Annotated in this window: 104 protein-coding genes and 2 riboswitches (2 of these 106 running past the window's edge); of the genes, 46 read left to right on the forward strand and 58 right to left on the reverse strand. The window is 73.4% G+C overall.

The genetic code is table 11. The features are described from left to right. The 3 genes in view from ACZ6S5_RS04295 to ACZ6S5_RS04305 are tightly spaced (at most 5 nt apart) and all read right to left on the reverse strand, a layout consistent with a single transcriptional unit that may run on beyond the window. Positions 1-978, reverse strand: the 5' portion of a protein-coding gene (locus tag ACZ6S5_RS04295) for a tripartite tricarboxylate transporter permease (RefSeq protein WP_465997593.1). Its footprint begins 525 nt before the window's first position; the window shows 978 of its 1,503 coding nt (coding positions 1-978); its start codon is at positions 976-978; the stop codon falls past the left edge of the window. Further along, on the reverse strand, positions 979-1,671 hold the full coding sequence (locus ACZ6S5_RS04300; protein ID WP_465997595.1) for a tripartite tricarboxylate transporter TctB family protein: 693 nt from the start codon (positions 1,669-1,671) through the stop codon (positions 979-981). A 5-nt stretch (positions 1,672-1,676) separates the two neighbouring features. Continuing rightward, on the reverse strand, positions 1,677-2,684 hold the full coding sequence (locus tag ACZ6S5_RS04305; RefSeq protein WP_465997597.1) for a Bug family tripartite tricarboxylate transporter substrate binding protein: 1,008 nt from the start codon (positions 2,682-2,684) through the stop codon (positions 1,677-1,679). Between the two features lie 99 nt (positions 2,685-2,783). On the opposite strand from ACZ6S5_RS04305, the gene ACZ6S5_RS04310 reads away from it, so the two are divergent. Further along, the gene (locus ACZ6S5_RS04310; RefSeq protein ID WP_465997599.1) at positions 2,784-4,421 is read left to right on the forward strand and encodes a sensor histidine kinase; all 1,638 of its coding nucleotides are present in this window, start codon (positions 2,784-2,786) and stop codon (positions 4,419-4,421) included. Beyond that, complete coding sequence (locus ACZ6S5_RS04315) at positions 4,418-5,092, forward strand: response regulator (protein ID WP_465997601.1); 675 nt, start codon at positions 4,418-4,420, stop codon at positions 5,090-5,092. Before ACZ6S5_RS04310 ends, ACZ6S5_RS04315 begins: the two co-directional genes overlap by 4 nt. 85 nt (positions 5,093-5,177) lie before the next feature. On the opposite strand, the gene ACZ6S5_RS04320 is transcribed toward ACZ6S5_RS04315, so the two are convergent. From ACZ6S5_RS04320 to ACZ6S5_RS04330, 3 genes are all read right to left on the reverse strand, one after another. Next, the gene (locus ACZ6S5_RS04320; protein WP_465997603.1) at positions 5,178-5,765 is read right to left on the reverse strand and encodes a hypothetical protein; all 588 of its coding nucleotides are present in this window, start codon (positions 5,763-5,765) and stop codon (positions 5,178-5,180) included. 543 nt (positions 5,766-6,308) lie between these two features. Then, on the reverse strand, positions 6,309-6,992 hold the full coding sequence (locus ACZ6S5_RS04325; RefSeq protein ID WP_465997605.1) for a response regulator: 684 nt from the start codon (positions 6,990-6,992) through the stop codon (positions 6,309-6,311). A 23-nt stretch (positions 6,993-7,015) separates the two neighbouring features. Further along, positions 7,016-8,290: a sensor histidine kinase gene (locus ACZ6S5_RS04330; protein ID WP_465997844.1), complete on the reverse strand. Its 1,275-nt coding sequence runs from the start codon at positions 8,288-8,290 to the stop codon at positions 7,016-7,018. Positions 8,291-8,513: 223 nt separating this feature from the next. Here ACZ6S5_RS04330 and phoU point away from each other — a divergent pair, with 223 nt between their 5' ends. Continuing rightward, positions 8,514-9,167, forward strand: a complete 654-nt coding sequence (gene phoU, locus ACZ6S5_RS04335; RefSeq protein ID WP_465997606.1) for a phosphate signaling complex protein PhoU — start codon at positions 8,514-8,516, stop codon at positions 9,165-9,167. 51 nt (positions 9,168-9,218) lie between these two features. Here the strand turns inward: phoU and ACZ6S5_RS04340 are convergent, their stop codons facing one another. Further along, complete coding sequence (locus ACZ6S5_RS04340) at positions 9,219-9,986, reverse strand: phosphoglyceromutase (RefSeq protein ID WP_465997607.1); 768 nt, start codon at positions 9,984-9,986, stop codon at positions 9,219-9,221. Between the two features lie 151 nt (positions 9,987-10,137). Here ACZ6S5_RS04340 and ACZ6S5_RS04345 point away from each other — a divergent pair, with 151 nt between their 5' ends. Together ACZ6S5_RS04345 and ACZ6S5_RS04350 are read left to right on the forward strand one after the other, a co-directional pair. Then, the gene (locus ACZ6S5_RS04345) at positions 10,138-11,460 is read left to right on the forward strand and encodes an MDR family MFS transporter (RefSeq protein ID WP_465997608.1); all 1,323 of its coding nucleotides are present in this window, start codon (positions 10,138-10,140) and stop codon (positions 11,458-11,460) included. Between the two features lie 316 nt (positions 11,461-11,776). Continuing rightward, positions 11,777-13,030, forward strand: coding sequence for an MFS transporter (locus tag ACZ6S5_RS04350; protein WP_465997609.1), 1,254 nt, complete (start codon positions 11,777-11,779; stop codon positions 13,028-13,030). Between the two features lie 384 nt (positions 13,031-13,414). Here the strand turns inward: ACZ6S5_RS04350 and ACZ6S5_RS04355 are convergent, their stop codons facing one another. From ACZ6S5_RS04355 to mshA, 3 genes are all read right to left on the reverse strand, one after another. After that, positions 13,415-14,296, reverse strand: coding sequence for a hypothetical protein (locus ACZ6S5_RS04355; protein ID WP_465997610.1), 882 nt, complete (start codon positions 14,294-14,296; stop codon positions 13,415-13,417). A gap of 76 nt (positions 14,297-14,372) precedes the next feature. After that, entirely contained in the window at positions 14,373-14,906 is a 534-nt protein-coding gene (locus tag ACZ6S5_RS04360) for a type III secretion system chaperone family protein (RefSeq protein WP_465997612.1), read from the reverse strand. 54 nt (positions 14,907-14,960) lie between these two features. Next, entirely contained in the window at positions 14,961-16,325 is a 1,365-nt protein-coding gene (gene mshA, locus ACZ6S5_RS04365; protein ID WP_465997614.1) for a D-inositol-3-phosphate glycosyltransferase, read from the reverse strand. A gap of 171 nt (positions 16,326-16,496) precedes the next feature. Between mshA and ACZ6S5_RS04370 the strand changes: the two genes are divergently transcribed. Together ACZ6S5_RS04370 and ACZ6S5_RS04375 are read left to right on the forward strand one after the other, a co-directional pair. Next, entirely contained in the window at positions 16,497-17,261 is a 765-nt protein-coding gene (locus ACZ6S5_RS04370) for an SDR family NAD(P)-dependent oxidoreductase (protein WP_465997615.1), read from the forward strand. After that, positions 17,261-18,049, forward strand: coding sequence for a class I SAM-dependent methyltransferase (locus ACZ6S5_RS04375; protein WP_465997617.1), 789 nt, complete (start codon positions 17,261-17,263; stop codon positions 18,047-18,049). The genes ACZ6S5_RS04370 and ACZ6S5_RS04375 overlap by 1 nt, the downstream gene beginning before the upstream one ends. A 23-nt stretch (positions 18,050-18,072) precedes the next feature. Here ACZ6S5_RS04375 and ACZ6S5_RS04380 read toward each other — a convergent pair whose 3' ends face one another. Next, positions 18,073-19,164, reverse strand: a complete 1,092-nt coding sequence (locus tag ACZ6S5_RS04380) for a UDP-N-acetylmuramate dehydrogenase (RefSeq protein ID WP_465997619.1) — start codon at positions 19,162-19,164, stop codon at positions 18,073-18,075. Positions 19,165-19,234: 70 nt separating this feature from the next. Between ACZ6S5_RS04380 and ACZ6S5_RS04385 the strand changes: the two genes are divergently transcribed. The 6 genes from ACZ6S5_RS04385 (at position 19,235) to ACZ6S5_RS04410 (ending at position 25,797) form a co-directional block, all read left to right on the forward strand. Continuing rightward, the gene (locus ACZ6S5_RS04385) at positions 19,235-19,990 is read left to right on the forward strand and encodes a maleylpyruvate isomerase family mycothiol-dependent enzyme (RefSeq protein ID WP_465997621.1); all 756 of its coding nucleotides are present in this window, start codon (positions 19,235-19,237) and stop codon (positions 19,988-19,990) included. Positions 19,991-20,200: 210 nt separating this feature from the next. Beyond that, entirely contained in the window at positions 20,201-21,511 is a 1,311-nt protein-coding gene (locus tag ACZ6S5_RS04390) for an ABC transporter substrate-binding protein (RefSeq protein ID WP_465997623.1), read from the forward strand. Between the two features lie 72 nt (positions 21,512-21,583). After that, entirely contained in the window at positions 21,584-22,573 is a 990-nt protein-coding gene (locus tag ACZ6S5_RS04395) for a carbohydrate ABC transporter permease (protein ID WP_465997625.1), read from the forward strand. After that, on the forward strand, positions 22,570-23,403 hold the full coding sequence (locus ACZ6S5_RS04400; RefSeq protein WP_465997627.1) for a carbohydrate ABC transporter permease: 834 nt from the start codon (positions 22,570-22,572) through the stop codon (positions 23,401-23,403). The genes ACZ6S5_RS04395 and ACZ6S5_RS04400 overlap by 4 nt, the downstream gene beginning before the upstream one ends. Continuing rightward, entirely contained in the window at positions 23,400-24,770 is a 1,371-nt protein-coding gene (locus ACZ6S5_RS04405; protein ID WP_465997629.1) for a GH1 family beta-glucosidase, read from the forward strand. Before ACZ6S5_RS04400 ends, ACZ6S5_RS04405 begins: the two co-directional genes overlap by 4 nt. Positions 24,771-24,789: 19 nt before the next feature. Then, positions 24,790-25,797 carry a LacI family DNA-binding transcriptional regulator gene (locus tag ACZ6S5_RS04410; protein WP_465997631.1) on the forward strand — a complete coding sequence of 336 codons (1,008 nt, stop codon included), beginning with the start codon at positions 24,790-24,792 and terminating at the stop codon, positions 25,795-25,797. Between the two features lie 62 nt (positions 25,798-25,859). Here ACZ6S5_RS04410 and ACZ6S5_RS04415 read toward each other — a convergent pair whose 3' ends face one another. Then, complete coding sequence (locus ACZ6S5_RS04415) at positions 25,860-31,514, reverse strand: ThuA domain-containing protein (RefSeq protein ID WP_465997633.1); 5,655 nt, start codon at positions 31,512-31,514, stop codon at positions 25,860-25,862. Positions 31,515-31,689: 175 nt separating this feature from the next. On the opposite strand from ACZ6S5_RS04415, the gene ACZ6S5_RS04420 reads away from it, so the two are divergent. Further along, positions 31,690-31,848 carry a hypothetical protein gene (locus tag ACZ6S5_RS04420; RefSeq protein ID WP_465997635.1) on the forward strand — a complete coding sequence of 53 codons (159 nt, stop codon included), beginning with the start codon at positions 31,690-31,692 and terminating at the stop codon, positions 31,846-31,848. Between the two features lie 60 nt (positions 31,849-31,908). Further along, positions 31,909-32,814: a GNAT family N-acetyltransferase gene (locus ACZ6S5_RS04425; RefSeq protein ID WP_465997637.1), complete on the forward strand. Its 906-nt coding sequence runs from the start codon at positions 31,909-31,911 to the stop codon at positions 32,812-32,814. On the opposite strand, the gene ACZ6S5_RS04430 is transcribed toward ACZ6S5_RS04425, so the two are convergent. The 6 genes from ACZ6S5_RS04430 to ACZ6S5_RS04455 form a co-directional block, all read right to left on the reverse strand. Then, the gene (locus ACZ6S5_RS04430; protein WP_465997639.1) at positions 32,807-33,325 is read right to left on the reverse strand and encodes an O-acetyl-ADP-ribose deacetylase; all 519 of its coding nucleotides are present in this window, start codon (positions 33,323-33,325) and stop codon (positions 32,807-32,809) included. The genes ACZ6S5_RS04425 and ACZ6S5_RS04430 overlap by 8 nt on opposite strands. Position 33,326: 1 nt before the next feature. After that, a complete protein-coding gene (locus ACZ6S5_RS04435; protein WP_465997641.1) occupies positions 33,327-34,118 on the reverse strand; it encodes an EI24 domain-containing protein in 792 nt (263 codons plus the stop codon). A gap of 24 nt (positions 34,119-34,142) precedes the next feature. Beyond that, positions 34,143-34,787, reverse strand: a complete 645-nt coding sequence (locus tag ACZ6S5_RS04440) for a response regulator transcription factor (protein WP_465997643.1) — start codon at positions 34,785-34,787, stop codon at positions 34,143-34,145. Then, positions 34,775-36,001 (reverse strand): sensor histidine kinase, encoded by a 1,227-nt coding sequence (locus tag ACZ6S5_RS04445; RefSeq protein ID WP_465997645.1) that lies wholly within the window; start codon positions 35,999-36,001, stop codon positions 34,775-34,777. The genes ACZ6S5_RS04440 and ACZ6S5_RS04445 overlap by 13 nt, the downstream gene beginning before the upstream one ends. Positions 36,002-36,063: 62 nt before the next feature. After that, positions 36,064-38,601 carry an ABC transporter permease gene (locus ACZ6S5_RS04450; protein ID WP_465997647.1) on the reverse strand — a complete coding sequence of 846 codons (2,538 nt, stop codon included), beginning with the start codon at positions 38,599-38,601 and terminating at the stop codon, positions 36,064-36,066. Continuing rightward, on the reverse strand, positions 38,598-39,341 hold the full coding sequence (locus tag ACZ6S5_RS04455; protein WP_465997649.1) for an ABC transporter ATP-binding protein: 744 nt from the start codon (positions 39,339-39,341) through the stop codon (positions 38,598-38,600). Before ACZ6S5_RS04455 ends, ACZ6S5_RS04450 begins: the two co-directional genes overlap by 4 nt. A gap of 102 nt (positions 39,342-39,443) precedes the next feature. Here ACZ6S5_RS04455 and ACZ6S5_RS04460 point away from each other — a divergent pair, with 102 nt between their 5' ends. After that, a complete protein-coding gene (locus ACZ6S5_RS04460) occupies positions 39,444-40,433 on the forward strand; it encodes a helix-turn-helix transcriptional regulator (protein ID WP_465997651.1) in 990 nt (329 codons plus the stop codon). Here the strand turns inward: ACZ6S5_RS04460 and ACZ6S5_RS04465 are convergent. Beyond that, positions 40,424-41,338 (reverse strand): SDR family oxidoreductase, encoded by a 915-nt coding sequence (locus ACZ6S5_RS04465; protein ID WP_465997653.1) that lies wholly within the window; start codon positions 41,336-41,338, stop codon positions 40,424-40,426. The genes ACZ6S5_RS04460 and ACZ6S5_RS04465 overlap by 10 nt on opposite strands. A gap of 77 nt (positions 41,339-41,415) precedes the next feature. Here ACZ6S5_RS04465 and ACZ6S5_RS04470 point away from each other — a divergent pair, with 77 nt between their 5' ends. Further along, the gene (locus ACZ6S5_RS04470; RefSeq protein ID WP_465997846.1) at positions 41,416-42,081 is read left to right on the forward strand and encodes a nucleotidyltransferase domain-containing protein; all 666 of its coding nucleotides are present in this window, start codon (positions 41,416-41,418) and stop codon (positions 42,079-42,081) included. A gap of 57 nt (positions 42,082-42,138) precedes the next feature. Here ACZ6S5_RS04470 and ACZ6S5_RS04475 read toward each other — a convergent pair whose 3' ends face one another. The 6 genes from ACZ6S5_RS04475 to ACZ6S5_RS04500 all read right to left on the reverse strand — a co-directional run bounded on the left by ACZ6S5_RS04475 (position 42,139) and on the right by ACZ6S5_RS04500 (position 46,551). After that, on the reverse strand, positions 42,139-43,026 hold the full coding sequence (locus ACZ6S5_RS04475) for an acetyltransferase (protein ID WP_465997655.1): 888 nt from the start codon (positions 43,024-43,026) through the stop codon (positions 42,139-42,141). Between the two features lie 186 nt (positions 43,027-43,212). Next, the gene (locus ACZ6S5_RS04480; protein WP_465997657.1) at positions 43,213-43,950 is read right to left on the reverse strand and encodes an alanyl-tRNA editing protein; all 738 of its coding nucleotides are present in this window, start codon (positions 43,948-43,950) and stop codon (positions 43,213-43,215) included. Positions 43,951-43,961: 11 nt separating this feature from the next. After that, positions 43,962-44,849, reverse strand: coding sequence for an alpha/beta fold hydrolase (locus tag ACZ6S5_RS04485; protein WP_465997659.1), 888 nt, complete (start codon positions 44,847-44,849; stop codon positions 43,962-43,964). Continuing rightward, positions 44,846-45,169 carry a DUF2516 family protein gene (locus tag ACZ6S5_RS04490; RefSeq protein WP_465997661.1) on the reverse strand — a complete coding sequence of 108 codons (324 nt, stop codon included), beginning with the start codon at positions 45,167-45,169 and terminating at the stop codon, positions 44,846-44,848. Before ACZ6S5_RS04490 ends, ACZ6S5_RS04485 begins: the two co-directional genes overlap by 4 nt. Before the next feature lie 72 nt (positions 45,170-45,241). Continuing rightward, the gene (locus ACZ6S5_RS04495) at positions 45,242-45,937 is read right to left on the reverse strand and encodes a hypothetical protein (protein WP_465997662.1); all 696 of its coding nucleotides are present in this window, start codon (positions 45,935-45,937) and stop codon (positions 45,242-45,244) included. Between the two features lie 2 nt (positions 45,938-45,939). Then, positions 45,940-46,551 carry a helix-turn-helix domain-containing protein gene (locus ACZ6S5_RS04500; RefSeq protein WP_465997664.1) on the reverse strand — a complete coding sequence of 204 codons (612 nt, stop codon included), beginning with the start codon at positions 46,549-46,551 and terminating at the stop codon, positions 45,940-45,942. A gap of 112 nt (positions 46,552-46,663) precedes the next feature. Between ACZ6S5_RS04500 and ACZ6S5_RS04505 the strand changes: the two genes are divergently transcribed. Then, positions 46,664-47,461 (forward strand): alpha/beta fold hydrolase, encoded by a 798-nt coding sequence (locus ACZ6S5_RS04505; RefSeq protein WP_465997666.1) that lies wholly within the window; start codon positions 46,664-46,666, stop codon positions 47,459-47,461. A 125-nt stretch (positions 47,462-47,586) separates the two neighbouring features. On the opposite strand, the gene ACZ6S5_RS04510 is transcribed toward ACZ6S5_RS04505, so the two are convergent. From ACZ6S5_RS04510 to ACZ6S5_RS04525, 4 genes are all read right to left on the reverse strand, one after another. After that, a complete protein-coding gene (locus tag ACZ6S5_RS04510) occupies positions 47,587-48,546 on the reverse strand; it encodes an asparaginase (protein WP_465997668.1) in 960 nt (319 codons plus the stop codon). A gap of 94 nt (positions 48,547-48,640) precedes the next feature. Then, positions 48,641-49,468 (reverse strand): beta-keto acid cleavage family enzyme, encoded by an 828-nt coding sequence (locus tag ACZ6S5_RS04515; protein ID WP_465997670.1) that lies wholly within the window; start codon positions 49,466-49,468, stop codon positions 48,641-48,643. An 86-nt stretch (positions 49,469-49,554) separates the two neighbouring features. Next, positions 49,555-50,667, reverse strand: coding sequence for a CAF17-like 4Fe-4S cluster assembly/insertion protein YgfZ (ygfZ, locus tag ACZ6S5_RS04520; RefSeq protein ID WP_465997672.1), 1,113 nt, complete (start codon positions 50,665-50,667; stop codon positions 49,555-49,557). Beyond that, positions 50,664-51,092: a Fur family transcriptional regulator gene (locus ACZ6S5_RS04525; protein ID WP_393178726.1), complete on the reverse strand. Its 429-nt coding sequence runs from the start codon at positions 51,090-51,092 to the stop codon at positions 50,664-50,666. The genes ygfZ and ACZ6S5_RS04525 overlap by 4 nt, the downstream gene beginning before the upstream one ends. A gap of 68 nt (positions 51,093-51,160) precedes the next feature. Here ACZ6S5_RS04525 and ACZ6S5_RS04530 point away from each other — a divergent pair, with 68 nt between their 5' ends. Further along, a complete protein-coding gene (locus ACZ6S5_RS04530; protein WP_465997675.1) occupies positions 51,161-52,009 on the forward strand; it encodes an aminotransferase class IV in 849 nt (282 codons plus the stop codon). Positions 52,010-52,100: 91 nt separating this feature from the next. On the opposite strand, the gene ACZ6S5_RS04535 is transcribed toward ACZ6S5_RS04530, so the two are convergent. Continuing rightward, positions 52,101-52,691: a heme-binding beta-barrel domain-containing protein gene (locus tag ACZ6S5_RS04535; protein ID WP_465997677.1), complete on the reverse strand. Its 591-nt coding sequence runs from the start codon at positions 52,689-52,691 to the stop codon at positions 52,101-52,103. Continuing rightward, positions 52,685-52,789 carry a small membrane protein MtfM gene (gene mtfM / locus ACZ6S5_RS04540; RefSeq protein WP_046570768.1) on the reverse strand — a complete coding sequence of 35 codons (105 nt, stop codon included), beginning with the start codon at positions 52,787-52,789 and terminating at the stop codon, positions 52,685-52,687. The genes ACZ6S5_RS04535 and mtfM overlap by 7 nt, the downstream gene beginning before the upstream one ends. 12 nt (positions 52,790-52,801) lie before the next feature. On the opposite strand from mtfM, the gene ACZ6S5_RS04545 reads away from it, so the two are divergent. The 3 genes from ACZ6S5_RS04545 (at position 52,802) to ACZ6S5_RS04555 (ending at position 55,698) form a co-directional block, all read left to right on the forward strand. Then, positions 52,802-53,176, forward strand: coding sequence for a DsrE family protein (locus ACZ6S5_RS04545; RefSeq protein ID WP_465997679.1), 375 nt, complete (start codon positions 52,802-52,804; stop codon positions 53,174-53,176). Positions 53,177-53,263: 87 nt separating this feature from the next. Beyond that, positions 53,264-53,647 carry an SCP2 sterol-binding domain-containing protein gene (locus ACZ6S5_RS04550; RefSeq protein WP_465997681.1) on the forward strand — a complete coding sequence of 128 codons (384 nt, stop codon included), beginning with the start codon at positions 53,264-53,266 and terminating at the stop codon, positions 53,645-53,647. Further along, positions 53,644-55,698: an amylo-alpha-1,6-glucosidase gene (locus tag ACZ6S5_RS04555; protein WP_465997683.1), complete on the forward strand. Its 2,055-nt coding sequence runs from the start codon at positions 53,644-53,646 to the stop codon at positions 55,696-55,698. Before ACZ6S5_RS04550 ends, ACZ6S5_RS04555 begins: the two co-directional genes overlap by 4 nt. Positions 55,699-55,733: 35 nt before the next feature. Here ACZ6S5_RS04555 and ACZ6S5_RS04560 read toward each other — a convergent pair whose 3' ends face one another. The 6 genes from ACZ6S5_RS04560 to ACZ6S5_RS04585 all read right to left on the reverse strand — a co-directional run bounded on the left by ACZ6S5_RS04560 (position 55,734) and on the right by ACZ6S5_RS04585 (position 60,276). After that, positions 55,734-56,507, reverse strand: coding sequence for a hypothetical protein (locus tag ACZ6S5_RS04560; protein WP_465997847.1), 774 nt, complete (start codon positions 56,505-56,507; stop codon positions 55,734-55,736). A 196-nt stretch (positions 56,508-56,703) separates the two neighbouring features. After that, complete coding sequence (locus ACZ6S5_RS04565; RefSeq protein WP_465997685.1) at positions 56,704-57,027, reverse strand: DUF1416 domain-containing protein; 324 nt, start codon at positions 57,025-57,027, stop codon at positions 56,704-56,706. Positions 57,028-57,032: 5 nt separating this feature from the next. Continuing rightward, positions 57,033-57,881: a sulfurtransferase gene (locus tag ACZ6S5_RS04570; RefSeq protein ID WP_465997687.1), complete on the reverse strand. Its 849-nt coding sequence runs from the start codon at positions 57,879-57,881 to the stop codon at positions 57,033-57,035. A gap of 204 nt (positions 57,882-58,085) precedes the next feature. Next, complete coding sequence (locus ACZ6S5_RS04575) at positions 58,086-58,163, reverse strand: Ms5788A family Cys-rich leader peptide (RefSeq protein ID WP_311202345.1); 78 nt, start codon at positions 58,161-58,163, stop codon at positions 58,086-58,088. 122 nt (positions 58,164-58,285) lie between these two features. Further along, on the reverse strand, positions 58,286-59,068 hold the full coding sequence (locus ACZ6S5_RS04580; protein WP_465997689.1) for an LmeA family phospholipid-binding protein: 783 nt from the start codon (positions 59,066-59,068) through the stop codon (positions 58,286-58,288). A gap of 158 nt (positions 59,069-59,226) precedes the next feature. Continuing rightward, a complete protein-coding gene (locus ACZ6S5_RS04585; RefSeq protein WP_465997691.1) occupies positions 59,227-60,276 on the reverse strand; it encodes a hypothetical protein in 1,050 nt (349 codons plus the stop codon). Between the two features lie 244 nt (positions 60,277-60,520). Between ACZ6S5_RS04585 and ACZ6S5_RS04590 the strand changes: the two genes are divergently transcribed. The 7 genes from ACZ6S5_RS04590 (at position 60,521) to pstB (ending at position 67,709) form a co-directional block, all read left to right on the forward strand. Continuing rightward, entirely contained in the window at positions 60,521-61,240 is a 720-nt protein-coding gene (locus ACZ6S5_RS04590; RefSeq protein ID WP_465997849.1) for a winged helix-turn-helix transcriptional regulator, read from the forward strand. Positions 61,241-61,419: 179 nt separating this feature from the next. Next, complete coding sequence (locus tag ACZ6S5_RS04595) at positions 61,420-62,271, forward strand: polysaccharide deacetylase family protein (RefSeq protein WP_465997693.1); 852 nt, start codon at positions 61,420-61,422, stop codon at positions 62,269-62,271. A gap of 66 nt (positions 62,272-62,337) precedes the next feature. Then, on the forward strand, positions 62,338-63,276 hold the full coding sequence (gene mshD, locus ACZ6S5_RS04600; protein WP_465997695.1) for a mycothiol synthase: 939 nt from the start codon (positions 62,338-62,340) through the stop codon (positions 63,274-63,276). 326 nt (positions 63,277-63,602) lie between these two features. Continuing rightward, entirely contained in the window at positions 63,603-64,703 is a 1,101-nt protein-coding gene (pstS, locus tag ACZ6S5_RS04605) for a phosphate ABC transporter substrate-binding protein PstS (RefSeq protein ID WP_465997697.1), read from the forward strand. 44 nt (positions 64,704-64,747) lie between these two features. Continuing rightward, on the forward strand, positions 64,748-65,827 hold the full coding sequence (gene pstC, locus ACZ6S5_RS04610) for a phosphate ABC transporter permease subunit PstC (protein WP_465997699.1): 1,080 nt from the start codon (positions 64,748-64,750) through the stop codon (positions 65,825-65,827). After that, complete coding sequence (gene pstA, locus ACZ6S5_RS04615) at positions 65,824-66,912, forward strand: phosphate ABC transporter permease PstA (protein WP_465997701.1); 1,089 nt, start codon at positions 65,824-65,826, stop codon at positions 66,910-66,912. Before pstC ends, pstA begins: the two co-directional genes overlap by 4 nt. Before the next feature lie 20 nt (positions 66,913-66,932). After that, the gene (pstB, locus tag ACZ6S5_RS04620; RefSeq protein ID WP_465997703.1) at positions 66,933-67,709 is read left to right on the forward strand and encodes a phosphate ABC transporter ATP-binding protein PstB; all 777 of its coding nucleotides are present in this window, start codon (positions 66,933-66,935) and stop codon (positions 67,707-67,709) included. A gap of 78 nt (positions 67,710-67,787) precedes the next feature. On the opposite strand, the gene ACZ6S5_RS04625 is transcribed toward pstB, so the two are convergent. Further along, positions 67,788-68,975 carry an epoxide hydrolase family protein gene (locus ACZ6S5_RS04625; RefSeq protein WP_465997705.1) on the reverse strand — a complete coding sequence of 396 codons (1,188 nt, stop codon included), beginning with the start codon at positions 68,973-68,975 and terminating at the stop codon, positions 67,788-67,790. Positions 68,976-69,038: 63 nt separating this feature from the next. Here ACZ6S5_RS04625 and ACZ6S5_RS04630 point away from each other — a divergent pair, with 63 nt between their 5' ends. Then, a complete protein-coding gene (locus ACZ6S5_RS04630) occupies positions 69,039-69,995 on the forward strand; it encodes a helix-turn-helix transcriptional regulator (protein ID WP_465997707.1) in 957 nt (318 codons plus the stop codon). A gap of 118 nt (positions 69,996-70,113) precedes the next feature. Here ACZ6S5_RS04630 and ACZ6S5_RS04635 read toward each other — a convergent pair whose 3' ends face one another. After that, complete coding sequence (locus ACZ6S5_RS04635; protein WP_465997709.1) at positions 70,114-70,941, reverse strand: NUDIX hydrolase; 828 nt, start codon at positions 70,939-70,941, stop codon at positions 70,114-70,116. Between the two features lie 137 nt (positions 70,942-71,078). Between ACZ6S5_RS04635 and ACZ6S5_RS04640 the strand changes: the two genes are divergently transcribed. Continuing rightward, positions 71,079-72,047, forward strand: coding sequence for a Gfo/Idh/MocA family protein (locus ACZ6S5_RS04640; RefSeq protein WP_465997711.1), 969 nt, complete (start codon positions 71,079-71,081; stop codon positions 72,045-72,047). A gap of 40 nt (positions 72,048-72,087) precedes the next feature. Here the strand turns inward: ACZ6S5_RS04640 and ACZ6S5_RS04645 are convergent, their stop codons facing one another. From ACZ6S5_RS04645 to ACZ6S5_RS04655, 3 genes are all read right to left on the reverse strand, one after another. Then, complete coding sequence (locus tag ACZ6S5_RS04645) at positions 72,088-73,092, reverse strand: inorganic phosphate transporter (RefSeq protein ID WP_465997713.1); 1,005 nt, start codon at positions 73,090-73,092, stop codon at positions 72,088-72,090. Between the two features lie 4 nt (positions 73,093-73,096). After that, positions 73,097-73,723, reverse strand: coding sequence for a DUF47 domain-containing protein (locus tag ACZ6S5_RS04650; protein ID WP_465997715.1), 627 nt, complete (start codon positions 73,721-73,723; stop codon positions 73,097-73,099). 131 nt (positions 73,724-73,854) lie between these two features. Then, positions 73,855-74,832 carry a PPK2 family polyphosphate kinase gene (locus tag ACZ6S5_RS04655; protein ID WP_465997717.1) on the reverse strand — a complete coding sequence of 326 codons (978 nt, stop codon included), beginning with the start codon at positions 74,830-74,832 and terminating at the stop codon, positions 73,855-73,857. 349 nt (positions 74,833-75,181) lie between these two features. Here ACZ6S5_RS04655 and sigJ point away from each other — a divergent pair, with 349 nt between their 5' ends. After that, positions 75,182-76,138, forward strand: a complete 957-nt coding sequence (gene sigJ, locus ACZ6S5_RS04660; protein WP_465997851.1) for an RNA polymerase sigma factor SigJ — start codon at positions 75,182-75,184, stop codon at positions 76,136-76,138. A 7-nt stretch (positions 76,139-76,145) separates the two neighbouring features. Here the strand turns inward: sigJ and ACZ6S5_RS04665 are convergent, their stop codons facing one another. Continuing rightward, on the reverse strand, positions 76,146-76,652 hold the full coding sequence (locus ACZ6S5_RS04665; RefSeq protein ID WP_465997719.1) for a DUF402 domain-containing protein: 507 nt from the start codon (positions 76,650-76,652) through the stop codon (positions 76,146-76,148). A 124-nt stretch (positions 76,653-76,776) separates the two neighbouring features. On the opposite strand from ACZ6S5_RS04665, the gene ACZ6S5_RS04670 reads away from it, so the two are divergent. Beyond that, on the forward strand, positions 76,777-78,918 hold the full coding sequence (locus tag ACZ6S5_RS04670; RefSeq protein ID WP_465997721.1) for an ATP-dependent DNA helicase: 2,142 nt from the start codon (positions 76,777-76,779) through the stop codon (positions 78,916-78,918). A 99-nt stretch (positions 78,919-79,017) separates the two neighbouring features. Here ACZ6S5_RS04670 and ACZ6S5_RS04675 read toward each other — a convergent pair whose 3' ends face one another. Continuing rightward, entirely contained in the window at positions 79,018-80,382 is a 1,365-nt protein-coding gene (locus ACZ6S5_RS04675) for an AI-2E family transporter (RefSeq protein ID WP_465997723.1), read from the reverse strand. 88 nt (positions 80,383-80,470) lie between these two features. On the opposite strand from ACZ6S5_RS04675, the gene ACZ6S5_RS04680 reads away from it, so the two are divergent. Together ACZ6S5_RS04680 and ACZ6S5_RS04685 are read left to right on the forward strand one after the other, a co-directional pair. Further along, on the forward strand, positions 80,471-80,818 hold the full coding sequence (locus ACZ6S5_RS04680) for a GroES family chaperonin (protein WP_465997725.1): 348 nt from the start codon (positions 80,471-80,473) through the stop codon (positions 80,816-80,818). 81 nt (positions 80,819-80,899) lie between these two features. Beyond that, the gene (locus ACZ6S5_RS04685) at positions 80,900-81,067 is read left to right on the forward strand and encodes a hypothetical protein (protein WP_465997727.1); all 168 of its coding nucleotides are present in this window, start codon (positions 80,900-80,902) and stop codon (positions 81,065-81,067) included. A 15-nt stretch (positions 81,068-81,082) separates the two neighbouring features. On the opposite strand, the gene ACZ6S5_RS04690 is transcribed toward ACZ6S5_RS04685, so the two are convergent. Then, positions 81,083-82,570 carry a PrsW family intramembrane metalloprotease gene (locus ACZ6S5_RS04690; protein WP_465997729.1) on the reverse strand — a complete coding sequence of 496 codons (1,488 nt, stop codon included), beginning with the start codon at positions 82,568-82,570 and terminating at the stop codon, positions 81,083-81,085. 23 nt (positions 82,571-82,593) lie between these two features. After that, positions 82,594-82,714: riboswitch (SAM riboswitch) on the forward strand. Positions 82,715-82,764: 50 nt separating this feature from the next. On the opposite strand from ACZ6S5_RS04690, the gene ACZ6S5_RS04695 reads away from it, so the two are divergent. Continuing rightward, positions 82,765-84,036, forward strand: coding sequence for an aminotransferase class V-fold PLP-dependent enzyme (locus ACZ6S5_RS04695; protein ID WP_465997731.1), 1,272 nt, complete (start codon positions 82,765-82,767; stop codon positions 84,034-84,036). Positions 84,037-84,151: 115 nt separating this feature from the next. Here the strand turns inward: ACZ6S5_RS04695 and ACZ6S5_RS04700 are convergent, their stop codons facing one another. Then, complete coding sequence (locus tag ACZ6S5_RS04700; protein WP_465997733.1) at positions 84,152-85,420, reverse strand: FUSC family protein; 1,269 nt, start codon at positions 85,418-85,420, stop codon at positions 84,152-84,154. Positions 85,421-85,488: 68 nt separating this feature from the next. Between ACZ6S5_RS04700 and ACZ6S5_RS04705 the strand changes: the two genes are divergently transcribed. Continuing rightward, entirely contained in the window at positions 85,489-86,127 is a 639-nt protein-coding gene (locus tag ACZ6S5_RS04705) for an HD domain-containing protein (protein WP_465997735.1), read from the forward strand. Between the two features lie 27 nt (positions 86,128-86,154). Here ACZ6S5_RS04705 and ACZ6S5_RS04710 read toward each other — a convergent pair whose 3' ends face one another. Further along, positions 86,155-86,457: a DUF4031 domain-containing protein gene (locus tag ACZ6S5_RS04710; RefSeq protein WP_465997737.1), complete on the reverse strand. Its 303-nt coding sequence runs from the start codon at positions 86,455-86,457 to the stop codon at positions 86,155-86,157. 57 nt (positions 86,458-86,514) lie between these two features. Here ACZ6S5_RS04710 and ACZ6S5_RS04715 point away from each other — a divergent pair, with 57 nt between their 5' ends. Continuing rightward, positions 86,515-87,915, forward strand: a complete 1,401-nt coding sequence (locus ACZ6S5_RS04715) for an FAD-binding oxidoreductase (protein ID WP_465997739.1) — start codon at positions 86,515-86,517, stop codon at positions 87,913-87,915. 3 nt (positions 87,916-87,918) lie between these two features. Here ACZ6S5_RS04715 and ACZ6S5_RS04720 read toward each other — a convergent pair whose 3' ends face one another. Together ACZ6S5_RS04720 and ACZ6S5_RS04725 are read right to left on the reverse strand one after the other, a co-directional pair. Continuing rightward, positions 87,919-88,428: a hypothetical protein gene (locus tag ACZ6S5_RS04720; RefSeq protein WP_465997740.1), complete on the reverse strand. Its 510-nt coding sequence runs from the start codon at positions 88,426-88,428 to the stop codon at positions 87,919-87,921. A gap of 63 nt (positions 88,429-88,491) precedes the next feature. Continuing rightward, positions 88,492-90,306 carry a glycerol-3-phosphate dehydrogenase/oxidase gene (locus tag ACZ6S5_RS04725; protein ID WP_465997853.1) on the reverse strand — a complete coding sequence of 605 codons (1,815 nt, stop codon included), beginning with the start codon at positions 90,304-90,306 and terminating at the stop codon, positions 88,492-88,494. 79 nt (positions 90,307-90,385) lie between these two features. On the opposite strand from ACZ6S5_RS04725, the gene ACZ6S5_RS04730 reads away from it, so the two are divergent. The 3 genes from ACZ6S5_RS04730 (at position 90,386) to ACZ6S5_RS04740 (ending at position 94,081) form a co-directional block, all read left to right on the forward strand. Continuing rightward, entirely contained in the window at positions 90,386-92,800 is a 2,415-nt protein-coding gene (locus tag ACZ6S5_RS04730; protein WP_465997742.1) for a S8 family serine peptidase, read from the forward strand. Positions 92,801-92,846: 46 nt separating this feature from the next. Beyond that, entirely contained in the window at positions 92,847-93,776 is a 930-nt protein-coding gene (locus ACZ6S5_RS04735) for a GNAT family N-acetyltransferase (RefSeq protein ID WP_465997744.1), read from the forward strand. 65 nt (positions 93,777-93,841) lie between these two features. After that, entirely contained in the window at positions 93,842-94,081 is a 240-nt protein-coding gene (locus ACZ6S5_RS04740; RefSeq protein ID WP_465997746.1) for a hypothetical protein, read from the forward strand. A gap of 65 nt (positions 94,082-94,146) precedes the next feature. On the opposite strand, the gene groL is transcribed toward ACZ6S5_RS04740, so the two are convergent. The 3 genes from groL to ACZ6S5_RS04755 all read right to left on the reverse strand — a co-directional run bounded on the left by groL (position 94,147) and on the right by ACZ6S5_RS04755 (position 97,491). Beyond that, positions 94,147-95,769 (reverse strand): chaperonin GroEL, encoded by a 1,623-nt coding sequence (gene groL / locus ACZ6S5_RS04745; RefSeq protein WP_465997748.1) that lies wholly within the window; start codon positions 95,767-95,769, stop codon positions 94,147-94,149. 274 nt (positions 95,770-96,043) lie between these two features. Then, positions 96,044-97,180 carry a hypothetical protein gene (locus ACZ6S5_RS04750; protein WP_465997750.1) on the reverse strand — a complete coding sequence of 379 codons (1,137 nt, stop codon included), beginning with the start codon at positions 97,178-97,180 and terminating at the stop codon, positions 96,044-96,046. Positions 97,181-97,287: 107 nt separating this feature from the next. After that, positions 97,288-97,491 (reverse strand): cold-shock protein, encoded by a 204-nt coding sequence (locus ACZ6S5_RS04755; RefSeq protein WP_067305333.1) that lies wholly within the window; start codon positions 97,489-97,491, stop codon positions 97,288-97,290. A gap of 222 nt (positions 97,492-97,713) precedes the next feature. Here ACZ6S5_RS04755 and ACZ6S5_RS04760 point away from each other — a divergent pair, with 222 nt between their 5' ends. Beyond that, complete coding sequence (locus ACZ6S5_RS04760) at positions 97,714-98,244, forward strand: GNAT family N-acetyltransferase (protein WP_465997752.1); 531 nt, start codon at positions 97,714-97,716, stop codon at positions 98,242-98,244. A gap of 160 nt (positions 98,245-98,404) precedes the next feature. Here ACZ6S5_RS04760 and paaN read toward each other — a convergent pair whose 3' ends face one another. After that, a complete protein-coding gene (gene paaN, locus ACZ6S5_RS04765; protein WP_465997754.1) occupies positions 98,405-100,078 on the reverse strand; it encodes a phenylacetic acid degradation protein PaaN in 1,674 nt (557 codons plus the stop codon). Between the two features lie 157 nt (positions 100,079-100,235). Here paaN and ACZ6S5_RS04770 point away from each other — a divergent pair, with 157 nt between their 5' ends. Continuing rightward, positions 100,236-102,443: a hypothetical protein gene (locus tag ACZ6S5_RS04770; RefSeq protein ID WP_465997756.1), complete on the forward strand. Its 2,208-nt coding sequence runs from the start codon at positions 100,236-100,238 to the stop codon at positions 102,441-102,443. Here the strand turns inward: ACZ6S5_RS04770 and ACZ6S5_RS04775 are convergent. From ACZ6S5_RS04775 to ACZ6S5_RS04785, 3 genes are all read right to left on the reverse strand, one after another. After that, positions 102,433-103,452 (reverse strand): GNAT family N-acetyltransferase, encoded by a 1,020-nt coding sequence (locus ACZ6S5_RS04775; RefSeq protein ID WP_465997758.1) that lies wholly within the window; start codon positions 103,450-103,452, stop codon positions 102,433-102,435. The genes ACZ6S5_RS04770 and ACZ6S5_RS04775 overlap by 11 nt on opposite strands. A 373-nt stretch (positions 103,453-103,825) precedes the next feature. Then, positions 103,826-105,115: a threonine synthase gene (thrC, locus tag ACZ6S5_RS04780; RefSeq protein WP_465997760.1), complete on the reverse strand. Its 1,290-nt coding sequence runs from the start codon at positions 105,113-105,115 to the stop codon at positions 103,826-103,828. Between the two features lie 12 nt (positions 105,116-105,127). Then, a riboswitch (SAM riboswitch) is annotated at positions 105,128-105,260 on the reverse strand. Positions 105,261-105,430: 170 nt separating this feature from the next. Further along, complete coding sequence (locus ACZ6S5_RS04785) at positions 105,431-106,399, reverse strand: DMT family transporter (RefSeq protein ID WP_465997762.1); 969 nt, start codon at positions 106,397-106,399, stop codon at positions 105,431-105,433. Positions 106,400-106,489: 90 nt separating this feature from the next. Between ACZ6S5_RS04785 and ACZ6S5_RS04790 the strand changes: the two genes are divergently transcribed. Both ACZ6S5_RS04790 and ACZ6S5_RS04795 read left to right on the forward strand, forming a co-directional pair. Continuing rightward, positions 106,490-106,795, forward strand: coding sequence for an ArsR/SmtB family transcription factor (locus ACZ6S5_RS04790; protein WP_465997763.1), 306 nt, complete (start codon positions 106,490-106,492; stop codon positions 106,793-106,795). Between the two features lie 106 nt (positions 106,796-106,901). Beyond that, positions 106,902-107,600, forward strand: coding sequence for a hypothetical protein (locus ACZ6S5_RS04795; protein WP_465997764.1), 699 nt, complete (start codon positions 106,902-106,904; stop codon positions 107,598-107,600). Between the two features lie 78 nt (positions 107,601-107,678). Here ACZ6S5_RS04795 and ACZ6S5_RS04800 read toward each other — a convergent pair whose 3' ends face one another. Further along, positions 107,679-108,566 carry an ABC transporter permease gene (locus ACZ6S5_RS04800; protein ID WP_465997766.1) on the reverse strand — a complete coding sequence of 296 codons (888 nt, stop codon included), beginning with the start codon at positions 108,564-108,566 and terminating at the stop codon, positions 107,679-107,681. Further along, positions 108,566-111,436, reverse strand: coding sequence for an alpha/beta fold hydrolase (locus ACZ6S5_RS04805; RefSeq protein ID WP_465997768.1), 2,871 nt, complete (start codon positions 111,434-111,436; stop codon positions 108,566-108,568). The genes ACZ6S5_RS04800 and ACZ6S5_RS04805 overlap by 1 nt, the downstream gene beginning before the upstream one ends. Before the next feature lie 376 nt (positions 111,437-111,812). Here ACZ6S5_RS04805 and ACZ6S5_RS04810 point away from each other — a divergent pair, with 376 nt between their 5' ends. Continuing rightward, on the forward strand, positions 111,813-112,448 hold the 5' portion of the coding sequence (locus ACZ6S5_RS04810) for a hypothetical protein (protein ID WP_465997770.1). It continues 543 nt past the right edge of the window; the window shows 636 of its 1,179 coding nt (coding positions 1-636); its start codon is at positions 111,813-111,815; its stop codon lies beyond the right edge, outside the window.

Below are 112,448 nucleotides of genomic sequence, written 5' to 3' on the forward strand. Positions count from 1 at the left end.
GGCGTTGGTCGGCAGGCCGATCGCCAGCATCGGCACCAGGGTGCCGGCGGCGGAGGCGTTGTTCGCGGCCTCCGGCCCGGCGACGCCCTCGATCGCCCCCCGGCCGAACTCCTCCGGGTGCTTCGACAGCTTCTTCTCGGTGACGTACGACAGGAAGGTGGGGATCTCCGCCCCGCCCGCCGGCACCGCACCGAACGGGAAACCGAACGCCGTGCCGCGCAGCCAGGGCTTCCAGGACCGCTTCCAGTCCTGCTTCCCCATCCACGGCTGGCCCACCGGGATCACCTCGCCGGCCTTACGGCGCAGGTGCGCGGCGATCCAGAGCGCCTCGCCCACGGCGAAGATGCCGACCGCCACCACGACCACGTCGATGCCGTCGGCGAGCTGCGGCAGCCCGAAGGTGAGCCGCTGCTGGCCGGACTGGTCGATGCCGATCACACCGATCACCAGGCCGAGCAGCAGCGAGGCGAAGCCGCGTACCCGGGACGCGCCGAGCACCGCGGTGACGGAGACGAACGCCAGCAGCATCAGCGCGAAGTAGTCCGGTGCGCCGAGGCTGATCGCGAACTGCACCACCGGCGGGGTGACCACCACCAGCAGCACGGTGGCGATGGTGCCGGCGACGAACGAGCCGATCGCGGCCGTGGCCAGCGCCTGGGCGGCCCGGCCCGCCTTCGCCATCTTGTTGCCCTCGATCGCGGTCACCACCGACGAGGACTCGCCGGGGGTGTTCAGCAGGATCGAGGTGGTCGAACCGCCGTACATGCCGCCGTAGAAGATGCCGGCGAACATGATGAAGGCCTGGGCTGGCTCCATTCCGTAGGTGACCGGCAGCAGCAGCGCCACGGTCATCGCCGGACCGATGCCGGGCAGCACCCCGACGGCGGTGCCGATGGTCACGCCGAGCAGCGCGAACAGCAGGTTCATCGGGGTCAGCACGTGGGCGAACCCGTCGAGCAGGTTGGCGAGGTTGTCCATCTACAGGATCCCTTGCAGCACGCCGGCGGGCAGGTCGACGCCGAGCCCGATGGCGAACGTGTAGAACGTGATCAACGACAGGGCGACGGCGATCAGCAGGTTGCGTACGTAGTGCCGGTTGCCCAGCGCGTACGCCGAGCCCCAGAAGAGGATCGTCCCGCTGATCACCCAGCCGAGCCGCTCGATGAGCACGGCGTTGACCAGGAACGCGCCGATCAGCAGCAGGACCGTGCGCCAGTCGATGGGCATGGTCAGGTCGACGTCCTCGCCGGCCTCCGGCTCACCGGCGCCGCCGCGGGCCACGTCCACCGCGTAGATCGCCGCGATGACCAGCAGCAGCACGCCGAGCAGGATCGGCACCGGCTTGGGGCCGATCGGGTCGGCGGTGTTGATCGCTTTCCCGATCCGGGTCGTCGCGTCGAAGATGACCAGCCCGCCGACCAGGGCGAGGAACGCACAGACGCCGTACTGCGCCCGGTCCGGCCTCGGAGCGGCGTCCGCCTCCGGGGCCGCCGCCGGGTCGGTTCCGGCCGTCGCCGCCGGCTCCTCGGGCGTACGCTCCGCGCCCGTCCCCGGCGCGTCGGCCGCGCCCGGCGGCGTCGGCGCGGCCTCCGGGCCCGGCTGCGCCGGGATGTCCGGTACGGCCGGAGGCCGGGACGGCAGGTCGCCGCCCCGGTCCGGTCGCGTCGTCATGCCGCTCATGCCAACCCGAGCTGCTTGAGCACGTCGGCCACGGCCTTGTCCTGCTCGGTCAGGAAGGTGCCGAACTCGTCGCCGGTGACGAACGCGTCGGTCCAGCCACGCTTCTTCAGCTCGGCCTTCCACTCCTCCGACTCGTGCATCTTGGTCAGCACGTCGATCCAGACCTTCTTGTCGGCGTCGCTGATGCCGGGCGGCGCGACGATGCCCCGCCAGTTGGTGAAGACCAGGTCGATGCCGGCGGACTTCAGGGTCGGCACGTCCTTGAGCGCCTCGATCGGCGCCTCGCTGGTCACCGCGAGGACCCGGATCTGGCCCGCCTCGACCTGGTCAAGGAACTCGCCGAACCCGCTGGCGCCGAAGGCGACCTTGCCGCCGAGCACGGCGGGCAGCAGCTCGCCGCCGCCGTCGTATGAGACGAAGTTGACCTGGCGGGGGTCGATGCCGACGGTCTTGGCGAGCTGCATGGGCAGCAGGTGGTCCGGGCCGCCGGGCGAGGAGCCGCCGCCGACCGCGATGCCCTTCGGGTTGGCCTTCCACGCCGCGACCAGGTCGTTGATGGTCTTGTACGGGGAGTCCTTCGGCACCACGATGGCGCCGGCCTCCTCGATCAGCTTGGCCAGCGGGGTGGTCTGGGTCAGCGTCGCCGACGACTTGGAGGTGTACGAGGCACCGACCACCCCCAGGCCCATCTGCATGGCGAGCTTGCCGTTGCCCTTCTCGTTCACGGTCCGCTGGAGGCCGACCGTGCCGCCCGCGCCGGGCAGGTTGAACACCTGCACGCCGGTGGCGATCTTGGCGTCCTCCATCACCTTCGCGGCGGTCCGGGCGGTGGTGTCGTATCCGCCGCCGGGGGTGTTCGGCACCATGATCCGCAGTCCGCTGACCGGCTTGCCGTCGTTGCTGGAGCCGCCCTCGTTCTTGTCGGCGGTGGCGCCGCAGGCAGCCAGGGCCAGCGCCGTGGCGGCGGCGACCCCCATGACCAGCACGTTTCTCCTAGTTGCCATCTTGTTTCTCTTCCGTTTCGAATGAGTCCAGCGGCAAGATGGTGACCTCCACGTGGGCAGCTTGTCTGCGTTGTGTCACCAGCGGAAGTTGAGGTCTTTGTGGTCGCGGTCACGTCCCGGCGCCGTACGCTCGCCGGGCAGCTGCTGATCCTCCAGCTCGCGATCATCGTCGTGGTGCTGGTGGCGGTGGCCGCCGTCTCGTTGGCGCAGTCGGCGGCGACCTTCAACCGGGTCGAGGGCCGCCGGGTCGCCACGCTGGGCGAACGGCTCGGCGGCAGCCCCCTGCTCCGCGACCAGCTCGACCAGCCCGCGCCCGGCGAGGCGATCGCCCCGCTGTTGCAGAACATCCTCACCTACGGCGTCACCTCGGTGACCGTCGCGAACGCCCGGGGGCGGGTGGTCGCCTCGACCAATCCGACGCTGGTGGGCAGCCAGGTGAGGCTCGGCGACCCCCAGGTGGCGGAGGGCCGGAGCTGGTTCGGCGAGCTGGAGGTCGACGGGTCGCGGGAGCTGGTGGCCCAGGTGCCGGTGCTCGGCGACGACCCGGACCGGAACCTCGGCCGGTACCTGGGCGTGGTGGTGGTCGGCGAGGAGTCGCCGACCTGGTCGCGGCGGCTGGTCGGGGCGTCCTCGTACCTGCTCACCTACCTGGGCATCGCCTGCGGGCTCGGGGTGATCGGGTCGTGGCTGCTGGCCCGCCGGATCAAGCGGCAGACGCTCGGCCTGGAGCCCCGGGAGATCGCCGGGCTGGCCGAGCACCGGGAGGCGCTGCTGCACGGCATCGCCGAGGGAGTGATCGCGCTGGACCCGCAGCACCGGGTCACCCTGGTCAACGCGGTCGGCCGGCGGCTGCTCGGCCTGCCCGAACACTGCCTCGGCCGCAGCCTCGCCGAGCTGCGCATCAGCGGCCGGCTGCGGGACGTGCTGGCCGGCGCGGACAGCGGCCCGGAGGCACGGGACCAGGTGGTGGTGCGGGGCGGCCGGGTACTGGTGATGAACCGGATGACGGTCCGCAAGGACGGTCGCCGGCTCGGCTCCGTCACCACCCTGCGGGACCGGACCGAGCTGGCCCGGCTGGAGCAGGAGATCGGCGGGTTCCGCAGCACCACGGAGCTGCTCCGGGCGCAGACGCACGAGTTCGCCAACCAGTTGCACACCATCTCCGGGCTGATCCAGATCGGCGAGCACGACGAGGTGGTCCGGTACGTCGACGCGCTCAGCCGGCACCGCGCCTCGCTGGACCTCACGGTCACCAGCCGGATCCACGACACGGCGGTGGCGGCCCTGGTGATGGCGAAGTCGGCGGTCGCCGCCGAGCGCCGGGTGGAGCTGCGCCTCTCCGAGCGGACCGGGCTGGACCGGCTGCCGGCGGAGCTGGCGGCCGACGTGGCCACCGTGCTCGGCAACCTGGTGGACAACGCGGTCGAGGCGGCGGCCGCTGACTCGTCCGACCGTCCCGCCTGGGTCGAGGTCGAGCTGCGCCAGGACGCCGCCTCGGTGGAGATCATCGTCCGCGACTCCGGCCCCGGGGTGGCGCCGGAGCTGGCCCAGGAGGTGTTCACCCACGGCTTCACCACCAAGGCGGCCCAGGGCGGCGAGCGGGGCATCGGACTGGCGCTCACCCGGCTGGTCTGCCACCGTCGCGGCGGCGAGGTCGCGGTGACGAACACCGACGAGGGCGCGATGTTCACCGCCCGGATGTCGGTGCCGTCGAGCGTGTGGCAGGAGGCGAGATGATCGACGTACTGGTCGTCGACGACGACTTCATGGTGGCCCGGATCCACCGGGGCTTCGTCGAGCGGATCGACGGCTTCCGGGTGGTCGGGACCGCCAGCACCGGCGAGCAGGCGGTGGCCGCGGTGGACCAGCTTCGCCCCGACCTGGTCCTGCTCGACCTCTACCTGCCCGACATGTTCGGCCTGGACGTGGTGACCCGGATCCGGGCCGCCCGGCACGACTGCGACGTGCTGGTGATCAGCGCCGCCCGGGAGGCCGAGGCGGTCCGCCGGGCGGTGCGCTACGGCGCGGTCAACTACCTGCTCAAGCCGTTCGGCTTCGACGAGCTGCGCACCCGGCTGGAGCAGTACGCCGCCCGCCGGGCCGCGCTGCGCGCCGCGGTCGTCGCCGACCAGGCGGACGTGGACCGGGTGCTCTCCCGCGGCGGCTCGGTGACCACCGCCACGGCCCTGCCCCGGGGGCTCAGCCCGGAAACCGCCGAGCTGGTCGAACGCGCCCTGCGCGAGCACGACGGCACGCTGTCGGCCAGCGAGTGCGCGGACCGGGTCGGCATCTCCCGGGTCAGCGCCCGCCGCTACCTGGAGCACTACGCCGGCACCGGCCGGGCCGAGGTGACCCTCAAGTACGGCGCCGCCGGCCGCCCCGAGCGCCGCTACGCCTGGGTGGCCTGACGCTGTCCCGGTCCGGGACGGCGTCAGATGCCGCTGGCCGGCACCCCGTGTCGGGGTGCCGGCCAGCGTGTTGTTCGGCTGTGGGTCAGCTGTTCCAGTGCTGGGCGACCAGGTCGGCGGCCTGCTGCTCCCACTGGGCGTAGGCGTCCGGGTAGGCCGACACCTGCACGGTCTGCGCGGCCTGGGTCAGCGGCATGTCCTGCCAGCCGTCGACCTGCTTGAGACCCTTCTCGAACGCGAGGGTGGCGTACTCGGGGTCGGTGATCTGCTCCGGCGTACCCCAACCACTGGAGGGGCGCTGCTGGAACAGGCCCAGCGAGTCGTGGTCGTTGGCGTCGCCGAGGTGACCCAGGTTCTCCAGCTTCGACTCCTGCAGGCTGGTGGCGATCGAGATGACCGCGGCCCGCTCCGGCAGACCCGCCTTCTTCGTCGCGGCGATGATCGCCTTGGCGTTACCGACCTGCTCGCCGTTCAGGGTGATCTTCGACTGGGCGCCCTGCACACCATGCGGAATCAGCTTGCCGGTGTCCGGCTTGTCCGCCTGCACGGCGGCGACGGGCTTGGTGTGGGTCACGGGAGCCTCGGCGTGGGCGGCGATCGGACCGGCGAACACACCACCGGTGAAGGCCAGACCAGCAACACCAAGAACGCTCTTACGAATGATCGTGTTCATGGGAAAGCTCCATTCGGGGGTTTGGCACACCACACGCCGATAGGGGGGTCGGCGGGTGCGCAAGCACCGTCAGGCGCTCAAACAAGGGGGAAAGTCTTCGAGGAGTTCATCCAGCGCGCGGGGCTTGGCCTCTTCGCGGCGCCGGGACCATGTGTAACGACCGGCGGCCCACCACCATTCCCGGGGGCCCGTCACCCCGTCGGGCGGGGCGGTCTTCCTCGGCCGTGCACCCGTGTTCAACGACCCCGGCCCGGCCACCATTCCGACCTGAGGATGCCGCCGGTCACACCCGAAACCGGACATCACGCCCACCCGAGGTGAGGCCGCGCAGGCGCCGACGCGGTCAGTGGAACCAGACATCGGGCCACATAACCCCTCGCCGCCCTGGGCCAGAACGGCTTGATTCACTCGGCCGGCGGCACAGAGCGGTGACCGGCAACCCGGACACCGCGACCTGCCGCAGCCCGAGTGGATCACCACCGGTCGGTCAGACCGCCCCGACGATCAGGCTGCCGTGAGGGGCGGGAGGAGGAGGAGAAGCCGTCACGGCTCGAACTTGTAGCCCAGGCCGCGGACGGTGACGATGTAGCGCGGCGCGGACGGCTCCGGCTCGACCTTCGAGCGCAGCCGCTTGACGTGGACGTCCAGTGTCTTGGTGTCGCCCACGTAGTCGGCGCCCCAGACCCGGTCGATGAGCTGCCCCCGGGTGAGCACCCGGCCGGCGTTGCGCAGCAACAGCTCCAGCAGCTCGAACTCCTTCAGCGGCAGCTGCACGGGCGCCCCGTCGACGGTCACCACGTGCCGCTCGATGTCCATCCGGACCGGGCCGGCGGCCAGCGTCGGCGCACCCGACTCGGCGGCCTCCGTGCTCTGCCGGCGCAGCACCGCCCGGATCCGGGCGACCAGCTCACGCGGCGAGTACGGCTTGGTCACGTAGTCGTCGGCCCCGATCTCCAGGCCGACCACCTTGTCGATCTCGCTGTCCCGCGCGGTGACCATGATGATCGGGACGTGCGACCGCTGCCGGAGCTGGCGGCAGACCTCGGTGCCCGACATCTCCGGCAACATCAGGTCGAGCAGCACGATGTCGGCACCGGTCCGGTCGAACTCGGTGAGGGCGGAGGGACCCGTCGCGGCGACGGAGACCTCGAAACCCTCCTTGCGGAGCATGTAGGACAGGGCGTCGGAGAACGATTCCTCGTCCTCGACCACCAGTACGCGGCTCAACGGGGTGTTTCCTTTCCTGTGGGTCAGACCTGCCGGAGCTCGGCCGGGCCGGCCTCGATCTCAGCGGAGTTGAGTGTCGCCTCCAGGTCGTCCGGGGGGCGGGCGGGCAGCCGGAGAGTGAACGTCGACCCCCCACCAAGAGTGCTCGACACATCCACCCGACCGCCATGGTTGCTGGCGATGTGCTTGACGATGGCCAGGCCCAGGCCGGTGCCGCCGGTGGCGCGGGAGCGGGCCCGGTCGGCCCGGTAGAACCGCTCGAAGATCCGCTCGACCTCGTTCGGGGCGATGCCGATGCCCTGGTCGGCCACGGCGATCTCGACGTGCTCGTCGGTCGCCCGGGCGGTCACCCGGACCGTGGTGTCCTCGCCCGAGTAGTTGATCGCGTTCTCCACCAGGTTGGCCAGCGCGGTGGCGATCTGGCTGTCGCTGCCGTACACGGTGAGGCCGCGCTGGCCGTCGACGGCGATCTCCACCCGGCGGGCGGCGGCCCCGGTCCGGGTCCGGTCCAGCACCTCGGCGATCACCCAGTCCACGGCGACCGGCTCGGGCGCGGGCTGCGGCTCGGCACCCTGGAGCCGGGTGAGTTCGAGCAACTCCTGGACCAGCCGGCCGAGCCGGGTCGACTCGTGCTGGATCCGTTCGGCGAACCGCCGGGCGGCAACCATGTCCTCGGAGAGTTCGGCCGCGCCGTCGCCGGGCTCGGTCGCGTCCACCAGCGCCTCGGCGAGGAGCTGGAGGGCCCCGATCGGGGTCTTCAGCTCGTGGCTGACGTTGGCCACGAAGTCCCGCCGGACCCGGGCCAGCCGGTGCGACTCGGTGACGTCGGCCGCCTCGATCGAGACGTAACCGGCGCCGAGCCCCATGGCGCGCAGGTGCACGCCGAGCGGATTGTCCCCCGCGCTGTCGCGGCCGCGCGGCAGGTCCAGCTCGATCTCGCGCCGCACGCCCGTGCGCCGGACCTGCCCGGCGAGGGTACGGATCAGCGGGTGCGCGGCGATCGAACCCGGCGTGGTTCCGGTGCGGAGCAGACCCATCGCCCGCGCGGCCGGGTTCACCAGCACCGGCACGTCGTCCGGGTCGAGCACCACCACGCCGGCGCGGAGCGAGTCGATCGTCTTCCGGCCGAGCGCGGAGAGCCCGCCCTGCTCGTCGTCGGGAATCGCGGGCCTCCCTGCACTCCGACGGAAGCTCTCGCTCCCCGACACCGGCCGGCGCCGCCAGGCCCGGACGGGTTCGGACAGCAGCAACCCGGCGACCAGCCCGGTCACCAGAGCCACGGCCACCACGGCCGCCACCGCCCATTCCACCTGGCGATCGTAGGGTCACTGTTCACCTGGCGATCGGGCAGAAGGGGACGAATCACTCTCACTTCCGGGAAAGTTCACTCCCGGGTCCCGCGTCGTTCACCGGCGTTCACCTTCGCGCCGGTTCCCCCGGCCTACGGTTGGTCGCGCACCTGCTCACGCCGTACGCGGCCCTCCCCGGCCGGGCGGCGACCACCGACCCCAGGAAGTGACGATGCGCGACGAGTTCCGGGCCGACCTGCAGATTGTCAGCCAGCTGCTGGTGGACATGGCGGAGGGGGTCCGCGCCGCCATGCGGCAGGCCACCAAGGGCCTGCTCACCGCCGACCGCGCGGCGTCGGAGACCGTGATCGCGCGGGACGCCGAAATCGACGACCTCTACCGGCACGTGGAGGAGCGGGTCTGCGACCTGCTGGCCCGACAGGCGCCGGTCGCCTCCGACCTGCGTGCCATGATCACTGCCCTGCACGTGGCGGCCGACCTGGAGCGGATGGGCGACCTGGCCGACCACGTGGCGAAGACCGCGCTGCGCCGGCACCCCTCGCCCGCGGTGCCGGCCGAGCTGCGGCCGGTATTCACCGACATGGCCGGGATCGCCGACCGGATGGCCGAGAAGATCGCCGGGGTGCTGGCCAAGCCCGACGCCGACCTCGCGGCCGAGCTCGACCGCGACGACGACGCCATGGACGACCTGCACAAGAGCCTCTTCGGCGTGCTGCTCGGCGACGACTGGCCGTACGGGGTGGAGACCGCGATCGACGCCACCCTGCTCGGCCGCTACTACGAGCGGTTCGCCGACCACGCGGTGAACGCCGGCGAGCACGTGGTCTACCTGATCACCGGCGAGGCCACGCCCTCGCCGAACTGACCCGGACAGCACGAAGGCCCCCGGTCACCCCGGGGGCCTTCGTCGTGCCGGTCAGCGGCCCTGGTTGGCGACCGCGGCGGCGGCCTCCTTGGCGGCCTCCGGGTCCAGGTACGTCCCGCCGAGGACCTGCGGGCGCAGGTCCGGGTCGAGGTCGTACCGCAGCGGGATGCCGGTGGGGATGTTCAGCTTGGCGATCGCCTCGTCGGAGATCTGGTCGAGGTGCTTGACCAGGGCGCGCAGCGAGTTGCCGTGCGCGGCCACCAGCACCGTCCGGCCGGCCAGGATGTCCGGCACGATCGAGTCGTACCAGTACGGCAGCATCCGGTCGACGACGTCCTTCAGGCACTCCGTACGCGGCATGAGCTCGGTCGGGAGCAGCGCGTACCGGGGGTCGCCGACCTGCGACCACTCGTCGTTGTCGTCGATCGGCGGCGGCGGCGTGTCGTAGGACCGGCGCCAGAGCATGAACTGCTCCTCGCCGTACTCGTCCAGGGTCTGCTTCTTGTTCTTGCCCTGGAGGGCGCCGTAGTGCCGCTCGTTGAGCCGCCACGACCGGCGCACCGCGATCCAGTGCCGGTCGGCGGCGTTCAGCGCCAGCTCGGCGGTGCGGATCGCGCGGCGCAGTACGCTGGTGTGCACCACGTCCGGCAGCAGGTTGTGCTCGCGGAGCAGCTCACCGCCGCGCCGCGCCTCGCTCTCGCCCTTGGCGGTCAGGTCGACGTCGACCCAGCCGGTGAAGAGGTTCTTGGCGTTCCAGTCGCTCTCGCCGTGCCGCAGCAGGACCAGCGTCCCGACGGTGGGCCCCTCGCTCGCAGTCATGCGGATCATCCTGCCGTACCGCGCGAACGGACACGCGGGGACCGGTCGTGACGACCACCACGTGGAAAAGCTGATGACCGGCGCTCGGAGCCGGCACTAGGTTGTAAGGCGCTGAAGAAACATCGGTCATTACCGAAACGGGGGCGTCGGGATGCGGACGGTACGGAGCTGGTTCCGGGACACGACGGGCGGCCTGCCGCGGGCGTTCTGGTACCTCTGGACCGGCACCCTGATCAACCGGCTCGGCTCGTTCGTGCTGGTCTTCCTCGCCATCTACCTGACCCGGGAGCGCGGCTTCTCGGCCTCGCAGGCCGGCCTGGTGATCGGGCTCTGGGGCGTCGGCGGCGCGGTCGGCACCACGGTCGGCGGCACCCTGACCGACCGGTGGGGACGCCGGCCCACCCTGCTCACCGCGCACCTCGGCGCGGCGACCATGATGCTCGGGCTCGGCCTCGCCCGGCCGCTCTGGGCGGTGGCCCTCGGCGCGCTGCTGCTGGGCACCTTCGCCGAGGCGGCCCGCCCGGCGTTCGGCGCCATGATGATCGACGTGGTGCCGGAGAAGGACCGGCTGCGCGCCTTCTCGCTGAACTACTGGGCGATCAACCTCGGCTTCGCCTGCGCCGCGGTCCTCGCCGGACTCGCCGCCCAGTCCGGCTACCTGCTGCTCTTCGTCGTCGACGCGGCCACCACGGTGGTCACCGCGCTGATCATCTTCAGCCGGGTGAAGGAGACCCGGTCGGCCGTCGCCGGCCCGACCGTCAAGCACGCCGCCCCCGCCGGCGCGCTGCGGACCATCCTCACCGACCGGGTCTTCCTGGGCTTCGTGACGCTCAACCTGTTCGCCGCGCTGGTCTTCCTCCAGCACATCTCGATGCTGCCGATCGCCATGGGCGACTCCGGCCTGAGCCCCGCCACGTACGGCTCGGTGATCGCGCTCAACGGGGTGCTGATCGTGGTCGGTCAGCTCTTCGTACCCCGGCTGATCAAAGGCCGGAGCCGGTCGCACGTCCTGGCCCTCGCGGCGGTGGTGACGGGCGTCGGCTTCGGGCTCACCGCGTTCGCCGGGACGGCCTGGTTCTACGGCCTCACCGTGCTCGTCTGGACGGTCGGCGAGATGCTCAACTCGCCCTCCAACTCCACCCTCATCGCCGAGCTCTCCCCCGCCGCACTGCGCGGTCGCTACCAGGGCGTCTTCTCGCTCTCCTGGCAGCTCGCCGGGGCGACCGCACCGATCATCGGCGGCCTGGTCCGGGAGCACGCCGGCAACACCACGCTCTGGTTCGGCTGCGCCCTGGTCGGCGGCGTGGTCGCGGTGGCCCACCTGGTCTCCGGCCCGGCCCGGGAGCGCCGGGCGGCGCAGCTGCGGACGCCGGCCACGCCCGTCCGGCCGGTCACGATGGTCCGCACCCCGGCCCCCGAGGTGGCCGAGGCCGCGGCGACGGCACCCGCCGAGCCGGTCCGCGTCACCTCCTGAGGTACGCCCCGGCCGTCGCCTCCGACCTCGGCCACGCCGTCGCACCCCGCCCACCAACGGCGCCCGCGCGTCGGTCGACCGGCCGGGCCCGCACCACCCGCGGGTGGTTGTTCTGCTCGCTACAAACCTGATGACGCAGACGGATCAGGCCGCGGCCGCACGATCCGTTCACGTCATCAAGTTTGTAGGAGCTCAGACAGGTCACCTTCGGCAGCGAGGACGGCGCGGAGGTGGGTGACCAGCGCCACGCTGGCGCGGGTCGGTCCGGCTGCCTACGGTCGACGGCGAAGCAGTTAACAAACCTTCTGGAGGACGGGTGCGCGGCCTGCGGCGCTGGTGGGACGACTCGGCCGGCGGACTACCCGCCACCTTCTGGTACCTCTGGTCCGGCCTGCTGGTCAACCGGGCCGGCGCCTTCGCGATGCTGTTCCTCTCGCTCTACCTGACCGCCGCGCGCGGGGCGTCGCCGGCCCTCGCCGGCGTGGTGGTCGGGGCGTACGGGGCGGGCGGGGCGGTGGGCACGCTGCTCGGCGGGGTGCTCGCGGACCGGTGGGGCCGACGGGCCACCCTGCTCGCCGCGCACCTCGGCGCGGCCGGGCTGATGGCGGCGCTGGCGTTCAGCCGGCAGCTGCTGGTGATCGCCGCGCTCGCCGCGCTGGTCGGGGTGGTGCACTCGATGCCCAGCCCCGCCTTCGTCGCGGCCATCGTGGACGTGGTGCCGGAGGACCGCCGCGCCCGCGCGTTCAACCTCCAGTTCTGGGCGTTCAACCTGGGCATGGCGGTGGCGTCGCTGCTGGCGGGCGTGCTCGCCGAGGCGAGCTTCCTCGCGCTCTTCCTGGTGGACGCCGGCACGACCCTGGCGGCGGCGATGGTGATCGCGCTGAAGGTCCCCGAGACGCTCGACCGGCGCATCCGGGTCCCCGTCACGGCGGATCGCCGGCCGGGGCTGCACACCGCGCTCACCGACCGCGTCTTCCTCGTCTTCGTGGGGCTGACCTTCCTGCTGGCCGTGCTCACCATGCAGACCTCGACGATCATGCCGCTGGCGATGCGCGACGACGGCCTGCGCCCCTCCGCGTACGGCGTGGTGGTGGCGCTGGGCGGCGCGCTGATCGTGGTCGGGCAGCTCTTCGTGCCCCGGCTGATCGCGCCGTACCGGAAGGCGACCGTGCTGTCGGTCTCGACCGGGCTGATGGCGCTCGGCTTCGGCGCCCTGGCCGTCGCCGACGGGCTGCCGCTCTACCTGGGCGCGGCGGTGGTGTGGACGGTCGGGCAGATGCTCGCCGCGCCGCCGAACGCGCAGATCAACGCGGACCTCGCCCCGCCGGAGCTGCGGGCCCGCTACCAGTCGGTCTTCTATCTGACCTTCCCGGCGGCGTCCTTCGTCGCGCCGGCGCTCGGCGGCCTCAGCCTGGAGCACCTGGGCGAGCGGCACTGGCTGGTGGTGGGCGGGCTGGGCCTGGTCGCGGCGGCGGGACACCTGCTGGCCGGGCCGTCCCGGGAACGTCGGGTCGCCGCACTCCGGTCCGCGCTGGCGGGCCGCGAGAAGGCGCTGGCCGGGGAGCGCTGAACGACGGAGCGCTGAACGGCGTCGAGCGCCCACCCTGACCCCCGTCAGGATGGGCGCTCGCACCGTACACCCGGCGGCGGCGGGCGACACTCACCCCCGTAAGCGTCGCCCGCACGCGCCGCCGGTTCCACGGGTGGCACCGTCCCCCAACGGTGTGCTCCACCCGATCCCTCGCGCCTCGCCTGCGCGGATCTGTTCGATCCGCCGCTCCCCCGAACGATTACAAGCGCGGCGCGGTGCAATAAAGTTAGTTCGCCCGGATCTCTGGATTCAACTCAGATCGCTGTCTCGCCCGTCACAGCACCCGTGTCGGAAATCCGGCTCTTCCTGCTCCGGGCTCTGGGATGGCCAACAGCGGATCCCCGTCAGCCATTCCCGTAAACCTCACGCGTCCTCTCGATTCGGGTTCTCGGTACGGAAGAAGTTGCTCTGCCGACCGTCCCGCATCTGCTCCTGGTAGATCAGGTTCAGCCCGCGCTGGTCGAAGGTCCGGAACCAGTCGTCCCAGCTGACCTCGCGGATCCGGCTGCTCTCCCGGTACCCGGGGATGTTGAACGTGAGCACCCCGGGGCGGCCTTCCCGCTCGGTGCCGGCGATGGTGGCCGGCTTCGCGTTGCGGGCCCGCGCCCACCGCTGGATCACCTCGTGATTCGCCGTCACCAGGCTCCGACCCGGACGCTCCGGACGGTCGCTCAGGGAGGTGATCTGCTGGGACGAACTCACCGAACGGGACGCCGACCGGCCGCTGCGGACCCCGATCGCCTTCGCCGCCGTACCCCGGGATGGGGCGGCCCGGGCGGGCGCGGCCTTGCGGGCGGGCGCGGCCTTGCGGGCGGGCGCGGCCTTGCGGGCCCCCGTCGCCTTGGCCCGGGCGCCGGTGGCCTTCGCGGCCGGCGCCGCCTTGGCCCGCGACGCCGGCGCCTTCTTCGCGGCGGCCGTCTTCCGCGCGGCGGTGGTCTTCTTGGCGGCGGTGGTCTTCTTCGTCGCCGCCGCCCGGCCGGCGGGGCCGGTGCTCTTCCGCGCCGCGCCGCCCCCGGCCCGGCCCTCCGACCGCAGGGTCCGGGCGAGCGTCTTCACCAACTCCGGCTTGCGAAGCGCGGAGATCCCGGAGACGCCACGCCGGCGCAACTGGCCCCGGATGTCGTCGACCTTCATCCGCGAGATCGCGGACTCGGAGATTCCCGGCGTGTTCGGAGTCTGGTTGCCGGCTTGCCGCTTGGTCCTGGTCGCAGTCGTGCCGCGACCTGAGCTGATGCGCTGAGCCATGGGACACGCTCCTCGACAGTCCGTCCTCGGCCCGCGGTGGGTCCCAAGTGCCGCACCGCGCGGTGCGGCATACCCGTCAGGACGGCTCCGAACCTCCGACCCCGGAGGTCGCGCCCGCCGAGGGCTCGAAGAGGTGCGCGAAGGCGGCCAGGTTGGCGGTCGACTCGCCCCGCTTGACCCGCCACTCCCACTCCCGCCGGATGGCGGTGCCGAAACCGATCTCCAGCATGCTGTCGAAGGACTCGTCGGCGTAGGTGAGCACGGCGCCGAACAACCGGTCCAGCTCGTCCTCGTCCAGGCCGGCCAGGTTGACCCGGCCGGTCAGGTAGACGTCGCCGACCGCGTCGATGGAGAAGGACACCCCGTACATGCGGGCGTTGCGCTGGAGCAGCCAGGCCCACAGCTCCTCGCGGCGCTCGTCGGGCTGGCGCATCACGAACGCCTCGATCCGCAGCGCGTGCTCGCCGACGATCAGGTTGCAGATCGTCTTGAGCTTGTGGGTGCCCGGCAGGGTGACCACGTACGACGCCTCGCCGGTGGACTCCCACTCCAGCTCGCGCTCGGCGCAGACGGACTCGATCAGCGCGGCGACCTCACTCCTGCGGCTCATCGGACCCACTCTACGGTCGGTTCCCGACCGACGCCGCGCGGCGAGCAGCCCCGGTCACCAGGAGCAGGACAGGGCCGGATCACCGGCGAGCCGGCCGGCCAGCCGGGCCCGCTGCTCGGCGATCGCCTCGCCGTAGACGGTGAGCAGGCCGGAGACCGTGCGCTGCCAGGAGAAGTCGCGGGCGTGCCGCTCCGCGCCCCGGCCCAGCGCCGTCCGGCGCAGCCGGTCCGGCAGCAGGCGGGCCAGCGTACGGGCCCAGTCGACCGGATCGTGGCCGTCGATGAGCACCCCGCTGACCCCGTCCCGGACGGCGGTCACCAGCCCACCCACGGCCGCCGCCAGCACCGGCGTGCCGCAGGCCTGGGCCTCCAGCGCGACCAGCCCGAACGACTCGTTGTACGAGGGCACCGCGACCAGGTCGGCGGCGCGGTAGAGGGCGGGCAGGTCGTCGCCGGTCTGCGGCGGCAGGAAGCGCACCCGGTCGGCGACGCCGAGGGAGTTGGCCAGCTCGATCAGGGCGGTCGGCCGGTCCAGGCCGCTGCCGCTGGGGCCGCCGCAGATCACCACGGTCAGCTCGGCGGCGAGCGCGGGATCCCGCTCGCGCAGCGCGGCGGCCGCCCGGATCAGCACGTCGGGGGCCTTGAGCGGCTGGATCCGACCGACGAAGGCCACCACGTACCCGGTGCTCGGCAGCCCGAGGCGGCGGCGGGCGGCGAGCGTGGCGGCGTCCCGGTCGCCCATGGCCGGGCGGAACCGGTCCAGGTCCACGCCGGGCTCCACCACGGCCACCCGGGCCGGGTCGGCGTCGTACCGGTCGATCAGGTCGCGGGCCTCGACCTGCGTGTTCGCGACCAGCCTGTCGGCCTCGGCGACCACCTGCTCCTCGCCGATGACGCGGGCCTTCGGCTCGGGCCGGTCGCCGGTCGCGAGCTGGGCGTTCTTGACCTTCGCCAGGGTGTGCGCGGTGTGCACCAGCGGCACCCCCCAGCGCTCCTTGGCCAGCCAGCCGACCTGGCCGGAGAGCCAGTAGTGCGAGTGGATCAGGTCGTAGTGGCCCGGCGGGCGGGCCGCCTCGGCGCGCAGCACGCCGGCGGTGAAGGCGCAGAGCTGCCCGGGCAGTTCTTCCTTGGTCAGCCCTTCGAGCGGGCCGGAGGTGATGTGCCGGACGTGCACGCCCGGGGCCATCTCGACCACCGGCGGCAGGTCGCCGGAGGTGGCGCGGGTGAAGATCTCCACCTCGACGTCGGCCCCGGCGAGCCGGCGGGCGACCTCCAGGATGTAGACGTTCATGCCACCGGCGTCGCCCGTGCCGGGCTGGTGCAGCGGCGAGGTGTGGACGGAGAGGGTCGCGATCCGCCGGGGCCGCGGCCACGGCAGGGCACCTCGCTGACGACCGACACCGGTGTGCAACTCCGCCACGTCCGCTCCCTCTGTCACGGTTGATGCCGTCCCGCACGACCGGCGCTTCTCGGTCAACCTCCGCGCCGGATGTCATCTTCCCCATCGGGCTTCGGAAATTCGTCGCGGCCGGTCCCCGGCGTGACGGACCTCATCAACGCACTCGTGCGAGGTCCGGGAGAGAATGACCGGATGACCTCTGTCGCGATCGTCACCGGGGCGTCCAGCGGGATCGGCGCGGCCACCGCCCGCCGGCTGGCCGCCGAGGGTTTCCACGTGCTCGCCGCCGCGCGGCGTAGCGACCGGCTGACCGACCTGGTCGCCGGGATCGAGGCGGCCGGCGGCGCGGCCACCGCGGTGGAGTGCGACGTCACCTCCGACGAGTCGGTCGCCGGCCTGGCCGCCGCGGCCGCCGCCGCGCCCGGCCCGGTCACGCTGCTGGTCAACAACGCCGGCGGGGCCCGCGGCCTGGAGCCGGTGGAGTCCGGCTCGGTGGGCGACTGGCAGTGGATGTACGAGGTGAACGTGCTCGGCACGGTCCGGGTCACCCAGGCGCTGCTGCCCGCGCTGGAGGCGTCCGGCGCCGGCACCATCGTGATCATCAGTTCCACCGCCGGCCACGTCGTCTACGAGGGCGGCGGGGGCTACAGCGCGGCCAAGCACGCGCAGACCGCGGTCGCCGGCACGCTCCGCCTGGAGCTGTGCGGCCGTCCGGTCCGGGTGATCGAGATCGACCCCGGCATGGTCAAGACCGAGGAGTTCGGCCTGGTCCGGTTCGGTGGCGATGCCGACAAGGCCGCCGCCGTCTACGCCGGGGTGGCCGAGCCACTGGTCGCCGAGGACATCGCCGACTGCGTCGCCTGGTGCGCCACCCGGCCGCAGCACGTGAACATCGACCAGCTGGTGGTCCGCCCGCTGGCCCAGGCCGCCCAGCACAAGGTGCACCGGGTGAGCTGATGAAACCGCTGGGCGTCGTCACCCGGGGGACGACGAATCCCAACCGGCTCCGGCGGGTGGACAACTGGATCGTCGAGGCCTGCGGCGACGCGCTGCGCGCCGCCGCCGACCCGCTGGTGGTCGACCTGGGCTACGGCGCCACCCCGATCACCGCCGTCGAGCTGCGGGCGCGGCTCGCGGCCGGGGTCCGCGCCGACGTCCGGGTGGTCGGGCTGGAGATCGATCCGGTACGCGTGGCCGCCGCCCAGCCCGCCGCGGACCCGCCCGGGCTGGCCTTCGCCCGCGGCGGCTTCGAGCTGGCCGGCCTCCGGCCCGCGCTGGTCCGGGCGTTCAACGTGCTGCGCCAGTACGACGAGAGCGAGGTGGCCGACGCCTGGCGTGCGGTCACCGGGCGGCTGGCCCCGGGCGGGCTGCTGGTCGAGGGGACCTGCGACGAGCTGGGCCGGCTCGGCAGCTGGGTGCTGCTGGACGCCACCGGCCCGCGCACGCTGACCCTGGCGGCAAAGGTGACCACCCTGGAGAGCCCGGCACAGCTCGCCGAGCGGCTGCCCAAGGCGCTGATCCACCGCAACGTTCCCGGCGAGCCGATCCATGACCTGATCAGCGCCTTGGAGGACGCGTGGCAGGCCGCCGCCGGCTACGCCCCCTTCGGCCCCCGCGACCGCTGGATCCGCATGGTGGCCGCGGTCAAGCAGGGCGGCTGGCCCGTCCTGGACCGCCCCCGCCGCTGGCGCCACGGCGAACTGACCCTCCCCTGGCCCACCATCGCCCCCACCCCGACAAGTTGATCAACTTGGCTGACTCGCGGGGGTCAGATGGTGCAGTTGATGAGGACGGGTTCGGGGTGGAGGGTGACGCCGAAGCGGTCGTGGACGCCGTCGCGGATCTCCCGCGCCAGGGCGACCAGGGCGGCCGTGGGCGCGGTGCCGCTGCGGTTGGTGAGGGCGAGGGTGTGCTTGCTGGAGATGGCCACCCCGTCCGGGCCCGCGTACCCCTTGCCGAAGCCGGCCTTGTCGATCAGCCAGGCGGCGCTCACCTTGACCACGTCGCCGGCACCCGGCCAGGACGGCGGCTCGCCGAGGTCGGCGGCGCGCTCCCGGAGCAGCTCGTACGCCTCCAGCTCCAGCACCGGGTTGGTGAAGAACGAGCCCACGGACCAGGTGTCCGGGTCGTCCGCGTCGAGCACCATGCCCTTGCCGGCGCGCAGCCGCAGCACGGTGGCCCGGGCGTCGGCCAGCGGCACCCGGTCGCCCACCTCGGCGCCGAGCGCGCGGGCCAGCTCGGCGTAACGGACCGGGCCGGAGACCGGGGAGCGGATGAGCCGGAAGTCGACCGTGAGCACCACCCAGCGGTCGCTGTACTTGAAGATGCTGCCCCGGTACGCGAACCCGCAGTCCACCGCGTCGATCCGCAGCACCTTGCCGTGGGTGCGGTCGTACGCCTCGACGCCGATGATCGTCTCCGCGACCTCCTGGCCGTACGCGCCGACGTTCTGGATCGGGGTGGCGCCGGCCGAGCCGGGGATGCCGGAGAGGCACTCCAGCCCGGACCAGCCGCGCTCCACGGTGGCGGCGACCAGGTCGTCCCAGGGCTCGCCGGCCTCGACCCGGACGGTGACCGTGTCGGCGTCCTCGGCGACCACCCGGAACCCCCGGGACCGGATCAGCACGACCGTGCCCGGAAACCCCTGGTCGCCGATCACCACGTTGCTGCCGCCGGCGAGGACGAGGACCGGCTCGTCCCGCGACTCCGCCTCTTGCACCTTTTGTACGATTTCGTCGGCGCTGGTGGCGGTCTCCAGCCGGCCGGCGGCACCGCCGAGCCGGAGCGTGGTGTAACGCGCCAGGGTGGCCGGGTCGGTCGGGTCGGCTCCGGTCGCCGGTTCGGCGTAGACGTCTGACACGCCTTTCACCCTAGGCTGAGGGGTAGCCGCGGCACCCACTGGTGGCCCGGTCACCCCCGGGAGGATTGCGATGAGCAGACTGCACGGCACGAAGGACTTCTGGATCGGCGCGCTGCGTACGGAGGGCCCCGCCTTCGCCGCCGCGGTCGCGGAGGCGCCCCCGGAGACACCGGTGCTCTCCTGCCCCGGCTGGACGGTCATCGACCTCGCTCACCACCTCACCCGGGTCTACGTCTGGGCCCGTACGGTCGTGACCGCCGGGACGGCCACCCGGCCGGAGCGGCACGATCCGGAGCCGCCGGCCGGGTTGACCCCCGCCCAGTGGTACCGGCAGGAGTACGACCAGCTCATGGCGCTCTTCGAGGGGCTCGACGTGGAGGCCCCGGCGTGGAACTTCGCGCCGCAGCCGAAGAAGGCCGGGTTCTGGCCGCGCCGGATGGCGCACGAGACGGCGGTCCACCGCTGGGACGCCCAGCTCGCCATCGGCGCCGGGGAACCGATCGAGGCGAAGCTCGCGGCCGACGGGGTGAGCGAGGTGCTGGACACCTGGCTGCCGGCCGGCCGGCGGATCGGGTCCGGCCAGTGGCACGGGGTGGTGCAGTTGACCGCGACCGACGCGGCCCAGGACTGGTACCTGCGGCTGCGCGGCGAGGGGGTGGCCCTGCTGGACACCGCGACGATCCTGGACCACGACGAGCACCACGCCCGGGCCCAGGTCACCGGCACCGCCAGCGACCTGCTGCTGGCCCTGATGGGCCGGATCAGCTTCGACGCCCTCGGGGTGGCCGGCGACCGCCGGCTGCTGACCGGGCTGCGGGTGGGCTGACCCCGCCCGGGCCGCACCGGGGCCCTGCCACGTGACGCGGAGAGCGACCTTCCCCCGCGACGGAAGGTCGCTCTCCGCGTTTTGGTAACGGTCTGAGAGCGCTCTCTTGACAGGAGCACGAGCCAGCCACCACCCTTTCGTGAGAGCGCTCTCTGAGTACCGGAACCACCCTCCACCACCCGTACACGACCTAGAGGGGTCAGATAAGAGATGGGTACCTTCACGCGCCGCCGCCTGGCGGCGGTGGCCCTGGTCGCCACCACCGCGCTGCTCGGCGCCACCGCCTGCGGTGGCGCGGACGACAAGGCCGCCGCCGACGGGCCGGTCACGCTCACCGTCGACGTCTTCGGCCAGTTCGGCTACGAGGACCTGTACAAGGAGTACATGGCCAGCCACCCCAACGTGCGGATCGTCGAGCGGGGCACCGGCAGCAACCTGGACGAGTACTCGCCGAAGCTCACCCAGTGGCTGGCCGCCGGCAAGGGCGCGGGCGACGTCGTAGCCATCGAGGAGGGCCTGCTCGTCGAGTACAAGGCCAACCCGCAGAACTTCGTCAACCTGCTCGACCACGGCGCTGGCGACCTCAAGGGCAACTTCCTCGACTGGAAGTGGAACCAGGGCCTCACCGCCGACGGCAAGCAGCTGATCGGACTCGGCACCGACGTCGGCGGCATGGCCATGTGCTACCGCAAGGACCTGTTCGCCAAGGCCGGCCTGCCCACCGACCGCGAGGCGGTGTCCAAGCTCTGGCCGACCTGGCAGGACTACATCAAGGTCGGCGAGCAGTTCAAGGCGAAGAACACCGGTGCCGCCTTCCTCGACGCCGCCACCAACACCTTCAACACCATCCTGCTCCAGACCGCCGGCAACACCACCGGCTACAGCTACTACGACACCAGCAACAACCTGGTCGTCGACAGCAACCCGGCGGTGAAGCAGGCGTACGACACCACCATGGACATCATCGACTCCGGCCTCTCCGGCAAGTACGGCTCCTGGTCGGAGGAGTGGGTCTCCGCGTTCAAGCAGTCGAAGTTCGCCACCATCGCCTGCCCGGCCTGGATGACCGGCGTCATCGAGGGCAACGCCGGCCCGGGCGCCAAGGGCAAGTGGGACATCGCCCAGGTCCCCGGCAACGGCGGCAACTGGGGCGGCTCCTTCCTTGCCGTGCCGAAGCAGAGCAAGCACCAGGCCGAGGCGATCGAGCTGGCGAAGTTTCTGACCAGCGCCAAGGGCCAGATCGGCGCCTTCAAGGCCAAGGGCCCGCTGCCCTCGTCGCCGCAGGCCCTCGACGACCCGGCGATCGTCGACTCGAAGAACGCCTACTTCTCGGACGCCCCGGTCGGCAAGATCTTCGCCACCGGCGCCAAGAGCCTGAAGCCGGTCTACATGGGCCCGAAGAACCAGGCCGTCCGCACCGAGGTGGAGAACGCGGTCCGCACCGTGGAGCTGGGCAAGCGCAGCCCGGAGCAGGGCTGGACCGACGCGGTCGAGAACGCCAAGAAGGCCGCTGCCAAGTAACCCGAGCCAGTGCGTGCGGGCGGGACCCCGGCAACGGGGTACCGCCCGCACGGCGGAAAGGAGTCACGGGCCATGGCAGTCCAGCTCGACGCCCGCCCGCCGGTCAGGCCGGCGCACCGCATCGTCCGTCCCGGCCGGGGCGCCCGGCTCAGCCGGTTCGACACGAAGTACTCGCCCTACCTGTACATCGCCCCGTTCTTCCTGCTCTTCGGGGTGTTTGGGATCTACCCGCTGGCGTACACGTTCTGGGTCTCGCTGCACGACTGGGACCTGCTCGGCGCCGAGCACCCGTACGTCGGGTTCGACAACTACAGCCAGCTCCTGGCCGACCCGGACTTCTGGCACTCGGTGGTGAACACCCTCGGCATCTTCGTCATCTCCACGGGCCCGCAGCTGCTGCTCGCCCTCTGGCTGGCCAACCTGCTCAACCGCCAGCTCCGGGCCCGGACCACCTGGCGGATGGCGGTGCTCATCCCGAACGTGACCTCCACCGCCGCGGTGGCGATCGTCTTCGCCGTCCTCTTCGGCCGCGAGTTCGGCATGATCAACTGGCTGCTCGACCACGTCGGCATCGACGCGATCGACTGGAAGGCCAACCGGATCGCCTCCTGGGTGGCCATCTCGACCATGGTCGACTGGCGGTGGACCGGCTACAACACGCTGATCTTCCTGGCCGCCATGCAGGCCATCCCGCGCGACCTCTACGAGTCCGCCTCGATCGACGGTGCGAGCCGATCGAGACAGTTCTGGTCGATCACGGTGCCGCTGCTGAAGCCGACGATCATCTTCGCGGTCATCATCTCCACCATCGGCGGCCTCCAGCTCTTCACCGAGCCCCGGCTCTTCAACTCCGGCACCAACGCGATCCGCGGCGGTCCGCTGCGCGAGTCGCAGACGGTGACCATGTACATGTTCGAGAACGCGTTCGCGCCGCACTACAACTTCGGCTACGGCTCGGCGATCGCCTGGCTGCTGTTCGCGCTGATCGCGGTGGTCGCGGCCATCAACGTCCTGCTCCTCCGCCGGCTCGGCGGCGGCGCCCGCAAGGAGGACTCCCGATGACCCGCCTCTGGTCGGCCGGCCGGCTCACCTACGTGGCGCTGACCATCACGGCCTTCCTGTCGATCTTCCCGATCTACTGGATGTTCGTGGTGGCCAGCCGGACCAGCGACGCCATGGGCCAGGTCCCGCCCCCGGTCACGCCGGGCGGCAACCTCGGCGCCAACATCGCCCGGCTCTTCGAGAACACCGACGCGTACTTCCTCACCGGCCTGATCAACTCGGCGATCGTGGCCGGCACGGTCACCGTCTCCGTGGTCTTCTTCTCCACGCTGGCCGGGTTCGCCTTCGCCAAGCTGCGCTTCCGCGGACGCAACGCGCTGCTGCTGGTCATCGTCGCCACCATGATGGTGCCCACCCAGCTCGGCGTCATCCCGCTGTACATGCTGATGACCAGGCTGAACTGGAACGACCGGCTGCCCGCGGTGATCGTGCCGGCGCTGGTCACCGGCTTCGGCGTGTTCATGATGCGCCAGTACGCCGGCCAGGCGGTCAGCACCGAGCTGATCGAGGCCGCCCGGATGGACGGCTGCAACACCACGCGGATCTACTGGAACGTGGTGCTGCCGGCGCTGCGCCCGGCCGCCGCGGTGCTCGGCCTGCTCACCTTCATGACCACCTGGAACGACTTCCTCTGGCCGTACGCGGTGCTGAACGATCCGGAGAACCCGACCGTGCAGCTGTCGCTGCGGGCCCTGTCCGACGGCTACTACCAGGACATGTCGCAGGTGTTCACCGGCACGGCCATCGCCACCCTTCCCCTGCTGCTGGTGTTCATCGTGTTCGGCCGCCAGATCATCGGCGGCATCATGGAAGGTGCGGTCAAGGCGTGAACGAACTGCGATTCCCCGAGGGCTTCGTCTGGGGCGCGGCCACCGCCGCGTACCAGATCGAGGGCGCGGTCCACGAGGACGGTCGCGGTCCGTCCATCTGGGACACCTTCAGCCGTACGCCCGGAAAGGTGTTCCAGGGACACACCGGTGACGTCGCCTGCGACCACTACCACCGGTACGTCGACGACGTGGCGATGATGGCGGACCTGGGCCTGGCGGCGTACCGCTTCTCGGTGGCCTGGCCACGGATCCGGCCCGACGGCACCGGTCCGGTCAACCCGCGCGGACTGGACTTCTACGACCGCCTGGTCGACACCCTGCTGGGCCGGGGTATCGACCCGATCGTCACGCTCTACCACTGGGACCTGCCGCAGGCACTGGAGGACCGGGGCGGCTGGACCGTCCGGGAGACCGCCGAGCACTTCGCCGACTACGCGGTCGCCGTCCACCGGCGGCTCGGGGACCGGGTGCGCACCTGGACCACGCTCAACGAGCCGTGGTGCTCGGCGTACCTCGGCTACGGCAACGGGGTACACGCCCCGGGCGGGCAGGACGCGGGGGCCGCGTTCCGGGCCGTACACCATCTGCTGCTCGGCCACGGCCTGGCCACCCGGGCGCTGCGCGCGGCCGGCGCGGAGGTTCTGGGGATCACCCTCAACCTGGCCGACGTGCAGCCGGCGGACGCGGACAGCGCGGCGGACGCCGCCGCGGTGCGGCTGGTCGACGGGCTGCACAACCGGATCTTCCTCGACCCACTGACCGGGGCCGGCTACCCGGACGACGTGCTGGCGCATGTGAGCCGGCTGGTCGATCCGGACTTCGTCCGGGACGGCGACGAGAAGGTGATCGCCGCGCCGATCGACCTGCTCGGGATCAACTACTACTCGCCCACCTACGTGGCCGGGCGGGCGGGCGGCGCGGGCGGCAGCGCGTACCCGGGCAGCGCGGGCAGCGTCGAGTTCCTGCCACCGGTCGGGCCGCTGACCGACATGGGCTGGATGATCGAGCCGGCCGGCCTCACCCGGCTGCTGGAGCGGATGGCCGCCGACTACCCGGGGCTGCCGATGATCATCACGGAGAACGGCGCGGCGTTCCCGGACCGGGACGGGTCCGCGGGGACCGGTTGGGTGGCCGACACCGAGCGGGTCGCCTACCTCGACGGGCACCTGCGCGCGGTGCACGAGGCCATCTCCCGTGGGGTCGACCTGCGGGGCTATCTCGTATGGTCATTGCTGGACAACTTCGAATGGGCCGAGGGCTACCGGAAGCGGTTCGGGATCGTCCACGTCGACTACCTGACCCAGCGGCGCACACCGAAGGAAAGTGCCCGCTGGTACCAGGAGGTGATCTCCCGGAACGGGCTGTGACGAGGTGGTGGTAACGGGGATGACGACGGCACAACGGCCGACCCTGGAGGCGGTGGCCAAGCGGGCAGGCGTGTCCCGGGCCACGGTCTCCCGGGTGGTCAACGGTTCCACCACCGTCGCGGAGTCGATCCAGCAGGCGGTCCGCCGGGCGGTCGAGGAGCTCGGGTACGTCCCGAACCTCGCCGCCCGCAGTCTGGTCACCCAGCGCACCGACTCGGTCGCGCTGGTCATGCCCGAGGCGGCCACCCGGGTCTTCTCCGACGACCAGGTCTTCCCGGGAATCATCCGCGGGGCGGCCCAGGAGTTGGAGGCGGCGGACAAGCAGCTCGTGCTGATGCTGGCCGGCTCGCCGGCCGGGCACGAACGGGTCGAGCGGTACACCACCGGCCGGCACGTGGACGGGGTGCTCTTCGCCTCGCTGCACGGCGAGGACCCGCTCCCCGGCAGGCTGGCCCGGATGGGCATCCCGGTGGTGTGCAGCGGTCGCCCGCTGGACGGCGCCGAGGTGCCGTACGTCGACGTCGACCACGTCGGCGGGGTCACCCGGGCGGTCCGGTACCTCATCGAGAGCGGTCGGCGGCGGATCGCCACCATCGCCGGCCCGCAGGACATGGTGGCCGGCATCGAGCGGCTGGAGGGCTACCGGGACACGGTCACCGAAGCGGGCCTGCCGGTGCTGGTCGCGTACGGCGACTTCACCCGGGAGTCCGGCACCGCGGCGATGCGGCAACTGCTGGCCGACCACCCGGACCTGGACGCGGTCTTCGCCGCCTCCGACCTGATGGCGCACGCCGCACTGCGCACCCTGCGGGAGGCGCGCCGGCGGGTGCCGCAGGACGTCGCGGTGATCGGCTTCGACGACATCGAGACGGCGGCCTACACCGAGCCGCCGCTGACCACCATCCGGCAACCGATAGTGGAGCTGGGCCGGGCGATGACCCGCCAACTGCTCCGGATCGCCGCAGGCGAGCAGGTCGAGCAGGCGCTCATGCTGCCGACCGAGCTGGTCGTCCGCGAATCGGCGTAGGCACCCGAGAGCCGGGGCCGGGAGTGTGACACCCCCGGCCCCGGCCGTTCCGGGCGGTCGTCCTACGAGCCGGACAACCGCCCGATCAGCGCGTCCGCGTCGCGGACCAGCACGGTCCGCAGCTCGGCGTCCGGTACCACCTTCGGGTCACCGGCCAGGTCCCGGAACGCCCGGAGCTCCCGTACCGCCTGCGCGTCGAGCCCGCGGGCCGCGAACCGGGCGGCCCGATCCAGCGGCTTGTGCAGCTCGGTCGCGCTCTCGGCGGAGAGCCGGCCGGTGGCCCGGAACCGGTCCACCAGGTTGCCCATGTCCTCGATCGAGGTGGTCACCGTGAACGTCACCGACCGGGTCGACCGGTTGCCGGCCTCGTCGGTCGCCACCACCGTCAACGTGTGCCCGCCGAGCGACAGCTCGTAGAGCGGCAGCAGGGTGTTGTCGAGGATCGGCCGCCCGTCCAGGGTGCCGACCAGCGACGTGACCCCCGACGTGCCGTCGGTCGCCGAGTAGGTGATCCGCACGTCCTGGCTGTCGCCGTAGGTGACGCCGGCCGCCACCCCGGACAGGAGGACCGCCGGGGCGGTTCCGTCGATCTTCAGTACGGCCGACTTCACGTCCTCGACGTTGCCCGCCCGGTCGGTGGCCCGGTAACGGAGGGTGTGGTTGCCGTCGCCGCGCACCTCCACCGAGTCGGTGTACGCCGTCCAGGCTCCGCCGTCGAGCGAGTACTCGATCCTCGCCACCCCGGACGTCTGGTCGGCGGCCGTGATGGTGACCGGCACCGCACCGGTGTGCCACCCCGAGTCGCCCGCCGGGGCGAACGTCGCGGCGGAGACCGGGGCGGTCCCGTCGAGCTTGAGCACCAGTTTCCGCGGCTCCTCGACGTTGCCCGCCAGGTCCACCGACCGGTACTCGACGGTGTGCTCACCGTCGCCGGCCACCGGGACCGGCCGGGTGTACGGGGTCCACCCGCCGCCGTCGGTCCGGTACTCGGTCCGCAGCACGCCGCTGTCGGTGTCGGTGGCCTGCAGGGTGACCGTGACGTCGGAGCGGAACCAGCCGGCGTCGCCGTCCGGCTGGGCCGGCGAGGTCGTCGCCCGGGTGGTGGGGGCGGCGGTGTCCGCCGGCAGCTCCTTCAGCCGGATGTTGCGGAACGAGACGTCGTCACCGTCGCCGTGGTTCTGGATGCCGACGTAGCTGGGCTGCCGCATCCGCTCCGGGTCGGGGTTGACGTACTGGTTGATCTTCGTGCCGTTCAGGTAGACCACGATGCTCTGGCCCCGGACCACGATCTCGTACGAGTTCCACTGCCCCGGCGGCTTCAGCGCGGCGTCCCGGGCGGCCAGGTCGGCCGACTGGAAGCTGTAGATCGCCCCCGTCGTCCGCTCCGGCGCGTCCGTGGCGTCGATCTGGATCTCGTAGCCCTTGTTGACGGCCACCCACGGGTCGTCGCCCGGGTCCGGGAACCCGACGAACACCCCGGAGTTGTCGTCCCCGGCCATCTTCCAGTCCAGCTTCAGGCTGTAGTCGGTGAAGCCCTGCTCGTACCAGTGCAGGCCCAGCCCGCCGTACGACAGCAGGGTGCAGTCGGCGGCGTGCAGGAACCCGCCCGGTCCGGCCTGCCGCCACGTGGCCAGGCTCGCCGGGGTGCCGTCGAAGAGGCTGGTGTAGCCGGCCTCCGGGGCCGTCGGCGTACAGGCGTTCTGCGGCGCGTCGTCGAGCCGGAAGAAGTCGAACGACGCCGGGTTACCGGTGCCGTTGAACGCGGCCAGCCCCACCTTCGGGTTCGGTACGGCGGCGAGATCCCGGGGCCGCCCCACGGTCGTCCACTGCTCGCCGTCCGTCGAGTACGCCGCGGTCAGGGTCCGCCCGTCGCTGGTCACCTTCATCCAGACCGTGTGCGGGAAGTCCACGGCCAGGTTGGGCGAGCGGTCGACGGCGCCGCCGTCGATCGGCGAGCCGCCCTGCTGCTGGATGAACTCGAAGTTGCGCACCCCGCTGCCGTTGACGATGAACGAGAACTTGACGAAGTTCGCGTCGTCGCCGTGCACGATGAGGCCCGCCTGCTCGTACTCGTCGCTGTGGTCGACGGTCACCTTCGTGACGGCCTGCCACGCCCCGTCGGGCGCGTCCTGGAGCAGGATGTTCTTCGCGTCCGTGGCGCCGCCGTACATGTCACCCGGCAGGGCGTCGATCTGCAGCGACCCGTTGGCGAGCCGGTAGTGCGCGGGGTCCTCGCGCAGCACCGCCCAGCGGCACCGGTCGATGACCTCGCCGGTGAACTCGTCGTCCGGGTTCACCTCTGCGGACGGGTCGGCGCAGGGCGGGGCCACCCGGTAAGTGTTCACCGTGACGGTGGCCGAGGCGGCCAGTCCGGACGGATCCTTCGCGGTGACCTTCGCCGTGTGGATACCGGCCTCGGTGTAGGTGTGCGTGGGGTTCCGCTCGGTCGACGTGGCGCCGTCACCGAACTCCCAGGCGTAGCTGAGCTGGTCCCCGTCCCGGTCCGTGCCGGTGGCGGTGAAGTGCACGGTCGCCGGTACCTCCGCCTGGGTGACGTCGGCCGAGGCGGTCACTTCCGGGCGGGTGCTGGACGCCACGCCCTTGCCGTGGAAGGTGAACTCGTCGATGTCGAAGAGCCCGCCGCCGGAACCGGAGAACACCAGGTAGAGCCGGTGGGTGCCGCCGGGGTCGGTGACCGGGACGACCGGACTGTCGACGTAGTTGTCCCAGCCCCCGGTGTTCGCCACCGGCATGCTGGCGACCAGGGGCCCGTCCGGCCGGTCCGCGCGGAACTCGAGCGTGCCGCCCCCGCCGCCGGAGGAGAGCCGGGCCTGCACCCCGGTGATGCCGGTCAGGTTGTACGTGTCGAACGCGATCCAGTCCCCGTTGTCGATGTAGCCGACCCGCTTGCCGCCGTGCGCACCACCCGCGTCGACGACCTGGATCCCGTTGGCCTCGGTGAAGTGCTCGCTCTGCCGGACCCGCGGCTGGAGGACCAGCCGGGTCTGCCCGGTGAGCGGCGGCACGCCCGCCGCGCCCCGGTCGGTGTAGGTGGCGGCGACAACACCGTAGAGGTTAGCGTCGGCGCTGTGGCCGTCCTCGGCGACGGTGTCGAGCACTCCCTCGCAGGCGTGCGTCTGGACCAGCCCGTGGCTGTGCGTGTCGTGGCCGAGGGCGTAGTCGATCTGCACGGTCCCGCAGTCGACCTCGCCGTCCTCCGGGTCGGTGACGGTCGCCTTGAACGGCACCCGGTCACCGAACTGGAAGACGCCGCCGGCCGGTGGGACGGCGAACTCGATCCGCGGCGCGGTGTTGCCGACCGTGATCTGCACGGTCGCCGTACCGGTGGTGCCGGCCTGGTCGGTCAGCGTCAGCCGGGCGGTGAACTGGCCCGCCGTGGTGTAGGTGAAGGTGGGGTCGGGCTCGGTCGAGTCGACCGTGCCGTCGTCGGTGAAGTCCCAGGCGTAGCTGAACGAGTCGCCCGGGTCGGGGTCCCGCGACCCGGCGGAGGAGAAGGCGACGGTGAGCGGGGCCTGGCCGGAGGTCGGATCGGCGCTCACCGCCGGGACCGGGGCGCGCTTGCCCTTGACGTAGTCGATCCGGTAGACGGCCGAGTCGGGCGCGCCGCCGAAGTAACCGCTGCCGTAGTCGAGGACGTAGAGGGACCCGTCCGGGCCGAACTCGATGTCCATCGGCCGGACGATCTGCTCGGGGAACGGGTTGATGCTCAGCGGCTGGCCGGCGTCGTCCAGGATGACGTTCTTGATCCAGCCGCGTCCCCAGTCGGCCGCGAAGAAGGTGCCGTCGTAGTACGCGGGGAACTTGGTGTCCGACTTCAGGTCGGGGTCGTACCGGTAGACCGGGCCGCCCATCGGGGACTCGCTGCCGTCGCCGAACTCCGGCACGGACCCGCCGTCGTACGCGATCCACGCCGGCTGCGCGGCGGGCAGGTCCTGCTTGCCGGTGTTGTGCGGCGAGGTGTTCCGGGGGGCGGCGCAGTCGAACTTCGGCCCGGAGGTCCCGGTGGCGAAGTCGTAGTCGTTGTACGCGACGTTCGGGCCGACGCAGTACGGCCACCCGAAGTTGCCGGGGCGGCGGATCTGGTTGAACTCCACCATCCCGGCGGGGCCGCGGTTCGGGTCGGCGGCGCCGGCGTCCGGACCGTACTCGCCGAGGTAGAGCCAGCCGGTCTTCGGGTCGACGGTGAAGCGGAACGGGTTGCGGAAGCCCATCGCGTAGATCTCGGGCCGGGTGCCGGCGGTGCCGGCCGGGAAGAGGTTGCCGTCCGGCGCCTGGTAGCTGCCGTCGGCGGCCACCTTGATGCGCAGCACCTTGCCCCGCAGGTCGTTCGGGTTGGCCGAGGAGCGCTGCGCGTCGTAGGCCGGGTTGCGGCTGGCCCGCTCGTCGATCGGGTTGTAGCCGTTGGAGGCGAAGGGGTTCGTGTCGTCGCCGGTGGAGAGGTAGAGGTTGCCGGCCGCGTCGAAGGCGATGTCACCGCCCGCGTGGCAGCAGATGCCCCGGTTGGCGGGCACCTCGAGGATCTTCTGCTCGCTGGCCAGGTTCAGGGTGCCGCCGGACAGTTTGAACCGGGACAGCCGGTTCACCCCGTCGAAGGGCGCGAAGTCGGCGCTGGTGCCGTCGTTCGGCGCGTCCCCCTCGGGGGTGCCCAGCGGTGGCGCGTAGTAGAGGTAGATCCAGCCGGTGGTGGCGAAGCCGGGGTCGACCCCGATGCCCTGCAACCCGTCCTCGTCGTGGTTGTAGACCGGGATCCGGCCGGCGAGGCTGGTCACGCCCTGCGGGTCGGTGAGGAAGACCCGGCCGTCGCGGGAGGTGTGCAGCACCCGCCGGTCGGGCAGCACCGCGAGGTTCATCGGCTCGCCGGTGGTGTCGGCGCCCTTGGCGAGGGTGACCTGCGCGAAGTTGTCGTCGACGGTGGCCCCGCAGTCCGCCGGCACGGCCCCGGCGGCGGTCTCGATCCCGCCGAGCAGGTGCGTGAGGAACTCCGGTTCGGCGTACGAGGCGTCGGTGTGACCGCCGCCGGTGTACCAGGACCGGCCGCCGTCGTACTGCTGGCACCAGGCGATCGGGTGGCTCGTGCCCATCGCGCCCGTGCCCGGCGCGTACGTCCGCTCGTCGAGGGCCGCGAGGACGTGCACCTTGCCGCGCGGGTCGGCGCGGTAGTTGTACCACTCGTCGGTGCGCACCCACCGGTCCGGCAGCGACGCGGTGGCGGGGTGCACGTGGTCGTCCACCTTGACCGTGGCCTGCTGGATCGCCGGGTGGCTGTTGAAGTACGCGCCGACGAGCTTGCCGTACCACGGCCACTCGTACTCGGTGTCCGAGGCGGCGTGCACGCCGGCGTAGCCGCCGCCCTGGCGGATGTACCGCTCGAAGGCCGCCTGCTGGTCGGTGTCGAGCACGTCGCCGGTGGTGGAGAGCCAGACGACCACGTCGTACCGGGCCAGGTTCGGGTCGGTGAAGGCCTCGGCGTCCTCGGTCGCGTCCACCGCGAAGTTGTTCTCCTGCCCGAGCTTCTGGATCGCCGCGATCCCGGCGGGGATCGAGCCGTGCCGGAACCCGGCGGTCTTGGAGAAGACCAGGGCCCGGAAGCTCGGCTCGGCCGCGGCGGCGGGCGTGGACAGACTTCCGGCTATCGGCAGCGCCAGCAGCGCACCGAGCGCCGCCGACAGCAGACGGCGTAGCGGTTGACGGGACACGGCGCCTCCTCACCCGATCGACCAACTTCTACGCGGACCTTAACGGCCCCGAAACACAAAGGACAGATGTCGAAGACGAAACTTCTGATGGTGAGAGCAGAACTTTTCCGATCGGCAGACAAAAGTGGGCGGTTAACCCGTCGCGCGGACCGGGGACGACGGCTACCGTCGGCCCGTGCTCCGTCCCGCTCGCCCCGACGACGCGCCCGCCGTGGTGGCGCTGCGCGCGCTGGTCTACCCGTACCTCGTGCACGGGGTCGAGGGGACCCGGCAGGCGATCGCCGGCCCCCGGGCGCACGCCACCCAGTGGTCCTGCCTGCGCGACCTCGGCTGACCGGCACCGGGCCGATTTAACCGGTCGCAAGTGACGCGCGACGGTGTCTAGGGTCGGCCGGTGACCGATTCCCTGATCCGTCCCGCCCGTCCCGGGGACGCGTCCGCCGTCGTGGCGCTGCGTGCGCTGGTCTTCCCGTATCTGGTGCGCGGGGTCGAGTCGACCCGCCGCATGATCGCCCAGCCGCCGCCCGACGAGGACTGGACGGCCTGGGTGGCGGAGACGGACGGGCAGGTGGTCGGCTGGGCATCGGCGTACCGCAACGCGCAGACCTCGACGCTCGGCGTGGGCGAAATCTCCACCCTGCATGTCCACCCGGCCCACCGGCGCCGGGGCGTCGGCACCGCCCTCCTCGACGCCGCGCTCGGCCACCTGCGGAGGATCGGGGCGACCCGCGTGCTCACCCACTGCCGGTCCGAATCCCTGCCGTTCGCTCAGCGGCACGGCTTCACGCCCAGTCGCGAGCTGCGCTACTCCGCGCTCGACCTCCGGCCCGCCCCGCCGATGCCCGAGCCGCCGCCGGGCGTCCGGCTGCTGCCGGCCGCCGGGGTGGACCCGCGCCGGATCCATCGGGCGGACGCCGAGTCGTCGCTGGACGAGCCGGGCGACGTACCGACGGACGTGCTCGGTTACGACCACTGGCACCACGAGTGCTGGGACAACCCGGGGCTGGACCGGCAGGCCAGCACGGTCGCCGAGGTGGACGGCGAAGTGGTCGCCCTCAGCCTGGTCAAGCGGGACGGCGACCGGATGTGGTCGGACTTCACCGGCACCGTGCCGGGACACCGCGGCCGGGGTCTGGCCCGGCTGACCAAGCAGGCCGCCCTGCACCGCGCGGCGGCGACCGGGGTACGGACCGCGTACACCTCGAACGACGAGGCGAACGCGCCGATGCTGGCGATCAACGCCCGGCTCGGCTACCAGCCGGTGGACAGCCAGTGGTCCTGCCGGCGCCGGCTCAGCTGAACTTGGCGGCGACCCGAGCGGCGAGCGCGTACGTCTCGGCGCCGAAGAGCACCAGCCGAGCCTCGGTGACGTGCACCGGGGCGGCCCCGTGCAGCACGGTCAGCGCCTGGCGGACCGCGTCCTCGACCGGCCAGCCGTAGACGCCGGCGGAGATCAGCGGGAAGGCGACCGCCACCGCACCCAGCTCGTCGGCGAGCGCGAGGCTGTTGGCGTAGCAGGCGCGCAGCAGCGCCGACCGGTCCTCACGGGGTGAGAAGACCGGCCCCACGGTGTGGATCACCCAGCGGGCCGACAGGTTGCCGGCCGTGGTGGCGACCGCCTGGCCGGTCGGCAGGCCCTTGCCGTAGCGGGAGGCGCGCAGGGCCCGGCACGCCTCCAGGATCGCCGGGCCGCCCCGACGGTGGATCGCGCCGTCCACCCCGCCGCCGCCGAGCAGCGAGGAGTTCGCCGCGTTGACGATCGCGTCGATGGGCTGGGCGGTGATGTCCCCCTCGACCAGCATGATCTCCATGTCACCCCTCCTCGACGGACTGCCCGAGCGACCGGCGCGCCAGCAGGGTGGCCCCGGCGACGGCGGCCGGCATGACCAGCACCGCGCCGAGCGGGATCAGGAAGCAGACGAAGACGGCCACTCCGAAGCCGAGGGTGGTCGGCCGGTCCGCCTTGAGTATCGACCGGCGGTCCGGCAACCGCATGCCGCGCCGGTAGAAGGGCGCGCCGACCAGCTCCAGGGCGAGGAACCAGCCACCCACCAGCGCGCCGACCACCGGGACGACCGTCTGGCCGACCACCGGGATGAACCCGGCCGCGAAGAGGGGTACGCCGACCAGCGCGGAAACCGCCACCAGCCGCAGCGAGTCGACGATGCTGCGCCGCAGCGAGGCCCAGAACGGCACCTCGACCGCGCCCGGGGTGCCGCCCAGCCGGTCCTCCACCCGCTCGGAGATCTTCTCGTAGAACGGGTCGCCGATGGCCAGGGTGACCGCGGTGAAGGCGAGCACCCCGAGCAGCCCGGCCAGCCCCACGATGGCCAGCCCGGCGACCACCCGGATCAGCCCCCGCCAGGTCCCGGACCAGTCGTCCGCGAACGGGGTGAGCAGCGCGGCCAGGTCGTCCACGAAGTACAGCAGGGCGGCGAACGCGGCCACGAAGAGCGCCCCGGAGATCAGCGCCGGGATGATCCCCAGCAGCATCAGCCCGGGGCTGCGGACGTACAGGGCGAGGCCGCGCAGCAGCAGGCCGGCGCCGGCGAGGAAGCGGGTGACGGCGCCGGTCACCGGCGCGGCGAAGCGGGGTGCGTCCACGACCGGACAGCCTAGCCGGGCGGATCACCCGTTCAGGTACGCGAGCACGGCGCGTACCCGGCGGTGCGCGTCGTCGGCGGGCGGCAGGTCGAGCTTGGCGAAGATGTTGGTGATGTGCTTCTCCACGCTCACCGGGGCGAGCACCAGGGCCGCGCAGATCGCCGAGTTCGACATTCCCTGCGCCATCAGCCCCAGCACCTCACGTTCGCGCGGGGTGAGCGCCTCCACTCCGGAACGCCGGCTGTTGCGGGTGAAGAGCTGGCGCACCACCTCCGGGTCCATCACCGTCCCGCCGGCCGCCACCCGGTCCACCGCGTCCAGGAAGTCGTCGAGCGCGGTGACCCGGTCCTTGAGCAGGTAGCCCACCCCGCCCCGGCCGTCGGCGAGCAGATCGGCCGCGTACGCCCGTTCGACGTACTGGGACAGGATCAGCACCCGGGCGTCCCGCCCGTCCGCCCGCAGCCGGAGCGCGGCGCGCAACCCCTCGTCGCGAAAGCCGGGCGGCAGCCGGACGTCCACCAGGGACAGATCCGGTCGGTGCCGCTCGACGGCGTCGATCAGGTCGTCCGCGTTGTCCACCGCGGCCACCACCTCGTGGCCGGTGTCGGTGAGCAGCCGCACCAGCCCGTCGCGCAGGAGCAGCAGGTCTTCGGCGATCACGATGCGCATGGCAACTCCGCGTGCAGGACGGTCGGGCCGCCCGGTGGACTGGTCAGGGTCAGCGTCCCGTCCAGGGCCTCGACCCGGCGACGGAGGCCGTCGATCCCACCGCCGGTGGGATCGGCGCCGCCCCGGCCGTCGTCGGTCAGGGTCACCGCCAGGGCGCCGGCGGTGCGGGTCAGCACGATGGTGCACCGGGACGCCTCGGCGTGCTTGCCCGCGTTCGCCAGCCCTTCGGCGACGACGAAGTAGGCGGCCGACTCCACCGCCGCGGGGTAGCGCCCGGCCGGGTCGCCGCGCAGCCGCACGGCGAGCGGGCTGTCCGCGGCCAGCGCGGCGAGAGCCGCGTGCAGGCCCCGGTCGGTGAGGATCGGCGGGTGGATGCCGCGGACGAGCCGGCGCAGCTCGGCGAGCGCGTCGTCGAGCTGCCGGCGGGCCAGGTCCACGTCGGACAGCGCGGCGCCGCCGTCGGCACGGAGTTTCCGGGCCGCGAGCGCCAGGGTCATGCCGGCGGCCACGATCCGGGCCTGGGCGCCGTCGTGCAGGTCGCGCTCGATCCGGCGCAGCTCGGCCGCCTGCGCGTCGACCACCCGGGAACGGGTCTCCGCGAGCCGGGCGGCCTCCCGGACCAGCCGCAGGTGCGCGCCGGGGGCCAGCAGGGCGCGCGCCGCGGCGGCCACCGCGCGGGCCAGCCGCCGGACCAGGAACGCCCCGACCGGCAGCAGCAGCAGCCCGAGGGCGGTGAGGGCGAACCGGCCCGGGGTGGTGGTGAGCAGCGGTCGCAGCGGCCACGGCGCCCGGTGGTTGGGCACCGCCCAGAGCCAGGCGGGCGCTGCCACCGCGCCCAGCAGGACGGCGGTGACCACCAAGCCGGCCACCCCGCTCACCAGGCCCAGCGGGAAGGACACCACCAGCCAGGCCAGGTCCCGCCAGGTGGCCGGCTGCCGGGCCAGGTGGGCGACGCGTTCGCGTACGGTGCCCGGGGCGGCCGGCTCGTACGGCTCTTCCAGCGGCCGGCCGAGGACCCAGCCGGCCCGCCGGCGCTCGACGGCGGCGAGCCGGCGGGTGACCCAGGCGGCCCCGAGGAACGCCGGGCCGCCGAGCTGGGTCACCGCGAGCAGGCCGACGGCGAGCAGCGCGGCCACGGTCCAGGCGAACCCGGCGGCGCCGGCCAGGATCCCGGCCGCCAGGTACGCCAGGCTCCGGGCGGTCGCCGTCGTCACGCGGCGGATCGTAGCGGTCCGGGCCGCCGCCGGCGTACCGGCGGCGGCCCGGGAGTGGAGGGTCACCGGTCCCCCAGGGCCGGCAGGCCGCGCCGCCGTTGCACGAGCCGGACCGGCAGAGCGCCGGCGAGCAGCCCGAGCCCGGCCACCCCGCCGAGCAGCACCAGGTACGTCCCGGGTGCCACCACCAGCCGGAGGACGCCGTCCTGGGCGACGCTGAACGGGACGACCACCGTGCTGGTGACGGCGACGCCCAGCACCACCGCGGCCAGCACGGTGATCAGCGCCTCCCGGTCCACCAGGCGGTGCACCTGCCGGGCGGTCGCGCCGGCCAGCCGCAGGTCGGTGAACTCCCGTCGGCGGGCGGTGGCCGAGATGGCGAACGTGTTCACCACCGCGATCGCCGTGAAGCCCAGCGACACCACCACCAGCAGCTCCCACGCGCCCTGCTGGTTGCCGTCGTCGGTACGGGTCGCCGCCGCGGTCGGCACCACCTCCAGCTCGGGCCAGTGCTGCCGGATCCGTTCGGCGACCGCGCCGTCGGAGTCCCGCAGGGCGACCATGGTGACGAGTCCGCGCGGGTCGTGCGCGGCGACCAGTCCGGCCGGCAGGGTCAGCTCGCCGAAGCCGCGGTGCCGGGTGTAGCGGGCGGAGAGTCGCAGGACGACCTGCTCCCCGTCGGCGAGCCAGATCGGCACCTCGTCGCCGAGCCGCCAGCCGTACGCGTCGGCCAGGTCGCCGCTCGCCGCGAACGTCCCGTCCCCGGCCAGGGCACCCGCCTCGACGGCCAGGTCGAGCGCGCCGTCCGACCCGGTGCGCAACACACCCTGCGCGGCGTGGTCCTGGGGCTTGCCGTCCTGGGCGAGCACCACGCGGGTGGGTATGGTCGCCACCGCGCCGGTGACGCCGGGCAGCGTGGCCACCCGCTCCGCGGTGCCGAGCGGCAGCCCGGCCGCGCCGGTGACCAGGGTGTTCGCCCCCGCCAGCCGCTGCGCCTGCTGGTCGCCCGCCAGCCGGGTGAGCAACTCGCCGTTGAGCAGCAGCGGCGCGTTGATCGCGAACATCAGCACCAGGGGCACGGCCACCGCCGCGGTGCGGCGGGCCTCCACCCGGGTGGTGGCGGCGGCCAGCCAGCCCGCCGCGCCGGTGCCCGCCCCGAGCCGTCCCGGCACGGCCGAGACCAGCCGGACCAGCAGCGGGCCGAGGGCGGCGACCGCGCAGAGCAGCAGCGCGGAGGAGATGAAGGTCATGCCCATCCCGAACGGGCCACCGAGCGGCACGAAGGTCAGCACGGCGACCGCCCCGCTCGCGGCGACCAGGGCGGCGGCGGCCCGGCCCAGCGTCCCGCCGCGCGGCGCGACGACGGTCTCGACGAGCGCCTGGGCCGGGGCGACCCGTACCGCGCGGCGGCCGGCGAACCGGGCGGCGACCAGGGTGACCAGCGCTCCGGCGCACCCGGCGAGCAGGAGCACGACCGGGTTGACCCGCACGGTGAACTGGGCCGGCACCACCCCGAGATGCCGGAACCGGGCCGCCACCAGGTGGGCGACGAGCACGCCGAGCGGCAGCCCCGGCAGCGCGGCGACGGCGGCGAGCACCAGGCTCTCCACACCGAGCAGCCGCCGGAGCTGGCGCGGGGTCGCCCCGATGGTGCGCAGCAGGGCCAGTTCGCGCAGCCGCTGCCGGACGCCCAGCGCCACGGTGCCGGTGAGCACGAAGATCGCGGCGAAGGCGGTGATCCCGATGGTGAAGCCGAAGACGGAGATCGGTCCGATGTAGTCGGGCAGCGCCCCGGGCAGGTCGGCCCGTACCCGGTCGGCCCCGGTCAGCACCGGCGCACCTCCGGCGCCGGCCCGGACCGCCGCCAGCAGGGCCGTCCGGTCGGTTCCCGGCTCGGCGAGGACCGCGACGGCGGTGGGACCGGCCAGTCCGGACACCGCGGCCACGTCGCCGTCGGCGAGGAAGAGCGCGCCCTGAGCCGGCAGCGCGTCCCGGCCGGCGGGAGCGGCGACGCCGGCCAGCCGCAGGGTCCGTACCCCGGTGCGGGTGGTGATCCGGAGGTGGTCGCCGACGGCGAGGCCACCCCGGGCGGCGAGGTCGGCGTCCACGACCACCTCGCCGGCCAGCGGCGCGCGTCCGGCGCGCAACCGGTACGGGGTGAGCGCGGCGGACGACCAGCCGTGGCCGATGACCGGGGCGGCGTCGGCACCGCGCACCGGCTGCCCGGCGGCGGTGGTCAGCTCGACGGGAAAGGCCGCGTCGGGCACGACCCGGGCCACCCCGGGCAGCCCGGCGAGCCGGGTCGCCAGGTCCCGGGGCAGCGTCCCCGCCCCGCTGAGCCGTTCGGTCTTGACCTTGGTCTTGGTTTTCGTCCTGCCCTTCTTGTGCTTCTCCCTCGTCGTGGTGAGGGTGACCTCCCGGGCGCCGGAGACCACCGCCGCGGTGGCGGCGAACCGGTCGGCCGGCGGGGTCGCGGTCAGCACCGAGAAGAGCAGCAGGCCGGCGCCGGCCAGCAGCGCCACGGCGAGCAGCGCGGCGAGGAAGGTGCCGAGGTAGGCGCCCCGGTGGCGGCGCAGCGTACCGATCGCGAGGCGGATCATGCGGCCGTCACCGCCGTCATCCGCGCGGCAACCGTCTCGACCGTCGGGTCGGCCAGTTCGCTGACCACCCGCCCGTCGGCCAGGAAGACGACCCGGTCGGCCCAGGCGGCCGCCGCCGGGTCGTGGGTCACCATCACCACCGCGGTACGCAGCTCGTCCACCGCCTCGCGCAGCAGCGCGAGCACCTCCCGGCCGGCGCCGAGGTCGAGGGCCCCGGTCGGCTCGTCGGCGAAGATCACTTCCGGCCGGGCGGCGAGCGCCCGGGCGAGTGCGACCCGTTGCCGCTGGCCGCCGGAGAGCTGCCCGGGTCGGTCGTTCTCCCGCCCGGCCAGGCCGACCCGGTGCAGCACCTCGCGGGCCCACGCCCGGTCGGGCCGGGTGCCGGCGAGCCGCTGCGGCAGCAGCACGTTCTGCCACACCGTCAGCGACTCCATCAGGTTGTACGACTGGAACACGAAGCCCACCCGTCGGCGGCGGGCCTGGGTGAGCTTCGGCTCGCGCAGCGTCCCGAGTTCCTGCCCGGCGAGCCGGACCTGGCCCCCGTCCGGCCGGTCCAGCCCGGCCGCGCACTGCAGCAGGGTGGACTTCCCCGACCCGGACGGTCCCATGACCGCACTGAACGTCCCGGCCGTGAAGGCGACCGTGACCCCGGCCAGCGCTGGCGTCCCGCTGCCGCCGGCGTATCTCCGCACCACATCGACCAGTTCGACGACCGGCCGTCCCGGTCCTTGAATTCGCATGTCCTCAGCCTCGTCACCGGGCGGCCCGACCGACACACGGTCACCTCGTATCTACGGGGTGGGGACAGCCCTACCGTGGCCGGCGCGGGGCAGGATGGTCCGGTGCGCGCGTCCCGCCTGATCGCCTTGGTCCTGCTGCTCCAGTCGCGGGAGACGATGACCGCGGCCGAGCTGGCCCGCGAGCTGGAGGTCTCCGAGCGCACCGTCTACCGGGACGTGCTGGCGCTCTCCGCGGCCGGCGTGCCGGTGTACGCGGACCGGGGCCGGGCCGGCGGCTACCGCCTGCTGGGCGGCTACCGGACCCGGCTGACCGGGCTGACCCGGGACGAGGCGGAGGCGCTCTTCCTGGCCGGGCTGCCCGGGCCGGCCGGCGACATGGGCCTGGCCGACGCGGTGGCCGCCGCCGAGCTGAAGGTCCTCGCCGCGCTGCCGCCGAGCCTGCGGGACGCGGCCGCCCGCACCGGTCAGCGGTTCCACCTGGACGTGCCGGGTTGGTTCCGCGAGTCCACCCCGCCGCCGTGGCTGACCGAGCTGGCCCGCGCGGTCTGGCGGGACCGGGTGGTCGAGCTGCGCTACCGGCGCGGCGAACGGGAGGTGACCCGCACGGTGCAGCCGTACGGGCTGGTGCTGAAGAGCGGGACCTGGTACCTGGTCGGCCGGGTCGACGAGGGGTACCGGACGTACCGGGTGGACCGGGTGGTCGGCGTCGAGGCGGGCGAGGACAGCTTCGACCGGGACGAGGGCTTCGACCTGGGGGCGTACTGGCGGGAGCAGGCGGAGGCGTTCCTGCGCGGCATGCTGCGGGCCGAGGTCCGCGTCCGGCTCAGCCCCGCCGGCCTGCGCGCGCTGCGGCACGCGGCGGAGGCCCCCTTCGCGTACGAAGAGGCGGTGGCAGGAGCGGGCGAACCCGACGGGCAGGGGTGGGTGGTGACCCGGCTGCCCGTCGAGTCCGTGCCGGTGGCGTACGACGTGCTGCTGCGGCTCGGTCCGGAGGTCGAGGTGCTCGATCCGCCCGAGCTGCGGGCCCGCTTCGCCGAGGCGGCCCGCCGCGTGGCGGCGCTCTACGACGTAGGGCCGGAGGGTCAGCGGTAGCCGCTGTCGTCCGCCGGCTTGCCGGGCTTGATCACCTCTTCGTGGTAGCGGAGAAAGTGCGGGCGGGTGCCGTCGAGGTCGGTGAAGCCGTACACCTGGGCGAGGCTGCCGGCGTCGACGGACTCACCGTTCCAGCGGGCCCGGTCGGGGTCGGCGGCCAGGGCGGCCACCGCGCGCCCGACGAAGGCCGGCGTCTCCGACATGACGAAGTGCGGCTCCTTCGCCGCGCCGTCGCGCCAGTTGGCCTCGGTGACCCCGAAGTGCTCCAGCATCGCCTCGGAACGCAGCCACCCGGGGGTGAGGGCCACCGCGGTGCACCCGTGCGGCGCCAGCTCGTGCGCCTGGGTGAAGGCCAGCCGGTTCACCGACACCTTGGCCAGGTCGTAGAAGACCGAGAGCCGGTACGCCATGTCGTTGTACTCCTTGGTGCCGTCGCCGATCTCGACGACCAGGCCGCCCGGGTTGCGGATCAGCAGCGGCAGCGCGTAGTGGCTGGTGATGATGTGGGTGTCCACGGCCAGCCGCAGGGTGCGGAAGCCGGCGTCGAGGGGTTGCGCCCAGACCGGCTTCTCCCAGGTGATCAGCGGGTCGGCGCCCCAGATGTCGTTCACCAGCACGTCCAGCCGGCCCTGCTCGGCGTCGATCCGCTCGACCAGGCGGCGTACCTGGTCCCGGTCGAGGTGGTCGACCGCGACCGCGATCCCGGTGCCGCCGGCCGCGGTGACCAGCTCGGCGGTCTCCTCGATGGTCTCCGGCCGGTCCATCTCCGAGCGGCCCTCGCGGGTGGTCCGGCCGGTGGCGTAGACGGTGGCCCCGGCGGCGCCGAGCTGGACGGCGATCTGTCGGCCGGCGCCCCGGGTCGCCCCGGCGACGAGCGCGATCTTCCCTGTCAGCGGTTTCGTCATGTCACCCACCGTGGCACCGATACCTGACAGCCGAAGTCCGGTTTTCCCGGCGATTCGGATCAGCCATCATGGCCGGCATGCACCTGCTGCTCTCCGGGATCGTCGGCTCGGTCGCGTACGGGCTGGCCGGCCCCGGCTCGGACGTGGACCGGATCGGCGTCTTCGCCGCGCCCACGGTGGCCTTCCACGGCCTGCACCCGCCGAAGGAGTCGGTGGTCACCACCGATCCGGATGTGACTCTCCACGAATGCGCGAAGTACTGCCGGCTGGCGCTGAGCGGCAACCCCACGGCGACCGAACTGATGTGGCTGCCGGACGACTGCTACGAGACCCGGACCGGGTTCGGCGAACGGCTCATCGCCATCCGCTCGGCCTTCCTGAGCGCGCCCCGGGTCCGCGATGCCTACCTCGGCTACGCCACCCAGCAGTTCCGCAAGCTGACGACTCGGGACGCCTCCGTCGGCGGCCGGCGGCGTTCGGCGAAGCACGCCCGGCACCTGGCCCGGCTGCTGCACCAGGGGCGGGTGCTCTACGCGACCGGCCGGCTGGAGATCCGGCTGGCCGACCCGGAGTGGTTCCGGGCGTTCGGCGAGCGGGTCGCGGGCGGCGCGCTGGACGAGGCGGAGACGCTGGTCGCGGCGGCCGAGCGGGACTTCGACCGGATCCGCACCCCGCTGCCGGATCGGCCGGACGAGGAGACCGTGGAGCGCTGGTTGCTCGACGTCCGGGCCGCCCACCTCTGAACCGTCCGGCCCGGTGACCGGTGCGCCCCGGCGGGACCGGGGCGCACCAGGGACCACCTACCGGCCGGGTTCGAACAGGACCCGGCAGCGCAGCTGGCGGAACCCGGTCCGTTCCAGCTCCGCCACCACCGCCACCCGGTGGGCGTCCACGTCGGCCACCACCTCCCGGGCACCGCCGGCCGACAGCACCCGTACCGCCTCGGTGATCAGCTCGCTGCGGGCGGCCTCGTCGAGCAGGCCCAGGTAGGCCAGGAGCGGATAGCAGGCGTCCCCGGCCGTACCGGCCAGGCCGGCCGGCTCTTCGCCGTCCATCGCGACGCGCCAGTCCTGCGGCGGCCCGGTCAGCCAGGCCAGCGGGTCGGTGGCCAGGTCCACCCCGCCGACCGCCAGCGCGATCTCCATGCCGGTCAACACGTCCGGCTCGGCAATTCGGGCGACGATGGCGTTGATCTCCGCCGCGTCGGCGGCCGGACGGAAGGTGTACCGCTCGGAGGTCGCCGGCAGTGGCGTGCCCGTCCAGGAGCAGCGCACCCGCTCCCGGCGCTCGACCAGCCCGGCGAGCCGGGCAGCCGCCATCGGCGCCTCGACCACGGCCAGCACCTCCGGCCGGCGCCGCCAGTGCGCCGGCAGTGCGGCGTAGTACTTCGTGGGGCCGCCGAGGGCCTCGTGGGCCGCGCGCAGCAGGGCCGCACCGACCGCCGGCTCGGCGGCCAGGTCGAACCGCTCCAGCCAGGGAGCACCGGCGGCCCCCGGCGGGAGCAGCCAGGCCGCCCGGCCGACGACCCGGCCGGCGCGCAGCGCGACCCAGGTGCGCTCGGGTCGGTAGCCGCCGCCGGCGATCCCGTCGGCGTAACTGACCTGGCGCAGTTGCGGCAGCGGATCGGGCATCGACTCGAACAGACTCTCCTCGCCCGCGACAAGCGGACGGATGACCACATCGGTCACAGGTTGATCCTCCGGAAAGCAGACGCCCCGGGTCAGATCCGCGTGGACGCCGGGACGCGGAGGGGGCGCAGAACATCGGACACGGTTCTGACCTCCTTCCGGCTCGTGGGCGTTCCCGAAACCTACTCGACGCACTTGGGCGCCGCAATCACCGCACGCCGAACCCGTTGCCCTCCGGGCCGGCCGTCAGTCGACCACTCGCACCCGGACCCGGCGGTTGGCCCGACCCTTGCTCTCCACCTTGACCACCTGGACCTTGCCGATCTGGGCGGTGGAGGCGACGTGCGTGCCCCCGTCGGCCTGCACGTCCAGCCCGACGATGTCGACGATCCGGACCTCCTGCTCGTCCGGCGGGATCAGGTTGGACTGGGTCCGGATGATGTCCGGCAGGGCCAGCGCGTCGGCCCGGGGCAGCACCCGCACGGCGACCGAGCGGTCCGCCGCCACCTCGGCGTTGACCAGCTCCTCGATCCGGCTCTTGAAGTCCGGCGGCACCTCGGGGAGGTTGAAGTCCATCCGGGCCTCGCCGGGTTCCATGTTGCCGCCGGTGACCAGCGCGCCGAAGTCGCGGAAGACCACCCCGCAGAGCACGTGCAGCCCGGAGTGGGTGCGCATCAGCATGGTCCGCCGGTCGTCCTCGACCGCACCGGTGACGGCGGTGCCTACCGGCGGCAGTGGGTCACCCTCGGCCGGGATCAGCCAGAGATCGTCGCCCTTGCGGGTGCCCACGATCCGGGTCTGCGCCCCCTGCCAGAGCAGCACTCCGTGGTCCGGCGGCTGCCCGCCTCCGCCCGGGTAGAAGGCCGACCGGTCCAGCACGATGCCCTGCTCGGGATCGGCCGCCAGCACCGTGCACACCCACTCCCGCAGGGTGGGGTCGGCGAGGTCGAGACGGTGCGTACGGCCATGGTGTGTGACGCCCATGACAGGGGACGTTACCCGTTCAGGAACGTCGAGATCCGCTCCCGCAGGTCGGCGCGTTCCGTCCAGAGCACGCCCGGCCGGTCGTACACGTGCAAGGTGGCGTTCGGGAGCGCGGCGGCCAACCGTTCCGCGACCGGCACCGGGTGCAGGTCGTCGCCCGCGCAGGCGATCACCAGCGCCGGCACGGTGGCCGCGGCGAGCGCCCCGGCGTCGCGCAGCGGAGCCTGCTCCGGCAGGCTGGCCAGGCCCGGTGCGAGCCCGTCCCGGAGCAGTTGGTCCAGCCGCTGCCGCAGGTACGCCCAGCCGGCCGGGGTGTTGCGGACCGACGGCGGCAGCTCCAGCGAGACCACGTCGGCCAAGGCCGAGGCGTCCCCGTCCGCCACCGCATCCAGCAGGTCGGTCAGCCGGGCCCGGGCCACCTCGCCGCGCGGCTCGTCGAGGACGGCGGGCAGGAAGAAGACCAGCTTCTCGAAGCGTTCCGGGCTCTCGACGAGCAGCCGGCAGAGCGCGCCCGCGCCGAGGCTGGCCCCGAAGGCCCGGGTGGCGCCCCCGAGGTCGGCGATCGCCCGCAGGTCTCGGGCCAGGTCGAGGTAGCTCCACGGGCCGGGCGGCGAGTCGGAGCGACCATGCCCGCGGAACTGGAAGAAGACCTTCCGCCCGCTGACCGCGCTGCCGAACGGGCGGGTGGTGGCGATGCCGTTGCCCAGCCCGTGCGCGAACACCGTCACCGGGTCACCGGTGCCGGTGACCAGCCGCTCCAGCCGTACCCCGTGCGGGGTGGTGATCAGCTCGGTCTCCGGCTCGGGCAACGCCGGCCGGCCGGTGCGCGGCGCCCCGGGGCCGGGGCCCCAGGTGCGCGGGCCGCCGTCCGGCGGCGGGGGCCAGCGGAAACTTCTCACCAGAAGCCTCGGCCGTCGTGCAGGTCACGCAGCCCGACCCGGACGTCCAGCAGGTAGATCAGGGCGGCGGCGATGCCGACCAGCCCGAAGATGCTGATCGCCCCGCCGAACCCGAAGAACGGCAGGGTGAGCAGCATGCAGACGGCCAGGATGGCGATCCAACCGCCCTTGGGCAGGGTGCCGATCGCGGAGAACCCGTCGGAGCGCTGGGTGATCGCGTGCACCAGCGCCACTCCCTCGATGACGAGGGCGAAGACGAGCAGGAGCAGCTCGATAACCCAGCGGACTTCGAACGCGAAGATCGGCGCGGCAATGGCCATGTCGGCAAGCTTATGCCGAGACCCCGGAAACGTCCGACAGGACGCTGTCCGGGGTCCCGGTCCAGATTCGACTCACTCGGCGGCGGGGCGGGTCCGCTTCGTGGTCTTCGGCAGCTTGGCCGACGGGGTGGCGGGCTTGGCCGCGGTGGCCTTGGCGGCGGTGGCCTTGGTGGCCCGGGTCCGCTTCACGGCGGCCGGCTTGCTCTCCACGGCCTCGGCCACCTCGACCGGGGACGGCGCCTCGGCCGGCTTCGCGGCCTCGGTGGCCGGCGCGGCCTCGGTCGCCTCGATGTCGGCGTTCACCGTGTCGGCGGCCTCCAGCACCCCGGCGCCGACGACCCGCTCGCCCCGGGCGACCAGCTCGGCGTACGCGGCCAGGGCGCGGGCCTGCGCGGCCTGCGCGCCGGCCAGGGCCCGCTCCTGCGCGGCCTGCGCGCCGGTGAGCACGGCGGCGGCGTTGCGGGTGGCGGCCGCCCGGAGCTTGTCCAGGGTGGCCGCCTCACGGAGCTTGTCCAGGTCGAGGTCGGCCGGGACGGCCTTCTCGCGCAGGCCGGCCGCGGTCAGGTTGGCCGTCTTCAGCGTGGTGGTCGCCTTCTGGTGCAGCTCCACGCCGGTGACGACGGCCTTGCCGCTCAGGTCGGCGACGACCCGGGTGCCGAGGTCGGTGACCACGGTGGGGAGCTTGCGCAGCTGCTGGAGGGCCAGCTCGCCGGCGCCGGCGGCGGCGTAGACGGGGGCCGGAATGCGGTTGGTCTTCGGCTGGGTCATGACTACTCCTCTTCGGCCGCACCGGCGGCCTTGCGGACCGCCCGACGGGCGGCCTTCTTCTCGGGGACGGCGGTGGTCGGGGCCGGCGTGGCGCCCGCCTCGGTGACGGCGACCGACTCGAGGACCGCCTCGGTCGGGGTGCCGTCCGGTGTCGTGGGGCCGGTCGCGGCCGGCGTGGCGGTGGCCGGGGCCTGCGGCGCGCTCCTCGGCTCGGTGACCTCGGCCGGGGTCGGCTCGGTGGCCGCCTGCGCCGCGGCGGTCGCCTCGGCGAGCCGGGCGTTCTCCCGGCGGAACGTCTCGTAGATCTGGGTGAGCGACTGCTTCTGGGCCATGGTCAGCTCGGGGTCGACGGCGATCGCCGCGAGCACGCCCTGCCCCTCCTTGTCGTCCAGCAGCCCGGCCCGCAGGTACATCGCCGGGGTGGAGACGCGCAGGGCGGTGGCCAGCTGCTGGAGCACCTCGGCGCTCGGCTTGCGCAGGCCGCGTTCGATCTGACTGAGATACGGGTTGCTCACGCCGGCCTGCTCGGCGAGCTGGCGCAGGGAAATCTTCGCATTACGCCGCAGGTCGCGAATGAACCCGCCGACGTCGGGAAGGTCCTTACCGGTGGCCATGACTCCACGCTAGCTCGCGATGCTAGCTTCTGCAAGCAAAACGCTAGCCAGAGTTAGCGAAGTCACGGATAGCGTGTTGCGCCGCCCGGTGTCCGGTCCGTACCGTGCCCCCGTGGTCAAGATCGAGGTCAACGGCGCCCAGCTCACGTACGACGAGACCGGCAGCGGGAGCCCGGTGGTGCTGCTGCACGCCGGCATCGCCGACCGGCGGATGTGGCGGAGCCAGGTGCCCGCCCTCGCCGCCCGACACCGGGTGATCGTTCCCGACCTGCGCGGCTACGGCGACTCGGAGCTGCCGCCGGCACCGTTCGCGCACCACGACGACGTGATCGGGCTGCTGGACGCCCTCGGCATCGCGCGGGCCGCCCTGGTGGGCTGCTCCTTCGGCGGCCGGGTGGCGGTGGACACCGCGCTGGCGCACCCGGAGCGGGTCTCCGCGCTCGCGCTCTTCGGCGCCCCGGTCTCCGGCAACGAGTGGACCGAGGAGACCGAGCAGCTCTGGGAGGGGCTGGTCGGCGACGTGGACCCGGAGGACTTCGCGGCCACCGCGCAGGGTGAGGTGCGGTTCTGGGTGGTCGGACCGACCCGCGAGCCGGCGGACGTCGACCCGGAGCTGATCCGGTTCGCCGAGGAGATGGACCGGCGCGCGCTCGCCGCCGAGCAGGCGCTCAGCGCCATCGAGGTGGGCGAGCTCGACCCGCCGGCCATCGACCGGCTCGGTGAGCTGCGGATGCCCGTGCTGACCGGGGCCGGCGCGGACGACCTGGCGGACATTCGCCGGCTCGCCGACCGGATCGCCGCCGAGGCCCCGCACGGCGTCCGGATGCCCGACGTCCCGGACGCCGCCCACCTGCTGCCGCTGGAGCGCCCCGAGCCGGTCAACGCCGCCCTGCTCGACTTCCTCCCCTGAGCGGACCCGGCGGACATGTCTGAACGACAGACCGCTCCTGACTCATGAGGCGGGCCGCTGCGGCTACCGGGTGACCGAACCCACCCCGCGCGAGCAGCGGCCCCGCCACCACCGATCGGCGCGGGTCACCAGACCGGACGGACCGCCCCGACTGGGAGGCCGCCACCGAGCAGCGGCACGTCGGCGTACTCGGCCAGCACCGGGGCCTCGACGCCGAGTCGGCGCAACGCCGCGACCAGCACCGGCATCCGGGCCCGCGCGGCCCCGTCGTCGATCTTGAGAGCGACCGCGCCGACCCCCGGCACCGCCGCCGCGATGACGCCCTCCGCGCCGACCTTCGCCAGCAGCCCGGGCACGCCCCGCATCAGCCGGGTGTCGTCGGCCTGGGTGCCGCCCACCAGCTCCGGGAACGCGCGCATCGCGTCCGCGACGGTCCGCTCCACGGTGCCCGGCTCGGCGGAGACCAGCCGCAGGTACGCCCGCGCCAGCCCGGTCAGCGACACGGCGAGCACGGGTGCGCCGCAGCCGTCCACCCCGACGGCCGCCGCCGGCTCGGCGGTGAACTCCTCGATCGCGGCGGTCAGCCGCTGCTGGAGCGGATGCTCGGGCCGCCAGTAGCCGTTCAGTGGCCACCCGGCGGCCAGGCAGGTCAGCAGCATCCCGCTGTGCTTGCCGGAGCAGTTCATCTGGATCCGCCGCGCCCCGCCCCCGGACCGCAGCACCGCCTCCCGCGCCGCCTCCCCGACCGGCAGGTCCGGCGGGCAGTGCAGGGCCTCCTCGCCGAGTCCGCCCCGGCGCAGCAGGGCGACGACCCGCTCCACGTGGAACTCCTCGCCGGCGTGGCTGGCCGAGACCAGCGCCACGTCGGCCGGGTCGGTCAGCGGTAGGCCGGCCCGGAGCATCCCGATCGCCTGCATCGGCTTGCTGGACGACCGGGGGAAGATCGGGGAAGCCACGTCCCCCGCCCCGGCCACCGGCGCACCGGCGGCGTCGAGCACCACCACGGAACCCCGGTGCAGGCCCTCCACGAACCCGGACCGGACCACCTCGGCGAGCGGCACGCCGCCCTCGTACGTCTTTCCCACGGAGTGGACGGTACCGAGGGGTCCGGGGGGCCCGGCACCGGGGTGACCAGCGGCGGCGGCCGGAGCCGTACAGGGGCGCCGGGCGGGCCGCCGCTTACAGGCCGAGCAGCGCCCGGGCCTCGGTGGTGGTCAGCGGCGGGCGCTGGGCGAGCTGGGCGAAGCCGACCGCGCGGGCGACCAGCTGCATGTTGGACTCCACCGGCCGACCCTTGGCGTAGGTGACCGTGTCCTCCATGCCGACCCGGAGGTGGCCGCCGGCCGACAGGGACGCCAGCAGCACCGGGATGGTGCTGCGGCCGACCCCGGTGGCCGAGAAGGTGGTGCCCTCGGGCAGGTCGCGCAGCATCTGCTGGGCGGCGACCAGGGTGGCGGTGGTGCCCGGCATGCCGCCGGGGACACCCATCACGAAGTCGACGTGCACGTGGCCGCCGTGCGGCAGGCCGTACCTGCCGAGCAGGCGTTGCAGGGCGGTGAGGTGGCCGAGGTCGAAGATCTCGTACTCGGGGACGACGCCCTTCTCCTGCATCCGGGTGTGCAGGTCGACGATGAACTCCCAGCGGTTCATGAAGACGTCGTCGCCGAAGTTGACCGTGCCCATGGTGCAGGAGGCCATGTCCGGGCCGGCGTCCAGCACGGCCAGCCGAGCGGCCTCCGGGTCGGTCACCGCGCCGCCGGAGGAGAGCTGCACGATCAGGTCGGTGCTCTCCCGCAGCGCGGCCACGGTCTCCCGCAGCCGGCCCTGGTCGAGGGTGGGCTTCGCCTCGTCGTCCCGGATGTGGACGTGGATCACGGCGGCGCCGAGCGCCTCGCACTCCTTGGCGGCCAGCAGCAGCTCGTCGAGGGTCACCGGCAGCGCCGGCACCTCCGCCTTGGCCGACTCCGCGCCGGTGGGGGCAACCGTGATCAACGTCCCTGTCGTCATGTCGGGATCCTAGACCGGAGGGCTTCCCGACGGAAGAATCATGGGCTCTGGCACTCTGGAGCGGAAAACTTCCCGCCGCCGGCCCGCTACGCCGGATCGATCGCGGCGGCCGTCTCCCCGACCATCAGCCGGGCGTCGTCGGCGACGTTGCGCTTGACCACGGCGAGGGCGATCTGACCCAGCTCGTAGTGGTGCACCGCGGTGCCCACGAAGCCGACCGCGCGGCCGTCCAGGGTCACCGGCGTGCCGGCGACCGGCGGCTGGTCGGTGGTCACCCCGTCCAGGTGCAACAGGACCAGGCGGCGCGGCGGCTTGCCCAGGTTGTGCACCCGGGCCACCGTCTCCTGACCCCGGTAGCAACCCTTGTCGAGGTGCACGGCCGGGGCGATCAGGTCCACCTCGGCCGGGATCGTCCGGTGGTCGGTGTCCACTCCGGCCCGGGCGCGCCGGGCGGCCACCCGGACCGCCTCGTACGCCCACAGCCCGGCCACCGGCACCCCGGCGCCGCGCAACTCGTCCACCACCCCAGCCATCGCCGGGCGAGGCACCAGCAGGTCCACGCCGAGCGCCACCCGACGGGCCCAGCCGCCGACCGGCAGCGGCTTCACGTCGTACACCACGGTGGGCCGGGACGGCAGCTCGCCGGAGCGGAACTTCGGACCCGGCACCGCGACCACGTCGGGCGCCGCCAGCCCGGTGACCCCGAGCGTGTCGAGCGCGCCGGTGGCCTCCGGCCCGACCAGCGAGAGCACGGCGTGGTCGGCGGTGGCGTCGCGCGGCTCCACCCTGCTGAAGAACCGCATCTTCTCCAGGTACGACAGCAGGCCGGCGGTCATCCCCGGCTCGGTGTCCAGCCAGGTGGTCTCGCCGTCCTCGACCACCATGGCGTGCTGCTCCACGTGCCCGTGCGGGGAGAGGACCAGCAGCTCGGTGCCCTGCCACGGGCTCAACGCGGCGAGGTGTTGGCTGGTCAGGGTGTGCAGCCAGCTCATCCGCTCCTCGCCGGGCACCGCCACCACGCCCCGGTGCGAGCGGTCCACCAGACCGACCCCGGTGGCGAGCGTGCGCTGCTCGCGCATCGGGTCGCCGTAGTGTGCGGCGACCGGACCGACCCCGGCCGCCCGGTGGACCGGCTCGGGCTGGTCCCGGGTCTCCTCGTCGATCGCCTCGGTGGCCACCGCGCCCGCGATGTCGATCATTTACGTCCCCCGTCCTCGCACTGGCCGCAGACGCCGAAGAGCGCCACGTGCCCGATGTCGACCTGGAACCCCCGCTGCGCGGCCAACTGGTCGGCCAGCGGGCGGAGCAGCTCGGGCTCGATCTCGTCGATCGCGCCGCACTCCCGGCAGACCAGGTGCACGTGCTGGTGCTCGCCCGCCGCGTGGTAGGTCGGCGAGCCGTGCGACAGGTGGGTGTGGGTCACCAACCCGAGCCGCTCCAGCAGCTCCAGCGTCCGGTAGATGGTGGTGATGTTGACCCCGGCGGCCACCTCGCGGACCGCCGTGTGCACCTGCTCCGGCGTGGCGTGCCCCAGCTCCATGACCGCTTGGAGGACCAGCTGTCGCTGCGCCGTCAGCCGCAGCCCACGGGAGCGGAGCAGTTCCGCGAGGGAGGATTCGGACACCGTCCGATCATAGTTCGGCCGCCGCGTCGGACCGGCCGCCGAGGGGTACGCGGCTACCCTCGGCGGTCGTGGTGGCATCGCGGGTGGCCGTGCTGGGCCGGGGCGTCGTACCGGCCGGGGAGCCGGTGCTGCGCGGCGACGACCGGGGCGTGCTGCACGGGGACGGCCTCTTCGAGACCATGCACCTGCGCGGCGGCCGGCCGTGGCTGCGCGACGCGCACCTGGCCCGGCTGCGGGCCGGCGCGGCGGCGGTCGAGCTGGACCTGCCGCCCGCCGATGCGCTGATCGACCTGCTCGACACGGTCCGCGCCGGATGGCCCCCGGAGGTGGAGGGGGCGCTGCGGCTGGTCTGCACCCGGGGTCCGGAGGGCGGCGGACCGCCGACCGTCTACGCCACCCTGGCCGAGGTGCCGGCGGCGGCGCGGCGGGCCCGGCGGGACGGCGTGACGGCGGCCACCCTGCCGCTCGGGGTCGCCGCCCGGGCCCGCCCCGAGCTGGGCTGGCTCCCGGTGGGCGTGAAATCCACCTCGTACGGGGCGAGCACCGCGGCCCGGCGCTGGGCGGCCCGGACCGGCGTGGACGACGTGCTCTGGGTCTCCACCGACGGGTACGTGCTGGAGGGGCCGAGCGCCAACGTCGTCTGGCTCAGCGGCGCGACGCTGTGCACGGTGCCGGCGGCGGCCACCGGGGTGCTCCCCGGGGTGACCGCGCGCTGGTTGCTCGACCACGCGCCCGGGCTGGGCCTGCGGGCCGAGGAACGCCTGGTCACCCCGGCGGACCTGCATCGCGCGGACGGGATCTGGCTCACCTCGTCCCTCCGGGGCCTCGCCGAGGTCCGCTCCCTGGACGGCGTACCCCGTCCCTCCTCCCCCCTGACCCCGACCCTCCGCACCCTTTCCGGCTTCCCCGTCCGTTGATCATGAAGTTAGCGGTGGCCGGTGCCCGATTTGTCGCCGCTAACTTCATGATCGCCGGGGCGGGGACGGTGGGGACGGGAGGGGGTGGGGGTCAGCCGGCTACGCGGGTGAGGCGGGCGGAGAGGTGAGGGCTCAGGGCGTGGCCCATGGCGGCCATCTCCTGGGCGTAGAGCAGGGCACCCTCGACGATGCCGAACAGGCGGGCACCGGCGGTGACCTCCTTGGCGGTGGCCGTCCGGACCACGGCGTCGGTGGCGAACTCGATCTGGGTGCCCTTGCGCTTACCGATGTGCAGCTCCATCACGCCGGTCGGCGTGCTCATCAGCGCTTCCAGCTCGTCGGTGACCCGGTCGCCGTCCATCACCGGGCGCCACCAGCCCACCTCACGCCCGGCCGGCCGGACCGGACGGCTCTCCTCGTCCAGGATCCAGGCCCGGGACTCGTAGAACAGGAACGGTCGGCCGTCGTGGCTGATCCGGATCTCCTGCGCGTAGTCGAAGTCCTCGATGGTGGGGAAGCCACCCCGCCCGCGCCCGCGCCACACCCCGATGTACGGCAGCAGCCCGTCCAGGCTCCGGTGCAGCTTCGGGCCGACGCGCAGGTCGTGACTCTCCTCGTAGGGGTACGGGTCGACCGGCGGCGCGTTCAGCCACGGGGGCTGCAGCGGGTTATCACTCACCACTTACCTCTCGAAATGCGAACAGCGAGATAGACCAGGCCACCGGCGAGCGCGCCGAGGCCGGCGACCAGCAGGCTCACGAACCCGATCTCGGTAACCATCCCGGCCATCCTATGCTGGGCGGCATGGCCCGCACTCTCGTCGTCAAGGCCACCGCCGGCGCCGACGCCCCGGAGCGTTGCGCGCAGGCCTTCACCGTCGCCGCCACCGCGGCCGCCGCCGGGGTCGACGTGTCGCTCTGGCTGACCGGGGAGTCGACCTGGTTCGCGCTGCCCGGGCGGGCACAGGACTTCGAGCTGCCGCACTCCGCGCCGCTGGCCGAGCTGCTGCACGTGATCCTGGCCACCGGCAGGGTGACCGCCTGCACCCAGTGCGCGGCCCGCCGGGACATCGGCCAGGATGATGTCATCCCCGGCGTACGCATCGCCGGCGCGGCGGTCTTCGTCGAGGAGGCGATGGCCGAGGGGGCACAGGCGCTGGTCTACTGAGGCCACTCCGCCCCCGCCCGACATGTTCGCTCCGGGCGGACCGCCGATATTGACCCGACATTTCCGACTGCTGCCTACGATTCGGATGTGGGCGAGGCGATCGAGCGGTTCTTCGCGTCACTGCCGGCGCGTGCGCCGGCGGTGCTGCGCGGCCCGACCAGCGGCCTACTCCAGGTCGACCTGACCGACGGCAACCGCACCGAACACTGGTACGTGGAGCTGGGGCCCGGCACGGCCCGGGCGAGCCGGGAGCGGGAGCACCCGGCCGACGCCACCTTCACGGTCAGCGCCGAACTGTTCGAGGAACTGACCACCGGCCGCGAGGCCGGCATGGCGGCCGTGCTGCGCAACGAGGCCACGTTCAGCGGCAACGTGGTGCTGTTCCTGATCTTCCGCCGGTTCTTCCCCGACCCGCCCGGCACCCGGGATCCCCGGGAGACCGCCCGCGAGCAGGTCGGACGGTCGGGATGAAGGAGCAGGTCAGCATCCTGGACGGCAACACCTTCCTGGTCAGCGACCGGCGCGGCAACATCGAGCCGTCCTTCGACTTCCCCACCGGGCTCTTCTCCTTCGACACCCGGTTCATCTCCACCTGGATCCTCACCCTCAACGGGGAGAAGCTGCACGCTCTCTCCATCGACGACTCGCAGTCCTACCGGACGCGCTTCTTCATGGTTCCGGGCGAGCCGACGCACTACCTGGACGCCAAGGCCTCGGTGATCCGCAGCCGGTCGATCGGCGGCAGCTTCGACGAGGAGTTGACCCTGCTCAACCACGCGGAGCAGGAGGTCGAGTTCACCTTGCGGCTCGATGTCGGCTCCGACTTCGCCGACCTGTTCGAGATCAAGCACAAGCGGCAGAAGAGGGGGCGGACCACGCCGACGGTCGGGGAGAACGAACTCCGGCTCACCTACCGCCGGGAGGGGTTCCATCGGGCGGCGGTGATCACCACGACCACGCCCGCCGACATCGACGAGAGCGGCATGACCTTCCGGATCCGGGTGGGGCCGCACGGCGAGTGGACCACCCGGTTGCACATCGCCACGATCATCTACGGCGCCCGGGGCGAGGACATCCGGACCAACCTCCCGCTGGGCGGGCACCGCTCGGTCGCGGCAATCCACGCCGAGCAGAACGAGCTGATCGCTCGGGCCCCGAAGCTCGGCTGCGACTGCCAGCCGCTGGCCGGGGCGTACCGGCGGAGCCTCAACGACCTGGCCGCACTCCGGTACGAGTCGATCGCGCTCGGGGTACGGCTGCTCGCCGCCGGGCTGCCCTGGTTCATGACCCTGTTCGGGCGGGACAGCATCTTCACCTCGCTCCAGGTGCTGCCGTTCCTGCCCGAGATGGTGCCGCCGACGATCCTCATGCTGGCCGCACTGCAGGGCAGCCGGTTGGACGACTTCCGGGACGAGGAGCCGGGCAAGATCCTGCACGAGCTGCGCTACGGCGAGACCGCCGGCTTCGGGGAGCAGCCGCACTCCCCGTACTTCGGCTCGGCCGACACGACCGCGCTCTTCGTGATCCTGCTCGACGAGTACGAGCGGTGGACCGGCGACTCGAAGCTGGTCCGGATGCTGGAGCACGAGACCCGGGCGGCGCTGGCCTGGATCGACAGCTACGGGGACCTGCTGGGCACCGGCTACGTCTGGTACATGACCCGCAACCCGGAGACCGGGCTGCAGAACCAGTGCTGGAAGGACTCCTGGGACTCGATCTCCTACTCCGACGGCCGGCTGCCCCAGTTCCCGCGGGCCACATGCGAGCTCCAGGGGTACGCGTACGACGCCAAGCTGCGCGGCGCCCGGCTGGCCCGGACCTTCTGGAACGACCCCGCGTACGCCGACCGGCTGGAACGCGAGGCGGCGGCGCTGAAGGAGCGGTTCAACCGGGACTTCTGGATCCCGGACCGGGAGTACTACGCGCTGGCCCTGGACCCGGACGGGCGGCCCGTCGACGCCCTCTCCTCGAACATCGGCCACCTGCTGTGGAGCGGCATCGTCGACGAGTCACGGGCATCGACCGTCGCCCGGCACCTGCTCGGGCCGCGGCTCTTCTCCGGCTGGGGGGTGCGGACCCTCGGCGACGACCAGGGGCGGTACAACCCCGTCGGCTACCACGTCGGCACGGTCTGGCCGTTCGACAACTCGATCATCGCCTGGGGCCTGTGGAAGTACGGCTTCCGGAAGGAGGCCGGGCGGATCTGCGAGGCGATGCTCAGCGCGTCCCGCTACTTCCAGGGGCGGCTGCCCGAGGCGTTCGCCGGCTACGAACGCGACCTCACCGACTACCCGGTGCAGTACCCGACCGCGTGCAGCCCGCAGGCCTGGTCCGCCGGCACCCCGCTGCTGCTGCTCCGGGTGATGCTCGGCCTGGAGCCGCAGGGCGAACACCTGATCATCGATCCCGCCGTGCCGGACGGGATGGGCCGGGTGGAGCTGCTCGACATTCCCGGCCGCTGGGGCCGGGTGGACGCCCTGGGCCGCAGCCGCGGCCCGCACGACCACGAGCACGGGGGCTGACCCGCCGAGCCGGCGGAGGGCGTGGCCGAACCCGGTCAGCGGCTGCAGCCGGTGGAGGCGGCCAGGCGGAGCTGGTCGCCGGTGGCGTCGGCCAGCACGACGACCGAGCCGCTGCGGTAGGCGTACAACTCGGGGCGGTCGACCACTGCGGCGCCGAGCGGCCGGAGCGCGGCCAGCGAGGCGGGCCGGGTGCCGGCCGTGACGCTGACCGTCCGGGCGAGCCCGCCGGCCGGGCAGGGGGCCATGACCTGCGCGGCGTCCGGGGGCGGCGGCTGACCCAGCGCGCGGAGCGCCGCGGTCAGCTCCGGCCCGGTGGAGTACTTGGGCAGCAGCTCGACGAGTTCGGCGTCGGCCGGGCGGCAGCCGGTATCGGCGGAGAGGCGGACCAGGCCGTCGGCCACGATCCGCCCGTCGATCGCGATGAACTCCCCCGCGTCGGCCCGCAGGCGGGGGCGACCGGCCTCGGTGGCGACCCCGGCCCGCCAGTCGGCGGGCAACCGCTGCGCCACCCGGTCCAGCAGCGCACGCTCGCTCCCGGCGGGCACCGCCACGTCCAGCCCTCGGGTCAGCGCTGTGCCGTCGGACAGCGGGGTGACCCGGCAGCCCTGTTCCACCCGCGCCGGGGTCAGCGCCCAGGCGTCGTCACCGAGCGCGGTCACCAGCCGGCCCATCGCCCGGTTCACCACCGGCGCCGCCTCGCCGAGGGTGCGCTGCTCCTTCACCGTCGGCGGGTCGTGGCGTACCGACCACCAGGTCAGCCCGGCGAGCAGCACCGCCCACGCCACCGTCGCCGGCACCAGCCAGCGCAGCCAACGCCGGCCGGGCGCCGGCTGGTCGGGACGGAGCGGCGGGGCGTACCCCGCCTGGACGGGACCACTCACCCGGCCATCGTGTCACGCCCCCTACGCACCGCCACCCTCGGCCGGCAGGGCGGGACAGGCGGTGGGGACGGCCGTGGCCCGCCGCCCCGGGTGGGGCGACGGGCCACGGGCATCAGAGCGTGGGTCAGGCGGCGACCGTGACGGTCACCTCGTTGATCCCGCGGGCGGCAGTGACGGCGGTGTCGCCGTTGCCGTGCCGGGAGAGCGCCCGCAGGGTCCAGTCGCCCGGCGCGGCGAAGAACCGGAACTGACCGGCCGGAGAGGTCACCACCTCGGCGGTGAACTCGCCGGTGGAGTCGAGCAACCGGACGTACGCACCGGGGACGGCCTCCCCGGACTCGGCCGTGACCAGGCCGGTGATCACGGTCTCCTTCTCCAGGTCCAGGCTGGCCGGCAGCGGGGCGGCCTGGTCGGGAGCGGCGCAACCGGCGGCGGTAGGAGCAGTCATGGTGATCAGGCCTCCCCGCGCTCGTCGCCGAGCGCCACCGGCACGCCGACCAGCGAGCCGTACTCGGTCCAGGATCCGTCGTAGTTCTTCACGTTCCGGTGGCCGAGCAGCTCCTGGAGGACGAACCAGGTGTGCGAGGAGCGCTCGCCGATCCGGCAGTACGCGATGGTCTCCTTGCCGTCGTCCAGCCCGGCGTCGGCGTAGATCTTGCGCAGCTCGTCGTCGGACTTGAAGGTGCCGTCCTCGTTGGCCGCCTTCGACCACGGGACGCTGATCGCGGTCGGCACGTGGCCGGCCCGCTGGGCCTGCTCCTGCGGCAGGTGGGCAGGGGCGAGCAGCCGGCCGGCGTACTCGTCGGGGCTACGCACGTCGACCAGGTTCCGGGTGCCGATCGCGGCGACCACCTCGTCGCGGAAGGCGCGGATCGAGGTGTCCGGCTCCTGCGCGACGTACTGCGTCGCCGGGCGGGTCACCGCGTCCTTGACCAGCGGACGGGCGTCCAGCTCCCACTTCTTGCGGCCGCCGTCGAGCAGCTTCACGTCGCGGTGCCCGTAGAGCTTGAAGTACCAGTACGCGTACGCGGCGAACCAGTTGTTGTTGCCGCCGTAGAGGATCACGGTGTCGTCGTTGGCGATGCCCCGCCCGGAGAGCAGCGCCTCGAACTGGGCCTTGTTGACGAAGTCCCGGCGGACCGGGTCCTGCAGGTCGGTCCGCCAGTCCAGCTTGATGGCACCGGCGATGTGGCCGGTGTCGTAGGCCGAGGTGTCCTCGTCGACCTCGACGAAGACGACGCCCGGGGCGTCGATGTTCTTCTCGGCCCATTCGGCCGAGACGAGTGCGGTGTCGCGACTCATCAGATCACTCCCTGGTGAGGATGGATGGTGAGCCTGCGCGCGGAGATCGAAGTCGATGATTGTCGCACCACGCGCGGGACCCAGAGCTAGAAACGGATCACGGGTACGTGCGACGGCGCCGCTGCCGGGCGATCAGGGGAAACCGGAGGGTACGCGGACCCTGCGTGCCGGTGGCCGCCTAGGCGGCCGAGGACAGCCCCGCCGTCAGATGACGGGGCGACACAGGCAGGTGGCCACGCGGCACAGGTCGACCGCGCGCCGTTTGGTGAGGAGCGTCCCCATGAGGTGGGAGACTACCAGCCGCTCCGGCCGAAGCCACCGGGCCGACCAGCATCCGGGACGCCCGGCCGGGCCGGAGAACGCCGACGGCCCGGCCGATGGCCGGGCCGTGAGCAGGGCTTACCTCAGCCGACCGAATTGATCGGCACGTTCTTCGCGTCGGCGGTGACGACCAGCCCCTCCGGCTTCGGTTCCACCTTGCGGACGTTGAGCTGGAACGGCAGCTCCGGCAGGGGCACGTCGATCGAGATCCCCTTGGCGTAGTTGGTCAGCACCTGTCGGGCCAGCGGCAGGTTGGGCAGGCCCTCCGCGGTCAGGTCGTTGAAGCGCAGCGCGACCTTGCCGTTGGCGACCGTCACGTCGGCGGTGCCGTTCACGGTGAGCTTGACGCCCAGGACGTCCACCGGCGCGGTGACCGTCAGCTTGCCGTTCTGCTCGCCCAGCTTCAGCCCCGGCCGGTCGAGCAGCTTGGCCAGGCTGTCGTAGGTGACCGTGCCGCGACCGTCGACGGTCTCAGCGGTCACCTCCCCCTGCCGGGTGCGGAGGGTGTCCAGCGACGCCTTCACGTTGCGGGCGTCCACGTCGAGCCGCGGCACGTCGACCGCGTCGCCCTGCACCTTGCCCTTCACGTCCGTCAGCACGATCGAGATGTGCTGGTACTTCCCGGCCAGCACCTGGGTGAGGAACGGGAAGCCGGCCACATCGACCTTGGGCGGAGCCGAGCTCGCGTCCTGCTTGGCGACCTCCTGCTTGACCTGGTCGGCGATGGCCCGCTCGGCCGCCCCGGCCGCGAGCCGGTCGGCGACCACCAGCAGCCCCGCCAGGACCAGCAGCAGGACCACGAAACCGGTCAGCACCCTGCGGCCACGTCGCCGGGGCCGCTCCTCGTACGCCGGGGCCTCTGCCACGCCGCCTCCTGTCCTCCTGTCGGGCGCCGCGGCGCGGCGCACGGTCCTCACGGTCGGGCCGCCGTCGGGCGCCCGGGCCCGGTGGCCCGTCGCCGTCCGGCGGCGCAACGGTACTTACCCGAGGCGCCGATTCCCCAACCGCGCGCCGGGGCCGTGTCCTAGAGGAAGAGCACGCACATGACGTACGCGGCCGGCGCGGCGAGCGCGAACCCGCCCAGCGGGCCCTGCATGTGCCGGGCGATCCACATGGTCGGCGGCTCGCCGGCCATCAGCCGGCCCGCCTCGGCGTACCCCACGGCGAGGTCGGCCAGCACGGCGGTGGCGGCGGTGACCAGGCCGACCAGGGCGGCGCTGGTCGGGGTGAAGCCGACCAGGTAGCTGCCGAGGACCGCGCTGGTCAGCGTGCCGAGCATGGCGCCGACGACCACCCCGGCGGCGCCCCGCGGCACCTGCGGGGCGAGCCGGGGCCACGGCGCCACCGCGTCGGTGAGCCGGGCCACCAGCAGGGCGACGCCGGTGGCGGTGAGGCAGACGGTGATCGCCTGGGTGCCCTTCGGGATCCGGCTCAGCACGATCAGCGTGGCGAACGCGACCACGCCCACCACGATCAGCAGGGTGCTGCCGAGCGAGTCGGTCACCCGGACCCGGTCCACCCGGCGGACGAGCTGGCCGAGCACGCCGAGCACGAAGCCGGCCGCCGCCGCGTACCCGAGGGGGGCCAGCCCGGCGATCTCGGACCGCACCGCGGCGGCGTCCGCGATCCCGGCGACACTGCCGCTGACCAGCGCGACCACCAGCAGCGCGGGCGGGCGCATGGCCATCGTCCAGGCGAGCACGAAGAGCAGCTGGACGCCGAAGATGATGAACGCGAACGGCAGCCGGTGGCCCGGGCCGGCGGTCTGCGCGCCGAGCACCAGGCCGACGCCGAGCAGCGCGGCAAAACCGGCGACGGTGAGGGCCAGCGATCGGCGTACCGGGACCGGCGGCACCTCCTCCTCGGGCGCCTCGTCGGTCTCGTCGTCCGGACGTCGCCCCGGGCCGCCCTTGCGGAGCCGGCGCGGACCCTTCCGCTCGGGCCGCTCCCCGCCGTCGTCGGCCGGGCCGGTACGCGGGCCCGGCGGGTAGCCGTGGGAGGGGCCGGCCGGCCCCGGGCGGGCGTCGTCGGCCCACGGGTCGCGGCCGGTCTCGGGCGAGGTCGAGGGATACACGCCCCGATCGTGCCAGACCAGGCCGCCCGGACGGAGGTCACGGTTTCGGCAACGTTAAAACCTGTGCCGCGATCGGGGGCAGATCCGACAAACAGGAAACGGCACGAAGGTGAAGGCCGGGCGATCGGTTACGCTCAAGCCGTTACCCGCCCGTCAGCGACGCCGGGACCCACGCAAGTGCTCAGCGCCACCCCTGCCAGGAGTGCCGCTGGTCGCGCGCGGCCGACTGGCCGCCGGGACGGAGGTGATCGTGGAGATCCTGCTGCTGGTGACCGCGCGCGCAGGTGAACCATCGGCGGTGCTGCCGGCACTCGACCTGCTGCCGCACTCGGTCCGCACCGCGCCACGCGACGTGCGCACGCTGGTCTCCGGCCCGAGCCCGGACGCCGTCCTGGTGGACGCCCGCTCGGAGCTGAGCGAGGCCCGCGCGACCTGCCGGATGCTGCACGCCACCGGGCTCGGCGTACCGCTGGTCGCGGTGGTCACCGAGGCCGGCCTGATCGCGCTGAACGCGGACTGGGGCGTGGACGACGTCATCCTGGCGGGAGCGGGGCCGGCCGAGGTGGAGGCCCGGCTGCGGCTCGCGGTCGGCCGGTTGAGCAACGCCACCGCCGGCGCCGGCGGCTCGATCCGGGCCGGAGAGCTCACCATCGACCCGGACACCTACGCGGCCAAGCTCAAGGGTCGCCCGCTCGACCTCACCTACAAGGAGTTCGAGCTGCTGAAGTTCCTGGCCCAGCACCCGGGCCGGGTGTTCACCCGGGACCAGCTGCTCCGCGAGGTCTGGGGGTACGACTACTTCGGCGGCACCCGCACCGTGGACGTGCACGTCCGGCGGCTGCGGGCCAAGCTCGGCTCGGAGTACGAGTCGATGATCGGCACCGTGCGCCAGGTCGGCTACAAGTTCGTCGTGCCGCCGTCCCGCTCGCTGCCGGAGTCGGAGCCCGCCCCGCTGCCGGTCTGACCGGAATCCACGCCTCACCCCCACTCTCGGGGGACCACTCCCCAATTGCCCTTTTTGCCTCAGTAGTCGGACCTATTCTGACTGCCGGATTGGTTCGGGGCAGAGGGGGCGACGATGCGTGCGGTGACCACGGGGGCGACGACGGTCGCGTGCCCCGATCCGGACGGGCAGGACCGCTGATGTCGCGGCCGACCCTGCGCGCGGCCGGACTGGTGACGCTGGTGGTCGCCGCGCTGCTCGGCTCGGCGTACGCACTGGGGCGGAGCCTGGTTCCCGAGCAGCAGCCGCACCGCAGCACCGGGGTCACGGCCAGCGTGAACAGCCCGCACTACGCCGACCAGCCGCCCAGCCAGGACTTCCCCGCACCGGCTCCGGACACCCCCGACCCCTCGGAGAGCGCCTCGGCGCAGCCGGCCGGCGACGGCGCGGGCCCGTACGGCAGCCGCATCTCCACCGGCTCGTCGCGGATCGCGCTCACCTTCGACGACGGCCCGGACCCGCAGTACACCCCGCAGGTGCTCGCCCTGCTCAAGGAGTACGGCGTCAAGGCCACCTTCTGCGTGGTCGGGGAGAACGCCCAGAACCACCCGGACCTGATCCAGGCGATCGTGGCCGACGGCCACACCCTCTGCAACCACTCCTGGAACCATGACGTCAACCTGGGCAAGCGCTCGCCGGACGCGATCCGGGCCGACCTGTTGCGCACCAGCGACGCGATCCACGCCGCCGCGCCGGCCGCGCGGATCGAGTACTTCCGGCAGCCCGGCGGGAACTGGACGTACCCGGTGGTGTCGACCTGCGAGGAGTTGGGCATGACGCCGCTGCACTGGGCGGTCGACCCGTCGGACTGGACGGCCCCGGGCGCCCCGAAGATCATCAACGCCGTCATGACCCAGGTCGGACCCGGCTCGATCGTGCTGATGCACGACGCCGGCGGCAACCGCTCGGGAACGGTGCAGGCGCTGCAGTACCTACTGCCCGAGCTGCTGGACCGCTACCAGCTGGAGGCGCTGCCGGTCGGCACCACGTGACCACCGCCACCGCACCGTCCCCGCGTCCGGCATGATCGGCGGCTCGCCGGCCGCTACGGTGACGGGATGAGCAGCAGCGAGCCGACGAGTCGTCACACCGCCGACCGCGTCGCCCGCGCCGACCGGCTGGCGCCGGTCGAGGTGGCCGAGGTGCTCGCGCTGGCCCGTACCGCCGGGGACGCGGACGGCGCCGACCCGCTCGACGAGCACGTGCTGCTGCGGCTGCGGGACCCGGAGGCGCCAGCCGTGCACCTCACGGCCCGCGCCACCGACAACACCCTCACCGGGTACGCCCACCTGGACACCACCGACGCGGCGAACGGCATCGGGGTGGAGCTGGTGGTGCACCCCGCGTACCGGCGGCGGGGCACCGGACGGACGCTGGCGCGTGGCGTGCTGGCCGCGGCCTCCGGCCCGCTGCGCGCCTGGGCGCACGGCGACCATCCGTCGGCCGCCGCGCTCGCGGTCGACCTGGGCCTCACCCGGGCCCGGGTGCTCTGGCAGCTGCGCCGGCCGCTGACCGCCGCCCTTCCCGAGCCGACCCCGCCCGAGGGCGTGGAGCTGCGCGCCTTCCGCCCCGGCGAGGACGACGAGGCGTGGCTCGCGGTCAACAACGCGGCCTTCGCCGCACATTCGGAGCAGGGCCGGTGGACCCTCGCCGACCTGCGGGTACGCCTCGCCGAGCCGTGGTTCGACCCGGCCGGCTTCCTGCTCGCGGTGGACTCGGCGACCGGCCGGCTGCTCGGCTTCCACTGGACCAAGGTGCACGAGCGACCCGGCTCGGCCCGGATCGGCGAGGTCTACGTGCTCGGGGTGGACCCGGCCGCACACCGGGGCGGGCTCGGCCGGGTGCTCACCACCGCCGGACTGGCGTACCTGCGCGACGGGCGCGGGCTGGACCGGGTGATGCTCTACGTCGACGAGTCCAACGCGCCGGCGGTGGCGCTCTACGAGCGGCTCGGCTTCGCCCGCTGGTCCGCCCACGTCAACTACCAGCTCGGCTGACCCGCCACGACCCGACGGCATCCGTGCCCACGGGTGCCCACGGCATCCCGTGCAGCGGTCACGGCGGTGTCACGCGGTGGACTCGGCCGGATAACGGCTGTCCGGGAAAATCGTATTAATAGCGATAGCAGGCCGCGAGTTCACGTAACGGACAACCCTTCCTCAGTCCATGGCCACCCCGCCGGCCGCACCTGTTCATCTCCCGTTCACTTCCGACCGGCGAACCGTCTACCTGGCACTTCTAACTTTCGTGTCAGCCGGTCAGCGCCGGCACCCGGGCCCCGACCCGGACGACCTGACCAAAGACGTGAAGGGAAACCCCTCAGGTGAAGCTCCAGCGGCACGGCGCCATCGCCTGCCTCGCTCTTACTGCGGTGCTCGGTCTCAGCGCGTGCGGCTCGGACAACGAGCCGACCGGCACCTCCGCCTCCGGCTCCGCCGCCGCCGTCGACTGCGGCAAGGGCACGCTGAACGCGCAGGGCTCCTCCGCGCAGAAGAACGCGATGGCCGAGTGGATCAAGGCCTACCAGCAGCAGTGCGCCGGCACCACGATCAACTACGAGCCCACCGGCTCGGGCGCCGGTATCCAGGCGTTCATCGCCGGCACCGCCGACTTCGCCGGCTCGGACTCGGCCCTCAAGCCGGAGGAGCAGCCGCAGGCGGACGCCAAGTGCGCCGGCGGCCAGGCTCTCAACCTGCCGATGGTGATCGGCCCGGTGGCGGTCGTCTACAACGTCAGCGGCGCGGACAACCTCCAGTTCAGCCCGGCCACCCTGGCGAAGATCTTCGCCGGCACGGTGACCAAGTGGGACGACGCGGCGATCAAGGCCGACAACCCCGACGCCAAGCTGCCGTCGACCGCCATCCAGGCGGTGCACCGCTCCGACGAGTCGGGCACCACCGACAACTTCACCAAGTACCTGTCCAAGACCGCCGAGACCGACTGGACCTTCGGCAACGCCAAGGCCTGGAAGGCCCCGGGCGGGGTCGGCGCGGCCAAGTCCGACGGCGTGGCCAGCAAGGTCAAGAGCACCGACGGCACCATCAGTTACGTCGAGTGGTCGTACGCCGAGAACGCCGGCCTGAAGAAGGCCAAGGTCAAGAACGGCAACGGCGAGTTCACCGAGCTGACCGCCGAGTCGGCCGGCAAGACCATCGCCGGGGCCAAGATCGAGGGCCAGGGCAACGACCTCAAGATGTCGATCGACTACAACACCAAGGAGGCCGGGGCGTACCCGATCGTCCTGGCGACCTACGAGATCGTCTGCAGCAAGGGCCTCGCCGCCGACAAGCTGCCGCTGGTCAAGGGCCTGCTCGGCCACGCCGCCAGCGCCGAGGGCCAGCAGGACCTGGTCGAGCTGGGCTACGCCCCGCTGCCCGAGACCGTCCGCACCAAGGTCGAGACCGCGGTCAAGAGCCTCTCCTGACGCCCTGACCGACACCACCTCCTCTATGCGAAGCGAGCGAGCAGATGGGTGACACCCCTCAGCGCTCGGCGCACGCCGGCACCGGCGGGACCACCGTGGCCACGAGCCACGAGTGGCCCGCCGGTGCCTCGGCGCGTGTGGCCGAGCCCTCCGGTAACCCTGGTACGCCCGGTCTCGGCGGCGGCGGCGCGCTGCCCCGGGCGAAGGCCTTCGGGGCGGAACGCGCGTTCCGTGGCCTGACCCTGGCCGCCGGCACCTTCGTGCTGGTGGTCATCGCGGCGATCGCGATCTTCCTGATCGCCAAGGCCGTCCCGGCACTGCAGGCGAACACCGAGTCCTTCTGGACCTTCGAGGGCTGGTTCCCGAACGACAACCCGCCGAAGTTCGGCATCGGCGCGCTCGCCTTCGGCACCGTGCTCACGGCGCTGCTGGCCCTGCTGATGGCAGTGCCGGTCGCGCTGGGCATCGCCCTCTACCTGTCCCACTACGCCCCGCGCCGGCTGGGCAACGCCCTCGGGTTCCTGATCGACCTGCTGGCCGCCGTGCCCAGCGTGGTCTTCGGGCTCTGGGGCCGGGACTACTTCGCCCAACCGGTCGCCGACCTGTCGGCCTGGCTGAACAAGTACTTCGGCTGGATCCCGATCTTCGGCGACGGCCCGTACGGGAACTCGATCCTGCTCGGGTCCGTGGTCCTGGCGATCATGGTGCTGCCGATCGTCACCTCGCTCTCCCGCGAGGTGTTCCGGCAGACCCCGAACGCCAACGAGGAGGCCGCCCTCGCGCTGGGCGCCACCCGCTGGGAGATGGTCCGCACCGCGGTGCTGCCGTACGGCCGCCCCGGCGTCATCGCCGCGGTGATGCTCGGCCTGGGCCGCGCGCTCGGCGAGACCATCGCCCTGGCGCTCACCCTCGGCTCGACCTACGCCATCTCGTTCAACATCCTGCAGAGCGGCGGTAACACCATCGCCGCGAACATCGCGAACCGGTTCGCCGAGGCGAACGACACCGGGCGGGGCGCCCTGATCGCCTCCGGCCTGGTGCTCTTCGCGATCACGCTGATCGTCAACATCACCGCCCGGGCGATCATCTACCGCCGCCGCGAGTTCACGGAGTCGGCCGCATGACCACCACCGTCACCACCCACCGCCCGCGGCCGCCGGCACAGCCGGCCAGCCTGCGGGCCAAGCGACTTCCGGGGTACGCCGCGCCGGCCATCGCCGTCGGAGCGCTCCTCGCGTCGGCCGGCATCGTGTACGGCGCCGGCATCGGCGGCCCGGTCCTGGTCGTGGTCGTCGGGGCGTTGCTCTACCTCGCCGGCCTCTTCCTCGCCGCGAACGCGGTGGAGGGCCGCCGGTCCGCCCGCAACCGGACCTGGAGCGCGCTGATCCATTCCGCCTTCGTACTGGCGGTGCTGCCGCTGGCCTCGGTGGTCTGGACCCTGGTCAGCAAGGGCTCCGCCCGGCTCGACGGCGACTTCTTCGGCACCTCGATGAACAACATCGGGGCCCGGGACGCCAACGGCGGCGCGTACCACGCCATCGTGGGCACGCTGGAGCAGGTCGGCATCGCCACCCTGATCACCGTCCCGCTCGGCGTGCTCTGCGCGATCTACGTGGTCGAGTACGGCCGGGGCCGGTTCGCCTTCACCATCCGCTTCTTCGTGGACGTGATGACCGGCATCCCGTCGATCGTCACCGGCCTGTTCGTACTGGCCTTCTGGGTGCTGATCGTCTCGCCCGTGTTCAACGACGGGCGGCCGGGCTTCTCCGGCTTCGCCGCCGCGCTGGCGCTGAGCGTGCTGATGCTGCCCACCGTGGTCCGCTCCACCGAGGAGATGCTCCGCCTCGTCCCGGCGCCGCTGCGCGAGGGGGCGTACGCCCTCGGCGTGCCGAAGTGGAAGACCATCCTGCGGGTCGTGCTGCCGACCGCGCTGCCCGGCATCGTCACCGGCGTCATGCTCGCCATCGCGCGGGCCGCCGGCGAGACCGCGCCGGTGCTGCTCGTCGCCGGCGGCGGCGCGGCGATCAACTTCAACCCGTTCGAGAACAACCAGTCGTCGCTGGCCCTCTTCGTCTACCAGCAGGCCGGCGAGGCCTCGAAGTATTCGCCGGCGCGGGCGTGGACCGCGGCGCTGACCCTGGTCGCCCTCGTCCTCGTCCTGACCGTCGCGGCGAAGTTGCTGGCCCGTCGTAACCGGCTCGGCCGATGAACCCCGGAGGTACCGCCACCATGGCGAAGCGCATCGAAGCCACCAACGTCACCGCGTACTACGGCGGTTTCAAGGCGATCGAGAACATCAACCTGACCGTCGAGCCCAAGACGGTGACCGCCCTGATCGGCCCGTCGGGCTGCGGCAAGTCCACCTTCCTGCGGTCGATCAACCGGATGCACGAGGTGCTCCCCGGCGCCCGGGTCGAGGGCAGCCTGACCATCGACGACCAGGACATCTACCACCGGGACGTGGACGTCACCGCGGTCCGCCGGATGATCGGCATGGTCTTCCAGCGGCCCAACCCGTTCCCCACCATGAGCATCTTCGAGAACGTGGTGGCCGGCCTGCGGCTGAACGGCGTCCGGAGGAAGTCCATCCTGGAGGAGGCGGCCGAGAAGGCGCTCCGCTCGGCGAACCTGTGGGACGAGGTGAAGGACCGGCTCGGCAAGCCCGGCGCCGGACTCTCCGGCGGCCAGCAGCAGCGACTCTGCATCGCCCGGACCATCGCGGTCGAGCCGCAGGTGGTGCTGATGGACGAGCCCTGCTCCGCGCTGGACCCGATCTCCACGCTGGCCATCGAGGACCTGATGTTCCAGCTCAAGGACAAGTTCACCATCATCATCGTCACCCACAACATGCAGCAGGCCGCCCGGGTGTCGGACCGGACCGCCTTCTTCTCCATCGAGAAGACCGGCGACCCGGGCCGGCTGATCGAGTACGACAACACCCAGAAGATCTTCAGCAACCCGAGCCAGAAGAAGACCGAGGACTACATCACCGGCCGCTTCGGCTGAGCCGCTGGTTCCCGGTCCGCGAGGGGCGTCGGTCGGAGTCGACCGACGCCCCTCGGCGTGTCCGCGCCCCGGCTCCGCTCAGCGCAGCCCGGCGAAGAACTGCCGGAGGTCGGCCACCAGCAGGTCGGGCGCGTCGTGCGCGGCGAAGTGGCTGCCCCGGTCGTACGCGTGCCAGGACACGATGTTCTTGTGGTCCCGCTCGGCGAGGGTACGGATCGACTGGAAGTCCCAGGCGAAGTTGGCCAGCCCCAGCGGCACGGTGGTCGGCTCCAGCGGCTCGGTGCCCCGGCCACCTGCCTTCTGCGTCGGGTGCACGGCCGCCGCGTCCTCGTAGTAGAACCGGGCGGCCGAGGCGGCGGTGTTGGTCAGCCAGTAGATCATCACGTTGGTCAGCACGTAGTCCGGGTCGAGGAACTCCCCGAGCAGCTGGGCGCTCCAGCCGAGCTGGCCCACCGGGGAGTCGGCCAGCGCGTGCGCCAGGTTCTGCGGCTCGGTGGACTGGAGCCGGTCGTACGCGCCGCGGTTGTTGACGAACCATTCGGCGAAGGCAAGCTTGCCCCGCTCCTCCTCGGTCAGCGCCGCCAGCTCGTCCGGGTCGCCGGAGGGGAACGAGAAGACCTGGGTGACGTGCACGCCGATGACGTGCTGCGGGTCGACCCGGCCGACCTCGGGCGAGACGAACGAGCCGCCGTCATTGCCGGCCGCGCCGTAGCGGTCGTAGCCGAGGCGGCGCATCAGCTCGGCCCAGGCGTGGGCCACCCGGAACCGGTTCCAGCCGCGTTCCCGGGTCGGTCCGGAGAAGCCGAACCCGGGGACCGACGGGATGACCAGGTGGAACGCGTCGGCCGGGTCGCCGCCGTGGGCCCGGGGGTCGGTGAGCGGGCCGATCACGTCCAGCCACTCGACCACGGTGGTCGGCCAGCCGTGGGTGAGGATCAGCGGGGTGGCGTCCGGCTCGGGCGAGCGGACGTGCAGGAAGTGCACGGTCTGCCCGTCGATCTCGGTGGTGAACTGCGGGTACGCGTTGAGCTTCGCCTCCCATGCCCGCCAGTCGTACGTCGTCCGCCAGCGCTCGACCAGCCGCCGCACGTAGCCGGCCGGGACGCCGTACTCCCAGCCGGGCGGGACCGGGCCGGCCGGGGCGGCGCCGGGCTCGGCGGGCAGCTCCTCGGCCCAGCGGGTCCGGGCCAGCCGGTCGGCGAGGTCGTCCAGCTCGGCCTGCGGGACGTCGATACGGAAGGGAACGATCGCGGTGTTGTCTGCCATGCCCTCGACAGTAGAGATCAATTAGGAACACTTCGTTCCTAATAGCAGGGCAGAATTCGGGGAATGTTGGAGACCTCGGCGCGGCTGCTGCGCCTGCTGTCGCTGTTGCAGACCCCCCGCGAGTGGACCGGCACCGAGCTGGCCGACCGGCTCTCGGTGAGCACCCGGACCGTCCGCAACGACGTGGAGCGGCTCCGCGCCCTCGGCTATCCGGTGCACGGCACCCGGGGCGCGATCGGCGGCTACCGGCTCGGCGCGGGCGCCAGCCTGCCCCCGCTGCTCCTCGACGACGAGGAGGCCGTGGCGGTGGCGGTCGGGCTGCGCACCGCTGCCGGTGGCGGCGTCGCCGGCATCGAGGAGACCTCGCTCCGCGCGCTCGCCAAGCTGGAACAGGTGCTCCCGCACCGGCTGCGCCGCCGGGTCACCGCGCTGCACACCCACACCGTCCGGGTGCCGCACGACCAGCCGGGCCCGACCGTGGACGCGGAGACGCTCAGCATGCTCGGCGCAGCCTGCCGCGACCGGGAACGGCTGCGCTTCGACTACGTCCGGCACGACGGTACTGCGGACCGGCGGGAGGTCGAGCCGTACCGGCTGGTCAGCTGGGGGCGCCGCTGGTACCTGGTGGCCTTCGACCCGGCACGGGACGACTGGCGCACCTTCCGGGTGGACCGGATCAGCCCGCGTACCCCGACCGGCCCCCGCTTCGCGCCGCGCGAGCTGCCCGAGGACGTGGTGGACCGGGTCCGGCGCGGGGTCTCGTCGGCCGCCTGGCGGCACCGGGCCAGGATCCGCATGCACGGCCCGGCCGAGGTGGTGGCCGAGCGGATCACCCCGGCGGTCGGGACCGTCGAGCCGCTGGACGCGGAGACCTGCCTCCTGCACACCGGCGCCGACCGGCTGGAGACCATCGCGGTCTGGGTGGGCCTCCTCGACCTGGACTTCACCGTCGAGGACCCGCCCGAGCTGGCCGAGGCCCTCCGCACCCTCGCCGCCCGCTACCTCCGCGCCACCGGCTGACCCGCGCCGTCCCGGCCCCCGGCGATGATCGACTTGTTGTGCGGCAAGTCGGGGCATCCGGGCGGCTGGACACCCCGGTTCGCCGCAAGACAAGCGGCCGCCCCGCGGGAGGGCGGGATCAGCGCAGGTGGAAGCGGGCCTCCCCGTCGGCGGACAGCTCGAGACGCGGAGTGACCGGGCTGGCGGCGTCCCGGGTCGCCGCGGCGCGGGCCACGCCGGCCAGGTCGCCGGCGGCGACGATCTCGGCCAGGTTCACCAGCGTGGGTGGAAGCATGGTCAGCTCGCCGGCCTCCGCCCGGGCCAGGGCGTCCGCCGGGCGGATCCAGAGCGTGTGGTCGGCCTCCCCGGAGACGTGCCGGGTCCGCTGCCCCTCCGGCAGCAGCGCCACGAAGAAGTACGTGTCGAAGCGGCGCGGCTCGAACTCGGGGGTGATCCACCGGCTCCACGGCAGCAGCAGGTCGGACCGGAGAGTGAGCCCGCGGCCGGCCAGCAGATCGGCGAAGCCGGTACGGCGGGCCTCCAGGTCCTGCCGGGCGGTCTCCCAGTCGTCGCCGCTCACGTCGCCCACCACGGTCGCCGCGTCCGGGCCGGCCAGCAGCACCCCGGCCTCCTCGAAGACCTCCCGGGCGGCGGCGCAGACCACCGCCTGGGCGGCGTCCGGGGCCAGACCGAGGCGCTCGCCCCACGCGGCCGGCTCAGGGCCGCCCCAGCCCAGGTGCGCCTGCGAGTCGGAGGGGTCCACCCCGCCGCCGGGGAAGGCGTACATCCCGCCGAAGGCCATCGCGGCGACCCGGCGGATCAGGTACACCTCGAAGTCGGCGCCGGACGGGCGGAGCAGCAGCACGGTGGCGGCGACCCGGGGCACGGCCGGGACGCTGCCCTCGGCGCGGAACCGGCGGGCGTGCTCCACCAGGGCGGGGGGTGCGGCGAAGCCGTCGTTGGTCATGCCGGCAGCCTAGGGCCTACTCCACGGGGCCGCCCGAGCGAGCCGAGGCCCCGGCGGAGCCGCACGACGCGAGCCCTGCTTCCCGACGGGTGGATCATCCGCCCGGCCGCCGGGTGGCAGGGGATAGCGTGCCCGGCATGACGCGTTGGGGAATTCTGGCCACCGGACACATCGCCGGCCGTTTCGCCGAGGACCTGCGCCTGGTGCCGGGGGCCGAGCTGGTCGCGGTCGGCTCGCGGACCCGGGAGAGCGCCGAGCTGTTCGCCGCCCGGCACGACGTGCCTCGGGCGTACGCCTCATGGGCGGAACTGGCCGCGGACCCGGACCTCGACGTCATCTACGTGGCCACCCCGCACGCCGCGCACCACGAGGCGACCATGACCTGCCTGGCCGGCGACAAGGCCGTGCTGGTGGAGAAGCCGTGCACCCTCGACCTGGCCACCACCACCGAGCTGGTCGAGACCGCCCGCCGCCGTGGCCTCTTCCTCATGGAGGCCATGTGGATGCGGACCAACCCGCTGATCCTGCAGGTGCTGGAGCTGATCCGGGACGGCGCGATCGGCGAGGTGACCCACGTACGGGCGGACTTCGGCGCCGCCGGACCGTTCCCGCCCGAGCACCGGATGCGGGCCCGGATGCTGGGCGGCGGCGCGCTGCTCGACCTGGGCGTCTATCCGGTCAGCCTGGCCCACCTGCTGCTCGGGGTGCCGCAGCACGTGCAGGCCTGGGCGCAACTGAGCCCCGAGGGCGTGGACGAGAACACCGGTCTGGTGTTCGGCTGGGACTCGGGCGCGGTGGCCACGCTGAGCTGCGGGATGGTCGGCGCCACCGCGATCACCGCGGCGATCACCGGCACCACCGGCCGGATCGACCTGCCCGAGCCGTTCTACCGGCCCGGCGCGGCGGTGCTGCACCGGCTCGGTGCCGAGCCGGAGACCATCCCGGCGGACTCCACCGGCGGCGGCTACCAGTACGAGGCGATCGAGGTGCAGCGCTGCCTGGCCGCCGGGCTGACCGAGAGTCCGCTGGTGCCGCACTCCACCACCCTCGAGGTGATGGCGTTGCTCGACGACATCAAGGCCCGGATCGGCGTCTCCTACGACTGAGGGCCTCCTGCCGACGGCAGGAGGCCCCCGGGCGTCATCCTCAGAACAGCGGGCGGACCAGCAGGTACGCCAGGCAGGCGATGGCCGCCGCCGCCGGGAAGGTGATGATCCAGGCGATCACGATGTTGCCGGCCACGTTCCAGCGGACCGCGGAGAGCCGCTTGGTCGCACCCACACCCATGATCGCCGAGGTGATCGTGTGCGTGGTGGAGATCGGGGCCTTCAGCACCAGGGCGTTGAAGTAGAGCACCGCGCTGGCCACCGTCTCGGCCGCGAAGCCCTCCGGCGGGCCCAGGTCGATGATCTTCCGACCGAGGGTACGGATGATCCGCCAGCCGCCCGCGTAGGTGCCGGCCGCCAGCATCGCCGCCGAGGTCCAGAACACCCACTGCGGGATGTGCGTCTTGTCGTGCTGATAGCCGCCCGTGTAGAGGGCCAGCACGATGATGCCCATGGTCTTGGCGGCATCCTGCATGCCGTGACCGACCGACATGGCGGCGGCGGAGAGGGTCTGGGCCCAGCGGAAGCCCCGGTTCAGCTTGCCCGGCTGCCCCTTCCGGAACAGCCAGAGGATCGCCAGCATCACCAGGAAGCCGAGGATCAGGCCGACCACCGGCGAGAGCACCATCGGGATGATGACCTTGTCGATGATGTTGCCCCACTGCACGACGCCGTCGGCGGCGAAGAGGGTCGCCCCGACCAGGCCGCCGAAGAGGGCGTGCGAGGAGGACGACGGCAGGCCGAAGTACCAGGTGATCAGGTTCCAGGCGATCGCACCGAGCACGCCGGCGAAGACCACGCCGAGGCTGGCCACCCCGGTGGGCAGGGTGACCAGGCCGTCACCGACCGTCTTGGCCACCCCGGCGCCGAAGTGCGCGCCGACGAAGTTGCCGACGGCGGCCAGCGCGAGGGCGACCCGGGGGGTCAGCGCCCGGGTGGAGACGCTGGTGGCGATCGCGTTGGCCGCGTCATGGAAGCCGTTCGTGTAGTCGAACGCCATGGCGGCCACGATCACCGCCAGCACGGCGATGAGTTCGGGACTCACGGGATCAGGACTCCTTGACCGCGATGGTCTCGACGGTGTTCGCCACGTGCTCAAAGGCGTCGCAGGCGGCCTCCAACTCGTCGGCCACCTCCTTCATCTTCAGCACCGTGAGCGCGTCGTACTCACCGGAGAAGAGCCGGACCAGCAGCATCCGGTACGCCTGGTCACCGTCGTTCTCGAGGCGGTTGCACTCGATCCAGTAGGGCTCGAGGTTCTTCATCGAGCGCAGCTGGGGCATGGCGTCGGCGGTCAGCTTGGCCTGCTGGTCGAGGACGTTCACCAGCTCGTGCATCTCCCGGGGCAGGGACGGCAGCTTGGTGAGGCCGTACAGGTAGAGCAGGTTGCCGACCGCCTCCAGGTGGTCCATCACGTCGTCGAGCAGGGAGCCCAGACGGTAGATGTCCTCCCGGTCGAACGGGGTGATGAAGGTGGAGTTGATCTTCTTGTACAGGTCGTGGGTGATCTGGTCGCTGTCGTGCTCGACCTCGGTGAGCCGTTCGCTCACCGACTGGACCTCGACCCCCGGCAGAGCCAGCTCGTTGAGCAGCTCGGTTCCCTTCACCAGGTTCTGCGCGGCCCTGGTGAAGAGCTCGTAGAAGGCGCCCTCGGTGGGACGGAAGGAAAACTTCACAGCACGGACCTCGTCGTGTCGGTGGAAGGGTGGCCGTCGCCCCGAAGGGCGTCTGCTCTGGGCATGCTAGGTACCCCACGGAACCGGGCAACCGCCGGCCCACCCCTGGTCAGGCCCGATTCACCGCTCGTTCACCCGCCGTTCACCTTCGCCCTCTCGCCCTCGGTCCGCAACCGGTGGCGCTCGCGCTCGATGTCGAAATCGGCAGGCGGATACCCCAGATCAAGGGTGTCGAACGTCTCCCGGAGCAGGTGGGCCACCGCCCAGTCCCGGTACCACTTGCGGTCCGCCGGCACCACGAACCAGGGCGCGGCGTCCGTGCCGCACCGGGCCAGGGCATCGGCGTACGCGGCCTGGTAGTCGTCCCAGCGGGCCCGGGTGTCCAGATCGCTGGGGTTGTACTTCCAGTACCTGGTCGGGTCGGTGAGCCGCTCCATCAGCCGCTCGCCCTGCTCGGCGTACGAGATGTGCAGCATCACCTTCACCAGGGTGACCGAGTTCTGGGTCAGCTCCCGCTCGAAGTCGTTGATCAGGTCGTACCGGGCCCGCCAGGTGGGCTCGTCGACCAACGACTCGACCCGGGCGACCAGCACGTCCTCGTAGTGCGAGCGGTTGAAGATCCCCACGTACCCGGGCGGCGGCAGGGCCCGCCGGATCCGCCACAGGAAATCGTGCCGCCGCTCCTCCTCCGTGGGCGGGCCGAACGAGCGGATGTGCAGCCCCAGCGGGTTCATCGCGCCGGCCACCCGCTTGATCGTGCCGTCCTTGCCACCGCAGTCCATCGCCTGGAGCACCAGCAGCACCCGGCGCGGGCGGCCACCGTCCAGGTGGGCGTCGGCCTGGCTGGGCGCGCTGGCCGGGGCCGCCGGCCCGGCGGCGCCCTTCGCGGCCGCGTACAGCATCTCCTGCTGCCGGCCGAGCTCCGCGCCGAGCAGCTCCACCTGCGTCCGCGCCCACTCCTTGCGGCCCTTCCCGCCCCCGGCCGCCGCCGGCAGGCCCGGGGTCGACCGGGGATCGACCGCCGCCAGGCCCACCGCGTCCGGGGCCGCCCGCAACAGCTCCCGCATCGACCCGCCCGCCGGCCGCACGACCTCGTCCACACCGCTCATGCCCCGATCCTCACCCACCCCGCCCACCCCCGCCTCCCGAGCGCCCCCTCCCTCGCCCCCTCGCTCGCCCTCTCCCTCGCCTCGGTCAGGGGGCCACTTTCACGGAAAGAGTGGCCTTGGCGGCTCGTGAGGCAACTCTTTCCGTGGATATGCGCGGATCTTGGAGCGAGGCGGCGAGGCGGCGAGGCGCGCGGGAGGCGGAGGACGGGAGGCGGGAGGGACGGGAGGCGAGAGAGACGGGAGGCGGGGGCGGGAGGGGGGGCGGGAGGGGGGCGTATCGCGTTGTGGGGGGCGGCGGGACGTCCCGTGGGACGGGGAGAATGTGGGCGTGGGGAGAGAGCGGGGGGTCGTGGGCGATCTGGCGGCGGAGTTCGAGGCGGAGCGAGGGCGCCTGCTGGCGGTCGCGTACCGGATGCTGGGCAGCCGGAGCGAGGCCGAGGACGCGGTGCAGGAAACCTGGCTGCGGTACGCGGGCGCGCTCGCCGATCCGGCCGCCCGCGCCCAGGTGCAGCAGCTCCGCGCCTGGCTCACCACCACCTGCTCGCGGATCTGCCTCGACGTGCTCCGCTCCGCCCGGGTCCGCCGGGAGGCGTACCCGGGCCAGTGGCTGCCGGAGCCGGTGGTGCGCGACGTGCCGACGGCGGACGGGTTCGCGCCCGACCCGGCCGAGCGGGCGGTCCGGGCCGATCAGCTCGGCACCGCGCTGCTGGTGGTGCTGGAGCGGCTGAGCCCGGAGCAGCGGGTGGCGTTCGTCCTGCACGACGTCTTCGCCGTGCCGTTCGTCACGGTCGCCGAGGTGCTGGGCACCACACCGGCCGCGGCCCGGCAGCTCGCCTCGCGCGGCCGGCGGGCGGTCACCGCCCCCGACGCGCCCCGGCACACCGCCGACCTGGCCGAGCAGCGGCGGGTGCTGGCCGCCTTCACCGCCGCCGTGGAGTCCGGCGAGCTGGACCGGCTGGTGAAGGTGCTCGCTCCGGACGTGGTGCTGATCGGCGACGGCGGCGGGCACCTGCCGGCGGGCCGCCGGCCGATTCTCGGCGCCGACACCGTGGGCCGCTTCATCCTCGGCATCTACCGCCAGGTCGGCCGGTACGGTGACCGGCTGCGGGCCCGGCCGGTGCTGGTCGACGGCGCCCTCGGCTGGCAGTTGGAGACGCCTTACCGGGAGGACCAGACGCTGCGCATGGTCAGCGCGTACGCGGTGCACGAGGGGCGGATCACCGGCGTGTTCCACCAGCTCAACCCGGAGAAACTGACCCGCCTGCCGGAGCTCGGGCCGGACGACGTCTGGCCGCTGCGGTGGTGAGGCCGGCTCAGACCACCAGGGCCAGCCACTTCCGGTACGACGTGGCGAACGGCTCGGTGCCGTCGCCGAGCGCGCCGAACAGCCAGCGGGCCGCCGCCTCGGCCTCGGCCACCACCTCGTCGGGGTAGCCCCAGCGCGCCCGATGCTCGGCGAACTCGTCCTCGTCCCGCAGCTCGACCACGCCGGTCTCCCGGCGGCGCACCACGTCGAGGTCGAGGTCGACCAGGTGGACCGTCTCCTCCCCCTCCCACCGGGCCGGGGTGGCGATGTCGCAGTAGACCTCGCTGGTCCGGGGCGGCGGGTTGAACATGCCGGTCCACCAGCCGTGCCGGGGCACCAGCAGGACGAACGGGATCTGCTCGACCGAGGGCCGGCCATGGTAGACCGACTCCGTGCCGGCCGGCACGCCGAGCCACACACCGAGGTCGTCCTCGGCGAGCCGGCGGGCCGGGTAGTCGCGGTGCGCGCTGCCGTCGTACTTGCGGTAGATCACGCGGACCACGTCGCTCGGCATGACTGGCACCCTAACCGATTCCGGCCACGCGACGCGATCGGCAGGTAACCGGACGCGACCTGCCAACCACGCCACGCGGTGGCGGCACGCGGGCGGTGTCGGGGCGGGCGGGTACGGTCGCACGGTGACCCCGTCTCGCACCGCCACCGGTTCCGCCGTGCCCAAAAAGCGTCGGGGCGCCCGGCCCAGCGGAGGCGAGCTGCTGGCCGCGGCGGTCGGCGCGGTCCCCGGCGGCGCGGCCCGGCCGGGCCAGCAGCAGATGGCCGAGGCGATCGAGCGGAGCGTCACGTCCGGCGAGCACCTGCTGGTGCAGGCCGGCACGGGCACCGGCAAGTCGCTGGCGTACCTGGCACCGGCGCTGACCGTGGACGGGCCGGTGGTGGTCTCCACCGCGACCCTGGCGCTGCAGTCCCAGCTGGTCGACCACGACCTGCCCCGGCTGGCCGACGCCGTGGAGCCGCTGCTCCGTCGCCGCCCCACCTTCGCGGTGCTGAAAGGGCGGCACCACTACCTCTGCCTGGCCCGGCTGGACAGCTCGACCGAGGAGGAGCCGGACGACACCCTCTTCGACGCCCCTCGGCCCGGCGGCGGCACCAAGTGGCTCGGCGAGGCGGGCCGGCTGGGCAAGCAGATGCAGCGGCTGCGCGACTGGGCGGAGGAGACCGCCACCGGCGACCGGGACGAGCTGGACCCGGGCGTCGACGACCAGATCTGGCGGACCGTCTCGATGCCGGCGCGGGAGTGCGTGGGCGCGACCCGCTGCCCGTTCGGGCAGGAGTGCTTCGCGGAGGCCTCGCGGGCCCGGGCCCGTGAGGCGGACATCGTGGTCACCAACCACAGCCTGCTCGCCGTCGACATGCTCGCCGGCCGGCACATCGTGCCGCCGCACAAGCTGCTCATCGTCGACGAGGCGCACGAGCTGGCCGACCGGGTCTCCTCGGCGGCGCAGGCCGAGCTGGTCCCCGAGCTGATCGACCGGTCCGCCCGCCGGGCCCGGCCGCTGCTCCGGCCGGAGGTCGCCGAACGGCTCACCGAGGCGGGTGACGCCCTGGCGGTGGGGCTGGCCGAGGCGCCGGCCGGGCGGCTCACCGCCGGCCTGCCGCCCGCGCTGCGCGAGGCGTGCACCCTGCTCGACGCGGCGACCCGGGCCGCGCTGGAGGCGATCGGCGAGGTCAAGGCGGACGACCCGGACCCGGTCCGCAAGCAGCAGGCCAAGGCGGTGCTGGACGAGCTCTCCACCACCGCCCAGCGCCTGCTGGAGGAGGCCGACCACGACGTGGCCTGGGTGGAGAAGCCGGAGAACGGCAGCCGCCGGGCGCTGGTGGTCGCGCCGCTCTCGGTCGCCGGCACCCTCGCCACCCACCTGTACGACGAGCGCACCGTGGTCGCCACCTCGGCCACCCTGGCGCTGGGCGGCCGCTTCGACACGGTGGCCCGGGCGCTGGGGCTGGAGGCGCCACCGCCCGCCCCGCCGTCCCCGGCCGCCGCCGCGCTGGCCACCGCGGCCGCCGCCGGCCGCGCCACCACCCCCGCCCCGGTGGCCAGCACCGAGGGCAGCCGGGCCGCGGTCGGCACGGTCCCGGCCACCGAGGGGCCGGGCTGGCGGTCGCTCGACGTCGGCTCGCCCTTCGACTACGCCCGGCAGGGCATCCTGTACGTCGCCGCGCAGCTGCCCCGCCCCAGCGTCTCGGGGCTGCCCGCGGCGGCCGGCGAGGAGCTGCTGGGGCTGGTGGAGGCGCTCGGTGGGCGTACCCTCGGACTCTTCTCCTCGCGCCGGGCCGCGCAGCAGGCGGCGGAGCTGCTCCGCGCGCGGACCGACCTGCCGGTGCTGCTTCAGGGCGAGGAGGCGCTGCCGCTGCTGGTCCGCCGCTTCCGGGAGGAGCGGGAGAGCTGCCTGTTCGGCGTGATGTCGCTCTGGCAGGGGGTGGACGTGCCAGGTGACGCCTGCCAACTCGTGGTGATCGACCGGCTGCCCTTCCCCCGGCCGGACGAGCCCCTCGCGGCGGCCCGGGCGGCGGCGGTGGACGCCGGCGGTGGCTCCGGGTTCGCCGCGGTCAGCGTGCCGATCGCGGCGGTCCGGTTGGCCCAGGGTGTCGGCCGGCTGATCCGGGCCACCGGTGACCGGGGCGTGGTGGCGGTACTCGACTCCCGGCTGGAGACCGCCCGCGGGTACGGGCCGTTCCTGCGGCGCTCGCTGCCGCCGTTCTGGTACACCACCCGTCCCGACGTTGCTCGGGGCGCCCTGGAACGCCTCGCCAAGACCTGAACCGCCCGACCCGGCGTGGCCCGGCCGGCGGCAAAGCCCGGGATGCGGCGAAACGCGACGGGCCCGGCGCGGAGCCGGGCCCGGTCGGTGGTACGGCGGTCAGGGCGCCTGGGCGGCGACCACCACGGCGTCCGGCGGGGTGTCCGGCACGGTACGCGCGGCGAGCCGGCGGACGGCGGTGTTGAGCACCGCGATCAGCGGCACCGCGACCAGCGCGCCGGCGATCCCGGCGAGCACCACCCCGGCGGCGATGCCGATGATCACGGCGAGCGGGTGGATGGCCACCGCCCGCCCCATGATCAGCGGTTGGAGCACGTGCCCCTCGACCTGCTGCACCCCGATCACCGCGCCCAGGATGATCAACGCGGTCACCGGCCCGCTGTCGACCAGCGCCACCAGCACCGCCACCACGCCCGAGAGGGCCGCCCCGACGATCGGGATGAACGCGCCCAGGAAGACCAGCGCGGCCAGCGGGAAGGCGAACGGGACGTGGAAGATGACCAGGAAGATCCCGATGCCGACCGCGTCGATGAAGGCGACCAGCACGGTGGCCCGGACGTATGCGCCGAGCGTCGCCCAGGAGGCGCGGCCCGCGTCGTCCACCTTCCAGCGGGCGGCCACCGGCAGCAGCCGGACCAGGAAGCGCCAGATCTTGTTGCCGTCCCGGAGGAAGAAGAAGGTCGCGAAGAGCACCAGGACGGTGCCGGTGAGCACTTCGGCCAGGGTCGCCGCGGTGGAGAGGGCACCGCTGGTGAACTTCGAGGTGTTGCCGTTGATCCAGCCCTGGGCCTCGTCGATGTAGCGGTTGAGCTGGCTGTCGGACAGGTGCAGTGGGCCGGTCTTGAGCCAGTTCTGGATCTGCCGGACGCCCTGCGAAGTCTTCTCGCTCAGCTCCGGCACGCCCTGGATGAACTCGTTCACCACCAGCGTCAGGGTGGCGATCACCGCCGCCAGGCCGCCGACCAGCACCACCCCGGTGGCCAGCGACCGGGGGAGGCGGGCCCTGAGCAGCCAGCCGACCGCCGGGGCGAGCAGCGCGGAGAGCAGCAGCGCCACCGTCAGCGGGATGATCACGATACGGATGGTGCCGATGATGTTGAGCAGCGCCCAGGCCACGACGCCGACCACGATGAGCCGCCAGGACCAGGCCGCGGCGATCCGCAGCGCGTGCGGCACCTCCGTGTCGTCCCGGCTGGACGTCGTGGCGTGCAGCGCGGCCGGCGGTTCCGCGCCGACCACGGTCGCCGCCGCCGGGGCCGCCGGGCCCGGCGAGGACGGTGAGGCCACGCCCGACTCCTCCGGCGCGTCGTCCGGGTCGACCCGGCCGGCCCGCGCCGACTCCCGGCCCGACTCGTACGCGCGGCGGAGCCGTCCGCGCAGCGCCTCGAAGCGGCTCAAGCGCACCTCCCGCAAACTTGGCCCGCCCACGTCACAGGGGGGACAGGATACGTCTGTCCGCCCCACCCTAGGGCGGCTCCGCCACACATTGCCCCTCCCCCGTCGCACCCAACCACCGGAGGATCGACCGTGGCGCACGCGGTAGCGTCTTCGCGTGACCGCCGACCAGAACCTCGACACCGGCGTGCCGATCCGTCTGCTGCACGACCGCGTGCTGGTGCGTACGGAGAACGGCGAGGGTGAGCGCCGATCCACCGCCGGCATCGTGATCCCCGCGACCGCGGCGGTGGGCAAGCGGTTGGCCTGGGCCACCGCGGTGGGCGTGGGCCCGCACGTGCGCTCCATCGTCGCCGGCGACCGGGTGCTCTTCGACCCCGACGACCGTTCCGAGGTCGAACTGCACGGCCGGGCGTACGTGCTGCTGCGCGAGCGGGACGTGCACGCCGTCGCCGCCGAGCGGGTGGATCGCGAGTCGACCGGCTCGACCGGCCTCTACCTCTAGAACCCCCCGCCCGCCCCCGGGCGCCGTTTGCACCGCTGTCCGGCGGGAAGCCCAGGCACCTCAGCGCCCTGGGGAGGGACCATGCCGGTACTCGTGAAGAAGATACTGACCTGGGGATTCGTCATATTCCTGATCTACTTCATGGCGTTCCGGCCGGACGGTGCCGCGCAGCTCTTCAAGGGGATCGGGGCAGCCCTGATGGCGATCTTCCAAGGCTTCGGCGACTTCCTCACCGGCCTGATGAGCTGACCCCGGCGGGGGCCGTCAGGCGCCGGGGGGCCAGGGGGCGGCCGGGCGCGGGCCGTACCAGCCGGGCGGGCCGTAGCCGGTGGGATAGGCCGGGGGCGGGGGTGGCGCGAGCACCACCGGGATCGGCACCACCGGCTCGTCCGGCGCCTCGACCGGCCGCTGCGACCCGTCCGGGAACCGCAGGTGGTAGCGCTGCCCGTCCCAGACCCCGACCGGCGCCTGCGGGTCCCGCCCCACGAAGAACGACCGGTATGCGGCGATCGCGTCCAGCAACTCCCGTTCCTCCCGGACCGTCCGTTCCCGCTCGGCCGGCTTGCGGTCCAGTCCCCGGCGCATGCCGTCGCGCAGCAGCGCCAGCCGGGTGGCCGCGAACTGGTAGCCGCGCATCGCCTTCACCCCGCCGTCGCCGGCCACCCGCCGCGCCCAGGTACGCGCGGCGTGCCGCCGCCCCAGGCTGCCCAGCGCGGCCACCTCCGGCGGGGTGAGCCAGCCGGCCCGGACGTAGTCCGGCAGGGTCCGCTCGGTGAGCCGCCCCTCCCACGCGCGCAGCCAGATCGCCAGCCCCACCATGCCGAAGAAGATCGGCACCATCACGCCGATGTAGCCGTACAGGGCGATCAGCGGCTGGCCGGTGGCGGCGGCGAGCGAGGGCAGCAGGTTCCAGGTGCCGTGCAGCATCATCGCGAGCAGCAGGCCGGCGATCGGGGCGAGGACGCGTACCCGCCGGTCGGCGGTGCGGGCGGCGACCCCGAGGCCCACCCCGGTCATCGAGGTGAACAGCGGGTGGGCGAAGCCGAAGAGCAGGATCCGGACGATGAAGATGGCGATCACCTGCTGGGCGCCGGTCGCCGGGCCGTACTCCTCGACGCCGGTGCGGTAGCCGTACCCGCCCAGGTAGAGGATGTTCTCCACCATGGCGAAGCCGATGGCGGAGAGCCCACAGTAGACCAGCGCGTCGGTGATCCCGGAAAACTCCCGGCGCCGGAAGATCAGCAGCAGGATCGGCCCGGCCGCCTTGGTCAGCTCCTCGATGAACGGCGCGACCAGCACGGCGGTCAGCGCGGTGGGCAGGCCCGCGTTCTTGAACACCCCGGCGAAGAACTCGTTGACGTTGATCGCGATCGACGTCGAGACGAACGCGCCCCAGGCGAAGCAGAAGATCAGATACTTCAGCGGCTCCGGCTCGTACCGGTCCAGCCAGAGGAAGCAGGAGACCAGCACCGGCACCGGCAGGATCGCCGCGATCACGCCGACCAGCAGGGCCTGCGCGCCCAGGCTCTCGCCGAGGGTGAAGACCATGAACACCGCGCCGGCCGCGATCAGCAGCACCACCCCGGCGAGCGCCAGGATCCGTCCCCAGGCGCGCCGGCGCGGCGGCATCCGGGGCGTCGACGACACCGGCGGCGGGGCGGCGGGCGCGGTCGGCGGCGGCAGGGCTCCGCCGGGCGGGGTGTCGGCCATGCGGTCAGCGTAGTCATCCCCGGCCCTCTTCTCCGGCCGCATTCCGCCCGCTATGCTCCGGGGCAGGTCACGAGTGCCAGCGTCAAGCCCCGGCTTGCTGGCCGGCAACCCTCGTCGAGTTCGCGGTGGGGTGCCCCGGGTGATGACCGGGCCCAGCCCGAACCGCGTGCTGGGCAAGCGCGGACCCCGTCCCGGTGCCCATACCCCGGGGTCCCCTGGACCCGGGAGGCTCCGGCATGACCATCACCCTCGTACCCTCGCTGCCCACGCTGTCCACCCCGCCGGCGCCGACCCGGCCGGATCCGCTCGGCGTGCTCGGCGTACCAGGGGAGATCAACCTGGACCACGCCGCCAGCGCGCCGTGCGCGCGGGCCGCGGCCGACGCGGTGGCCGAGCTGCTGCCCTGGTACGCGAGCGTGCACCGCGGCGCCGGGGCGCTCTCCCGGCGGTGCACCCTGGCCTACGAGCGGGCCCGGCAGACGGTCGGCGACTTCGTCGGCGCCCGCCCCGAGGATCACGTGATCTTCACCCGGAACACCACCGACGCGGTCAACCTGCTGGCCCGGGCGCTCCCCGCCGGCACCACCGTGGTCACCTTCGCCGGCGAGCACCACGCCAACCTGCTGCCCTGGCCGCGCGGCTCGGTCCGGCTGCCGGTGCCGACCACCCCCGCCGGGGCGGTACGCGCGCTCGCCGCCGCCCTCGGCGAGCTGTCCCGCGACGCCCGGCCGGGCCTGCCGGTGCTGGTCGCGGTGACCGGGGCGAGCAACGTGACCGGGGAGCGCTGGCCGGTGGCCGAGCTGGCCCGGGTCGCCCGGCGGTACGGCGCCCGCATCCTGGTGGACGCCGCCCAGCTCGCCCCGCACGCCCCGGTGGACCTGGCCGCGCTGGACGTGGACTACCTGGCGCTCTCCGGCCACAAGCTGTACGCCCCGTTCGGCGCGGGCGTGCTCGTCGGGCGGGGCGACTGGCTGGACGCGGCCCCGCCGTACCTGGCCGGCGGCGGGGCCACCAGCCACGTCGGCGCGGCCACCCACGAGGTGCGCTGGGCGACCGGGCCGGCCCGGCACGAGGCCGGCACCCCGAACCTGCTCGGCGCGGTGGCGCTGGCGGCGGTCTGCGCCGCGCTCGCCGACGCGGACCGGGACGCCCTGCACGCCCGGGAGCAGGCGCTGCTGGCCCGGCTGCGGGACGGAATGGCCACCCTGCCGCACGTGGTGGAGCTGCGCACCTTCGATCCGGACGCGCCCCGGGTGGGCATCGTCTCCTTCGTGGTCGCCGGGCGGGACTCCGCCGACGTCGCCGCCCACCTGGCCCGGGTGCACCGGATCGGGGTGCGGGACGGGCTGTTCTGCGCCCATCCCCTGGCCCGGCGGCTGCTGTCCGAGGCGGCCGCCCGCACCGAACGGACCGACCTGCCCCCCACCGCGCTACGCGCCAGCCTCGGCCTCGGCACCACCGAAGCCGACGTCGACGCCCTCCTCTCCGCCCTGGCCACCCTCCCCTGACCCGCACCCCACCCACCCCCTTCAAGATCCGCGCTGATTCAGGGAAAGAGTGGCCATGAGGCGCTGAATGGGCATCCTTTCCGGGAATCAGCGCCCACGCGGACCGACGGGGAAGTCAGCCGACGGGGGGTGCGGTGGGGGGTTTGGGGGCGGGGCTCTGCTCGGTGGTCTCGCCGGTGCGCTCCTCCTTTTCGCCGAACGCCTGCCGGATCAGCCGGTTCGCCTCCTCCTGGTCGATGCCGGAGGCCACCATCAGGTCGCTGGCGGTGGTACGCACCTGGGCGATCACCACGCTGCCGGAGAAGCCCACGCCCTCGGCGTACGCCCGACCGGCCTCGCTGACCGCGCGCAGTGACCGCTCCCGGGCCTTCTCCGGTTCCTCCCCGGCGGCGAACTCGTGCCGGAGCAGACGCACCGACTCGGCGAGGTGCGCGATGGAGTCGGGCATCGGTTCCGGGATCTGCTCCTCGTCCTCGATCATGGTGACCGAGCGGCGGATCAGCGTGCCGCTGTTGCGCATCGCCCGGTCGATCGGCTCGGCCGCCTCCGCGTAGTGGGTCAGCTCGCTGCGCCGGTGCCAGCGGGCCGGCGAGATGGTGATGGTCTCCTTGGCGCCCTCGATCGCCTCGGAGAGCGCCGCCAACTCCTCCTTGTTCTCCCGGAGCCGGTACAGCGCCTGCTGCGCCGCGTTCCGGTCCCGTCTTCGCAGCGCCTCCGCGCACACGTCGAGCTGGACGGCGAGCAGGTCCAACGCCGGCCGGGCGGCCCGGTTGATCACCCGGAGCGGGTTGAGCGGCAGCAGGATCGCGGTCACCACCAGCGCGATGCCACCGCCGATGAACGCGTCGACGAAGCGCGGGAACTCCAGGTTCTGGGTGGACGGGCTGAGCGTCACGATCAGCACCGCGGTGGCCGCCGCCTGGATCACGATGGCCACGCTGGCCCCGGCGAAGATGGTGAGCAGGATCGCCGAGGTCACCACCAGGCCGAGCTGCCAGGCGCCGGTGCCGAGGAGGTAGATCAGGGCATCGCCGACCGCGACCCCGACCGCGACCCCGATGATCAGCTCGACGGTCCGGCGGAACCGCTGACCGACGGAGGCCGCCAGGGTGCCGACCGCGGAGATCGGCGCGAACACCGGTTGCGGGTTGCCGAGTAGGCGGTGGGAGACCAGGTAGGCCAGCCCGGCGGCCAGGCCGGCCTGCACGGCCAGCCCGGCGGCGGTACGCACCCGGTGCAACCGGTCGTGCAGGGTGGCCTTGCTGCGGTTCCGCAGCTCGTCCATCGCCTCGGCGATGCGCGGCCCGTCCAGGTCGACCAGCCCTTCCCGGAGCGGGGTACGGCGCAGGAACGGAAATCGTCGTCGCTCCCGGGCCTCGGCCATGGCCGGGACTACCCGCCCCGCACCCGGTGAATCCTCGCGTTTCCACCTGGTGCGGCAGACTGCACCCGGTGGAGAAGCTGATCGAGCGCTGGCGGGACGCGGCCCGCGCGGCGGGCGCGTCCGACCCGGCCGGTGTCGAGCACGCCGGCGCCCGGTTGCTCGCCGCCTGGCGGGAGCCGCACCGGCACTACCACGGCGTGGCGCACCTGCGGGCGGTGCTGGACGTGGCCGACGCGTACGCCGGGTCGGCCCGCCGCCCGGACCTGGTCCGGCTGGCGGCCTGGTGTCACGACGCGGTCTACGACCCCCGGGCCGGCGGAGACGCCAACGAGCGGGCGAGCGCGGAGCTGGCCGGCCACCTGCTCGCCGAGGCCGGGCTGCCGGCGGCGGCGGTGACCGAGGTACGCCGGCTGGTGCTGCTCACCGCCGGGCACGCGGTGCCGCCCGAGGACCCGGACGGCGCCCTGCTCTGCGACGCCGACCTGGCGATCCTGGCCGCCCCGCCCGCCGCCTACGACCGCTACGCCGCCGCCGTCCGCCGCGAGTACGCCCACGTCCCCGACCGGGCCTTCCGCGCCGGCCGCGCGACGGTGCTGGAAGCCCTGCTGGCCCTCCCCACCCTCTACCGCCTCCCCGAGACACACGCCCGCTGGGAGACCCCCGCCCGCGCCAACCTCACCCGCGAACTCGCCACCCTGCGCACCTGACCGCCCCACGCCAGCCGAGGAGACAGATCACGCGGGTTGGTCAGCCATGCGTGGCGACGGGACCGGCGGGCGGTGGAGGTGTTTGGGACGGCGGAGGCCGGACGTGTGGAGGAGGCGGACGAGCTCGCGGGAGGGGACGACCCGGGCGCCGAGCCACACGGCCATCGGGAAGCGCTCGGCCGGCAGGTCGTAGTGGTCGCGGTCGAAGGCCCGGCGGGGCGCGCCCAGCGCCTCGGCGAAGGCGTGCAGCTCGGCGTACGACACGTCGCTGACCAGGTGCGACCAGAGCCGACCCCGCGAGGGCACCGCGGGCCGGTCGACGTACAACATGGCGACCAACGGTACGCCCGGTTGATGATCACGCCGACCCGACCTAGCCTTCCCGGCATGGCCGCCAATCCCCTCCTCGACGAGCTGCGGGCCGCCCTCGGTGACGCCGCCGTGCTGACCGACCCGGACCTGCTACGCACCCACGAGCGGGACGAGGCCGACCTCTGCGACGCGGGTACGCCGCTGGTGGTGGTGCGCCCGCGCAGCACCGAGGAGGTCGTGGCGGTGGTCCGGGCGGCGGGCCGGCACGGCGTACCGGTGGTGCCGCAGGGGGCGCGGACCGGGCTGGCCGGCGCGGCGAACGCGGTCGACGGCGCGGTGCTGCTGAGCACCATGGCGATGGACCGGATCCTGGAGATCGACCCGGTGAGCCGGATCGCGCTGGTGCAGCCCGGCGTGGTGAACGCGACGCTGGCCGGCGCGGTCCGGAAGCACCACCTCTGGTATCCGCCGGACCCGGGCTCCTGGGAGTCCTCCACCATCGGCGGCAACGTCGCCACCAACGCCGGCGGGATGTGCTGCGTCAAGTACGGCGTGACCACCGAGTACGTGCTCGGCCTGGAGGTGGTGCTCGCCTCCGGCGAGGTGCTGCGCACCGGCCGGCGGACCGCCAAGGGCGTCGCCGGGTACGACCTGACCCGGCTCTTCGTCGGCTCCGAGGGCACCCTCGGCGTGATCACCGAGGTGACCGTCTCGCTGCGACCGGTGCCGGAGGAGTCGCTGACCCTGGTCGCGGTCTTCCCCACCACCGCCGCGGCCGGCACGGCGGTCGCCGGGATCGCCGAGCGCGGGCTCACCCCGAGCCTGCTGGAACTGTTGGACCGGACCCACCTGCGGGCCATCGAGGCGTACCGGCCGATGGGGCTGCGCACCGACGCGGAGGCGCTGCTGCTGGCGGCCGTGGACACCGGCGCCCGGGCGGCGGACGACCTGGCCCGGCTCGCCGAGGTGTGCGAGGCGGCCGGCGCCGACGAGGTGTACGCGGCCACCGACGCGGCCGAGGCCGCCGCCCTGCTCCAGGCCCGGCGGCTGGCCCATCCCGCGATGGAGAAGTTCGCCGCCGACACCTTCCCGGCCGGCAACGGCGGTCTGGTCATCGACGACGTGGCGGTGCCGCGCGGCGCGCTCGCCGCGCTGCTCGACGGGGTGGCCCGGATCGCCGAGGAGTGCGCCGTGCCGATCGGCGTGGTCGGGCACGCCGGCGACGGCAACATGCACCCGAACATCGTGGTCGACCGCACCGACCCGGCCAGCGTGGCGCGCGGCCGGCGGGCCTTCGACGAGATCATGCGGCTCGGCCTGGAACTCGGCGGCACCTGCACCGGCGAGCACGGCGTCGGGCTGCTCAAGCGGGACTGGCTGGCCCGCGAGATCGGCCCGGTGGGGGTCCGGGTGCACCAGGCGATCAGGGCGGCGCTCGACCCGGCGGGGCTGTTCAACCCCGGCAAGGTGTGCTGACCGTCAGCCCTTGTCCTCGGCCGGCGTGGTCTGGGTGAGCAGCAGCAGGATCTGGTAGGCCACCGGCGGCTTCGGCTCGCCCGGGCAGTCCTGGGTGGTGACGGTCAGCCCCGGCGGGATCAGCAGGCTGGAGGTCAACGCGTCGATGCAGCCCTGCTTGTACTGGCGGGCCTCGTCGGTCTCCTTCGCCAGGGCCGGATCGGCGAGCATCCGCTGCAACCGCTGGGTCTGCTCCGGGTTGAGCTGGCCGGTCGAGTCGACCCCGTCGCCGGCGCAGTCCCGGCACTGCCACCGGCCGCTCGGGTCCACGTCGAGTGTCCGGACCGGACCGTCCGTGCCCAGCTTCTGCACCAGCGAGACCCGGCGCCCCGCCGCCGCGGTCGGGTCTCCGCCCGGCCGCCCGGGTGTGGTGGCACCCTCGGCCCGGCCGAACACCGAACAGCCGGTCAGGATGATCGCCAGCAGAACGCCGGCGGACGGAGCGAGGACGCGCGACCAGGATGGGCGAACCACGCACGGCAACCTACACTTCCGTAGGTAGCGCCCGGTACCCTCCGTACCGACGTTACCCGCCGGTCACCGGGAAGACGGCAGCTCGGCGCTGTCCCCGTCGACACCCCGATCGGCCGCGAAACCGCGGACGTCCGGCGCGCCCAGCCGGGCCGCGTCGGCGGCCACGTCGTCCGGCATCTCCTGCGACAGCCGCTCCGCCTCGACCCGGGCCCGATAGTGGGCGACCTCGCGGGCGCGGGTGACCTCGTCCCAGCCGAGCACCGCGCCCATCAGCTCCGCGGCGTGCTCCGCCGACTCCAGGCCGCGGTGGCTGGTCTCGAAGGAGATCCGGGTACGCCGGGTCAGCACGTCCTCCAGGTGCAGCGCCCCCTCGGCGCGGGCCGCGTACGTCACCTCGGCGGCCAGGTATTCGGGGGCGCCGGCCAGCGGGGAACCCAGCAGCGGGTCGGCGTCGACCAGGGCGAGCAGGTCCCGGGTGAGCGTGCCGTACCGCTCCAGCAGATGCTCGACCACGCCGACCGGCATGCCGTGCCGGCGGGCCAGGTCGGCCCGGTCCCGCCACATCGCCGCGTACCCGTCGGCGCCGAGCAGCGGCAGGTCGGCGGTGCGCGACGGCCGGGTCCAGCCGAGCCGGTGCACCGCCCGGTCGACCACGTCGGAGGCCATCACCCGGTACGTCGTGTACTTGCCGCCGGCCACCAGCAGCAGCCCGAGCATCGGCTCGACCACCGCGTGCTCCCGGGAGAGCTTGGAGGTGGAGTCGGCCTCGCCGGCCAGCAGCGGGCGCAGCCCGGCGTAGACGCCCTCGATGTCGGCGGTGGTCAGCGGCCGGTCGAGCATCGTGTTGACCTGCTCCAGCAGGTAGTCGATGTCCCTGGCGGTGGCCGCCGGATGGGACCGGTCCAGCCGCCAGTCGGTGTCGGTGGTGCCGATGATCCAGTGTCCGCCCCACGGGATGACGAAGAGCACACTGGTGGCCGTCCGCAGGATCAGGCCGGTCTCGCCGGTGATCGCCGAGCGGGGCACCACCAGGTGCACGCCCTTCGAGGCCCGGACCCGTACGCCGGGGCGCAGCCCGACGTCGTTCAGCATCCGGGACATGTCGTCGCTCCACACGCCGGTCGCGGCGATCACCGTGCGGGCGCGTACCTCGAACTCGGCGTCCGGCGAGCCGGCGGGCGCCTCCAGGTCGCGGACCCGGACCCCGGTCACCTCGCGGGCCTGCCGGATCAGCCCGGCCGCCCGAGCACTGGTCACCACGGTCGCGCCGAGGCTGGCCGCGGTGCGGGCCAGGGTCACCACCAGGCGGGCGTCGTCGACCTGACCGTCGTAGTAGCGGATCGCGCCGGCCACCTTGTCGGCCCGCAGGCTCGGGAAGATCCGGCGGGTGCCCTCGCGGCTGAGGTGCCGGTGCAGCGGCATGCCGCGCCCGCCGCCGAACACCCCGGCGAAGGCGTCGTAGGCGGCCACGCCGGCGCCGTAGTAGGAGCGGCGGAAGAACCGCCGGGGCAGGTCGCGCAGGCCGCCCTCGGCGGGCAGCGGGACCATGATCGGCACCGGGCGCACCAGGTGCGGCGCGAGCCGGGTGGCGAGCAGCCCGCGCTCGGTGAGCGCTTCGTGGACCAGGTGGAACTCCAACTGCTCCAGGTAGCGCAGGCCGCCGTGGATGAGCTTGCTGGACCGGCTGGAGGTGCCGGCGGCGTAGTCGCGCGCCTCCACCAGGGCCACCTTGAGCCCGCGGGACGCGGCGTCGAGCGCCGCCCCGGCGCCGGTCACCCCGCCGCCGATGACCAGCACGTCGAATCGCTCGGCACGGAGTCGGCGCAGGTCGTCGGCGCGGCGCTCGACGGAGAGCTGACCGGCCACGGATCGGGACACGTTGGGGTCGCGCACCCGTCCACCGTAACCGTCCGGGCGCTCCGGCGACATCTACCGGCCGAGCCGTACCGTGTGGGTCATGATGCCCGGTCCGCTCGCCGCTCCACCTCCGCCGCCGGCTCCCGGGCCCCGCGAGGGCGGGCCGTGGCCGGTGGTCGCCGCCGTTTTCACCGGCGCCTGGGCGGTGCTGGTCGCCGTGGTCGGCCAGTTGGCCGGCTGGGTGTTCGACCAGGCGGTGCTGACCGCCGGCCGGGACCGGGTGGTGCTGCTCTGGCCGGTGATCGCCCTGGTCACCGTGCTGCTGGTGGGCGCACCGACGCTGGCGCTCGCGCTGCTTCCCCGCTCCCCGGCCGTCCGGGCCACCGGCCGGGTCTGGCTGGTCGGCAGCCTCGCGCTCGGCGCGACGACCCTGCTCCGCGCGCTGCCGCCGGTGCACCAGGAGGCGTACCTGGCCGCGCTGGCCGCCGTCGCCGCCCTGCTCGCCCTGGTGGTCACCCGGGTCGGCCCGGACCCGGCCGCCGTCGGACCGGCCCGGTCGCGCCGGTTCGACGCGGTGACCCTGCTGGCGGTGGCCGCCGGGCTGGCGGTGCTGCTGCCCTGGGCCTGGGTGGGCGCGCTCGGCGGTTTCCTGGAGACGGTGCTCGCCGGGCTCGCCGCCGCCGCGCTCGGCGCGCTCGCCGGGATGCTGCTCGACGCGCGGTTCTGGGGCCGGTTCGCGGTCGGCGAGCCGCCCCGGCCGGCCCGGCTGGTGCTGGTCGGCGGCCTGGTCGCCGGGGTGGCCATGGTGCTGCTGGCCGCCGGGGCCGGGCAGTCCGGGGCGCAACTGCCGGCGCTGTTCCTGCTGCCGCCGCTCGGCTTCGTGCTGGGCGCCCTGGACGCCGCGGCCCGGCACGCCGGCCGGCCGGCCGGGCGCGCCCCCGTCCGCTGGCTGGTCGGGCTCGCGCTGCTCGGGCCGCTGGCATTCACCGACCCGGAGGAGCTCACCCTCCTGTTGGCGACCAGCCGCGACGTGCCGTTCTGGGCGGCGGTCGCGACCGGCGCGGCGCTCGCCGTCGCGGTGCTGCTCGCCGTCGGGTACGGCGGCCTGCTGGCCCGCCGCCGCGCCCGCGCGCCCCGGCGCGGGGCGGCCGGGCTGGTCGCGGCCGGCCTGCTCGCCGCCGTGGCCGTGGTGTACGTCGTCCCCGGCCAGCCCGGCCTGTACGGGGAACGGCTGCTGGTGGTGTTGCGCGAGCAGGCCGACCTGACCGGGATCCCGGCCGGGGCGCCCGGGCGCACCGGGCGGGACGCCCGCGCGGCCGAGGTCTACCGGCGGCTGGTGGGCACCGCCGACCGGACCCAGGGCGACCTGCGCCGCGAGCTGACCCGGCTGCGCCTGCACCCGACGCCGTACTACCTGGTCAACGCCATCGAGACGGACGGCGGGCCGGAGGTGCGGGCCTGGCTGTCCGGCCGGCCGGAGGTGGCCCGGGTACTGGTCAGCCAGCGACTGCGTCCGCTGCCGGCGGCCCCGCCCCGGGCCCGCGGCGACCAGCCGGCGCCGAGCGGCCCGGCCTGGAACGTCTCGCTGATCGGCGCGGACCGGGTCTGGTCCGAGTTGGGTGTCACCGGCGCGGGCGTGGTGGTCGGCAGCTCCGACTCCGGGGTGGACGGTCGGCACCCGGCGCTGGCGGCCGGCTTCCGGGGCGGCGCCGACTCCTGGTACGACCCGTGGGAGCACACCCGGACGCCGGGTGACCGGGGCGGGCACGGCACCCACACGGTGGGCAGCGCGGTGGGCCGGAACGGCATCGGGGTGGCGCCCGGGGCGCAGTGGGTCGGCTGCGTCAACCTGGAGCGCAACCTGGGCAGCCCGGCCCACTACCTGGACTGCCTGCAGTTCATGCTGGCCCCGTTCCCCGCCGGCGGGAATCCGTTCACCGACGGCCGGCCGCAGCGCGCCCCGGACGTGCTGACCAACTCGTGGGGCTGCCCGCCGATCGAGGGCTGCGACCCGGGGGCGCTGCGGCCGGCCACCGCCGCGCTGGCCGCGGCCGGGATCCTCGTGGTGGCCGCCGCCGGCAACACCGGCCCGTACTGCGGCTCGGTGGCCGACCCGCCGGCCCCGTACCCGGACGTGCTGACGGTCGGTGCGGTGGACCGGACGCGGCAGCTCACCCGCTTCTCCAGCCGGGGCCCGGCGGCCGGGAGCCGTGCCAAGCCGGACCTGGTGGCGCCCGGGGCGGGCGTGCCGTCCGCGTTCCCCGGGGGCGGTTACGCCACCCTGGACGGCACCTCGATGGCGACGCCGCAGGTGGCGGGGGTGGTGGCGCTGATGTGGTCGGCGAACCCGGCGCTCGTCGGCGATCTGGCCCGGACCCGGCGCATCCTGCTCGACACCGCCGCCCCGGCCGGCGTACCGCCGGGCGCGGACCGGTGCGCCGGCGACCGGGACCTGGTGGGCGCGGGGCTGGTCGACGCGTACGCGGCGGTGCGGGCCGCCCGGGCCGAACGGTGAACTTCCGCTGTTAGGAACCCTGCCCGATGGCCTAGGGTCGGCGACCATGGACGCGGAGATCATCGAGCTGGACCCCGACCGCCTGCCTGCGGTCGTCGACCTCTGCCGGCGGGCCCTCGACCTGCCCGAGGACGCCGCCGAGGCGCCGGCGATCGTGGACACCCTGGCCGTCCGCGCGGCGGCCGACCGCCCGGTGCTGCGGCTCGGCGCGGTACGCGCCGGCGAGCTGGTCGGGGCGCTGGTCGGCTCGGTCTCGGCGCGGGATTCCCGGCACGGGCACGTCGACCTGCTGGCGGTGGACCCCGCCGAGCGGCGGCGGGGGGTCGGACGGGCCCTGCTCGCCGAGGCGGAACGGCGGCTCGCCGGGCTCGGCGCGACGGAGCTGCTGCTGGCCGGGAACCCGCCGTACTACGCCTGGCCGGGCATCGACGTGCGGTACACCCCGGCGGTCTGCGTCGCGCTGCGCCTCGGCTACCGGCAGGACCGTACCGCCTGGAACATGACGGCTGACCTGGCGGCCGGATCACCGGCGCTGCGCTCGACGGAGGCCGCCGAGCGCCGGCTGGCCGACGGCGGCGTCACGGTACGCCGGGCCGAACCGGCGGACCTGCCGACGCTGGCCGCGTTCGCCCGGGACACCTTCGGCGGGGCGTGGGACGGCGAGCTGGCCGGCTCGGTGGGCCGACCGGACGCTGGCGCGCACCTGGCCGAACGGAACGGCGAGTTTCTCGGCTTCGCCGCGTACGGCTCGTCCCGGCCGAGCTGGTTCGGTCCGATGGGAACGGCCCCGGCGGCGGAGGGTTCGGGGATCGGCGGCGTGCTGCTGCGCCGCTGCCTGCGCGACCAGGCGGCGGCCGGGATCGGCGCGGCGCAGATCGGCTGGGTGGGCCCGGTGCCGTTCTACTCGGGCGCGGCGGGCGCCCGGATCGAGCGGGTCTTCTTCCTGTACCGCAAGGCACTTAACGGACATAAGTAACGTAACGCCATTCGGCCTCGCCGGCCATCGACCGCCGCCTACCGTCGGTCGTAGAGGAGGCAGCCATGACCATGGAAGACGAACGCACCGACGACCCGGCGGCGAGCTGGCGTCCGGTCGACGAACTCCCCGGGCAACTGCCGTTCGACCGGCTCGACCACGGGGACGCCGAGCAGCTCGCGGAGATGACCGGCGGCGAACCGTCCACCGAGGAAACGCGGCAACCGGTGGACGAACCAATCCGCATCCCGCCGCCGTACGACCGGGCGCACAAGCGACGCAACCAGCGGCGACTGCCGATGTGAGAGATACGGAAGGGGGCGGACCGCTGACGCGGCCCGCCCCCTTCGGCGTACTGGTGGAGCTGGACTCAGAAGTCCATCTCCCCGCCACCCGGGCCAGCCGGGGCGGCCGGGGTCTTCTCCGGCTTGTCCGCCACGACGGCCTCGGTGGTGAGGAACAGCGCGGCGATCGACGAGGCGTTCTGCAGCGCGGAACGGGTCACCTTGGCCGGGTCGAGGATGCCCGCGGCCATCAGGTCGACGTACTCGCCGTTGGCGGCGTTGAGGCCGTGACCCGGCTCGAGGTTGCGGACGTGCTCGACGACGACGCCACCCTCGAGGCCGGCGTTGACGGCGATCTGCCGCAGCGGGGCGTCCAGCGCGATCTTGACGATCTGCGCGCCGGTCGCCTCGTCGCCGGTCAGGTCCAGCTTGTCGAAGGCGGTCTTGCCGGCCTGCACCAGCGCGACGCCACCACCCGGGACGATGCCCTCCTCGACGGCGGCCTTCGCGTTGCGGACGGCGTCCTCGATGCGGTGCTTGCGCTCCTTGAGCTCGACCTCGGTGGCCGCGCCGACCTTGATCACCGCAACACCGCCAGCCAGCTTGGCCAGGCGCTCCTGCAGCTTCTCGCGGTCGTAGTCGGAGTCGCTCTTGTCGATCTCGGCCCGGATCTGGTTGACCCGGCCCTGGATCTGCTCGGCGTCGCCGGCACCGTCGACGATGGTGGTCTCGTCCTTGGTCACCACGACCTTGCGGGCGCGGCCCAGCATGTCGAGGCCGACGGCGTCCAGCTTGAGGCCGACCTCCTCGCTGATGACCTGGCCACCGGTGAGGATGGCGATGTCGGTCAGCATGGCCTTGCGGCGGTCACCGAAGCCCGGCGCCTTGACGGCGACCGACTTGAAGGTGCCGCGGACCTTGTTGACCACCAGGGTGGCCAGGGCCTCGCCCTCGAGGTCCTCGGCGATGATCAGCAGCGGCTTGCCCGACTGCATGACCTTCTCCAGGATCGGGAGCAGGTCCTTCACCGACGAGATCTTGCTGTTCGCGATCAGGATGTACGGGTCGTCGAAGACGGCCTCCATACGCTCCGGGTCGGTCATGAAGTAGGCGGAGATGTAGCCCTTGTCGAAGCGCATACCCTCGGTGAGCTCGAGCTCCAGGCCGAAGGTGTTGCTCTCCTCGACGGTGATGACGCCTTCCTTGCCGACCTTGTCCATCGCCTCGGCGATGATCTCGCCGACGGTGTTGTCACCGGCCGAGATGGAGGCGGTGGAGGCGATCTGCTCCTTGGTCTCCACGTCCTTGGCGAGCTTGAGCAGCTCCTCCGAGACGCTGGCCACAGCGGCCTCGATGCCCCGCTTCAGGGCCATCGGGTTGGCGCCGGCGGCCACGTTGCGCAGGCCCTCGCGGACCAGGGCCTGGGCCAGGACGGTCGCCGTCGTCGTGCCGTCACCGGCCACGTCGTCGGTCTTCTTCGCGACCTCCTTGACCAGCTCAGCGCCGATCTTCTCGTACGGGTCCTCGAGCTCGATCTCCTTGGCGATGCTCACACCATCGTTGGTGATGGTGGGGGCACCCCACTTCTTCTCGAGCACGACGTTGCGGCCCTTGGGGCCGAGGGTCACCTTGACGGCGTCAGCGAGCTGGTTCATGCCCCGCTCGAGGCCGCGGCGCGCCTCTTCGTCGAACGCGATCATCTTGGCCATACGGCGTTGTCCTCCTGGACACTCACGGTCCACCCGGGGATCCCCGGATGGGCCGTCTGGTGTACGCACCTTGGGGACGTCGCCACCTGGCGACGGCGACGTCACCTCGGTCGGGCCGGACAGCCCGCGACGACCGGCCCCGTGCCGCTCCGGTGCCATCGAGACACCGGCGCGGCCGTTGCCCTACCGCCCCGACCATTGGCACTCACCGCACGCGAGTGCCAATGACTTGTTTAGCACTCTCCCTAGCCGAGTGCAAGCACGATGCCGCCGCTCAGCCGAGTTCCGCCACCAGTCGGGCGACGTTCACCGGGCCGTACTGCGCCCGCTGCTCGGCGTACGTGACGACCAGCCCGACGAGCTGGGCCAGATAGGCCGGCGTGGCCAGCACGGCGCTCAGCACGGCCACCAGGACCGCGCCCACCGCGGTGCCCGGGGCGCTCATCGGGTCCACGCCGAACGCGAGTTGGCTGACCGCCTGCAGCACGACGTTGACGATCGCCGCGACCACCAGCGCGGCCACGACCAGCGCGACCCGGCCCAGCACCATGCCGAACCGCTTGTGCAGCATCCCGAACGAGCGGCCGATCGGGTCCTGCCGCTCGAACAGGTAGACCGGGCCGAACAGGGCGACCGCGAACATCACGTAGATGCCGGGGAGGACGCAGGCGCAGACCCCCACCATGATCAGCAGCGAGGCGACGATGGTCCAGCCCCACAGGCCGATGGCCCGGCGCCAGCCGTACCGGAAGGCGGCGCCGACGGTGACCGACTCGCCGGCCGCCTGCCGGGTGACCAGCCAGGTGCCGGCGGCCCAGCCCGCGGCCTGGAGCGGGCCGAAGAGCAGGGCGGCGCTCAGCACCGCGCCGTAGAACGTGAAGACGTCCCCGAAGTACCCCTCCGGCAGCACCGGGTTGCCCGCCGGCCCGGTGACCGGCTGGCCCGCAGGGGCGAGGCCGACGGAGAGGATCGCGATCACCGCAGCCGGCACGGCCTGGGTGAGCAGCATGATCGGCAGCAGCTGACGCCAGCTGCGACGGAGGGCGCCGGCGCACCGGGCGAACCAGCCGCCGATCCCCGCGTACGGGGGCGAGACCAGCGGGTCGCCCGGGTCCACGCCCGGATACCCGCCGTATGGCTGGCCAGGCAGCGGGGGCTGGCCGGGGTACGTCCCGCCCGGCAGCGGACCGGCCGGCGACGGCCAGGACCAGCCGTGCGGCTGGCCCGCCGGATCACCCTGGTACGCCTCCCAGGGCTGCCCGCCCGGCGGGGTCGGGTGTCCCGGCTGTCCGGGCACCGTGAATCCTGGCTGGCCGGGCGGGGAGAACCCGGGCGGCGTCGAACCGGCCGGGGTACCGGACGACGCCGGGGGCACCGGCTCGGTGGAGCCCGACGGGGGCTGGTCGGACATGAACCCTCCTCAGCGACGATGGCTGGAACGGCTCACGATCTTCCCTGGTGCGCGCCCGCACCGCAGCCCCTGATCGGGGTGGAAATCCGCCGGCGGGCGGGGACGGGTCAGGCGATGACGCGGACGCGCTCGGCCTGCGGACCCTTCTGGCCCTGGGCGATCTCGAACTCGACCCGCTGGCCGTCGTCCAGCGCCTTGTAGCCGTCCATCTCGATCGCGGAGAAGTGGACGAAGACGTCCTGCCCGCCATCGACGGCGATGAAGCCGTAGCCCTTTTCGGAGTTGAACCACTTGACGGTGCCCTGTGCCACGGTGCACTTCCTCACTCTGCGCAGCGTTCCACAACCCGGAGACCGGCGGACCGGCACCGGCGGACCACCGCTTCAGCGATCGGCGACGACCACTGAATCGGTGACCGAAATCGCACGCTACACGAGGCGTGACGACACCGCACGACCACAAATCGGGCATATTCCGGCCAGCATCGGCCCCGGATGAGTGCGATCCACCGGCACTCCGGTATGCATTGCCACATGACCAGCGCGCCCACCATGACCGCGGCCGGCGCCGCGACCGTCCGCCGGGTCCGTCCGGAGGACGCCGCCCGGATGCGCGCACTCCGGCTGGAGATGCTCGCCGACTCGCCGCTGGCCTTCCTGGAGACCGTGGCGGAGGCGGCCGCCCGCCCGCACGCCGACTACGCGGCCCGGATCGCCGCAGTCTCGCACGGCAGCGGGAGCGCCCAGTTCGTCGCTGATCCGGGCGGCCGCTTCGTCGGGCACGCCGGCGGCATCGCCAGCCCGGACGAACCCGGGCTGACCATCGTCTACGCGGTCTACCTCACCCCGGCCTGGCGGGGCAGCGGGCTGCTCGACGCCCTCGTGGACCAGGTGGCCGCCTGGTCCCGGGCCTGCGGCCGGCCCGAGCTGATGATGGAGGTGGTGGTCGGCAACGACCGCGCCTACCGGGCGTACCAGCGGCTCGGCTTCGTCGACACCGGCGTCCGCGTCCCCCACCCCCGGATCCCCACCCTCAAGGAACTCCAGATGCGAAGGCCAGCCTGACCCCCCGCCGATCGGGGACCCTTCCCAGGGCAGTCACCCCTGAGATCGCCACCCCCTTGCCCGGCGGCGGCCCCAGGGAGGGCAACCCGGACGGATTTCCGGGGCAGGCGACCTCGCGGAATGAGCGAGGTGGTCTGCCCCGGAAACCCCAACAGCAAGATCAGACGTGCCGGCGCGACTGCACGATCCGGAACCGGTTAGAGACGTACGCCCCGTCAGTCAGCGCCGAATTGGCCGCCGGGTTCGCCCCCGACCCGTGGAAGTCGGAGAACGCCGCCGACTGGTTGACGAACACCCCGCCGGTGAGGTTGCAGGACAGGTGCACCCCGGCGTCGATCGCCGCCGCCTCGGCCGCGTCGAGCACCGCCTCGTCGGTGGAGTAGACGCCCGCCGTGAGCGCGCCCTTCTCCCCCACCGTCTCGCGCAGGACGCGGAGGCTGTGCGCGGTCGAGTCGGTGGCGATGGCGAACGAGATCGGCCCGAACCACTCCCGCGAGTAGGTCGCGGTGTCCGCCGCGTCCAGCTTCACGATGGTCGGGGTACGCACCACCGCGCCCGGGAAGGACGGGTGCTCGACGGTCCGCGACTCCAGCACCGGCTCGCCGACCTTGGTGACCTCCTCCAGCCGCTCCAGCACGCCGTCGTTGACGATCGCGCCGGTCAGCTCGACGCCCCGGGCCGGGTCGGCGGTGAGCTTGCCGACGGCCGCCGCGATGCCGGCGGCCACCTCGTCGAAGCTCTTGTGCCCTTGGTCGGTCTCGATGCCGTCCCGCGGGATGAGCAGGTTCTGCGAGGTGGTGCACATCTGCCCGCTGTACAGGGTGAGCGTGAAGCCCAGGTTGCGGCACAGGCCGGCGAAGTCGTCGGTGGAGTCGATCACCACCGTGTTCAGGCCGGCCTTCTCGGTGTAGACGGAGGCCTGCCGGGCGTTGGTCTCCAGCCAGTCGCCGTACTCGGTGGAGCCGGTGAAGTCGACGATCTTCACGGCCGGGTGCAGGGCCAGGGTCGAGGCGAGCTTCTCGTCCGCCGCCTCCGGGGCGAGCTGCACCAGGTTCGGGTCGAAGCCGGCCTCGGCGAGCACCTGGCGGGCGTACTTCACGGTGATCGCCAGCGGCAGCACCGCGCGGGGGTGCGGCTTGACGATCACCGGGTTGCCGGTGGCCAGCGAGGCGAAGAGCCCCGGGTACGAGTTCCAGGTCGGGAAGGTGTTGCAGCCGATCACCAGGGCCACCCCGCGCGGCACCACGTGGAACGTCTTGCTCATCCGCAGCGGCTCGCCCTTGCCGGCGGCCTTCTCCCAGCCGGCGGTCCCCGGGTGGCGGGTCATCTCGGCGTACGCGTAGGCGATCGCCTCCAGCGCCCGGTCCAGCGCGTGCGCGCCGCCGGCCTGGAAGGCCATCACGAACGCCTGGCCGCTGGTGAACTGCACCGCGTTGGCCAGCTCGAAGACGTTCTTGTGCAGTCGGTCGAGGATCTCCAGGCAGACGCCCGCCCGGGCCTGCGGGCCGGCGTCGCGCCAGGCCGGCAGCGCGGCGGTGGCGGCGGCCACCAGCTGGTCGGCGCCGGCGTGCGGGTAGCGCACGTTCAGCTCCAGGCCGAACGGGCTGACCTCGGTGGCGACGGTCCCGCCGTCACTCGCCCGGTCGAGGGGGAAGTCGGCGTTCAGGTACGCCTCGAAGGCGGCCTTGCCGTCCGCGGCGGCGGTCTCGCCGTACACCCGGGGGCTGGGCGACTCGGGATAGGCGGACCAGTACCCGCGCTCCGTGATCGCGGTCAGCGCCCGGTTCAGGGTGTCGGCGTGCCTGTCGTACAGGGGGTGCGGGGTCTCCGTCATGCCCGCCATCATGCAACAGGAAGCCACCAGATCAGTAGGGGCGTGTCACAAGTTCGATCGTCGCCCGCCGCAGGGCCGAGCTGCCCGGCCGTGCCGGGAATGACCGCACGGGCGCCGGGTAACCGCGCGGCCGACGACCAGGAGAGGACGGCGGCGGGTGCGGACGACCGAGATCCGGGTGCACGGCGTCGCCGACAAGGGGCCGGAGGCGATGCTGGACCGGCCGGTGGTCGTCCGGGTGGCGGGTGACCGGGACGCCGGCTTCTACCGGGTACGCCCGGGCTTCGGCGAGCCGGCCGGACCGGGTGGTCCGGACCTGGAGGCGTACCGGTGGAGCGGCCTCACCGGCGGCACCGCCATCCGGACCTTCTCGCTGGTGCTGCTCCTGCCCTTCATGCTGGCCAACATCGCCATCTGGATGCTTCCGCCGGGTCGGGCCTCGGCTACGCCCGGGCGGGCGCTGTGCCGGCTGCTCGGCGCCAGCCTCACCGCGATGTACGTGCTGTCGGCCGTCGGGGTGGCGCTCGACCTGATCGGCTGGCAGTGCGCGGAGTTTCCGCGCTGCCTGGAGGGACGGCGGGAGATCTCGTGGCTCGGCGGGGTACCCCCGGGGCAGCGGCTGGCCGTCCTGGCGCTGCTGCCGATCCTCGCCATCGCGCTGGTCCGCCGGACCAGCAACCGCACCTGGCAGCTCCCCGAGGACGCGGCGACGAGGCCGCAGGGGGCGGGCGCCGACCGGCTGGACACCCCGTACTTCTGGGACAACCGGGCGCTGCTGCGCCGGCTGCGCCGGTTGCATCTGGCCGTCGCCCTCTGCGTGCTCGACCTGGCGCTGCTGCTGGTGCTCGTCCCGCACGACCGGAGCCTGCCCGGGTACCTGCTCCTCGTGGCGACCGTCGGGCTGCTGGTGGCCGCCCTGGCGCTGCTCTGCCTGCCGCACCTGGACCACAGGGGCACCGGGCCCTGGCTGCGGCAGGTCACCCGCGGGGCACGGTGGGCGGCGGTCACCCTCACCGCGCTCACCGTGGGGTACGCGGCCACCCCCCGGTCGCCCTGGTCGGCCACCGGCGGGATGCCCGGGTACGACGTCCTCGTGGCCGCCGTCTTCGCCACCCAGATGGGAATGCTGCTCCTGCTCGCCGGCGTGGTGCTGGCGGGACCGGCCGCGACGCGGGCGTCCGCGGTGCTGGGTGGCCTGGGTGCGCCGGTCCTGGTCTCCGCCGCGATCGGCCTCGCCGTGGCCTATTCGTCCGGGCTGAGCTACGGGGTGGCCGAGTACCTGGACCGGGGTTCCAGCCCCACTCCGGCCCGGCCACTGCCGCCGGACGCCCCACCGCTCGCCCCGCCGGCGGCGTACCGGTGGGCCACCCTCGGCTTCTCGATCGCCGTGGTGCTGGCCGCCGTGGTGGCCGTCGCCGGCCGCCGCTGGCACCGCTCCTGCCACCGCCGGTCCGCCGAGGAGCAGATCCGGCGGGACTTCCCCGAGGCGGCCGAGGTGCCGCCGGAGCGGGTCCGGGCGCTCCGGGACCGGCTCGTCCGGGCCCGGGTCGCCGGCCGCCTCGGGCCGCTGCTCCCAGCCGCGTACGCGCTGCTGGCCGTGCTGACCCTCGGTGCGGCGGGGCTGTCCGTCGTCCACCAGGGGCCGGAGGCGCTGGCCAACCGGGTCGGTGGGACGACGCTCGCCGAACCGGTGATCTTCGCGACGGACCTGGGCGGCCTGTTGATCGGCCTGTTCGCCGTGGTGCTGGCCGGTGCCGGGCTGTTCGCCTACCGGTCGCCCGCCATCCGGGGGGTCGGGGTGCTGTGGGAACTGGCCACCTTCTGGCCCCGGGCCACGCACCCGCTGGCCGCGCCCTGCTACACCGAGCGGGCACTGCCCGACCTGACCCGCCGGATCGCCCACCTGACCGCGGGCGGCGGCGGCATCGTGCTCTCCGGCCAGAGCCACGGCAGCGTGCTGGCCGCGGCGGCCGTGCTGCAACTACCCGCGTCCTGCCGCGCCCGGGTGGCCCTGCTGACCTACGCGACGCCACTCGGCCGGCTCTACAGCCGGGTCTTTCCCGCCTACTTCGGCCCGCAGGTGCTTCGGGAGATCGGCGAGCGGCTGGACTGGCGATGGATCAGCCTGTGGCGGCTCACCGATCCGATCGGGGGACGGGTCTTCCCGGCGGACGCCCCGCCCGACGATCCCGCCGCCGGGGTGGACCGCCGGGTCCGCGACCCGAAGACGCTGCTCATCCCGGCCGGGGACACGGTCCCCCCGCCGATCGGCAGGCACCGGTTCCACCCCGACGAGGACTTCCACCGGGCGGTCCGGGACCTGGCCGGCCGGCTCGGACCACCCGACCGGAAGGTCACAGGCTGAGCTGCCAGTCGGTCGAGCCGGCCGCCGGCCGGAACCCGAGCTGCTCGTTGATCGCAATCATGTGCGTGTTCTCCGCCGCGTTGTAGGTGTCGATCACGCCCAGCTCCGGTTCGTGGGACAGGGCGTGCGTCAGGTTCTCGGCCTTGCAGAGCAGGCCGAGCCGGTGGCCACGGTGCGCCGGATCGACGATGGTGATCTGCTGCCAGGCGTGCTCGACGGTGCTCGCGTCGAGGCTGAGCTGGCTCCAGGCGACCAGCCGGCCGGACGCCTCGTGCACCGCGCCGACGTTGTACCGGCGGACGCCCCGGGCGTCCAGCGCCCGCTCCACGCCCCGGATCCGCTCCGCGTCCATCCGCTCCTGCTCCCACGCCAACTCCCCGAGCGGCGCGTCGAGCAGCAGCCGGCCCTCCAGGTAGGCGGCGTCGGTGACGTGCGCCACCGGGACGTGATCGCCCCAGCGGACCGTGCGGTAGCCGGCGGCGGCCGCGCGGGCACCGGCCAGCAGGGCCGCCAGCCGGGACCGGTCGAGCGTGGTGACGTCGAGCCGGCGGCGGACATCGGCGAGCGCCGGCCGCGCGCCGACGGCGGCGGCGAAGGCGGCACCGGGCAGCTCCCGGCCCTCCTCGCCGGGCAGCGGGGTGACGGTCGCACCCACCATCCGCTTGCCGCCGTGCTCCCGCAGCAGGGTCAGGCCGTACTCGTGCAGCCCGCGCCCCGCCCCGCGCCGCCGGTACGCCGGGTCCACCACCAGCTCGACGCTGGCGTTCTCGGTGTTGTCCAGCGTGTGCAGGTACAGCCGGAGCCAGCCGACGGGCGCCCCGTCGAGGCGGGCGACGGCCCAGCGCGTGTCGATGCCGGGCATCGGGTGCCGCAACGGCGCCTCGAACCGGCGCCGGCACGGCGGGGGAAGGTCCGGTTCGTCCGCAGCCTGGGCCGCCAGCGCGATCCGGTAGAGCGCGTCGACGGTCGGCTGGTCGCTCGGGTCGAGCAGGGTGACGGAGAGGCCCATGCCGGTGAGCGTGCGCCCGGGACAGCGAAGGGGCCAGCGGTTTTCCGCCGGCCCCTTCGAACGTTGGTCGGGAGGGACGTCCGCACAACGCCTCCGGCGCTGGGTCGTAAGAACTTAAAAAGTCTTCGGCGGATGCCCTCCCGCACCGAGCATCTTGCGCCGTCCGGTTCCTGCCGTCAAGTCCTTGTCGGCGGGTTTTCCGTACTCACAGCAAATCGCCAGTTACCCACCGGATCCCCCCGATCCCCCGGTCGGGCGATCCGCCCCTCCTCCGCCCGCATGAGTTGACCAAGAAGCTCGCGTCGTGGAGCGGCCCTTCCGGTGACGCAAACCTCTTGATCAACGACCTGGGGCGGGGGGTGGGGTGGGTGGGTCAGGAGAGGAGGCCGGCGTCGCGAGCGGCGCGCAGGCTCGGCTTGATGCGGTGGGTGGGGCCGACCTGGGGGGCCACCGCGTCGATGGTCTTGAGGCCCTCGCCGGTGTTGAAGACGACGGTCTCCGCGGTGGGGTCCAGGCGGCCCGACTCGACGAGCTTGCGCAGCACCGCGACCGTGACGCCGCCGGCGGTCTCGGCGAAGACCCCGGTGGTCCGGGCGAGCAGCCGGATCCCGGCGCGGATCTCCTCGTCGTCGGCGTAGTCCATCCAGCCACCGGTACGGCGCACCGCCTCCAGCGCGTACAGGCCGGCGGCGGGGTCACCGATGTTCAGCGACTTGGCGATGCCGGTCGGCTTGACCGGGGCGATGGTGTCGCTGTCGCCGTGCAGCGCGGTGGCGATCGGGTTGCAGCCGGCGGACTGCGCGCCGAACACCTTCCAGCCGCCGGCCGGCGCCTCGACCAGGCCGATCTCGACCAGCTCGGAGAACGCCTTGTCGATCTTCGTGAGCAGCTCGCCGCTGGCCATCGGGATGACCACCTGGGCGGGAATCCGCCAGCCGAGCTGCTCGGCCACCTCGTAGCCGAGGGTCTTCGAGCCCTCCGCGTAGTAGGGCCGGACGTTGACGTTGACGAAGGCGGTGTCCTCGAACTCGTCCGTCTCCACCAGCTCGCCACAGAGCCGGTTCACGTCGTCGTACGAGCCGTCGATGGCGACCAGGTCACCGCCGTAGACGGCGGTGGTGACCACCTTGCCCTGCTCCAGGTCGCTGGGGATGAAGACCACCGAGGGCGCCCCGGCCCGGGCCGCGTGCGCGGCCACCGAGTTGGCCAGGTTGCCGGTGGAGGCGCAGGCGTACCGGGTGAAGCCGAGCGCGCGGGCGGCGGTCAGCGCCACCGAGACCACCCGGTCCTTGAACGAGTGGGTCGGGTTGCCACTGTCGTCCTTGACCCAGAGGGGCGCGGTGAAGCCCAGCTCGGCGCCGAGGTGCGGGGCCGCGACCAACGGGGTCAGCCCGGGGTCGAGGGTCACCCGGGTGGCCGGGTCCTGGCCGGCGGGGAGGAGGGCGGCGTACCGCCAGATGCTGTTCGGGCCGGCCTCGATCTGCTCGCGGGTGACGGTGGCCAGGGCCGCGGCGTCGTAGTCGACCTCCAGCGGGCCGAAGCACTCGTAGCAGGCGTGCTGCGCGGCGAGCGGGTAGCGCGCGGAACAGGCGCGACAGATCAGGGCGCGGGCCGGGCTGAGGGTGGTGTCGATGCCGGACGTGGCGGGAAGCGTCGACGTCATGTCGAGGAGTTCCTCTCATCTTTCCCCGCATCGCCTCGTGCGGCGGGGACGGAATTGGCACCTGCCCGGCGTCGCTCGTCGTCGAGCGCGCGGGTGGTTGCCGGGGCGTCATCGGGCCGTATCCCTCAGCCCCTCTGGATGAGGTATGCAGTTGTGCCGCCGAGTCTATGCGCAGTCCCCGCGACCACCACGTCGGGTTCCCACGCTGTGAGCCACCCAGCCCCGCCCCAAGATCCGCCCTCATTCACGGAAAGAGTGGCCTCCGAGCTCCGGATGACCACTCTTTCCGTGCATCTGCGCCGTGCGCCGGGCGGGTCAGCGGGCGACGACGGCGACGGGGTCGATCACCGCGGGGCGGTCGATCACGGCGGCGGGCGCGGGGGTGGTCGGCGCGGTCTTTCGGGTACGGGTGGCCAGGTTGGCGGCGATCAGGGCGGCGATGGTGAGGGCCGCGCCGAACAGTTCCACCGCGCCGGGGCGGTAGCCGCGCAGGGTCTGCACCGCGAAGGTGGTCACCGGGACCAGGTTCATGAACAGCGCGGCGTCCGCCGCGCCGAGCCGCCGTACCCCGGTGTTCCAGGCCAGGACCGCGAGGACCGCGGCGACCACCACGGCGTACGCCAGCTGTGGGGCGACCGCGACGAGGTCGGCGGCGGCCGGCGCGTGCTGGAGCCCGGTGAGGTCCGCGACGGCGCTGGCGGCGAGCATGGCGAGCGTGCCGGCGACGGCGGTCAGCGTGGTGTAGCGCAGCGGGGAGTACGCGGGGAAGCGGCCGGCCCCATGGGTGTAGATCGCCCAGCTGACCACCGCGCCGATCATGAGCAGCCCGCCGAGGCCGAACTGGCCCAGCCCGTCGAGCCGGCCCCGGGTGATCACCAGGCCGACGCCGACCAGGGCGACCAGCGAGAGGCCGAGCAGCGCCGGCTGGGGGCGTACGCCGTCCCGCGCCCACCGGACGAGCTGGGTGACCAGCGGGGTGGTGGCGGCGAAGAGGGCGATCTGCTGCGGCGCGGCGTGCCCGAGGGCGAGGTTGGTCAGCACGTTGAAGCCGGCGAAGCCGACCACGCCGAGCAGCACCACCTCGGTGCCGCGCCCGTCCGCTCGAAGGGCACCAAGCCCCTCCCGGGCCAGCAGCAGGGCAAGCAGGACGGCAGCGGCGAGCACGTACCGGGCGGTGGTCAGGTTGAGCGCGTCCACCCGGGTGAGCGCGCTGGCCAGGACGGGGAACATGATCCCCCAGCTCAGCACGGCGAAGAGCGGGAAGGCGGCGGACCGAGAGCGCATCGCAGCTCCAATGTTCGAGTATCGTCGAACCAACGACACCGACCATAGGAGGTTGTTCGACGAATGTCGAACATGGGTTACCCTGGTCACATGGAGCTGCACGAACCCGAACTGCGGGAGATACCGGTCACCGCCGTGCTGGCGGCCCTGGCCGACGACGTACGGCTGCAGATCGTCCGGGCCCTCGCCGAGGGCGGGGAGTACGCGTGCGGCACCTTCGAGTTCGGGGTCTCCAAGGCGACCCGCAGCCACCACCTCAAAGTGCTGCGGGAGGCCGGCCTGACCCGCACCCGGGTCGCCGGCACCAGCCGGTACGTGCGGCTGCGCCGGGACGAGCTGGACCGCCTCTACCCGGGGCTGCTCGACGCGGTCCTCACCGCGCGCACCCCGTCCTGACCCCGTCCGCCGAGGGCGGCCACGGGCGGCCGAGCGGCCGATGATCCGGGTGGCGCGGGCTCAGTACGGTGCGGGCACCTTCCCCGAGAGAGGACAACGCCCGCCCATGCGCCGGACCCTGCCGAGCCTCGCAACCCTCGCCCTGCTCGGTTTCCTGACCGCCTGCGGAGGTGACTCCGCAGCGGTCTCCTCGGCGACCAGCACGGTCACCTCGTCCGCCGAGGCCCCGACCGCTCCGGCCGCCTCGACGCCCGCCGCGGTCGCCCCCAGCGCCACCCCGAAGACCGCGCCGACGACCAAGCCGGTCGTCGCGCCCAAGCCGGCCCCGCCCAAGGCGCCGGCGCTCACCTGCAAGCAGCTCGGCGCTGCCCAGCTGGGCAGCGCCAAGGTGCCGTTCAACGGCTACCCGGACTACATCCCCCTGCTCGACGGCATCTGGAGCGGCGAGGACGGCGCGACCGTCGAGCTGCAGAAGCCGTGCGGGATCGGCGACCTGGACGGCGACGGCGCGGCCGACGCCGTCGGCGCGGTGCTGCTGCGTACGGGCGGGATCGGGCAGTTCTGGAGCGTCGCCTTCTGGCACAACTCGGCCGGCAAGCCGGCCTACCGCAGCCTGGTCGACCTGGGCGACCGGAACCCGGTCACCTCGATCAGCGTCTCCGGCCAGCAGGCCACCGTGGTGTGGCTGACCCGCTCGGACGGCAAGAGCATGGCCGAACTGGACATCAAGCGCACCACCGTCTACAAGCTCTCCGGCACCACCGTCACCGAGATCAAGCACACCGACGCGCCGTACACCGCCTGATCAGGGACCGCTCGGCACCATGTCGCTCGACGTGGCGGTGTCCGGTCTGAACGGACACCGCCACGTCCCCGACCTGCCTCAGCTGGTGACGTCCTTGCGGGTGAACCGCCAGAACGCCAGGCTCCAGAACAGGGTGGCGTAGACGACCGCCGAGACGGCGCCGCGTACCACGTCGTCGGTCTGCGCCGGCGTGGACAGCAGCCCCAGCCAGGCGCTGCTGTAGTGGGTGGGCAGCAGCGCGCGCAGCCCACCCAGCGCGGTGATCTGGTCCAGGATGCTGGAGAGGATCCAGAGCAGCACCGCGCCGCCGACCGCGCCGAGCGCGGCGTCCGTGGTCACCGAGAGCAGGAACGCCAGGCCGGCGACCACCAGCAGCACCACCGCCAGGTAGCCGAGCACCGCGAACAGGCGGACCAGCCCGTCGCCCGGGGCCAGTTCGGCGGCGACCTGGCTGCGCAGCGGGGACCAGCCGTAGCGGAGGGTGCCGGCGAGCAGTGCGGTGCCGAAGAGCAGCAGCAGCGCCAGCGCCGAGTACGCGAGCGCCACCAGCAGCTTCACCGCCAGCAGCCGGGCCCGGGGCACCGGGATCGCCAGCAGGTAGCGCAGGCTGCCCCAGCTCGCCTCGCTGGCCACCGTGTCCCCGCAGAACAGCGCCACCACCACGACCAGCAGGAAGGACGAGGAGACGAAGAGCGAGAAGAGCGCGAAGTTCAGCCCGCCCCCGGTGGCCAGGTCCACCAGGCTGCCGAACTCGTTGTTCCGGTTCCGGTCCGCGTCGCCCGAGTTGAACTCGAACGCGACCAGGATGATCAGCGGCAGCAGCACCATGAACCCCAGCGCGAGCTGGGTGCGCCGCCGGGACGCCTGCCGGCGGAACTCGGCCAGGAAGGGCAGGGTCGCGGACGGCCGGTAACCCGCCGCCGCGCCGGCCCGATCCACCAGGCGCACCGAGGTCGACTCCCCCATCACCGGTCCCCGCTTCCCCGAGAGTTCTCGCCGACCAGGGCGAGGAACGCGTCCTCCAGCCGGCGCCGGGGCACCACCCGGTCCACCCCGATCCCGGCCCGGACCAGCTCGGCCACCACCTCGCTGCGGGCCGTGCCGTTGGTGTCCACCACCAGCCCGCCGTCGCCGTCGGGCAGCACCCGTACGCCGCTCAGCCGGTCGAGCACGGTCCGGGCGGCGTCCGGGTCGCTCACGTCGAAGAGCACGCTCGGCGACTCGCCGACGATCTCCTCGACCGGGCCCGAGGCGACGATCCGCCCCTTGTTCACCACCACCGCGTGGGTGCAGGTCTGCTCCACCTCGGCCAGCAGGTGGCTGGAGACCAGCACCGCCCGGCCGTCGGTGGCGTACCGCTGGAGCACCCGGCGCATCTCGGCGATCTGCGGCGGGTCCAGGCCGTCCGTCGGCTCGTCGAGCACCAGCAGCTCGGGCAGGCCGAGCATGGCCTGCGCGATGGCCAGCCGCTGCCGCATGCCGTGGCTGTAGTTCTTCGTCCGCCGGTGCACGGACGAGCCCAGCCCGGCGATCTCCAGCGCCTCGTCGAAGTGCGCGTCCGCCCACGGCCGCCCGGTCGCCCGCCAGTACGCCTTCAGGTTGTCCAGTCCGGACAGGTGCGGCAGGAAGCCGGGCCCCTCCACCAGCGCGCCGATCCGGGAGAGCACCGGCGAGCCGGGCACCAGCCGGTGCCCGAACACGTAGATCTCGCCGGCGGTGGGCTGGGTCAGCCCCATCAGCACCCGCAGCGTGGTGGTCTTGCCGGCGCCGTTCGGCCCGAGCAGGCCGACCACCTGGCCGGGGTGCACCTCGAAGTCCACGTTGGAGACGGCGACGAAGCCGTCCGCGTACTCCTTGCGCAGCTGGCGGACGGCGAGCGGGACGTCCGCGTACTCCGAATGGACGGAACTGTCCTGGCGGCGGTGCCGGCGGCGGACGACCAGGACGACCACCGCGAGCCCGACCGCGATGGCCGCGAGCAGGCCGACCAGCACCCAACGCCAGATCGCGGCCGAGGTCGGGATCGGCTGGGCGTCGACGGTGGGCACCGTCAGCGGCCCGTCGCCGAGGGCCACCTGGTAGACGGCCGGCTCGGCCGGGGTGGCGTACGCCTGGTCGGAGGTGGCGACCACGACCCGCAGCCGGTGCCCGGCCTCGACCCGGCGGACGATCGCCGGCAGGGTGACCGTGACCGGCCGGGCGGCGTCGACGGTCCGCGGCAGGCCGGTCAGCCGGACCGGGGCGACCAGGCCGTCGGGGAGGGTGGCCGCACCCTTCGGGTCGACGTCGTAGAGCTTGACGAAGAGCACCGCCTCGCCGGTGGGCGAGGCCGCCCGGATCCGCACGGTCGGCGCGCCGACCACGTCGACGGGCTCGGCCAGCGGAGCGGACTCGAACCGGGCGTGCTGGCCGGGGATGTCGCCCGCCACCCCGCTCACCAGGGAGCCGAGCGCCCCGGCGAACGGCACCGCGGAGATCGCCGCCGGGTTCCCGTTGGGCGGGTTGGCGACCGTCTGGGGCGGGCCGGCCAGGGTGACGTCCCGGCGGCCCTGCCCGGTCACCCCCGGATAGTCGGTGATCCGGTAGCCGGTGGCCACCAGGCCGCGGTCGAGCGCGTCGAAGCCGGCGATCCGGGAGAAGGTGAAGCCCTGGCCGGGTGCCGCGCCCTCGCCCTTGACGTAGTGGTCGAGCCACTGCGCGGTCAGGAACTTCACCCGGTCCGAGTCGGACGTGGGTCCCTCCCCGCCGTCGTGGCCGCCGGTGAACCAGGCGACCCGGACGGGGGTGCCGGCGGCCGCGATGCCGCGCGCGTTGGCGTCCGCCTCGGTGAGCGGGAAGAGGGTGTCCGCCTCCCCCTGCACCAGCAGGGTGGGCGCCTTGATCCGGTCCAGCACCCCGGCCGGGGACGAGCGCCGGAGCAGGTCCACCGCCGCCTGGTCGGCCCGGCCGGCGGTGGCGATCCGCAGGTACGCGGCGCAGACGTCGGCGGCGAACCGGCCGCAGGCCGGATCGGCGGCGCCGCCGGGGGCCCGGCCCGGGCCGGTGCCGGGTCCCGCGCCGGGCTGCGGGCTGGGCGCGCCGGCCGACGCGGGGGCGCCCTCGGGCTGGCCGGCGCTGCTGCCGGAGACGCCGGACGGGCCGGAGCCGGCGTTCCCCCCGCCGCCGAAGAAGATGCCGGCCCAGCCCTTCTTGAACACGCCCTCGGTGGGCGCCCTGCCGGTGCTCTCCGGCAGGAACGCCCGGGACAGGTCGTTCCAGGTGATCATCGGGACGATCGCGTCGACCCGGCGGTCCTGGGCGGCCAGCAGCAGCGCCAGGCCGCCGCCGTACGAGCCGCCGACCACGCCCACCCGGGGGTCACCGGCGGCGTCGAGGCGGATGTCCGGGCGGGCGGCGAGCCGGTCGAGCAGGCGCTGGGCGTCCCGTACCTCGTAGTCCGGGCTGTCCAGGTGGATCTCGCCGCCGCTGCGGCCGAACCCGCGGGCGGTCCAGGTGAGCACCGCGTACCCCCGGGCGACCAGGTCCTCGGCGTCGGTGCGGACCGACTCCTTGGTGCCGCCGAAGCCGTGCGCCAGCAGCACGGCCGGCACCCGGTGCCGGGACGAGGCGTCCCGGGGCAGGTAGAGCGTGGTGTCCAGGTCGACGGGCTGGTTCCCGTCCGGTCCGGAGCGGACGGACACCTGGGCCGACTCGGTCCGGAAGTCGGGTCGCTGCGGCCGGGCCGCCCAGGCCACGGCGGCGGCCACCAGGACCACCACCACCGTCGCGGCGACCACCCGGCGACGGCGGCCGGCCAGGGCGCGCCGGATCCGGGCAGCGTCCAGCGGTGATCTCATGCGGCACACGGTACGGCCCGGAAGCTGAGCGTCGCCTGAGATCCGCCGTACGTCCGTCCGGTTGGACCGTTCGGTGCCGGAGGTCCATCGACCGCCGAAGGGAAAGAGGTATCTCAGCGGGATGAATTCGAATCCCGCGAATTCACATCTACGCTCGCGAATCACCGCCGATCCGGGCATCCCGACGACCACCCGGGACGCTACGTGTCGCGACGATCAACGAGACGTGACGCGATCGGAAGTGACGTGAAGCTGACTCGGCGACGACGGTCATACCCGTCCGCGGGTCGACTACTTTCCGGTCCGGTGAACGGGACTGCGTACGGCGACCCCCCGCCACCGCAGCGTCACCCGCCGTCGCCCGAGGAGACAGACCATGACCGTCCCCGCGCCGCGGGTCCGTCGGCGGCCCTCCGTGGCGGGCCGTGCCCTGCCCCTGCTCCTGGTGCTGGCCCTGCTGGCCCCGCTGGGGCTGCTCTTCGCCCAGACCGACCGGCACACCGGCGACGACCGCGACCTGGCGGCGCGGGAACGGCTCGGCGTGCGCTACCTGCGCGCCCTCGGTCCGGTGACCGACGCGCTGGTGGAGGCCCAGTCCGACGCGGTCGCCGGGCGGCCGGTCTCCCGGGCGGCGCTCGCCAGCGCGGTCGAGCGGGCGGCCGAGGTGGACAGCGCGGTCGGCGACGAGCTGCGCAGCCACGAACGCTGGAGCGGGCTCCGGGCCAAACTGGAGGCGTTGCCGGACCGCGGGCTCACCGACCCCGAGGCGGCCTACCTGGCGTACGGGGAGGTCAGTGACCTGCTGCTGGCCCTGCACCGGAAGGTACGGGAGAGCTCGGGGCTGATCCGCGACCCCCGGTCGGACTCGTTCTTCCTCCAGGACGCCATCGGCGGCGACCTGCCCGAGGCGATGGTCGCCGCCGGCCGGCTCGCCGACCTGGCCACCCTGGCGGCCCGGCGGCCCGCCGCCGACCGGGCGAAGAGCGCCGTCGAGCTGGCCGGGCTCCGGGTC

It is taken from the genome of Micromonospora sp. NPDC051924 (genome assembly GCF_055586005.1).

What these genes read in the sequence shown, in the direction of transcription:
- ACZ6S5_RS04360 (WP_465997612.1), bottom strand. Translation starts at nt 14,906, where the DNA reads ATGAGCCGCAGGAGTGAGGTCGCCGCGCTGATCGAGTCCGTCTGCGCC.
- ACZ6S5_RS04370 (WP_465997615.1), top strand. Translation starts at nt 16,497, where the DNA reads ATGACCTCTGTCGCGATCGTCACCGGGGCGTCCAGCGGGATCGGCGCG.
- ACZ6S5_RS04695 (WP_465997731.1), top strand. Translation starts at nt 82,765, where the DNA reads ATGACCATCACCCTCGTACCCTCGCTGCCCACGCTGTCCACCCCGCCG.
- ygfZ (WP_465997672.1), bottom strand. Translation starts at nt 50,667, where the DNA reads ATGATCGACATCGCGGGCGCGGTGGCCACCGAGGCGATCGACGAGGAG.
- ACZ6S5_RS04625 (WP_465997705.1), bottom strand. Translation starts at nt 68,975, where the DNA reads ATGGCAGACAACACCGCGATCGTTCCCTTCCGTATCGACGTCCCGCAG.
- ACZ6S5_RS04565 (WP_465997685.1), bottom strand. Translation starts at nt 57,027, where the DNA reads ATGACTGCTCCTACCGCCGCCGGTTGCGCCGCTCCCGACCAGGCCGCC.
- paaN (WP_465997754.1), bottom strand. Translation starts at nt 100,078, where the DNA reads ATGACGGAGACCCCGCACCCCCTGTACGACAGGCACGCCGACACCCTG.
- ACZ6S5_RS04385 (WP_465997621.1), top strand. Translation starts at nt 19,235, where the DNA reads ATGAGCAGACTGCACGGCACGAAGGACTTCTGGATCGGCGCGCTGCGT.
- ACZ6S5_RS04575 (WP_311202345.1), bottom strand. Translation starts at nt 58,163, where the DNA reads ATGGGGACGCTCCTCACCAAACGGCGCGCGGTCGACCTGTGCCGCGTG.
- ACZ6S5_RS04760 (WP_465997752.1), top strand. Translation starts at nt 97,714, where the DNA reads ATGACCAGCGCGCCCACCATGACCGCGGCCGGCGCCGCGACCGTCCGC.
- ACZ6S5_RS04340 (WP_465997607.1), bottom strand. Translation starts at nt 9,986, where the DNA reads ATGACTGCGAGCGAGGGGCCCACCGTCGGGACGCTGGTCCTGCTGCGG.
- ACZ6S5_RS04465 (WP_465997653.1), bottom strand. Translation starts at nt 41,338, where the DNA reads ATGACGAAACCGCTGACAGGGAAGATCGCGCTCGTCGCCGGGGCGACC.
- ACZ6S5_RS04375 (WP_465997617.1), top strand. Translation starts at nt 17,261, where the DNA reads ATGAAACCGCTGGGCGTCGTCACCCGGGGGACGACGAATCCCAACCGG.
- ACZ6S5_RS04455 (WP_465997649.1), bottom strand. Translation starts at nt 39,341, where the DNA reads ATGCGAATTCAAGGACCGGGACGGCCGGTCGTCGAACTGGTCGATGTG.
- ACZ6S5_RS04555 (WP_465997683.1), top strand. Translation starts at nt 53,644, where the DNA reads ATGAAGGAGCAGGTCAGCATCCTGGACGGCAACACCTTCCTGGTCAGC.
- ACZ6S5_RS04800 (WP_465997766.1), bottom strand. Translation starts at nt 108,566, where the DNA reads ATGGGGGAGTCGACCTCGGTGCGCCTGGTGGATCGGGCCGGCGCGGCG.
- ACZ6S5_RS04570 (WP_465997687.1), bottom strand. Translation starts at nt 57,881, where the DNA reads ATGAGTCGCGACACCGCACTCGTCTCGGCCGAATGGGCCGAGAAGAAC.
- ACZ6S5_RS04805 (WP_465997768.1), bottom strand. Translation starts at nt 111,436, where the DNA reads ATGAGATCACCGCTGGACGCTGCCCGGATCCGGCGCGCCCTGGCCGGC.
- ACZ6S5_RS04305 (WP_465997597.1), bottom strand. Translation starts at nt 2,684, where the DNA reads ATGGCAACTAGGAGAAACGTGCTGGTCATGGGGGTCGCCGCCGCCACG.
- ACZ6S5_RS04495 (WP_465997662.1), bottom strand. Translation starts at nt 45,937, where the DNA reads ATGACCCAGCCGAAGACCAACCGCATTCCGGCCCCCGTCTACGCCGCC.
- ACZ6S5_RS04655 (WP_465997717.1), bottom strand. Translation starts at nt 74,832, where the DNA reads ATGAGCGGTGTGGACGAGGTCGTGCGGCCGGCGGGCGGGTCGATGCGG.
- ACZ6S5_RS04320 (WP_465997603.1), bottom strand. Translation starts at nt 5,765, where the DNA reads ATGAACACGATCATTCGTAAGAGCGTTCTTGGTGTTGCTGGTCTGGCC.
- groL (WP_465997748.1), bottom strand. Translation starts at nt 95,769, where the DNA reads ATGGCCAAGATGATCGCGTTCGACGAAGAGGCGCGCCGCGGCCTCGAG.
- ACZ6S5_RS04730 (WP_465997742.1), top strand. Translation starts at nt 90,386, where the DNA reads ATGATGCCCGGTCCGCTCGCCGCTCCACCTCCGCCGCCGGCTCCCGGG.
- ACZ6S5_RS04315 (WP_465997601.1), top strand. Translation starts at nt 4,418, where the DNA reads ATGATCGACGTACTGGTCGTCGACGACGACTTCATGGTGGCCCGGATC.
- ACZ6S5_RS04480 (WP_465997657.1), bottom strand. Translation starts at nt 43,950, where the DNA reads ATGGGCGTCACACACCATGGCCGTACGCACCGTCTCGACCTCGCCGAC.
- ACZ6S5_RS04500 (WP_465997664.1), bottom strand. Translation starts at nt 46,551, where the DNA reads ATGGCCACCGGTAAGGACCTTCCCGACGTCGGCGGGTTCATTCGCGAC.
- ACZ6S5_RS04785 (WP_465997762.1), bottom strand. Translation starts at nt 106,399, where the DNA reads ATGCGCTCTCGGTCCGCCGCCTTCCCGCTCTTCGCCGTGCTGAGCTGG.
- ACZ6S5_RS04715 (WP_465997739.1), top strand. Translation starts at nt 86,515, where the DNA reads ATGGCCGCCAATCCCCTCCTCGACGAGCTGCGGGCCGCCCTCGGTGAC.
- thrC (WP_465997760.1), bottom strand. Translation starts at nt 105,115, where the DNA reads ATGACGTCGACGCTTCCCGCCACGTCCGGCATCGACACCACCCTCAGC.
- ACZ6S5_RS04390 (WP_465997623.1), top strand. Translation starts at nt 20,201, where the DNA reads ATGGGTACCTTCACGCGCCGCCGCCTGGCGGCGGTGGCCCTGGTCGCC.
- ACZ6S5_RS04430 (WP_465997639.1), bottom strand. Translation starts at nt 33,325, where the DNA reads ATGGAGATCATGCTGGTCGAGGGGGACATCACCGCCCAGCCCATCGAC.
- ACZ6S5_RS04400 (WP_465997627.1), top strand. Translation starts at nt 22,570, where the DNA reads ATGACCCGCCTCTGGTCGGCCGGCCGGCTCACCTACGTGGCGCTGACC.
- ACZ6S5_RS04450 (WP_465997647.1), bottom strand. Translation starts at nt 38,601, where the DNA reads ATGATCCGCCTCGCGATCGGTACGCTGCGCCGCCACCGGGGCGCCTAC.
- ACZ6S5_RS04470 (WP_465997846.1), top strand. Translation starts at nt 41,416, where the DNA reads ATGCACCTGCTGCTCTCCGGGATCGTCGGCTCGGTCGCGTACGGGCTG.
- ACZ6S5_RS04710 (WP_465997737.1), bottom strand. Translation starts at nt 86,457, where the DNA reads ATGTTGTACGTCGACCGGCCCGCGGTGCCCTCGCGGGGTCGGCTCTGG.
- ACZ6S5_RS04410 (WP_465997631.1), top strand. Translation starts at nt 24,790, where the DNA reads ATGACGACGGCACAACGGCCGACCCTGGAGGCGGTGGCCAAGCGGGCA.
- ACZ6S5_RS04740 (WP_465997746.1), top strand. Translation starts at nt 93,842, where the DNA reads ATGACCATGGAAGACGAACGCACCGACGACCCGGCGGCGAGCTGGCGT.
- ACZ6S5_RS04790 (WP_465997763.1), top strand. Translation starts at nt 106,490, where the DNA reads ATGGAGCTGCACGAACCCGAACTGCGGGAGATACCGGTCACCGCCGTG.
- mtfM (WP_046570768.1), bottom strand. Translation starts at nt 52,789, where the DNA reads ATGGTTACCGAGATCGGGTTCGTGAGCCTGCTGGTCGCCGGCCTCGGC.
- phoU (WP_465997606.1), top strand. Translation starts at nt 8,514, where the DNA reads ATGCGCGACGAGTTCCGGGCCGACCTGCAGATTGTCAGCCAGCTGCTG.
- ACZ6S5_RS04595 (WP_465997693.1), top strand. Translation starts at nt 61,420, where the DNA reads ATGTCGCGGCCGACCCTGCGCGCGGCCGGACTGGTGACGCTGGTGGTC.
- ACZ6S5_RS04775 (WP_465997758.1), bottom strand. Translation starts at nt 103,452, where the DNA reads ATGGGCCTCTCCGTCACCCTGCTCGACCCGAGCGACCAGCCGACCGTC.
- ACZ6S5_RS04735 (WP_465997744.1), top strand. Translation starts at nt 92,847, where the DNA reads ATGGACGCGGAGATCATCGAGCTGGACCCCGACCGCCTGCCTGCGGTC.
- ACZ6S5_RS04630 (WP_465997707.1), top strand. Translation starts at nt 69,039, where the DNA reads ATGTTGGAGACCTCGGCGCGGCTGCTGCGCCTGCTGTCGCTGTTGCAG.
- ACZ6S5_RS04300 (WP_465997595.1), bottom strand. Translation starts at nt 1,671, where the DNA reads ATGACGACGCGACCGGACCGGGGCGGCGACCTGCCGTCCCGGCCTCCG.
- ACZ6S5_RS04545 (WP_465997679.1), top strand. Translation starts at nt 52,802, where the DNA reads ATGCTGGGCGGCATGGCCCGCACTCTCGTCGTCAAGGCCACCGCCGGC.
- mshD (WP_465997695.1), top strand. Translation starts at nt 62,338, where the DNA reads ATGAGCAGCAGCGAGCCGACGAGTCGTCACACCGCCGACCGCGTCGCC.
- pstA (WP_465997701.1), top strand. Translation starts at nt 65,824, where the DNA reads ATGACCACCACCGTCACCACCCACCGCCCGCGGCCGCCGGCACAGCCG.
- ACZ6S5_RS04640 (WP_465997711.1), top strand. Translation starts at nt 71,079, where the DNA reads ATGACGCGTTGGGGAATTCTGGCCACCGGACACATCGCCGGCCGTTTC.
- ACZ6S5_RS04345 (WP_465997608.1), top strand. Translation starts at nt 10,138, where the DNA reads ATGCGGACGGTACGGAGCTGGTTCCGGGACACGACGGGCGGCCTGCCG.
- ACZ6S5_RS04700 (WP_465997733.1), bottom strand. Translation starts at nt 85,420, where the DNA reads ATGGCCGAGGCCCGGGAGCGACGACGATTTCCGTTCCTGCGCCGTACC.
- ACZ6S5_RS04690 (WP_465997729.1), bottom strand. Translation starts at nt 82,570, where the DNA reads ATGCGGCCGGAGAAGAGGGCCGGGGATGACTACGCTGACCGCATGGCC.
- pstB (WP_465997703.1), top strand. Translation starts at nt 66,933, where the DNA reads ATGGCGAAGCGCATCGAAGCCACCAACGTCACCGCGTACTACGGCGGT.
- ACZ6S5_RS04685 (WP_465997727.1), top strand. Translation starts at nt 80,900, where the DNA reads ATGCCGGTACTCGTGAAGAAGATACTGACCTGGGGATTCGTCATATTC.
- ACZ6S5_RS04515 (WP_465997670.1), bottom strand. Translation starts at nt 49,468, where the DNA reads ATGACGACAGGGACGTTGATCACGGTTGCCCCCACCGGCGCGGAGTCG.
- pstC (WP_465997699.1), top strand. Translation starts at nt 64,748, where the DNA reads ATGGGTGACACCCCTCAGCGCTCGGCGCACGCCGGCACCGGCGGGACC.
- ACZ6S5_RS04795 (WP_465997764.1), top strand. Translation starts at nt 106,902, where the DNA reads ATGCGCCGGACCCTGCCGAGCCTCGCAACCCTCGCCCTGCTCGGTTTC.
- ACZ6S5_RS04750 (WP_465997750.1), bottom strand. Translation starts at nt 97,180, where the DNA reads ATGTCCGACCAGCCCCCGTCGGGCTCCACCGAGCCGGTGCCCCCGGCG.
- ACZ6S5_RS04440 (WP_465997643.1), bottom strand. Translation starts at nt 34,787, where the DNA reads ATGCGCATCGTGATCGCCGAAGACCTGCTGCTCCTGCGCGACGGGCTG.
- ACZ6S5_RS04490 (WP_465997661.1), bottom strand. Translation starts at nt 45,169, where the DNA reads ATGGCCATTGCCGCGCCGATCTTCGCGTTCGAAGTCCGCTGGGTTATC.
- ACZ6S5_RS04635 (WP_465997709.1), bottom strand. Translation starts at nt 70,941, where the DNA reads ATGACCAACGACGGCTTCGCCGCACCCCCCGCCCTGGTGGAGCACGCC.
- ACZ6S5_RS04355 (WP_465997610.1), bottom strand. Translation starts at nt 14,296, where the DNA reads ATGGCTCAGCGCATCAGCTCAGGTCGCGGCACGACTGCGACCAGGACC.
- ACZ6S5_RS04665 (WP_465997719.1), bottom strand. Translation starts at nt 76,652, where the DNA reads ATGCCGAGCGACGTGGTCCGCGTGATCTACCGCAAGTACGACGGCAGC.
- ACZ6S5_RS04395 (WP_465997625.1), top strand. Translation starts at nt 21,584, where the DNA reads ATGGCAGTCCAGCTCGACGCCCGCCCGCCGGTCAGGCCGGCGCACCGC.